At 33.5% G+C, this 115343-nt stretch carries 88 protein-coding genes, 1 pseudogene and 2 riboswitches (2 of these 91 running past the window's edge); of the genes and pseudogenes, 57 read left to right on the top strand and 32 right to left on the bottom strand.

Annotated features, from left to right (window positions below; genetic code table 11):
- A protein-coding gene (gene purH, locus BOW57_RS04720; protein WP_129053210.1) for a bifunctional phosphoribosylaminoimidazolecarboxamide formyltransferase/IMP cyclohydrolase crosses the window boundary here: on the bottom strand, positions 1 to 125 show its beginning. The gene continues 1402 nt to the left of window position 1, outside the view; only the first 125 of its 1527 coding nucleotides appear in the window; its start codon is at positions 123 to 125; its stop codon lies off the left edge, out of view.
- Between the two features lie 166 nt (positions 126 to 291).
- On the opposite strand from purH, the gene BOW57_RS04715 reads away from it, so the two are divergent.
- On the top strand, positions 292 to 1539 hold the full coding sequence (locus BOW57_RS04715; RefSeq protein ID WP_089052549.1) for an ABC transporter permease: 1248 nt from the start codon (positions 292 to 294) through the stop codon (positions 1537 to 1539).
- A gap of 186 nt (positions 1540 to 1725) precedes the next feature.
- Here the strand turns inward: BOW57_RS04715 and accD are convergent, their stop codons facing one another.
- The 3 genes from accD to BOW57_RS04700 all read right to left on the bottom strand — a co-directional run bounded on the left by accD (position 1726) and on the right by BOW57_RS04700 (position 6392).
- Complete coding sequence (gene accD / locus BOW57_RS04710; RefSeq protein ID WP_089052550.1) at positions 1726 to 2580, bottom strand: acetyl-CoA carboxylase, carboxyltransferase subunit beta; 855 nt, start codon at positions 2578 to 2580, stop codon at positions 1726 to 1728.
- A 110-nt stretch (positions 2581 to 2690) separates the two neighbouring features.
- Positions 2691 to 3758 carry a class II fructose-bisphosphate aldolase gene (gene fbaA, locus BOW57_RS04705; protein WP_089052551.1) on the bottom strand — a complete coding sequence of 356 codons (1068 nt, stop codon included), beginning with the start codon at positions 3756 to 3758 and terminating at the stop codon, positions 2691 to 2693.
- A 60-nt stretch (positions 3759 to 3818) separates the two neighbouring features.
- Complete coding sequence (locus BOW57_RS04700) at positions 3819 to 6392, bottom strand: BamA/TamA family outer membrane protein (protein ID WP_129053209.1); 2574 nt, start codon at positions 6390 to 6392, stop codon at positions 3819 to 3821.
- A gap of 37 nt (positions 6393 to 6429) precedes the next feature.
- Between BOW57_RS04700 and BOW57_RS04695 the strand changes: the two genes are divergently transcribed.
- A complete protein-coding gene (locus BOW57_RS04695; RefSeq protein WP_129053208.1) occupies positions 6430 to 7158 on the top strand; it encodes an RNA methyltransferase in 729 nt (242 codons plus the stop codon).
- Between the two features lie 9 nt (positions 7159 to 7167).
- Here BOW57_RS04695 and BOW57_RS04690 read toward each other — a convergent pair whose 3' ends face one another.
- The 4 genes from BOW57_RS04690 to BOW57_RS04675 all read right to left on the bottom strand — a co-directional run bounded on the left by BOW57_RS04690 (position 7168) and on the right by BOW57_RS04675 (position 10024).
- Positions 7168 to 7875: a porin family protein gene (locus BOW57_RS04690; RefSeq protein WP_129053207.1), complete on the bottom strand. Its 708-nt coding sequence runs from the start codon at positions 7873 to 7875 to the stop codon at positions 7168 to 7170.
- A 1-nt stretch (position 7876) separates the two neighbouring features.
- On the bottom strand, positions 7877 to 8608 hold the full coding sequence (gene ubiE / locus BOW57_RS04685) for a bifunctional demethylmenaquinone methyltransferase/2-methoxy-6-polyprenyl-1,4-benzoquinol methylase UbiE (protein ID WP_089057440.1): 732 nt from the start codon (positions 8606 to 8608) through the stop codon (positions 7877 to 7879).
- Between the two features lie 576 nt (positions 8609 to 9184).
- Positions 9185 to 9667, bottom strand: coding sequence for a dihydrofolate reductase (locus BOW57_RS04680; protein ID WP_089052556.1), 483 nt, complete (start codon positions 9665 to 9667; stop codon positions 9185 to 9187).
- A 12-nt stretch (positions 9668 to 9679) separates the two neighbouring features.
- Positions 9680 to 10024 carry a 2TM domain-containing protein gene (locus BOW57_RS04675; protein WP_089052557.1) on the bottom strand — a complete coding sequence of 115 codons (345 nt, stop codon included), beginning with the start codon at positions 10022 to 10024 and terminating at the stop codon, positions 9680 to 9682.
- A gap of 240 nt (positions 10025 to 10264) precedes the next feature.
- Between BOW57_RS04675 and BOW57_RS04670 the strand changes: the two genes are divergently transcribed.
- Entirely contained in the window at positions 10265 to 10561 is a 297-nt protein-coding gene (locus BOW57_RS04670; RefSeq protein WP_089052558.1) for an isoamylase early set domain-containing protein, read from the top strand.
- A 40-nt stretch (positions 10562 to 10601) separates the two neighbouring features.
- Here BOW57_RS04670 and BOW57_RS04665 read toward each other — a convergent pair whose 3' ends face one another.
- The 5 genes from BOW57_RS04665 to BOW57_RS04645 all read right to left on the bottom strand — a co-directional run bounded on the left by BOW57_RS04665 (position 10602) and on the right by BOW57_RS04645 (position 15022).
- Positions 10602 to 11453: a thymidylate synthase gene (locus tag BOW57_RS04665; protein WP_089052559.1), complete on the bottom strand. Its 852-nt coding sequence runs from the start codon at positions 11451 to 11453 to the stop codon at positions 10602 to 10604.
- Positions 11454 to 11570: 117 nt separating this feature from the next.
- Positions 11571 to 12194, bottom strand: a complete 624-nt coding sequence (locus tag BOW57_RS04660) for a bifunctional nuclease family protein (protein WP_059114911.1) — start codon at positions 12192 to 12194, stop codon at positions 11571 to 11573.
- A gap of 165 nt (positions 12195 to 12359) precedes the next feature.
- Positions 12360 to 13328, bottom strand: a complete 969-nt coding sequence (locus tag BOW57_RS04655; protein ID WP_089052560.1) for an electron transfer flavoprotein subunit alpha/FixB family protein — start codon at positions 13326 to 13328, stop codon at positions 12360 to 12362.
- A 74-nt stretch (positions 13329 to 13402) separates the two neighbouring features.
- Positions 13403 to 14149 (bottom strand): electron transfer flavoprotein subunit beta/FixA family protein, encoded by a 747-nt coding sequence (locus BOW57_RS04650; protein WP_129053206.1) that lies wholly within the window; start codon positions 14147 to 14149, stop codon positions 13403 to 13405.
- Positions 14150 to 14335: 186 nt separating this feature from the next.
- On the bottom strand, positions 14336 to 15022 hold the full coding sequence (locus tag BOW57_RS04645) for a GLPGLI family protein (RefSeq protein WP_129053205.1): 687 nt from the start codon (positions 15020 to 15022) through the stop codon (positions 14336 to 14338).
- Positions 15023 to 15386: 364 nt separating this feature from the next.
- Between BOW57_RS04645 and BOW57_RS04640 the strand changes: the two genes are divergently transcribed.
- The 5 genes from BOW57_RS04640 to BOW57_RS04620 all read left to right on the top strand — a co-directional run bounded on the left by BOW57_RS04640 (position 15387) and on the right by BOW57_RS04620 (position 23012).
- The gene (locus BOW57_RS04640) at positions 15387 to 16364 is read left to right on the top strand and encodes a pyruvate dehydrogenase complex E1 component subunit beta (RefSeq protein WP_089052563.1); all 978 of its coding nucleotides are present in this window, start codon (positions 15387 to 15389) and stop codon (positions 16362 to 16364) included.
- Between the two features lie 84 nt (positions 16365 to 16448).
- Positions 16449 to 18950, top strand: coding sequence for a DUF5686 and carboxypeptidase-like regulatory domain-containing protein (locus BOW57_RS04635; protein ID WP_129053204.1), 2502 nt, complete (start codon positions 16449 to 16451; stop codon positions 18948 to 18950).
- 159 nt (positions 18951 to 19109) lie between these two features.
- Positions 19110 to 19709 (top strand): DNA-3-methyladenine glycosylase, encoded by a 600-nt coding sequence (locus BOW57_RS04630; protein ID WP_129053203.1) that lies wholly within the window; start codon positions 19110 to 19112, stop codon positions 19707 to 19709.
- A 111-nt stretch (positions 19710 to 19820) separates the two neighbouring features.
- Positions 19821 to 20351, top strand: a complete 531-nt coding sequence (locus tag BOW57_RS04625; protein WP_089052566.1) for an inorganic diphosphatase — start codon at positions 19821 to 19823, stop codon at positions 20349 to 20351.
- A gap of 114 nt (positions 20352 to 20465) precedes the next feature.
- Complete coding sequence (locus BOW57_RS04620) at positions 20466 to 23012, top strand: sodium-translocating pyrophosphatase (RefSeq protein ID WP_129053202.1); 2547 nt, start codon at positions 20466 to 20468, stop codon at positions 23010 to 23012.
- A 99-nt stretch (positions 23013 to 23111) separates the two neighbouring features.
- Here the strand turns inward: BOW57_RS04620 and BOW57_RS04615 are convergent, their stop codons facing one another.
- The gene (locus BOW57_RS04615) at positions 23112 to 23726 is read right to left on the bottom strand and encodes a deoxynucleoside kinase (RefSeq protein WP_089052568.1); all 615 of its coding nucleotides are present in this window, start codon (positions 23724 to 23726) and stop codon (positions 23112 to 23114) included.
- A complete protein-coding gene (locus tag BOW57_RS04610) occupies positions 23726 to 24541 on the bottom strand; it encodes a hypothetical protein (protein ID WP_129053201.1) in 816 nt (271 codons plus the stop codon). Before BOW57_RS04610 ends, BOW57_RS04615 begins: the two co-directional genes overlap by 1 nt.
- Positions 24542 to 24773: 232 nt before the next feature.
- On the opposite strand from BOW57_RS04610, the gene BOW57_RS04605 reads away from it, so the two are divergent.
- The 4 genes from BOW57_RS04605 to BOW57_RS04590 all read left to right on the top strand — a co-directional run bounded on the left by BOW57_RS04605 (position 24774) and on the right by BOW57_RS04590 (position 32339).
- Positions 24774 to 25676: a GLPGLI family protein gene (locus tag BOW57_RS04605; RefSeq protein WP_129053200.1), complete on the top strand. Its 903-nt coding sequence runs from the start codon at positions 24774 to 24776 to the stop codon at positions 25674 to 25676.
- 38 nt (positions 25677 to 25714) lie between these two features.
- Positions 25715 to 28402, top strand: coding sequence for a carboxypeptidase-like regulatory domain-containing protein (locus BOW57_RS04600; RefSeq protein ID WP_129053199.1), 2688 nt, complete (start codon positions 25715 to 25717; stop codon positions 28400 to 28402).
- Between the two features lie 92 nt (positions 28403 to 28494).
- Complete coding sequence (locus BOW57_RS04595; RefSeq protein WP_129053198.1) at positions 28495 to 30729, top strand: hypothetical protein; 2235 nt, start codon at positions 28495 to 28497, stop codon at positions 30727 to 30729.
- Positions 30730 to 30872: 143 nt separating this feature from the next.
- The gene (locus BOW57_RS04590; RefSeq protein WP_129053197.1) at positions 30873 to 32339 is read left to right on the top strand and encodes a M28 family metallopeptidase; all 1467 of its coding nucleotides are present in this window, start codon (positions 30873 to 30875) and stop codon (positions 32337 to 32339) included.
- 124 nt (positions 32340 to 32463) lie between these two features.
- Here the strand turns inward: BOW57_RS04590 and metK are convergent, their stop codons facing one another.
- Positions 32464 to 33714 carry a methionine adenosyltransferase gene (metK, locus tag BOW57_RS04585; protein WP_089052574.1) on the bottom strand — a complete coding sequence of 417 codons (1251 nt, stop codon included), beginning with the start codon at positions 33712 to 33714 and terminating at the stop codon, positions 32464 to 32466.
- A gap of 531 nt (positions 33715 to 34245) precedes the next feature.
- On the opposite strand from metK, the gene BOW57_RS04580 reads away from it, so the two are divergent.
- The 13 genes from BOW57_RS04580 to BOW57_RS04520 all read left to right on the top strand — a co-directional run bounded on the left by BOW57_RS04580 (position 34246) and on the right by BOW57_RS04520 (position 49137).
- The gene (locus BOW57_RS04580) at positions 34246 to 37092 is read left to right on the top strand and encodes a TonB-dependent siderophore receptor (RefSeq protein WP_129053196.1); all 2847 of its coding nucleotides are present in this window, start codon (positions 34246 to 34248) and stop codon (positions 37090 to 37092) included.
- Positions 37093 to 37544: 452 nt separating this feature from the next.
- Complete coding sequence (locus tag BOW57_RS04575; protein WP_129053195.1) at positions 37545 to 37727, top strand: hypothetical protein; 183 nt, start codon at positions 37545 to 37547, stop codon at positions 37725 to 37727.
- 66 nt (positions 37728 to 37793) lie between these two features.
- Positions 37794 to 39098: an O-acetylhomoserine aminocarboxypropyltransferase/cysteine synthase family protein gene (locus BOW57_RS04570; protein ID WP_089052577.1), complete on the top strand. Its 1305-nt coding sequence runs from the start codon at positions 37794 to 37796 to the stop codon at positions 39096 to 39098.
- Between the two features lie 104 nt (positions 39099 to 39202).
- Positions 39203 to 40291, top strand: a complete 1089-nt coding sequence (locus BOW57_RS04565) for an aspartate kinase (RefSeq protein ID WP_129053194.1) — start codon at positions 39203 to 39205, stop codon at positions 40289 to 40291.
- Between the two features lie 589 nt (positions 40292 to 40880).
- Positions 40881 to 41075 (top strand): hypothetical protein, encoded by a 195-nt coding sequence (locus BOW57_RS04560; protein WP_089052578.1) that lies wholly within the window; start codon positions 40881 to 40883, stop codon positions 41073 to 41075.
- Between the two features lie 187 nt (positions 41076 to 41262).
- A riboswitch (SAM riboswitch) is annotated at positions 41263 to 41371 on the top strand.
- Positions 41372 to 41447: 76 nt separating this feature from the next.
- Positions 41448 to 42431, top strand: a complete 984-nt coding sequence (locus BOW57_RS04555; RefSeq protein WP_241687379.1) for an alpha/beta fold hydrolase — start codon at positions 41448 to 41450, stop codon at positions 42429 to 42431.
- Between the two features lies 1 nt (position 42432).
- A complete protein-coding gene (gene thrA, locus BOW57_RS04550; RefSeq protein WP_129053192.1) occupies positions 42433 to 44847 on the top strand; it encodes a bifunctional aspartate kinase/homoserine dehydrogenase I in 2415 nt (804 codons plus the stop codon).
- A gap of 60 nt (positions 44848 to 44907) precedes the next feature.
- Entirely contained in the window at positions 44908 to 45465 is a 558-nt protein-coding gene (locus BOW57_RS04545) for a hypothetical protein (RefSeq protein ID WP_129053191.1), read from the top strand.
- A gap of 30 nt (positions 45466 to 45495) precedes the next feature.
- Complete coding sequence (locus BOW57_RS04540; RefSeq protein ID WP_129053190.1) at positions 45496 to 46155, top strand: DUF3592 domain-containing protein; 660 nt, start codon at positions 45496 to 45498, stop codon at positions 46153 to 46155.
- 15 nt (positions 46156 to 46170) lie between these two features.
- Positions 46171 to 46596 (top strand): OsmC family protein, encoded by a 426-nt coding sequence (locus tag BOW57_RS04535; protein ID WP_089052583.1) that lies wholly within the window; start codon positions 46171 to 46173, stop codon positions 46594 to 46596.
- Between the two features lie 145 nt (positions 46597 to 46741).
- Positions 46742 to 47914: a PLP-dependent aspartate aminotransferase family protein gene (locus BOW57_RS04530; protein WP_129053189.1), complete on the top strand. Its 1173-nt coding sequence runs from the start codon at positions 46742 to 46744 to the stop codon at positions 47912 to 47914.
- A 162-nt stretch (positions 47915 to 48076) separates the two neighbouring features.
- Positions 48077 to 48583 carry an RDD family protein gene (locus BOW57_RS04525; protein WP_129053188.1) on the top strand — a complete coding sequence of 169 codons (507 nt, stop codon included), beginning with the start codon at positions 48077 to 48079 and terminating at the stop codon, positions 48581 to 48583.
- Between the two features lie 143 nt (positions 48584 to 48726).
- Positions 48727 to 49137, top strand: a complete 411-nt coding sequence (locus tag BOW57_RS04520) for an Rrf2 family transcriptional regulator (RefSeq protein ID WP_089052586.1) — start codon at positions 48727 to 48729, stop codon at positions 49135 to 49137.
- Positions 49138 to 49211: 74 nt separating this feature from the next.
- Here BOW57_RS04520 and BOW57_RS04515 read toward each other — a convergent pair whose 3' ends face one another.
- Positions 49212 to 49994, bottom strand: coding sequence for a sulfite exporter TauE/SafE family protein (locus tag BOW57_RS04515; protein ID WP_129053187.1), 783 nt, complete (start codon positions 49992 to 49994; stop codon positions 49212 to 49214).
- 303 nt (positions 49995 to 50297) lie between these two features.
- Here BOW57_RS04515 and BOW57_RS04510 point away from each other — a divergent pair, with 303 nt between their 5' ends.
- The 18 genes from BOW57_RS04510 (at position 50298) to BOW57_RS04425 (ending at position 74380) form a co-directional block, all read left to right on the top strand.
- Positions 50298 to 51200 (top strand): sulfite exporter TauE/SafE family protein, encoded by a 903-nt coding sequence (locus tag BOW57_RS04510; RefSeq protein WP_129023101.1) that lies wholly within the window; start codon positions 50298 to 50300, stop codon positions 51198 to 51200.
- A gap of 27 nt (positions 51201 to 51227) precedes the next feature.
- The gene (locus BOW57_RS04505) at positions 51228 to 51938 is read left to right on the top strand and encodes a phosphoadenylyl-sulfate reductase (protein WP_129053186.1); all 711 of its coding nucleotides are present in this window, start codon (positions 51228 to 51230) and stop codon (positions 51936 to 51938) included.
- A gap of 112 nt (positions 51939 to 52050) precedes the next feature.
- The gene (gene cysD, locus BOW57_RS04500) at positions 52051 to 52968 is read left to right on the top strand and encodes a sulfate adenylyltransferase subunit CysD (RefSeq protein WP_305775275.1); all 918 of its coding nucleotides are present in this window, start codon (positions 52051 to 52053) and stop codon (positions 52966 to 52968) included.
- Positions 52969 to 53110: 142 nt separating this feature from the next.
- A complete protein-coding gene (locus tag BOW57_RS04495) occupies positions 53111 to 54355 on the top strand; it encodes a sulfate adenylyltransferase subunit 1 (RefSeq protein WP_129053185.1) in 1245 nt (414 codons plus the stop codon).
- A 163-nt stretch (positions 54356 to 54518) separates the two neighbouring features.
- Complete coding sequence (locus tag BOW57_RS04490; RefSeq protein ID WP_129053184.1) at positions 54519 to 56609, top strand: HEPN domain-containing protein; 2091 nt, start codon at positions 54519 to 54521, stop codon at positions 56607 to 56609.
- Complete coding sequence (gene cobA / locus BOW57_RS04485; RefSeq protein WP_129053183.1) at positions 56602 to 57375, top strand: uroporphyrinogen-III C-methyltransferase; 774 nt, start codon at positions 56602 to 56604, stop codon at positions 57373 to 57375. The genes BOW57_RS04490 and cobA overlap by 8 nt, the downstream gene beginning before the upstream one ends.
- Positions 57376 to 57476: 101 nt before the next feature.
- Entirely contained in the window at positions 57477 to 58058 is a 582-nt protein-coding gene (locus tag BOW57_RS04480; RefSeq protein WP_129053182.1) for a bifunctional precorrin-2 dehydrogenase/sirohydrochlorin ferrochelatase, read from the top strand.
- Between the two features lie 96 nt (positions 58059 to 58154).
- Positions 58155 to 59207, top strand: a complete 1053-nt coding sequence (locus BOW57_RS04475) for an NAD(P)/FAD-dependent oxidoreductase (protein WP_129053181.1) — start codon at positions 58155 to 58157, stop codon at positions 59205 to 59207.
- 348 nt (positions 59208 to 59555) lie between these two features.
- A riboswitch (SAM riboswitch) is annotated at positions 59556 to 59672 on the top strand.
- Between the two features lie 347 nt (positions 59673 to 60019).
- The gene (locus BOW57_RS04470; RefSeq protein ID WP_241687378.1) at positions 60020 to 60967 is read left to right on the top strand and encodes a homocysteine S-methyltransferase family protein; all 948 of its coding nucleotides are present in this window, start codon (positions 60020 to 60022) and stop codon (positions 60965 to 60967) included.
- A 33-nt stretch (positions 60968 to 61000) separates the two neighbouring features.
- Positions 61001 to 61444 carry a hypothetical protein gene (locus BOW57_RS04465; RefSeq protein WP_129053179.1) on the top strand — a complete coding sequence of 148 codons (444 nt, stop codon included), beginning with the start codon at positions 61001 to 61003 and terminating at the stop codon, positions 61442 to 61444.
- Between the two features lie 261 nt (positions 61445 to 61705).
- Complete coding sequence (gene metH, locus BOW57_RS04460) at positions 61706 to 64381, top strand: methionine synthase (protein ID WP_129053178.1); 2676 nt, start codon at positions 61706 to 61708, stop codon at positions 64379 to 64381.
- 156 nt (positions 64382 to 64537) lie between these two features.
- Positions 64538 to 65494, top strand: coding sequence for a methylenetetrahydrofolate reductase [NAD(P)H] (gene metF / locus BOW57_RS04455; protein ID WP_129053177.1), 957 nt, complete (start codon positions 64538 to 64540; stop codon positions 65492 to 65494).
- Between the two features lie 199 nt (positions 65495 to 65693).
- The gene (locus BOW57_RS04450) at positions 65694 to 66347 is read left to right on the top strand and encodes a class I SAM-dependent methyltransferase (protein ID WP_129053176.1); all 654 of its coding nucleotides are present in this window, start codon (positions 65694 to 65696) and stop codon (positions 66345 to 66347) included.
- A gap of 150 nt (positions 66348 to 66497) precedes the next feature.
- Positions 66498 to 67721, top strand: a complete 1224-nt coding sequence (locus tag BOW57_RS04445) for a dicarboxylate/amino acid:cation symporter (RefSeq protein ID WP_129053175.1) — start codon at positions 66498 to 66500, stop codon at positions 67719 to 67721.
- An 89-nt stretch (positions 67722 to 67810) separates the two neighbouring features.
- Complete coding sequence (locus tag BOW57_RS04440; protein ID WP_129053174.1) at positions 67811 to 69220, top strand: pyridoxal-dependent decarboxylase; 1410 nt, start codon at positions 67811 to 67813, stop codon at positions 69218 to 69220.
- A gap of 292 nt (positions 69221 to 69512) precedes the next feature.
- Positions 69513 to 71858 (top strand): TonB-dependent receptor, encoded by a 2346-nt coding sequence (locus BOW57_RS04435; protein WP_129053173.1) that lies wholly within the window; start codon positions 69513 to 69515, stop codon positions 71856 to 71858.
- A 35-nt stretch (positions 71859 to 71893) separates the two neighbouring features.
- Positions 71894 to 73138, top strand: a complete 1245-nt coding sequence (locus BOW57_RS04430) for a DUF4374 domain-containing protein (protein WP_129053172.1) — start codon at positions 71894 to 71896, stop codon at positions 73136 to 73138.
- An 81-nt stretch (positions 73139 to 73219) separates the two neighbouring features.
- Positions 73220 to 74380 (top strand): PepSY domain-containing protein, encoded by a 1161-nt coding sequence (locus BOW57_RS04425; RefSeq protein ID WP_129053171.1) that lies wholly within the window; start codon positions 73220 to 73222, stop codon positions 74378 to 74380.
- A gap of 332 nt (positions 74381 to 74712) precedes the next feature.
- Here BOW57_RS04425 and BOW57_RS04420 read toward each other — a convergent pair whose 3' ends face one another.
- On the bottom strand, positions 74713 to 76836 hold the full coding sequence (locus BOW57_RS04420; RefSeq protein WP_129053170.1) for a TonB-dependent receptor domain-containing protein: 2124 nt from the start codon (positions 76834 to 76836) through the stop codon (positions 74713 to 74715).
- A 424-nt stretch (positions 76837 to 77260) separates the two neighbouring features.
- Complete coding sequence (gene gldA / locus BOW57_RS04415; protein ID WP_129053169.1) at positions 77261 to 78157, bottom strand: gliding motility-associated ABC transporter ATP-binding subunit GldA; 897 nt, start codon at positions 78155 to 78157, stop codon at positions 77261 to 77263.
- Positions 78158 to 78303: 146 nt separating this feature from the next.
- Between gldA and BOW57_RS04410 the strand changes: the two genes are divergently transcribed.
- The gene (locus BOW57_RS04410) at positions 78304 to 78897 is read left to right on the top strand and encodes an outer membrane beta-barrel protein (protein ID WP_129053168.1); all 594 of its coding nucleotides are present in this window, start codon (positions 78304 to 78306) and stop codon (positions 78895 to 78897) included.
- Between the two features lie 158 nt (positions 78898 to 79055).
- On the opposite strand, the gene metE is transcribed toward BOW57_RS04410, so the two are convergent.
- A complete protein-coding gene (metE, locus tag BOW57_RS04405; protein WP_129053167.1) occupies positions 79056 to 81377 on the bottom strand; it encodes a 5-methyltetrahydropteroyltriglutamate--homocysteine S-methyltransferase in 2322 nt (773 codons plus the stop codon).
- Positions 81378 to 81534: 157 nt separating this feature from the next.
- Here metE and BOW57_RS04400 point away from each other — a divergent pair, with 157 nt between their 5' ends.
- Both BOW57_RS04400 and BOW57_RS04395 read left to right on the top strand, forming a co-directional pair.
- Entirely contained in the window at positions 81535 to 81996 is a 462-nt protein-coding gene (locus tag BOW57_RS04400; protein WP_129053166.1) for an Lrp/AsnC family transcriptional regulator, read from the top strand.
- 229 nt (positions 81997 to 82225) lie between these two features.
- A complete protein-coding gene (locus BOW57_RS04395) occupies positions 82226 to 83572 on the top strand; it encodes a deoxyguanosinetriphosphate triphosphohydrolase (RefSeq protein WP_089052608.1) in 1347 nt (448 codons plus the stop codon).
- Positions 83573 to 83668: 96 nt separating this feature from the next.
- On the opposite strand, the gene BOW57_RS04390 is transcribed toward BOW57_RS04395, so the two are convergent.
- A complete protein-coding gene (locus tag BOW57_RS04390) occupies positions 83669 to 84670 on the bottom strand; it encodes a DUF3078 domain-containing protein (RefSeq protein WP_129053165.1) in 1002 nt (333 codons plus the stop codon).
- A gap of 35 nt (positions 84671 to 84705) precedes the next feature.
- Positions 84706 to 86493, bottom strand: coding sequence for a 1-deoxy-D-xylulose-5-phosphate synthase (locus tag BOW57_RS04385; protein WP_129053164.1), 1788 nt, complete (start codon positions 86491 to 86493; stop codon positions 84706 to 84708).
- A 109-nt stretch (positions 86494 to 86602) separates the two neighbouring features.
- Here BOW57_RS04385 and BOW57_RS04380 point away from each other — a divergent pair, with 109 nt between their 5' ends.
- A complete protein-coding gene (locus tag BOW57_RS04380; protein WP_089052611.1) occupies positions 86603 to 87046 on the top strand; it encodes a nucleoside deaminase in 444 nt (147 codons plus the stop codon).
- On the opposite strand, the gene BOW57_RS04375 is transcribed toward BOW57_RS04380, so the two are convergent.
- Positions 87047 to 87580 carry a hypothetical protein gene (locus tag BOW57_RS04375; protein ID WP_129053163.1) on the bottom strand — a complete coding sequence of 178 codons (534 nt, stop codon included), beginning with the start codon at positions 87578 to 87580 and terminating at the stop codon, positions 87047 to 87049.
- Positions 87581 to 87795: 215 nt separating this feature from the next.
- Between BOW57_RS04375 and BOW57_RS04370 the strand changes: the two genes are divergently transcribed.
- Both BOW57_RS04370 and pbpC read left to right on the top strand, forming a co-directional pair.
- Positions 87796 to 93483, top strand: coding sequence for an alpha-2-macroglobulin (locus tag BOW57_RS04370; protein WP_129053162.1), 5688 nt, complete (start codon positions 87796 to 87798; stop codon positions 93481 to 93483).
- Between the two features lie 143 nt (positions 93484 to 93626).
- On the top strand, positions 93627 to 96002 hold the full coding sequence (gene pbpC / locus BOW57_RS04365; RefSeq protein ID WP_129053161.1) for a penicillin-binding protein 1C: 2376 nt from the start codon (positions 93627 to 93629) through the stop codon (positions 96000 to 96002).
- Positions 96003 to 96398: 396 nt separating this feature from the next.
- On the opposite strand, the gene BOW57_RS04360 is transcribed toward pbpC, so the two are convergent.
- Together BOW57_RS04360 and BOW57_RS04355 are read right to left on the bottom strand one after the other, a co-directional pair.
- The gene (locus tag BOW57_RS04360; protein WP_089052725.1) at positions 96399 to 97943 is read right to left on the bottom strand and encodes a ribonuclease E/G; all 1545 of its coding nucleotides are present in this window, start codon (positions 97941 to 97943) and stop codon (positions 96399 to 96401) included.
- 378 nt (positions 97944 to 98321) lie between these two features.
- Entirely contained in the window at positions 98322 to 98612 is a 291-nt protein-coding gene (locus BOW57_RS04355; RefSeq protein ID WP_007805026.1) for an HU family DNA-binding protein, read from the bottom strand.
- A 139-nt stretch (positions 98613 to 98751) separates the two neighbouring features.
- On the opposite strand from BOW57_RS04355, the pseudogene mutY reads away from it, so the two are divergent.
- The 4 genes and pseudogenes from mutY to gldD all read left to right on the top strand — a co-directional run bounded on the left by mutY (position 98752) and on the right by gldD (position 102153).
- Positions 98752 to 99797: pseudogene (gene mutY, locus BOW57_RS04350) on the top strand (A/G-specific adenine glycosylase).
- A 36-nt stretch (positions 99798 to 99833) separates the two neighbouring features.
- Positions 99834 to 100274: a single-stranded DNA-binding protein gene (locus tag BOW57_RS04345; protein WP_129053160.1), complete on the top strand. Its 441-nt coding sequence runs from the start codon at positions 99834 to 99836 to the stop codon at positions 100272 to 100274.
- Between the two features lie 23 nt (positions 100275 to 100297).
- Positions 100298 to 101593, top strand: a complete 1296-nt coding sequence (locus BOW57_RS04340) for a gliding motility-associated protein GldE (protein ID WP_089052618.1) — start codon at positions 100298 to 100300, stop codon at positions 101591 to 101593.
- Positions 101593 to 102153: a gliding motility lipoprotein GldD gene (gene gldD, locus BOW57_RS04335; RefSeq protein WP_129053159.1), complete on the top strand. Its 561-nt coding sequence runs from the start codon at positions 101593 to 101595 to the stop codon at positions 102151 to 102153. The genes BOW57_RS04340 and gldD overlap by 1 nt, the downstream gene beginning before the upstream one ends.
- 74 nt (positions 102154 to 102227) lie before the next feature.
- Here gldD and BOW57_RS04330 read toward each other — a convergent pair whose 3' ends face one another.
- Positions 102228 to 102611, bottom strand: coding sequence for a heavy-metal-associated domain-containing protein (locus BOW57_RS04330; protein ID WP_129053158.1), 384 nt, complete (start codon positions 102609 to 102611; stop codon positions 102228 to 102230).
- Positions 102612 to 102712: 101 nt separating this feature from the next.
- Here BOW57_RS04330 and BOW57_RS04325 point away from each other — a divergent pair, with 101 nt between their 5' ends.
- Positions 102713 to 103579 carry a DMT family transporter gene (locus tag BOW57_RS04325; protein WP_129053157.1) on the top strand — a complete coding sequence of 289 codons (867 nt, stop codon included), beginning with the start codon at positions 102713 to 102715 and terminating at the stop codon, positions 103577 to 103579.
- 182 nt (positions 103580 to 103761) lie between these two features.
- Here the strand turns inward: BOW57_RS04325 and BOW57_RS04320 are convergent, their stop codons facing one another.
- Positions 103762 to 105810: a pitrilysin family protein gene (locus tag BOW57_RS04320; protein ID WP_206734731.1), complete on the bottom strand. Its 2049-nt coding sequence runs from the start codon at positions 105808 to 105810 to the stop codon at positions 103762 to 103764.
- A 12-nt stretch (positions 105811 to 105822) separates the two neighbouring features.
- The gene (locus tag BOW57_RS04315; protein ID WP_129053156.1) at positions 105823 to 107145 is read right to left on the bottom strand and encodes a pitrilysin family protein; all 1323 of its coding nucleotides are present in this window, start codon (positions 107143 to 107145) and stop codon (positions 105823 to 105825) included.
- Positions 107146 to 107417: 272 nt separating this feature from the next.
- Here BOW57_RS04315 and rplU point away from each other — a divergent pair, with 272 nt between their 5' ends.
- Together rplU and rpmA are read left to right on the top strand one after the other, a co-directional pair.
- Positions 107418 to 107855, top strand: a complete 438-nt coding sequence (rplU, locus tag BOW57_RS04310; protein ID WP_068844917.1) for a 50S ribosomal protein L21 — start codon at positions 107418 to 107420, stop codon at positions 107853 to 107855.
- Positions 107856 to 107879: 24 nt separating this feature from the next.
- Entirely contained in the window at positions 107880 to 108140 is a 261-nt protein-coding gene (gene rpmA, locus BOW57_RS04305) for a 50S ribosomal protein L27 (RefSeq protein WP_017497241.1), read from the top strand.
- A 338-nt stretch (positions 108141 to 108478) separates the two neighbouring features.
- On the opposite strand, the gene BOW57_RS04300 is transcribed toward rpmA, so the two are convergent.
- Positions 108479 to 111241 (bottom strand): AsmA-like C-terminal region-containing protein, encoded by a 2763-nt coding sequence (locus BOW57_RS04300; RefSeq protein ID WP_129053155.1) that lies wholly within the window; start codon positions 111239 to 111241, stop codon positions 108479 to 108481.
- Between the two features lie 49 nt (positions 111242 to 111290).
- Complete coding sequence (locus tag BOW57_RS04295; RefSeq protein ID WP_089057510.1) at positions 111291 to 111872, bottom strand: tRNA-(ms[2]io[6]A)-hydroxylase; 582 nt, start codon at positions 111870 to 111872, stop codon at positions 111291 to 111293.
- 113 nt (positions 111873 to 111985) lie between these two features.
- Here BOW57_RS04295 and BOW57_RS04290 point away from each other — a divergent pair, with 113 nt between their 5' ends.
- Positions 111986 to 113230: a glycosyltransferase gene (locus BOW57_RS04290; protein WP_129053217.1), complete on the top strand. Its 1245-nt coding sequence runs from the start codon at positions 111986 to 111988 to the stop codon at positions 113228 to 113230.
- 75 nt (positions 113231 to 113305) lie between these two features.
- On the opposite strand, the gene BOW57_RS04285 is transcribed toward BOW57_RS04290, so the two are convergent.
- Together BOW57_RS04285 and BOW57_RS04280 are read right to left on the bottom strand one after the other, a co-directional pair.
- Positions 113306 to 115153: a hydrolase/aminopeptidase gene (locus BOW57_RS04285; protein WP_129053154.1), complete on the bottom strand. Its 1848-nt coding sequence runs from the start codon at positions 115151 to 115153 to the stop codon at positions 113306 to 113308.
- Between the two features lie 137 nt (positions 115154 to 115290).
- A protein-coding gene (locus BOW57_RS04280; RefSeq protein WP_129053153.1) for a pyruvate dehydrogenase complex dihydrolipoamide acetyltransferase crosses the window boundary here: on the bottom strand, positions 115291 to 115343 show its 3' end. Its footprint extends 1588 nt past the window's final position; the window shows 53 of its 1641 coding nt (coding positions 1589-1641); its start codon lies off the right edge, out of view; it ends in the stop codon at positions 115291 to 115293.

The raw sequence follows: 115343 nt of genomic DNA, 5'->3' as shown, positions 1-115343 counted from the left end.
TCTTCAGTTCCTCCAGTCGAGTAAAGTGTAACATTTTGTTCGTGTAATTTTCTAACGATTGGTTCTAATCCATCTTTAGAAAAAACAGAAATTAATGCCGATTGTATTTTTTTAGTTGTGCTCATTGTGTAGTTATGATTTTTGAGACTGCAAAAGTAGTTTTTTTATATATTATTTTAAAGAAAATTAATGTAACATTATGCTAAAAAAATCTACTGATGAGTAAGTTAACTTTTATTAGGTTTTTGTTTTTAAATTATTGAATTTTACTTTGTTGAAAAATACTACTATATGCTTCTTTATCTAAGATTATTAAAAGAAAGTTTAAGCTTTGCCATAAGCGCTTTGCGAAATAATAAACTGCGAACTTTATTGTCGCTTTTAGGTGTTACTATTGGTATTTTTTCAATTATTGCTGTTTTAGCTGCTGTTGATTCTTTGGATAGAAAAATTTCAAAAGATTTGAGCAGTTTAGATAAAAATACGATTTATTTAATGAAATACTGTTTTGGACCTTCCGAAATTCCGCAATGGAAGAGAGAGCAGTTTCCAAATGTGAAATATGATGAATATATCGCTTTAAAAAATTCTCTTAATAATACAGATCAGGTTGCGTATCAGCTTTTTGTAAATCATGAAAGTTTAAAATACGATTCAAAAACCGTCAGCGATGTGAATATTGTGCCGTCGTCAAGCGAAATGGTCGATATTGACGGATTGAGTTTCGATAAAGGAAGATTTTATAATGAATCTGAATCGAATTCAGGAACTGCAGTAATAGTTCTAGGATATGATATTGCCGAAGGGCTTTTTGGAAGCAGTGATCCTATTGGTAAAAATATACGACTTTATGGCCAGCGTTTTACTGTAATTGGTGTAATTGAAAAACAAGGAGCAGGTTTTTTTGGAGACAGCAACGATACGTCCGTGTATTTGCCAGCTAATTTTTTGCGTAAAATGTATGGTGACAGCGATGCGATGACTCCGGTAATTGTTTTGAAACCAGAGAAAGGTATTGATATGGATGCTTATAAAGCTGAAGTTGCACAAAAACTTCGAGCGACTAGAGGAATGAAAGCAGGAGAGATTGATAATTTTTTTGTAAATGTTCTTTCCGGTTTTACAGATTTTATCGATGGAATTTTAGGGCAGATGAATGTTGTAGGTTGGATTATCAGCGGATTTTCTCTTTTAGTTGGCGGTTTCGGAATTGCAAATATTATGTTTGTTTCGGTAAAAGAAAGAACAAACTTAATTGGGATTCAAAAATCATTGGGAGCAAAAAACAGGTTTATATTATTTCAATTTTTATTTGAAGCAATAATTCTTTCAGTAATTGGTGGAATTATTGGTTTGTTGATGGTTTGGGGAATTGCTCTTATTTTGACAAAAGCACTCGATTTTGAGTTTGTTTTAAGTTTTGGGAATATTGTATTAGGAACAACTTTAGCGGCGCTTATTGGATTAATTTCAGGAATTCTTCCAGCAATTTCTGCTGCAAACTTAGATCCAGTTGAAGCAATCCGAACTGGAATGTAGTTTTTTTGAGGGTCAAAGGTTCAGAGAGGCAAAGGGACTAAGTTTTAATTTTAGATCTTTATGTAATTCTGGAATTTTACAAGTTTTTTCTTTTTTAAATTCCATAACAATAATACATATTCACTTTTGGATATAAAAAAATCCCAAGAAGTAATTCTTGGGATTTTTGTTTTAGAGAGTTAAAAACTATCTAATTGTATTGTTTTGAATCAAATCGATGTATAAGTTAATCTTATCTTTCAATTCTTTTCTAGGCGTGATAAAATCTAAGAAACCGTGCTCTAATAAGAATTCAGCAGTTTGGAAACCTTCTGGTAAATCTTTTCCTGTAGTGTCACGTACAACACGCGGTCCAGCAAAACCAATCAAAGCGCCTGGTTCAGAGATGTTAATGTCTCCTAACATTGCGTAAGATGCAGTTGTTCCTCCTGTCGTTGGATCTGTACAAAGAGAGATATAAGGTAATTTTGCTTCAGCTAATTGAGCTAGTTTTACAGAAGTTTTTGCTAATTGCATTAAAGAATAAGCAGCTTCCATCATACGAGCCCCGCCAGATTTAGAAATCATTACAAAAGGCAGTTTGTTTTTGATTGCGTGATCAATACCTCTTGCGATTTTTTCACCTACAACAGCTCCCATAGATCCACCAATAAAAGCGAAATCCATACAGCAAATTACAAGTTCTTTTCCTTTAGATTTTCCTACTCCCGTACGGACAGCATCTTTAAGGTGAGTTTTTTCCATTACATCTTTTAATCTTTCTGCATATTTTTTTGTGTCAACAAAATGCAAAGGATCTTTTGATGTCATGTTTTTGTCTAACTCAACAAATTCGTTGTTGTCGAATAAAATTTCAAAATAGATTGCGCTTCCAATTCGAACATGAAAATCATCTTCAGGGCTTACGAATAAGTTTCTTGCTAATTCGTCAGCATCAATAATTTTTCCAGTAGGAGATTTGTACCACAATCCTTTCGGAACGTCCATTTTATCTTCTGTCGCGGTCGTAATTCCTTTTTCTTGTCTTTTAAACCAAGCCATTTTTTTAATTTTAGAATGTAGATTTTAAAGTTTAGATTTTTCAATCTGATTCAAAATTTAGATTTCAGGCTTTTTTAGAAGTCTGAAATCTAAAATCAGAAATCTAAAAATTAAAGTGTATTTACGTTATTCAAGTCAGCAAAAGCTTGTTCAAGTCTTGCGTTGAATGTTACTTCGCTCTCACGAACCCATTTTCTTGGGTCATAGTATTTTTTGTTAGGAACATCAGCTCCTTCTGGATTACCAATTTGAGTTTTTAAATACTCAATATTGTTTACCATATAATCACGGATTCCTTCAGTATAAGCAAACTGTAAATCAGTATCGATGTTCATTTTGATAACTCCGTATCCAATAGCTTCTCTAATTTCTTCAAGTGTAGAACCTGAACCTCCGTGGAAAACAAAATCTACTGGATTGTGACCAGTTTTGAATTTGTCTTGAACGAAATCTTGAGAATTTTTTAAGATTTTTGGAGTTAATTTTACGTTTCCTGGTTTGTAAACACCGTGAACGTTTCCAAAAGCAGCCGCTATTGTAAATTTAGGACTTACTTTAGATAATTCTTCGTAAGCATAAGCTACCTCTTCTGGCTGTGTGTATAATTTTGAGCTGTCTACGTCTGAGTTGTCAACGCCATCTTCTTCTCCACCTGTAATACCAAGTTCGATTTCTAATGTCATTCCCATTTTGCTCATTCTAGCTAAATATTCTTTGCAAATTTCGATGTTCTCTTCGATTGGCTCCTCAGACAAATCGATCATATGAGAACTGAATAATGGTTTTCCTGTTTCTGCAAAATGTTTTTCAGAAGCATCTAATAAACCATCGATCCATGGCAATAATTTTTTTGCGCAGTGGTCAGTATGTAAAATTACAGTTGCACCATAAGCCTCAGCTAAAGTATGAATGTGTTTCGCTCCAGCGATTCCACCAGCGATTGCTGCTTTTTCGCCTGCGTTAGATAAACCTTTTCCAGCGTTAAATTGTGCTCCTCCATTAGAAAATTGAATGATAACCGGTGCATTTAATTTTGCTGCAGTTTCTAGAACTCCATTGATAGTACTAGATCCTGTAACATTTACAGCAGGTAAAGCAAATCCTTTTTCTTTCGCATAATTAAAAATCTCCTGTACTTGATCTCCTGTAGCTACTCCGGGTTTAATATTGTGTGCCATTGTAATTTTTTTTATAGTTGTTTTTAGTTTTTAGGTTGCAAAAATAAGAATTAATTAGCATTAGAACGGATAATTTATTCCAAAATTTAAAACCGAGTGCCCAAAATTGTACTCTTTAAACCAACGGTCACCCTTCTCATGTGCCGGATTATAGGTCTTAAAGCCTAAATCTAAACGAATAACAAAAAAGCTTAAATCGTATCGTAAACCAAATCCCGAACCTACAGCGATTTCAGCTAAATCGTTTACGCCAGAAAATTTTGCCTTCTCATCGATGACATTATCGAGCACATTCCAGATATTTCCGGCATCTGCAAAGATGGCTCCTTTGACATCTCCAAACACTTTAAATCTGTATTCTGCACTAAAAGCAATTTTCATATTTGCCTCATTGAAATCATTTACAGCATTCGTGCTTCCAGGTCCAAGAGAGTAAGGCTGCCAAGCACGATTGTCATTTGATCCTCCTGCGTAATAACTTCGTGAGAAAGGAATGTAATTTGAATTTCCAAAAGGAACTGCTATTCCAAAAAAGCTTCGAACAGCTAATACTTTCTCTTTTCCAAAATCCCAGTGTTTGATATAGTCAAACTCAGTTTTTATATACTCGGAGTATTCTAAGTTGAAAATTTCGTAATTACCATTTCCATTTTTTGGCAGGTTTCCTATACTTGAAATGGCTGATAATAAAGTTCCAGCTGATTCTATTTTAGTTTTAAATTGATAAAAAGTATTGTCTGCTAAATCCTTTTTAGTTGTTTTAGTAAAAGTGTAGCTGGTTGCTAAAATGAAATCGTTTTCAGTTAAACGAACCCTTCTTTCTTCTATACTTTCTACATCTTTATATTGTGGGTCGCCAGGAAGTAATGCCGTTTTGTTGTTCAATACATCACTGGTAAAACCTGTCGTTCCATTTGGAATAGTCAGATCTTTTCTAATTTGTTCTTCTGGTGTTTCTCCCCAGAAGTTTGGATTTATATTATAATCTTTACCAATTCCGTTCAATTCGTCATAAGATGAAGTATAAACGTTGAAATAATTGTTAGGATTTAAGTTTCTAACGAATTGGGCATTAAGCAGATCAAATTTTACAGAATTATGTCGCTTTGGTGACCAGTTGTAAGATATTCCTCCTGTAAAGTTTTCTTTGTCTAAACCAATATTGCGCTGTTTTGAAAAACCTGCCGAAATACTGGTAGATGGAATCATTCTTTTTGGAATAATTTTTTCAGTACCAAAAGGCATTAGAATTCTTGGGAAGTTAAGTTTTAAATCAACCCCATATTCAGAAACGTTAAAAAAGTTATCGTTTGGATTAGCCATGTCTTTAGAAGATCCAATGTTTAAACGGGTCGATATTTCTAAAGTTTCAGCTCTGTTGAATACATTTCGTATAGTTTCGGATATACTGGCCCCAATACCAAAGTCTTGAATATTGGAGTGCGTTACGTCTAAAGTTGTACCAAAACTATATTTTTTTCTAGGAGTTAAATAAACTTTTGCAATTAAAGACTGTGCGGTTGAGTCGCGTTTATCTACCTCATATTGTATTGATGGGTAATTAAAAATTTTAAGATTATTTAAATATCGTGATGAAAGAGTTGTTCTAGTGTCAGAAAAAGTACTTCCTTTATTTATAAAAACGGCATCGGTAATGGCGCGAGGCTTATATTTTAGTTTTTTATAACTGTATAAATTGAAGTTGTTATAAGTAGTACTGTCACTGATTTTACTTTTGGCATTTGCAGCAGAGTAATCGGTAAAAATATTTACATCGCTGATCGTATATAGTTTAAAAGGTTCTGTTCTGCTGGAGTCTTTTTCCTGTATATTGTTGTTGCTGATAATAAGAGTTACATTAGCTTTGTTTTTTTTGCCAATTGTATCAATGTCAAAAGTGATGTAAGTAGGCTGAAAAAAATAAGCACCGTGATTTCTAAAATAGGTTGTGATGCGATTCTTTTCTTCTTCGAAATCGGAAGTTTTATACTGATTTCCAGATTTTAAAACCGAAGCTTCGGGATTGTTTTTGTATAACGAATCAAGGGCAGGAGTCATTATTTTAGTTCGAATAGTGTCTATAGTATAACCAGGGCCAGTAGTTATTTTATAATTTATCTGAGCCTTTTTTTGAGCAATACTGTCAATAGAATAATCTGTAGAAACATTAAAATAACCATTGTTGAAATAGTAATATTTTAAGCGCAACAATGACTTTTTTGCCTTTGCGGTATCAATTATTACTGGTGCTTCACCGGTATTTTTTAAAAAATCATTAAGTCCTTTGTTTAAAAAAGATTGTCCAAGTCGATCAACTTGCTTTGCAGATAATACTTTAGACCAGCGTTCATATCTGTGCGGGTGTTTTATAAATTGAGCCTTGTAAGTTGAGTCTGGATTTAAGTTTGCTAAGTTGTATAAATTCAGACGAAGTTTGTATCCTAACAGTTTACCATTAGGTTTTTGATACATTTGATTTAAGGCTGTTTCATCATTTGTAGATTTCCCGTTTACAAGAATATTATTTTTTACAAGAAGGTTTTTTCCGTCAGGAACTCTTTTTACAGCATTACAAGCGCAAATAAGTATTGCTATTAGAATAAATGCTGTTATTTTTGTAGAATTCTTTTTCAAGTGTTTTTAAAAATTTAATTCAAAAGTACATTATTTTATGGTTACTAAAAACCAAATAAAGCTTATCTCAGGTTTGCATCAAAAAAAGCAACGTTTTGTAAATCAATTGTTTTTTGCCGAGGGGGTAAAGGTAATTCAAGAATTACTGCAATCCAATTTTGAATTAGAGCATTTATACACCACATTAAATGATTTTCAAGAAGTTCAAACTTCAAAGCGAACCCTTATTAATGATCAAGAACTAAAAAAAATAAGCGCGCTGACAACTCCAAATTCTTGTTTAGCAGTTTTTAAAATGCCAGTTGAAAACGAAATCAATAGTACTGGTTTGATCCTTGCTTTAGATGATATTCGTGATCCAGGAAATTTAGGAACCATTTTGCGTCTTTGCGACTGGTTTGGAATTAAACAAATTGTTTGTTCTAAAGAAACAGTCGATATTTACAATCCAAAAGTTGTACAGGCCACAATGGGATCTATCACCAGAGTAAATGTAAATTATGTTGATCTCAAAACGTATTTAAGTCAAACAAAACTTCCTGTTTTTGGAACTTTTATGGATGGCGAAACTATTTATAAAAAAAATCTGCCTGAAAACGGAATCATTATTATGGGTAATGAAGCCAATGGTATTTCGGCAGAAATTGAAAAAACGGTTACCACACGATTAACAATTCCTAGGTTTGGAGAGCTGCAAAAAACAGAAAGTTTAAATGTAGCAACAGCAACCGCGATTATTCTTAGTGAGTTTAAACGAAATAGTTAAGATTTTGTTTTAGTGAAAGGTAAAATTTATTAAAAGAGCCCTTGATTTCATAGAATCGATGTTGCTTGTCCAAGGGCTTAATGGATCTTTGTCTTGAACTAATTCGTTTGTAATGCCAAACATACCTCTAATAGAAGGAGAGAAAATAAAATACTCCGTAAAGAAATCTATTCCAAAGCCAAGCTCATAAGCAGCAGTCCATGGTTTTACTCTGAATTTTCCTTCAGCATTGTCATCCGTAGATTTAGAGTTGCTCGATAGGTTTAATGTTGTAGACATTCCGCCAACTAAATAAGGACGAACATTTCCTGTACGCAATGATGAAAACTTCAACAATAAAGGAAAATGGATATAGGTGCTGTTTACTTCTCTCAAGTAATCAGTTTTAGAAGTAAAATTAGGGTAATATAAATCTCGTTTTGTGTAATATAAACCCGGTTCAAAGCGCAAATTAATATACTCTTGCAATCTTAAATCAGCGACTACACCGACATTAAAACCAGTTGTTTTTTTAACTTGAATATCCTGATTTACGACGTTTTTGTAATCAAACTTAAAGTCAAAGCTGTTGAAACCTAAGTAATAGCCAAAGTAAATACGTTGTTTTTGCCAGTTTTCAAGATTTATAATAGGATCTTTGCTAAACATGCTTTTAGCAAATTGAGAATATCCTTTTGTCGATAAGACTAATAAAAATAAGATTACAATTTTTTTCATACTACTTTTTAGATGCTGAATAAATGGTTGCTACACCAAAAGTCTGAGGCATTGCTACAACATCTATAAACCCAGTTTTTCTTAAAATATTGTTTAATGCTTCTCCATATGGGAAAGCTGCAGCAGATTCAGATAAATAACCGTATGCCGAATTGTCTTTAGAAAACAATTTTCCTATAACTGGCAATATATTTTTGCTGTAAAATTTATATCCTTGTTTGTATGGTGTTTTGTCAGGAACTGAAGTTTCTAAAATTACAAATACACCATTTGGTTTTAAAACTCGTAAAATTTCAGAAAAACCTTTTTCTAGATTCTCAAAATTACGAACGCCAAAACCAACTGTTATTGCATCAAAATAGTTATCATCAAAAGGAATATTTTCAGAATCTCCTAACACTAAATCTATAACAGAAGATAGATTTTTTTCTTCTACTTTTTTCTTTCCAACTTCAAGCATTCCTGCAGAAATATCTAGACCAATAATTTTTTCTGCTTTAGTTTGAGCCATTAAAATGGCTAAGTCGCCAGTTCCTGTAGCAATGTCAAGAATGACTTTTGGTTTAGTATCTGAAACTATTTTTAATACTTTTTTTCGCCATTTGACATCAATACCAAATGAGATTACACGATTTAAATTGTCGTAGTTCCCAGAAATGTTGTCAAACATTTGGGCTACTTGTTCTTTTTTACCTAAAGAAGAATCTTTATATGGGGTTATTTTTTCAGACATTATTTTTATTTACGCAAATATAAACAATCTGCTTTAACTGTAGTTGAGTTTTTTAAAGTGTAAATTAAATGTTTTAAAATCGAGAATAAAAATCATTTTTAGTTGAAGTTTTTGCCATCACCAAAAGTGGGTATTTTTAAAAAATCACTAAAAGTGGGTATTGTATGATGTGTATTTTATGTACAACTTTGTTAAAGTAAAAATGATAAAAATTTAATGATTGATTTATCATATTGACTTAATCAAACAGCTGTTTTTTTGCACTGACAGCTAATTTGTTCAAGTAAGTAGTTTTAAAAGTATTGTTCTTGGGGGGATACTATTTTTAAAGTGCGAAATACGTTCTTAGGATTAAATTTGTTTTTGGAAATTTTAATTTTCTGCCTTTAATATCTTAGTGGTATTTGTTATTAAAGGCTTATATTGAGATTCGTTCTCAATTAACAGTAAATGTTATTCAGTTATTTCAGATGCACTTTGCATTTGTGATTTTTACAAAAACTATTTCTTGAATTAGTCAAGGCTAACAATCAGTCATTTTTAAAAAACATCCTTCAAAAGAGGATGTTTTTTTATTTATTTTCTAATGTAAGTTTCATAAGTATAATCGTAAAGATGTTTTTCATCTTTAAAATTTTCTTCAGATTCTACTAATAACCACTCACTTTTATTGATTTTAGGAAAAAATGTATCAGCATCAAATGTGTGATGCACTTTAGTTATTTCGATTATATCAGTATAAGGTAAAGCTAAATTGTAAATTTCGCCGCCTCCAATAATATATGAATCTTCATTTTCGGGGCATAATGCGATAGCTTTTTCTATGCTGTCTACAACTATACAGCCTTCAGGGGCATAATCTTTTTGTCTGGTAATAACAATATGTACTCGGTTAGGTAATGGTTTGGGAAAACTTTCAAATGTTTTTCTTCCCATTATAATATGATGATTTGTTGTTAGTGTTTTGAATCTTTTAAAATCATTTGGCAGATGCCATACTAAATCATTATTTTTTCCAAGAGCATTGTTTTCGGCAACAGCCGCAATCATTATAATCATAATGTACTAAAACTAAATTTTATTTTCGGTATCCTCATTAATCCTTGATTCTAATTGACTGATTCTCTTTTGCTGTAAAGCAACTAACCTGTCAATTTGTTCCCTTTCCCATTTTTTGTTCATGAATCGATCTGTAATGTAAACTTTTATAAAGTGAAGTATAAAAATGAAGAACCATAAAGTAATGCCCCATAAGCACCAGTTTTGCTCTGTTGAAGCTCCAAAACCAAAAAATCTATTTGCAATGAAAATAAATAAACTTCCTAGTAGAAAAAGTACAAAATGAAAATAAAGGATTTTTTTTTGTCTTATACGTCTTCTTGCATACTCGTATTGTTCGTGCACTTCTTTTTCCATACCGATATAAATGAGATTATAAAGTTAGAATTTATTTTTAAAACACCGTATTTTGACTGCAGAATATTTGTTTGAAAATGAGTTGTAAATAAATATACAAAAAAAATATACTCTTTAAATTGTTGATGTAATTAAAAAAACGAGCTGTTTTTGCTATTATCACAAATCGGAATTGTATTGTGAAAAGTTTAGTTGAATTTATGTAATTTTAGTTTCTATAAATCTAAAAACTAATTAGTTATGTCTTTAAAGAAACAATTTATCAAAACAAAACCAGTTGTAAAAGTTACTTTTTCTATAGATGCCAAAGATGCTGATTCGGCAGCGGTTGTTGGAGATTTTAATAACTGGAATCCTGAAGAAGGAACTTTGAGTAAACTAAAGAATGGAACATTTAAGGCTACGTATGACTTAGTAAAAGATGCTATTTATGAATTCAAATATGTAATCGACGGTATTTACATTAATGATCCTGAAGCAGATTCATATAAATGGAATGATTTCGCCGGTAGTGAAAACAGTGTTTTAGTAGTATAAAAAAATCCGCTTAAAATTTTAAGCGGATTTTTTTTTGTTTTTATACAGCAACACTTCCTTTTATGCCCGCATGCGGTTCATAGTCAACAAGTGTGAAGTCATTATAGTCAAAATCGAAAATGTTTTTAACAGCTGGGTTTAGAATCATTTTTGGAAGCGGTTTTGGCTCACGAGTCAATTGTAATTCCAATTGTTCAAAATGATTGTTGTAAATATGAGCATCACCAAAAGTATGAATAAAATCGCCAGGTTCTAAATCGCAAACCTGCGCAATCATCATAGTTAATAGTGCATAAGAAGCAATGTTGAAAGGAACGCCTAAAAATATATCAGCGCTGCGTTGATACAATTGACAAGATAATTTTCCTTTTGTCTCTCCTTTTTCTAAATCTGGTGTTGCTACATAAAACTGAAAAAAGGCATGGCAAGGAGGTAATGCTGCCTTATTGTTGGCTACATTTTCTTCAAAAGATTTTTTTGTGTCTGGCAAAACAGATGGATTCCATGCTGATACCAACATTCTGCGGCTGTTTGGATTAGTCTTTAATTCAGTAATTAATTCAGAAATCTGATCAATTTCTTCGCTGTTCCAATTGCGCCATTGGTGTCCGTAAACAGGTCCTAAATCTCCATTAGAGTCTGCCCAAGCATCCCATATTTTTACTCCGTTTTCTTGTAAATATTTAATATTCGTATCACCTTTTAAAAACCAAAGCAGTTCATAGATGATCGATTTTAAGTGCAATTTTTTTGTTGTAACCATTGGGAAACCTTCACTTAAATCAAAACGCATTTGGTATCCAAAAACGCTTTTGGTTCCAGTTCCAGTTCGGTCTCCTTTTTGGCATCCGTTTTCTAAAACGTGTTTTACTAAATCTAAGTACTGTTTCATTATTGCTTTAGGCTTTAGGCTTTAAGCTTTAGGTTTTTTCCTAAATGCTTAAGCTTGTTTTTTTATGTTTTGCACTTTAAGCTTATTGCCTAAAGTTTAAGGCTTACAGCCTTAAAATTATCTTTTCGAGATTTCGTCTCTAATTTTTGCAGCTTTTTCATAATCTTCCTGAGAAACGGCTTGATCTAAAAGTTCATTTAGTTCTTGTAGGCTGTGTTTTGCATAAACATCTCCAGATTGATTAGTTTCTTCTTCATGTCCAAAAGTTTCTGGATTAGAAAGTACGTCGTCAATTTCCTGAGAGCCTTGATCTGTTTCGGCTGTATTTGATTTTAAATAAATTCCAGCTTTGTCCAGAATATTCTTATAGGTAAAAATTGGAGCGTTGAAACGTAATGCTAAAGCGATAGCATCTGATGTTCTAGCATCGATGATTTCTTCAATTTTGTCTCTTTCGCAGATTAAGCTTGAGTAAAAAACGCCGTCTACTAATTTGTGAATAATGACTTGTTTTACAACAATGTCAAATCTTTCAGCAAAGTTTTTGAATAAATCGTGAGTTAATGGGCGAGGAGGTTTTATCTCTTTTTCTAAGGCAATAGCAATTGACTGGGCTTCAAAAGCGCCAATAACAATAGGTAATTTTCGTTCGCCGTCAACTTCATTCAAAATCAAGGCATACGCGCCATTTTGAGTTTGACTGTATGAAATTCCTTTTATGGATAATTTTACTAGACTCATATATGTTTGTAAAACGGGCACTTAGCACCGCATTTTAATACTTTTTTTGATTGAAAAATTAAGGTGCAATTTTAATCAAAAAATATGGAACAAAAAAGCTGCCTTAAAACAAAGATACGATTATCTTGTTTTTAGGCAGCTATATTTTTAAAGAGAATTCTTGAATTAAGAATGTTGCGCTTTGAAAGCTTTTAATTTCTCTGTTAATTGAGGTACGATTTCAAATGCATCACCAACAATACCATAATCAGCAACTTTAAAGAAAGGAGCTTCTGGATCGTTATTGATAACCACTTTTACTTTTGATGAGTTGATACCTGCAATGTGCTGAATTGCTCCAGAAATTCCTATTGCAATATATAAATTTGTTGCAACTGGTTTACCTGTTTGTCCAACGTGCTCGCTGTGAGGTCTCCATCCTAAGTCAGAAACTGGTTTAGAACATGCTGTTGCAGCGCCTAAAACTTCAGCTAAATTTTCAACTAATCCCCAGTTTTCCGGGCCTTTCAATCCGCGTCCGCCAGAAACTACAATATCAGCATCAGCGATAGATACTTTTCCGCTTACTTTTTCTACAGATTCTACTTTTACACCAAAATCGTTATCTCCAATTGATGGATTAAAATCTTCGGCAGCTGCAGCTCCTGCGCTTTCAAAAATTCCGTAAGAGTTTTTAGCTAAGCCAAGAACTTTTACATCTGTATCGATTTGTGTAATATTGAAAGCTTTGTTTGAAAAAGCATTTCTTTTTACTTGGAAAGGCGAGGTGCTTACTGGTAATCCCACAACATTTGAAGCGAAACCAGCATTTAAAGCGACTGCAACTAATGATGAAAGATAAATACTGTCTGTTGTAGAAGAAAGTAAAACTACTTTTGTTCCTTCTTTTTCAGCAGCTTGTTTGATTACATCGGCGTAAGCCTTAGCAGTAAAACCAGCTAATTTATCGTTGTTTACTTTTAAAACCTTATCAACTCCGTATTTAGCCAATTCGCTTACATCGCTGATGTTTACAGTTAAAGCTGTAACAGTTGTTCCTAAACTTTCGGCTACTTTTTTAGCATAAGAAGCTAATTCGAAAGCTACTTTTTTAAATTTTCCTTCTGCAGATTCTGCATATATTAATATTGACATAATTTTTTGTTTAAAAGTTTAAAGTTTCAGGTTTCAAGTTTTGCAAACTGAAAACTGCGACTGAATACTGATTACTAGATTACTTTCGCCTCGTTGTGTAATAAATTGATTAACTCATCTAAATTATCTGCAGAAACTAATTTTACTGCTGATTTTGGAGCTGGTTTTTCAAATTTTACTGCTTTTGTATTTACAGGAGCGTCAACTGGTTCAAGAATAGTTAAAGCTTTAGTTCTTGCTGTCATAATTCCTCTCATGTTAGGAATACGTAAATCTTTTTCTTCAACAAGTCCTTTTTGACCACCAATGATTAATGGAAGAGTAGTGCCTACAGTTTCTTTTCCACCGTCGATTTCGCGAACCGCTTTTACATTATTTCCGTCAATGGTTACTGCTGTACAAGAGTTTAAGAAGTTGTAACCCAAAATACCAGCGATCATTCCAGGAACCATTCCTCCATTATAATCTAAAGATTCTTTTCCTGCAATTACAAGATCATAACCTCCGTTTTTAATTACTTCTGCTAATTGTTTTGCCACAAAAAAGCCATCAGTTGGGTTTGCGTTTACACGAATTGCTTCGTTTGCACCAATTGCCAAAGCTTTACGTAAAGTTGGTTCAGTGTCAGGACCTCCAACATTTACCACTGTTACATTTGCACCTTGCTGCTCTTGAAACCAGATTGCACGAGTCAATCCAAATTCGTCATTAGGGTTAATTACATATTGTACACCATTGGTATCAAATTCAGAGTCACCATTGGAGAAGTTGATTTTTGAAGTAGTATCAGGCACATGGCTGATGCAAACTAGTATTTTCATAAGTATATATTTTGAATTTATAATATGCTTTTACAAATTTAGAATTTAATTTGGAATAATTATACTATGCACGCATAATATTTTTAAAAACTATTACGATTTCGAAGATTGTCAAAATCTACTAATGATTTCTTATTTTTAATAGAGAAAATGAGTTGCTTCAATTATTTTTTTGAAAAATTAGAATTAGTTAACTTGTTTTAAACTTGCTTGATATTCTTCAAAGCTTAATTCTTTTGCGCTGTTATTTGGTATTTCAATTTCGGTATTCTCATTCTTAAAAGCTAGTTCTTGAAATACTAAAATAGAATTGTCATCAATTTCCAGTTGAATAATAAAACCTGGTAATCCACTGTAAAACATTGGTCCATCTTTTATCGGAATTTCTTCGGTATACCAAGCTGTAATATCTTGTTTGGCAATAAATGCAGTATTTTTTGTTGTCGCTTTTTTACAAGAAAAGCCATTTATAATTTTGGTTTCTGGTAAAAGCTCCCATGTATATGTTGGAAGTTTTGTTTTTACATTTGAATCAATCCCGTCATTTGTCATAAGAACTTTATATATTTTGGAGTCAAAATCTTTGTAATTAATTACTTGTGAGGATCGACGAATAGTGCGGCTTGCAAAAATTTTGCCTCCTGTATTTTCAATGACAGTGTTATCAGTGGTTGTTTTTTGAATAGTAGTTAGTCTTTGTATCGACTTATTTTTAGAATAAATATAGCTGAATACTTCAGGAGTTTTAGCTTTTTCTAGAAGTCTCCCATCCTTTGTTTTTAGCTGTTGTCTAGTGTAGGTGCCAACTAGGCTCTGAGATTTTGCTTCGATTGAAAAAAATATAATAATAAATAATAATAGATTTATTTTCATGGTTTTGGTTTTAAGATTATCCTTACGAAGTAAAGTATATTTAAAGAATAAGCCAAGTGAAAAAAAACAATTTGAATAAAAGGTTATTACTTATTGAAATAATTTTAGATTTAAACCGTTTTGATGAAAGAATTTGATTAGGAGAAATTAACAAAAAACTTAAAGTTTGTCTAAAAAAGTTTTACAAAGATTAAGTGTGAGTTTTACGTGTATTATATCGATTTCGTAAATATCACAATAAAGCTAAAAAAGTTAAAACCTATAGAGAGAAAGAAGTTCATGCGATTTTAAACTTAATTTATGCTTTTAAGTGATTTAAAATATTTATTTTTGCTCTTCAGAAAATTCAACATACAATATAAATATGAGAACAATACAATTTAGAGAGGCCATTTGCGAAGCGATGAGCGAAGAGATGCGTCACGATGAATCCATATATTTAATGGGCGAAGAAGTTGCAGAATACAATGGAGCATACAAAGCTTCAAAAGGAATGCTTGCTGAGTTTGGCGAAAAAAGAGTAATCGATACTCCAATTGCTGAGCTAGGTTTTACAGGAATAGCAGTAGGTTCAGCAATGAACGGCTGTCGTCCGATTGTAGAATACATGACTTTCAACTTCTGTTTAGTAGGTATTGATCAAATTATAAACAACGCTGCTAAGATGCGTCAAATGACAGGTGGACAATTTAATGTGCCTATCGTTTTCCGTGGACCAACAGCTTCTGCAGGTCAATTAGGAGCAACACACTCTCAAGCTTTAGAAAACTGGTTTGCAAATACTCCAGGTCTTAAAGTTGTTGTACCGTCAACTCCTTATGATGCAAAAGGACTTTTAAAATCTGCAATTCGCGATAATGATCCAGTAATTTTCATGGAATCTGAGCAAATGTATGGTGACAAAGGAGAAGTGCCAGACGGAGAATACACTATTCCATTAGGAGTTGCTGATATTAAACGTGAAGGAACAGATGTAACTATCGTTTCTTTTGGTAAAATCATCAAAGAAGCTTTTATCGCTGCTGATGAATTAGCTAAAGAAGGAATCTCTTGTGAGATTATCGACTTAAGAACAGTTCGTCCTATGGATAAAGATGCAATTCTTAAATCAGTTAAAAAAACGAACCGTTTAGTAGTTCTTGAAGAAGCTTGGCCGTTTGCTAGTATCTCTTCAGAGATTACTTATATCGTTCAAGAGCAGGCTTTCGATTTCCTTGATGCGCCAATTCAACGTATTACGACAGCAGATACTCCAGCACCTTACTCTCCAGTTTTATTAAAAGATTGGTTGCCAAACGCAGGTGATGTAGTAAAAGCAGTTAAAAAAGTATTGTACAAATAATACACATATAAAATACACATAAAGCTTCATCAGTCATATTTATTGATGAAGCTTTTTTATTGATGAAGCTTTTTTTGCCAGATTATGAAAAGAATAATTTTACTCAGCTTGTTTTTTGTATTTGCTTTTGTAAATATTGCTGCTGCGCAGACAAAAGTGAGTGGAATTGTTTTAGATAAATCTAATCAGCCGGTTCCGTTTGCAAATGTTGTTTTTAAAGGATCAAATACAGGAATAGTCTCTAATGAAGACGGACGTTTTTATTTGGAATCTCCAAATACGTATACCGCTTTATTAGTTTCTTCTGCAGGATTTTCGGATCGTGAAGTGCCTTTGGAAAAAGCGGTAAATTACGATTTTAAAATTGTTTTGAGTGAAGCCGAAGTGCTTAACGAAGTTGTAATCTATACCGGAAAAACATCTAAAAAGAATAATCCTGCATTAGACATTCTTCGAAAAATATGGGAAAGAAAACGTAAAAACGGACTTTACCAGTTCAATCAATATCAGATGCAGAAGTACGAGAAAGTTGAGTTCGACATGAACACAATCGATAGTGCTTTTATGAAAAATAAACTCTTTAAAGGAATGGAGTTTGTTTTTAATCATATTGATACATCAGATGTTACAGGAAAAACGTATCTGCCAATTTTTATCAACGAATCAGTTTATGACGTTTACGGCGATAATAAAATAAAGAAAGTAAAAGAAAATCTTACCGGAAATAAAATGTCTGGTTTTAATGGTAATCAGCAGATTTTATCATTTGTAAAAGATCTTTATTCGGATTATAATATTTACGATAATCACCTTAAGTTTTTTGATAAAAGTTTTACGAGTCCGCTTTCAAGAACTGGAATTGATGTATATAATTATGTCTTAAAAGACAGCGCTTATATAGACAAAAAATGGTGTTATAATATTGTTTTTTATCCAAGACGTAAAAACGAATTAACTTTTAAAGGAGATTTTTGGGTAAACGATTCTACTTTTGCAATCAAGAAAATTAATATGGGTGTTACTAAAAGCGCCAATATTAACTGGGTAAAAGATATTTATATTGAGCAGGAGTTTGAAGTAGAAAACGATTCTGTTTTTCTTTTAACTCGTGATTATATGATGTCTGATTTTGCTTTAAACAAAAAAGAAAAATCAAAAGGAGTTTACGGAAAACGAACCACTTTATATCGAAACCATAAATTCAATATTCAGAAACCAGAGAAATTTTACAAGGAAGAAGTTAACTTTATAGACAATGCTGTTTATGAACGGCCGCCTGAATTTTGGGAAGAAAATCGATTTGAGAAACTAAATAAAGATGAAGCAGGTATTTATAAAATGCTTGATACACTGCAAACCGTCAAACGATTTAAGCAGTTGTATAGTCTCGTCTCGATTTTAGGAAGTGGTTATGTTGAATTTAAAAATTTCGATTTTGGGCCTATTTTTTCTACGTTTGGCTATAATGAAGTCGAAGGTATACGAATAAGAGCCGGAGGAAGAACTTATTTTGGACCAAATGACCCTTGGCGTCTGCAGGCTTATACAGCTTACGGTTTTGACGATAATAAATTTAAATATGGTGTTTCAGGAAAATGGATGATCGACAAAAAAAATAGAATCATTATTTCTGGAGGAAACAGGCGCGATATTGAACAAATTGGAGCCAGTTTAACCACAACAAATGATATTTTAGGACGAAGTTTTGCGTCATCAGCATTATTTACGACAGGAAGCAACGGAAAATTAACCAATATTAATCTGAGTAATGTTTCCTTTGAAATGGAGCCTAAAAAGAATTTTATTGTTCAAGCAGGTTTTTCTTATCGAACATTAGAATCAGCTTCAAAGACTTTTAGTTTAGATTATTACACGACATTACCAAGTGCAGCAAATCCTGCAGGTGTGGTCGAAAGTATGGTAAAACAGTCAGAAGCAAATATTCAGTTTGAATATATGCCAAATCGTAAAACAATTGGATACGGAGTTGAGCGCAGTTTAGTTGACAGTCCTTTTAGTCATTTCTTTGTTAACTTTAGTTATGGTATTAAAGGCGTTTTTGACAGTGATTTTGCTTACGAAAAAATTCAATTATTTTATAAACAGCCTATTATTATTGGGCCATTAGGAAGATCAAATATTATTCTTGAAACTGGAAAAACATGGGGTACAATTCCGTTGGGATTAATGAGTGTAATTCCTGGAAACCAGACTTATTTCACAATTGAAAATACGTTTAGTAACTTGAATTTCTATGAGTTCATTACCGATCAATATACTACTTTGCAATGGAATCATGATTTTGGAGGAAGGTTATTTGCCAGAGTTCCTTTTATGAGAAAACTAAATTGGAGAGAATTTGTTGGTATAAAAGCAGTTCATGGAACCATTTCAGATGCGAATCGTGCCATAAATGCCTCGGGTCAGCCTTATAATGCGCCAGAAAATGTGTATTGGGAATATAATGCAGGAATTGGTAATATTTTCAAAGTATTTAGAATCGATTTCTCTTGGAGAGGAAGTTATTTAAACACTCCAGATGCTAATAAATTTGCAGTAAAAGGATCTTTCGGATTCTATTTCTAAATAATATTAAGGTGCAAAGCATCAAAGTTACAAAGTCGCAAAGGTTTAAATTCTTTGCGGCTTTTTTTTTCTTAAATCTGCGTGAACTAAAACTTTGCGTCTCTGCGCCTTTGCAAGATTCTTTTTTGCTTAATTTTGAAATGGACTTAAAACCATTTTATGCAAGAAGCCATTGATTTTCTATCTGCTAAAAATCCAATATTTCATCAAATTATTGAAAAATATGGATTGCCGCCAATTCCAAAACGTCCGCAAGGTTTTGAGACATTGGTATTGCTTATTCTTGAGCAGCAAGTTTCGATAGATTCGGCGAAAGCTACATTCTTAAAAATTAAAGCCTATACAACGTGTAATCCAGAAACGATGTCGGTTTTATCAGATGAAGAATTTCGGAATCTTGGCGTGAGCCGTCAGAAAACCAAATACATTAAAATTTTAGCAGAAGCCGTTTTAAATAAAGATTTAGATATAGAAAGTTTAGCTGTAAAATCGGCAAAGGAAGTTAGAGAAGAACTTATTAAACTAAAAGGAATTGGAAATTGGACTATTGATATTTATTTAATGTTTTGTTTGCAAGAGCCCGATTTAATACCGCTTGGTGACATTGCAGTAGTTAATACTATTAAAGAATTACTTGATATTCATGACAAACAAGAAATGGAAATTCACGCGCAGCAATGGAGTCCGTACAGGTCATATGCAACATATTTACTGTGGCATTATTACTTAAATAAACGAAATCGTAAGATTACCTATTAACTGCCTGTTTTTTAAAACAAAACTAGGCAGATTAATGTAGTTTTTTATTGTGAAAAAAGGATTCTTTAGTTACTTTTGCAACCGAATTTATAGAAACAATAAAAAACGAAAATGACCGCAGACAAACTAACAACTTTCGATGTATTAATCGAAATACCAAGAGGAAGCAGAAATAAATATGAGTACGATTTTGAAATCAAAAGAATGCGTTTCGACAGAATGTTATTCTCTTCAATGATGTACCCTGCTGATTACGGATTTATTCCTGAAACTTTAGCTCTTGACGGTGACCCTCTTGATGTATTGGTTTTGGTAAACGAACCAACTTTTCCTGGATGTGTTATGGAAGTAAAACCAATTGGTGTTTTCCACATGGCAGACGATAAAGGACCAGACGAAAAAATTATCTGTGTACCAGTTTCAGATCCAATCTGGAATTCTTTAACAGATCTTTCAGATATTAATCCCCACTTAGTAAAAGAAATCGAGCATTTCTTCCAAGTGTATAAAGATCTTGAAAACAAAAAAGTAGATGTTGAAGGTTGGGGAGATGTAAACGAAGCTTATGCAATTATTGCTGAGTGTACAAAACGTTTCGATGATATTGAAAATAAACCAGAGGGATTATTTAGCATTAAATAATTTTAACCCTTTTCTAATATAAAAAAAGCAATACTACCGTCAGGAGTATTGCTTTTTTGTTTAAATTCGTTTTAGTTAGATTGTTGACTATTAACCAAAAACCATTACTATATTATGAATTCATTTATGATTTACCTGCCAATTGTTATGGCAATTTTAGGATTACTTTTCATGGGAATAAAAAGGGCTTGGGTTTTAAAACAAGATGCGGGCGACGGTAAGATGAAAGAGATTTCAGATTATATTTATGAAGGAGCATTAGCCTTTTTAAAAGCTGAATATAAATTATTAACCATTTTTGTAATTATTGCCAGTATTGCTTTGGCGGGAATTACTTTTATTCCAGGAGTACAAACTCATTTATTAATCGTAATTGCATTTATTTTTGGAGCATTATTTTCTGCTTATGCTGGAAATATTGGAATGAAAATAGCGACTAAAACAAACGTTAGAACTACGCAGGCTGCTCGTACAAGTTTGCCGCAAGCATTAAAAGTTTCTTTTGGAGGCGGAACTGTTATGGGGTTGGGAGTTGCAGGTTTAGCGGTTTTAGGTTTAACAACTTTCTTTATATTATTCTTTAATCTTTTTTCTGATGGAGTTTGGAAAGATACTGAGACAATGACTGTTGTTTTAGAGACTTTAGCTGGATTTTCACTTGGTGCTGAATCGATCGCTTTATTTGCGAGAGTTGGAGGTGGAATTTATACTAAAGCAGCGGATGTTGGAGCTGATTTAGTGGGTAAAGTTGAAGCCGGAATTCCAGAAGATGATCCTCGTAATCCTGCTACAATTGCAGATAATGTTGGAGATAATGTTGGAGACGTTGCGGGTATGGGAGCTGATTTGTTTGGATCTTATGTAGCAACCGTTTTAGCTGCAATGGTTCTTGGTAATTATGTAATAAAAGATATGGGTGGAAGTATCAATGATGCTTTTGGCGGAATTGGACCAATTTTACTTCCAATGGCAATTGCTGGTTTCGGAATTTTATTTTCGATTATTGGAACAATGCTTGTAAAAATTTCAGATGATAATGCTAAAGAAGCTCAAGTGCAAAAAGCATTGAATATAGGAAACTGGATTTCTATTGCTTTAACAGCTGTTGCTTGTTTCTTTTTAGTACAACATATGCTTCCAGAAGTAATGACAATGGAATTTTTCGGAGAGGGAGCGCAGCAAATATCTTCAATGCGTGTTTTCTATGCTACTTTAGTGGGATTAGTTGTGGGAGGAGCTATTTCATCCGTAACAGAATATTATACAGGATTAGGAACAAAACCAGTTTTGGCAATTGTTCAAAAATCTTCAACAGGAGCAGGAACAAATGTAATTGCTGGTTTGGCAACTGGAATGATTTCTACTTTTCCAACAGTACTTTTATTTGGTGGAGCAATTTGGATTTCATATGCTTTAGCAGGATTTTATGGTGTTGCTTTAGCGGCTTCGGCAATGATGGCAACAACAGCAATGCAATTAGCAATTGATGCTTTTGGACCAATTTCAGACAACGCTGGAGGAATTGCAGAAATGAGCGAATTGCCTAAAGAAGTACGTACAAGAACAGATATTTTAGATTCTGTAGGTAATACAACTGCAGCAACAGGAAAAGGTTTTGCGATTGCTTCCGCAGCATTAACTTCATTAGCTTTATTTGCAGCCTATGTTACTTTTACAGGAATTGACGGAATTAATATTTTTAAAGCGCCAGTTTTAGCCATGTTATTTGTCGGCGGAATGATTCCTGTAGTTTTCTCAGCATTAGCGATGAATTCTGTTGGAAAAGCAGCTATGGATATGGTATACGAAGTGCGTCGTCAGTTTAAAGAAATTCCAGGAATTATGGAAGGAACTGGAAAACCTGAATACGGAAAATGTGTTGAGATTTCTACAAAAGCAGCTTTACGCGAAATGATGCTGCCGGGAATTTTGACAATAGGTTTTCCAATCGCAATTGTACTTTTAGGAAAACTTGTTTACGCAGACAATAATCAGTTAATAGCTGAAATGTTAGGAGGATATATGGCAGGAGTTACTGTATCAGGAGTTCTTTGGGCTGTTTTTCAAAACAATGCCGGAGGAGCTTGGGATAATGCTAAAAAATCTTTTGAAGCTGGAGTTATGATTAACGGCGAAATGACTTATAAGGGTTCTGATGCTCACAAAGCAGCGGTAACTGGAGATACAGTTGGAGATCCGTTTAAAGATACATCTGGACCGTCAATGAACATCCTGATTAAGTTAACTTGTTTAATTGGTTTGGTAATTGCACCAATTTTAGGAGCGGGACATGCTGATGCTGGAATGGCAGGAAAAGGTTCTTGCTGTGCTAAAACAGAAATGCATGCTGGAGCAAATTCTAAATGCGGTGATATGTCTGGAATGACAAAAGAAGAATGTATTGCAATGTGCAAAGAAAAAGGATGTTCTGAAGAAGAAACTGCAAAATGTTTGGCTCATTTTGATCAAAAAGGAAAGTATCAAAAAACAGATTGTTTTGATACTAGTAAATATGAGAAAAAATCTGTTCGAGTTGAAATTACAAACGTAAACGGAAAAACGAAAGGAACTGTAACTAAAACCGAAAATGGTAAAACAACCACAGAAGTTTATGAAGGAACAGAAGAAGAAGTTCAGGCAAAAATTGATGCTGCAAAATAAAGTGTATTAACAACTTTGATAAAGTTTCTTAAAAACAAAAATGCCTCTAAAATTATTAGAGGCATTTTTTATTTCGTGTAAATCTGTGTAATTCGTGTTCTAAAACAATCCGTTTAATTCAGCGTCAATTCTATTGATAATGTTTCCTAAATCTTCTGGATTATCAACGAAATTGATATTGTCAACATCGATAATTAATAATTTTCCTTTAGTATAAGTCTGAATCCACGCTTCATATCTTTCGTTCAAACGGCTTAAATAATCAATAGAAATTGAGTTTTCGTATTCGCGTCCGCGTTTGTGAATCTGTCCAACTAAATTAGGAATAGAACTTCTTAAATAAATTAATAAATCTGGTGCTTTTACCAAAGATTCCATTAATTCAAACAAAGACGTATAGTTTTCAAAATCACGACTTGTCATTAATCCCATCGAATATAAATTGGGAGCAAAAATGTAAGCATCCTCATAAATCGTTCTGTCTTGAATGATTTTTTTTCCGCTTTCTCTAATTTGCTGTACCTGACGGAAACGACTGTTCAAGAAATATATTTGTAAATTAAACGACCAACGTTCCATTTGATGGTAAAAATCATCTAAATATGGATTATCAACAACATCTTCATAATGGGGTTCCCATTTAAAGTGCTTTGCTAATAATTTAGTCAAAGTAGTTTTTCCTGCGCCTATATTTCCTGCTATTGCTATGTGCATTACGGTGTTACGATTTTATAATTTGCAATTTCTTTAGCTGTAAAAATAGATAAAATTTGGTCTTTGTAATAGAATTTGTTAAACGTTTTTTCTAAAATTTCAATTTCAAAATCTTGACCTGTATTTGCTTTGCTAATGTCTTTAAAAAACAACAAATTAGCTTTGCTGTAAATGTATTGTTTAGGGCTTATTATTTCAATTTTATCAAAGTCTGGCACATTTCCTAAACTTGAAATTTTTCCGAAAATATCACACGAAAACCAATTGTTTTTTTTATCAATCCAGTAAAAAGTATTAAAATCAGTTTGGTAATACTTTATGCTTTCAGTCAGCGGAATTGAAACTGTTTTGTATTCATTTTTCAAATAATCAAAAAGACCTATCTGCTGATTTAAAGTATTGAAAATCCAAAGCTGATTTTGGGTAGACATTCCTATTGCACCAGCTATTATTGGAATTGAATTTTGAGAAAAATTAATTTCGGTCATTTTATTTAATTGATTGTCTAATAAAACAACGCTATTAAAGTCTTCATAGTATAATACAATTTTAAGCGGATTTTGAATGTCAACTTTGGTGATGTTTCCCAAAGACACATTTTTATATTCAAAGATTTCACTGCCTTTTACTTTTCTAAAAACATTGTTCTTTATATCGTAACCGTACCCAAAAGAATCAAAGCCAATAAAGTCATCAACATCAGCCACAAATTTAGAAACAACATCAGGTTTTATTTTTGGGCTTTGTCCCCAAAAAGTCGAAAACGAGCACGAAATAAACAGCAGTAAAAAAATATGACGATATATTTTGCTCATAAAAGATTTGGTTTCGAAATGCCAAAGTACAAAAACTGTGTAAAAGAATCTCTTAAAATTAGAGTTTTAGTCATTTTAGAGTTTAAACCTTTCTAAATTCTAATAGTCTTACAAAAACTTAATTTTGTCGATGACATTTTAAGATTAATATATTTAATTTTCAGTATTTTAAAATTAATAATACATTTGAGTGTAAGTTTTGAAAAGCTTACCGAATTACAAAAAGAAAGAAATGAAAAAAGGATTTTACTTGCTTTTGATTCTTGTTTTTAGTCAAGTACAAGCACAAAAAGATTTTCAAGGATTAGCGGTTTATGAATCTAAAACTCAAGCGCCTAAATTTGAAGGTGTGAGAACCGGAAATCGCGATATTACGCCAGAGATGCAAAAAAGTATGGAAGAGCGTCTGAAAAAAATGCTCGAGAAAACATTTATTTTAAATTTTGACAAATCGGCATCCATTTATAAAGAAGAAGAAAAACTGGAAACTCCCGGACAGCAAGGCGGCGGAATGCGAGTTATGATGAATTCGTTTATGGGCGGCGGCGGCACTTTTTATAAAGATGTTAAAACAAAATCGTATACAGTTGATAAGGAATTTATGGGAAAAGAATTTCTAGTTGTAGATTCACTTCCAAAATTAGAATGGAAATTAGAGCAGGAAACCAAACAAATTGGAGGTTACAATTGTTTTAAAGCAACTGCAATTAAAGAAGCCAGTAAAACTGATTTTAGAAATTTCAGACCTAAAAATAATGATGATAAAAAGGATGAGGTAAAAAAGACGTCAGGAGAAACTAAAACAAATTTCGAAGATAATTTTGAAATTCCTAAACAAATCGTAGTTACTGCTTGGTATACACCAGAAATTCCAGTTAATCAAGGACCAGAAAATTATTGGGGACTTCCAGGTTTGATTCTAGAAGTAAATGATGGTAAAACTACCATTTTATGTTCCAAAATAGTTTTGAACTCTAAAGATAAAGTCGAGATAAAACCCTCAAAAAAAGGAAAAGTTATTTCCCAAAAAGAGTACGACGCAACAGTGATTAAAAAAATGGAAGAATTTAGAGAAATGAATCGCGGACGCGAAGGTGGTCCGGGTGGAGGAAATACAATAATGATCAGGCGATAAAACGCTAACTCTGAAATATTATCCTAATTATTTTCTTGATGAACAAGACTCTTTTTTTATTCGCCTTATTTTTTACTTCTATATCCTTTTCTCAGAGTGTTCGTTTTGATGGAATTATTCAGGACGAACAAAAAAATCCGTTGGAAATGGCCAATATTATGGCGGTTAACAACGGGACAAAAGCAATGGATTCTTATGGAATTACGAATGATAAAGGGAAGTTTCAGCTTACTTTAAAATCGAATACCTCTTATACAATCAAAGTAAGTTATCTTGGAATGAAATCTAAGGAAATTGCCGTTTTGGCCAAAACTGAAAATATCAGCCAGAATATTGTTTTAGACGGAGCAGGAATTGAATTGGAAGGAGTTGAAATTGTGCGTGAAATGCCCGTTTCTATAAAAGGAGACACCATTGTTTATAATGCCGATTCGTTTAAATCGGGTACAGAAAAGAAACTCGAAGACGTTTTGAAAAAACTGCCGGGAGTTGAAGTAAATGCCGATGGAGAAATTGAAGTTGAAGGAAAAAAAGTGAGTAAATTGATGGTTGAAGGTAAAGACTTTTTTGATGGTGATACCAAATTAGGCGTTAAAAATATTCCCGCAGATGCCATTGATAAAGTGCAGGTTCTTAGAAATTATAACGAAGTAAGTGCTTTAAAAGGCTTAGAAAACGATCAAGATAATGTTGCAATGAATATCAAACTAAAGGAAGGTAAGAAAAACTTTTGGTTTGGAGATGTTACCGCAGGAATTGGAGTTGCAGAACTAGACAGCCGATATATTATTAACCCAAAATTGTTTTATTACAGTCCAAAATACAGCATTAATTTAATCACCAATTTTAATAATATTGGAGAGCTGCCCCTTACCGCACAGGATTATTTTAAGTTTACCGGCGGTTTTAAAAATATGATGAAAAAGGGAGGAAGTTCTTTTAATGTTTCTTCAAATGATTTAGGAATTTCTATTTTAAGAAATAATCGCGCCAAAGAAATTGAAACCAAATTTGGAGCAACAAACTTCGCTTATTCCGTCTCAAAAACATGGAATATTAGTGGTTTTGGAATTCTATCAACTTCAAAAACAGATCTTGAAACCAAATCACAGACTACAATTCTTGATTCTGGAGATCAGCAGAAAAGAGATGAATTAACGCATCAAAAGAATAATTTGGGGCTTTTTAAATTAAGTTCAACTTATAAACCAAATGATAAATTTCAGTTTGATTATGATATTTTAACCAAATTGTCAAAACAAAATGAAGATACTGATTTGTTGCGCGAATCAATTGTAAATAATGCCTCAACAGTTGAAACTATTTTGACAGGTAAAAAACAAGATCCAACCTCAATAAATCAAAATTTGAGTTTGTATTATACACAAAGCGCCAAGAATATATTTGCTTTTGAAATGCAGCATTTATATCAAGATGAAAACCCGTTTTACAACGCCAATTTGCGCACGCAGCCATTTGATTTGTCAGGTTATGTTTCGGGTCAAAAAAGAAATGATTTAAATCAAAACCGATTTGTAAAAACTAATAAACTAGATGCTAAATTGGATTATTATTATATGGTAACACCAAAAAGTAACATCAATATTACTTTAGGAAATACCTATTCGTATCAGGATTTTAATTCTCATATTTTTCAGATGTTAGATAACGGAGATAAAAATGATTTGAATGATACGGCCAATAATAATGATGTGAATTATAATTTTAATGATGTCTTTCTAGGTTTCCATTATAAAATTCTAACAGGAAAATTTATTTTGACTCCTGGAGTAAGCGTACATTCATACCAAATGACAAATACGCAGTTAGGTACAAACTATTCGCAAAATTTCGTAAAAGTACTGCCTGATTTCTTCGCCTTATATCAAATCAAAAAATCAGAAACACTGACCTATAATTTCTCTTTAACCAATGATTTTACAGATATTAATCAGTTGGCTGCGGGTTATGTTTTGTCTGATTACAGCAGTTTATTCCGTGGTAATAGATTTCTGGAAAATGCGACTTCTCAAGTGCATTCGCTTCGCTACTTTAAATACAACATGTTTAATTTTGAGAATATTTTTGCCAATGCATCCTACACAAAAAAAGTTGATGCCATAAAAACCAAAGCCAATTTTGAAGGAATTAATCAATCATCGTCGCCATACAATTCAAATTTAGCCGATGAAACTTTTAGCGGAATGGGAACTTACGGACGTTCATTTTTGAAAAATTATAAAGCGTCAGCAAGTGCAAGTTTAAACTGGTCGAAATTCAACAATATTCAAAATGATAAATTGGCAGCGACCGAAAGTTTTGTTCAGAGTTATACCGTAAAAGCATCGACAAATTATAAAAACTTTCCCAATATTGAATTTGGTTATAATGCCTTAATCAATAAATACAGCGGTTCTACTTATTATACAGACAAACCTTTTGCTCGACTAGATTATTACTTTTTAAAAAGTTTTTCGTTTGTTTCAGAATATGAATTCTACCATTATTATAATGGAAATAAAACCGTAGATAACGAATATGATTTTTTAAGCGCTAGTTTAATTTATCAAAAAAAGAACAGTAAATGGGAGTACAAAGTTTCTGCAACAAACTTATTAAATACAAAATATCTTAACGACGACAGCTTCTCGCAGTTCTCTACAAGGGTTTCTCAATATACCGTTCAGCCGCGATATATCATATTCTCAATGAAATACAATTTATAGTATTTTAGTTACATTATTTTAGATTTAAGTGTTCCGATTCAGACAAGAAAGAGATACCTTTGCGCAACAAAATTAACCACAAAATTTTAGTCATGCGCAATCTTATTTGGAGTTTAATGCTCTTGTTTATCGGAATGTCTGCATTCTCCCAGACAAAAACAATTGAAAAAGGATCATATCTGTCTACAGATAAAGGTCAAAAAATCAAACTTAATTTATTAGATAATAATAAATATGAGTTGATTCTATATTCTGGCGATTATGAAATCAAGGGAGATTCATTACTTTTTATACAAAATGGAAAAGACAAAAACATTTTTGATCTTTCTTTTGTAAACAATAATAAAGCAAAAAAGATCAAAGTAAAATTTATAGATCCTGCCTATTATCCTTTTTATATCGGAACTCAAAAGGGATCAGATTTAGTTGAATATCAAAGTTTGATAGATATTAAAACTAAAATGGATCCTAATTGGATCAAAGCCGATTTAGAGTTTGAAATTGATAAAGCCGATTTTTTGTATTTAGTGTACGAAGGATATGAAGGAAATTCTAGTGTTTATAAATATGCTTTACCAAAAGAAGTTTCAGAAATAACAATCAAGTATGAATTACCAGTTTTAGGTGATTTAAGGCTGTCTGGTTTTTTTGATAAAAGCACAAACGGATTAAAAATTTCTGAAAAAGGAGGAAAAAATCCATTGACATTTTTTAATGAAAAAAATGCTCAGCCAGAGAAATCTCAAAAAGTTATTCCACTCGAAAGTAAAACTGTTTCAAACTGGACTTATCCAGGAAAAGAAGAAGCTTTATCAGCATCAGCTGCAGTAGACAGCGTTGCAGCACCTTTTTCCCTTGATAGTATTGCAGCGGTAAGCCAAGTAGAGTTTAAGTTAAAGATAGAAAATAATCTAAAAAATGCACTTGCTGCAACCAAACAAGTCAAAGATAAATTTTTAGTAGTTGTAGTGAATGGCAAAGATTCTGCAAAAACTGATTTTGATTTCTTTATAAAAGGTCAGGAAACACAGATTGGATATAATATGTATACCGAATACAATCCTCAATATGATGTGTACAATTTTTATTTGGCAGGAGCCGAAGATAAAAAATGGCTGAAAAACAATAAAATTGTAAATGATCCTGCTATAATAGTTTTGAATGGTGAGGGAGAAGTATTAGCACAAGCAAAATCAGATTTAGCAGGCAAGGAATATCAATTTGGCTATTACAGTGATTTTTACCGTCAGTTAAAACGTGCAGATGCTTTTTTAGTTTTTGATAAAGCAATAAAAAATAAAAAAGCAACAGATGCAGATTTGATAAACGCTTTTAATAAAGTTTCAGCTTTAGAAATTTCATACGATTATGATAGTAATGATGTAACAGATCCTAATTCAACAGATTTTGTAGTAACTAAAGCAGTCCAAGATAAAAAAGGAATCGAAAAGATTTGGAAAAAACTTATTGAAACACATCAAAAAGACACCAAACCAAATATGCTTTTAGTAGAAGCGATTTTAAAAGAAATCAAAGATCAAGGATTTACTAAACAGCTTTTTAAGGAAGAAAAGATCCTTAACGACACTGATTTCTTAGCAATAGATTATTTGATAAAACACTATGATGCTATTGAAAAAATAAACAAAGAGGTTGACAACAGTACAGTCGAATCGGCTGACGGAGTGAAAATAGGAAACCTAAGCGCCGAAATTTCATTTGCTTTACAGCAAGACACTTATGCGGCACAAGATGAAACTGAAGGGAAGACAAGTCAAGATAAAGCTATTGCCGTATACAAAAAGTTAATTGCAGCAGGAAAAGGCGGTTTCGACTGCTACAAAAATTATTTAAACTATCTAAGTCAAGAGGCAGAAAAGAATGGTAATGATACTGTTCTTTTAAAAGAATTCAGCGCTTATTTTGACACTTATTTGTCGACAGAAAAAGGAAATGCAATTCAGCGATTAGACGATTTATTTGCAACAATCGATTATAATTCTGATTATTCGTATAACGGATGGAATTCATTCAAAGAATATAATTCAAACCTTTGCAACTCGGCAGCGTGGGCAGTTGTTTTAAAGCCTGAGAATGCTGACTATATTAAATCAGCAATCAATTGGTCAGAATATAGTTTGATTGTAACCAAAAACAATCCCTACTATTTAGACACTTTGGCGCAACTATATTATAAAGATGGTCAGAAACAAAAAGCAATTGAAACGCAAAAATTGGCTGTGAAATATTTGAATGCTCAGGTTGAAGCAGAAACTGCTGCAGAAATTAAAGAGACATTAAGTAAAATGCAAAACGGAACGTATTAAAATAAATAGTTGAGAAAACAAAAATGGCTGTCTTTATTGACAGCCATTTTTGTTTATTAATCGTTGTTATTTGCTGTTTTTGGCTTAAAAAATCAAAAAAATTGCCTCGAAATGCTTAAATTTGGGATACTAAATTAAAATGTATGAAAAACAAAATGCTCCTTGTTTTACTTGCCTCTGGCGCACTGACTTTTGCACAGGCAATTAAAAAACCGTTAGTTTCGGCAATAACAGATAAAGATCTTAGAACCGATATGTATCAAATGGCTGGAGATCATTTTAATGGTCGTGAAGCCGGAACACTTGATGAGTTAAAAGTATCGATGTGGCTTGCCAATAAAGCCAAAGAAGCCGGAATGGCTCCAGCTGGAGACGATGGAACTTATTTTCAGTTTTTTGATTTGTACAGACATCAGGTTACGCCAAATACAAAATTTAAAATAGGCAAGAAAGAATATAAATTATGGAAAGACGTTCTGGTTGCAGAAACAACTAATGTAAAAGTTGAGGGTTCTTTACTATATTTAGGTGCAGCAACAAAAGAAGAAATAGAAAAAGCCGACATTAAAGGAAAAGCAGTTGTTTTACTGGCTTCAAAAGAAGGAATTGCTGATGATATTTCGCTTTTCGACAGAAGGTATCCAGGTTTAGTGCGAAATAAATATTATGATCTTGTTGTAAAAAAAGGTGCCGTAGCGCTTATTATGGTTGCTGACGAATTAGCAGAACAAAGCTGGTCTCAAGTTGAACCACAAATGACAAGAGGAATTTACGGAATTGAAGGTTTCCGTGACAAAATAGGTGCAACAATGCCAGTTTTTTGGGTACACGGAGATCAATTAGAATATTTAAAAACGACAAAAGATATTTTGTCTACTGAAGTAGTTTCTGAAACCTATAAATATCCTTCAGTAAATGTTGTGGGTACAATTGCTGGAACAGATCCTAAATTGAAAAATGAATATGTACTTTTCAGCGGCCATCAAGATCATGACGGAGTACGTCAAAAATACGGTCAAGATTCTATTTATAATGGAGCAGATGATAATGCAAGTACTTGTGTAGCAATGCTGGCAATTGCAAGAGCCTATAAAAAGCAGCCAGGAAAAAGAACAGCTTTGTTTGTATTTCATGGTTCTGAAGAGCGCGGATTGCTAGGATCGAGATGGTATGCAGCACATCCTACTGTTCCCGAAAAAGATATTATTGCGGTTTTAAACGGTGATATGATTGGAAGAAACAATGTAAATCAGGCAGCATTGCTTGGTTCTAGTTCTCCTCATGAAAATTCATCTGATTTGGTAGCTATTGCAAAAAAAGCAAATGACGAAGGACCAAAATTTGATTTAGATAAACTTTGGGACAGACCAGAACATCCAGAGTATTTTTATTTCCGTTCAGATCATTTGCCTTATGCGAAAAGAGGAATTCCTGCAGTTTTCTTTACAAGTGTGCTGCACAGTCAATATCACACTCCAATGGATGAGTCAGAAAACATTGATTACGTAAAACTGCGCAAAATGACAGAATGGATGTATCGTACAGGTTGGATTTTATCAAATGATGCCAATCGTCCTAAAACGTTACCAAATGTGCAATTAGAAAGATAAAAGTTGAGATTGTATTAAAATAAAAATCCCGATTTCTAATTTTAGAAATCGGGATTTTTTATGTTTAAGAATAAAGTAGTTGTCTAAAATTCTAACAATCTAAGTTAGTCTAAGTAGTCTAAAATTACAATCCAAATGCAGCTTTTACTTGGTCAACAAAGTCAAGTTTTTCCCATGTAAACAAATCAACAGTAACTGTTTTTGTGTTTCCTCCAGGAGCAGAGAAAGTTTTAGTAACCGTTTCTGGTTTACGTCCCATGTGTCCGTAAGCAGCAGTTTCACTGTAAATAGGATTTCTTAATTTTAATCTTTGCTCGATAAAGTAAGGACGCATATCAAAGATAGCTTCTACTTTTTTAGCGATTTCACCGTTAGTTAAGTTTACTTTAGAAGTTCCGTAAGTTTCAATGAAAATACCCATTGGTTCAGCAACTCCAATTGCGTAAGAAACTTGTACTAAGATTTCATCAGCAACACCAGCAGCAACTAAGTTTTTAGCGATATGACGAGTTGCGTAAGCAGCACTTCTATCTACTTTACTTGGATCTTTTCCAGAGAATGCACCACCACCGTGAGCACCTTTTCCACCGTAAGTATCAACGATAATTTTTCTTCCAGTTAAACCAGTATCTCCGTGAGGACCTCCAATAACGAATTTTCCTGTTGGGTTAATATGGTAGTTGATTTTATCATTGAATAAATGTGCGTGAGCTGGATTTTTAGCAATGATTCTTGGAATTAAAATTTCAACAATATCTTTTTTGATTTTAGCAAGCATTGCAGCTTCTTCGTCAAAATCATCATGTTGAGTCGAGATAACAATCGCATCAATACGAGTTGGTTTGTTATCGTCGCTGTATTCTAAAGTTACTTGAGATTTAGCATCTGGACGTAAATAAGTGATTTCGTTATTTTCGCGTCTTAAGATTGCTAATTCTTGTAATAATTTATGCGATAAATCAAGCGCCAATGGCATGAAGTTTTCAGTTTCGTTTGTAGCGTAACCAAACATCATTCCTTGGTCACCAGCACCTTGCTCTTCAGGCTTAGCTCTGTCAACACCTTGATTAATGTCTGCAGACTGCTCATGAATTGCAGAAAGAATTCCACAAGAATTTGCTTCAAACATGTACTCGCTTTTAGTATATCCAATTTTACGGATTACGTCGCGTGCAATTTGCTGTACATCAAGATAAGTATTCGATTTTACTTCACCAGCTAAAATTACCTGACCTGTAGTAACAAGAGTTTCACAAGCTACTTTTGAGTCAGCATCAAATGCCAAAAAGTTATCAATTAATGCATCCGAAATTTGATCTGCAACTTTGTCTGGATGCCCTTCACTAACAGATTCTGACGTAAATAAATAAGCCATAATAATGTATTAAATTTAAAATTAAGCGAGAAAAATAATTGCTAAAAAGGGCTAAAGAAGAGTTTCTGCTTTAGCATTTTTTACTACTGAAATATTTGTTTCAGCATCCATAACGAACCGTTTCATTATGAAGAGGTTGCAATCAGTTCAAATTTTTCCTCTGTATTCGCGTGCAAAGGTATAAAACCATTTTGATTTGCAAATCAAAGTTTTGATTTTTTTGTTTTTTTAAGCGTAAATTTAACATAACATACTAGATTGATAGGGTAATAGAAATTATTTCTGTTTTTGTTTGGTTGATTCAAAAATAGTTTGCAACTTTGCCTCATCAAAATAACAAAAAAATGAAAACAACAGTTTGCAATATGATGTCTTGTAAGATGCCGGAGTTATCCGCAGAGATACTATTGTAGTTTTTTTTTCAAAAATATATACATAGAACCTCTGCAGATTGCAGAGGTTTTTTTTTGCACAAGAACGACTGTAATTCTTTTTAAAAACCAAACAAAACACTAATTAATCAGAAAAACAATGAAAAAAAATGTATTAATCGCCTTAGGTCTGCTGACTTTTTCAGGCATTCATGCTCAGGAAAATAAAAAAGAGCAGGATAGCTTGAAAAACAACGAATTGTCAGAAGTTACTATTATTGGTTCAAGAAGTAAAAATAGAGTTAAAACAGATGTGCCGGTTCCGGTTGATGTTTTTAACATATCAGAAATAACAAAAGGTGCGCCGCAAACCAGCGTAACTCAAATATTAAATTATGTTGCACCATCGTTTACTAGTAATGCAACATCTACAGCAGATGCAACAGATCACGTTGATCCTGCTCAATTAAGAGGTTTAGGACCAGATCAGGTTTTAATCTTGGTAAATGGAAAACGAAGACATACAAGTGCTTTAGTAAATATAAACGGATCACCAGGAAGAGGTTCAGTAGGAACCGATTTAAATGCAATTCCGTCTTTTGCAATCGAAAGAATTGAAGTTTTAAGAGATGGTGCGGCAGCTCAATACGGTTCGGATGCTATTGCCGGAGTAATTAATATAGTGCTTAAAAAGAATGCCAATTATTTATCAGGTGGTATTCAGTACGGTGCAAATTTATCGTCAGGATCTAACAACTTTAAAGGCGGTGCTGACGGACAAACTGCACAGGTTGACTTAAATTATGGAACTTCTTTAGGAAAACCTGGAAGTTTCTTAAATATTACTGGAACAGCTGTGACTAGGCAAGCAACAAGCCGAGCAGGAATTAGAAGTAATGCTATTTTTAATGCTTATAATGCTGTAGAGAACAGAGCAGCACAAAACGGTGTTGAAATTAACTCGCTGTTTAGTAATATAAATACAACTCCAAATTCAGCGCAAATCTTAACATCATTAAAACAATATGCGCCGCAAATAAGTTATTTTACGCCGGCACAGCAAAGTGCTATTGCTTCGGCGTCAACGCTTACGCAAATGCAGACGGCGCTTAATTTTGATGTAACTAATAATGAATTGGCATACAGAGGTCAGCAAAGAAGTGACTATAATATGAGTGTTGGTCAGTCAGAATTAGCGTCAGGACAAGCATATTATAATGCAAAATATCCTTTAAGTGAAATCACATCTTTGTATTCATTTGGTGGTATCTCATATAGAAATGGTAAATCGTATGCTTTTAATAGACTTCCAAATGGTTCAGGAACATTTACACAAGTATACCAAAATGGATTCTTGCCTGAGATAGAATCAGACATTCTAGATGCTTCGGCTGCGGTAGGTGTTACTACAGAATTATTTGGTTTTGATACAGATTTGAGTTCAAACATTGGAACAAACTCTTTTAAGTATGATGTAAACAATACTATTAATGCAACTTTAGGAACCAATTCACCATTTAGTTTTGATGCAGGTAAAGTTTCATTTTTACAAAGTACAACGAATTTAGATTTTAGTAGAAAGTATGATGTTCTAGCAGGTTTGAATGTCGCTTTTGGCGGAGAGTTTAGATATGAAAATTACCAAATTAAACAAGGTGAAGAAGCTTCATACGGATTGTATGATGTAAACGGAAATGTAGTTTCTGGAATTCTTCCAAGTAATTCACCTTTAATCGTTACTGACTTTTTTGGCAACAAACGCGGTGCTGGAGCACAAGGATTTTCTGGATTTCAACCTTCAGATGCTAAAGAAAGAGATAGAAAAAGTGGAGCAGCTTACATAGATTTAGAATTGAATGCTACAGAAAAATGGCTTGTAAACGGAGCGGCACGTTATGAGAACTATTCAGATTTTGGAAGTACGGTTACTTTTAAATTAGCGTCTCTTTTAAAATTAAATGAAAACATAAATTGGAGAATTTCTGGACAAACTGGTTTTAGAGCGCCTTCATTACAGCAAAAATATTTTGAATCAAGTTCAACACAATTTATTAATGGCTCACCATATCAAGTAGGTTATTTTACAAATGATTCACAGGCTGCAAAAAGCATTGGAGTTGAAAATTTGAAACCAGAAAAATCAAAAAGCATCAGTACAGGATTTACATTTAAAATTCCTGCAGCAAATATTACAATTGCAACAGATGCTTACTTTACCAGAATTAATGACCGAGTTGTATTGTCAGGACAATATGCAAGACCAACAGATGCGCAGATAAATGCGGCAACTTCACAAAGTCAAAAAGACGCCTTGACATTGTTTCAACAAGCGTTTGACCTTAAAGGTGTAGAAAGAGCTTCGTTTTGGACAAACGGAATTGACTCTGAAACGAAAGGAATTGATTTAGTAATTTCTCAAAAATATGATGTAATTCAGGATTTCATCATTCGAAATGACTTAGCATTAAGTTATAATGAAACCAAGAGAGTTGGAGATTTAAATGTACCGCAGTCTATTATTGATGCTGGAGGAGAGCCTTACAAATATTCATTTTTTCCTGAATCAAGTAGAATTTATTTAGAAGAAGCAATTCCGAAGTTGAAAGCAAATTTAATGACAACATTCAGTATTAAGAAATTAGATATTTATTTAAGAAACAGCTATTTTGGAAAAGTTACAGATCCAGGAGCAACAGATGTAAACTTAGACGGATTTTCATCAGTATACGAACATCCAGAATATAGTGCAAAACTTGTTACAGACTTATCTTTAGGATATCAAATCAATGAACATTTTAGAGCAACAATTGGCTTTAATAATATAGGAGATGTTTATCCAGATAGAAATAATCCTGCAACTCCTGCATTTACAAATACAACTCCAACATTGTCGCCTGCGCCAAGCACAGATTTGAGCAACGCAAATCAATTTGCATACTCAAGAGCAGTATCTCAATTTGGATTAAACGGCAGGTTTGGTTTTGCTCGTTTGAGCTTTAAATTTTAAAAGTTGAAAGAGTCGGCTGCTCTCGATAGCTATCGGGATATACGGATTAACTGAATTAGCATTGATTTTTTTGAATCTTTGTAATCTGTTATCCCGATATCTATCGCGAGTGGCTAAACTTTTTAATCTTGATTTTTAATGGTGATTATTTGATTTTCAGTGTTAGAAGAAAAAAATATACAAAATATCAATTTTTAATTTGGTAGTTAAATAAATACTTATTACATTTACTCTATCGAATTAGTAGAATTTAAAATAAGACTTAAATTTTAATTAAAATGAAAACAATAGCAAGAAAAAATATGATGTGTTGTAGAATGATGCAAATGTGCATCCCAACTTGCTGTTGCCAAAAGTGAAAGATAAAATCTTTGTTATAGTTAGAACTATTAGCCCTTTTGGTCGCCATCCGAAAGGGCTTTTTTTTAATTCACACATTTAAAATTAAAATTATGAAAACACTAAATTCAATCGCAATAGAATATTTATTGAGAAACGATTCTCAAAATAACAATAGCATATCAGAAGACATAACAAAAGAAGTTGTAAGAATAAATACAGAGCAGAATATAAAAAATCAAAAATCGCTGCTGTTTCAAATGTATGATCTAGAAGATGAAGATCTTTTTATTTAAATTACAATTTCAAAATCAAATAACAATATATAATAGTATTAACAATACCTAAAAAACTAAGAAATCATGAGTACACAAAAATTTGCAACAAACGCATTACACGCAGGACACGATGTTACTAAAAACGCAGGAACAAGAGCAGTTCCTATTTATCAAACATCATCATACGTATTTAATAATTCAGATCATGCTGCCAATTTATTTGGTCTTGCCGAAGCAGGATTTATCTATACAAGATTAAACAACCCAACAAACGATGTTTTAGAGCAGCGTTTAGCGACACTTGAAGGCGGAATTGGAGCTGTAGTAACAGCTTCGGGAGCATCAGCAATTTCTACAGCCTTGTTAACATTGCTAAAAGCAGGCGATCATATTGTAGCTTCAAATAGTTTGTATGGTGGAACTTATAATTTATTAAGTGTAACATTACCGCGTTTAGGAATTACAACAACTTTTGTAGATCCTTCAAAACCAGAAAACTTTACAAAAGCAGCTAAAGAAAATACAAGAGCATTTTTTGTAGAATCTCTTGGAAATCCAAAATTAGATGTTTTAGATTTAAAAGGAATTTCGGTCGAAGCCAAAAACTTCAAAGTTCCATTTATCGTAGACAATACAGTTGCTACACCTTATTTATTGAATCCAATTGCGCATGGAGCAAACATTGTGATTCATTCCCTGACAAAATATATTGCCGGAAACGGAACTTCATTAGGCGGTGCTATTATTGATGCCGGAACTTTTGATTGGTCTAACGGAAAATTTCCTGAATTTACAGAGCCTTCTGCTGGATACCACGGACTTGTATATCACGAAGCCTTAGGAAATGCAGCTTTTATTGCAAAGGCAAGAATCGAAGGATTACGTGATTTTGGAGCAGCTTTGAGTCCGTTCAATGCCTTTCAAATTATTCAAGGATTAGAAACGCTGCCAATTCGAATTAAAAAACACAGCGAAAATGCTTTGGCTCTAGCTGAATGGTTAGAAAAACAAGATGAGGTTGTGTGGGTAAATTATCCAGGTTTAAAATCAAGTAAATATTATGATTTATCACAACAGTATTTACCACAAGGACAAAGCGGTGTTGTTACTTTTGGATTAAAAGGAGGTTTTGAAGCGGCGAAAAAAGTAGTTGACGAAACGAAACTGTTCTCGCTTTTGGCAAATATTGGTGACACAAAATCATTGATTATTCATCCTGCAAGCACAACACACCAGCAATTGTCTGAAGAAGATCAATTATCGACTGGAGTTTCAAAAGATTTAATCCGACTTTCTGTTGGAATAGAAGATATTGAGGATTTGATTGCCGATTTAAAATCGGTTTTTGAAAACGTAGCTAAAACGCAATACAATATCAGTAAAAATTAGGTTTTTTTGTTTTTTGTTTGAAAAATTGCCTTTAGCAGCGTGAGTTCTGCTAGAGGTGATTTTTTATAATAAAATCTCATTATAGTTTTAAAACACTAAAAATTATGTCAAAGCTTAAAATAAATATTATTCTATTTGGAATAGGAAATATAGGAAGCACTTTAATCAATCAGATTATAGAAAGTCAGGAGTTTTTTCTTCAGAGTAAAAATATCGATTTTCATTTTCCAATTATTACCAATTCTACAGTTGCCTTTTTCGAGAAAGAAGGCGTTGGATATGCTTGGGAAACCAATTTTAGAGAATTGGCAGTTCCTTTTAGAGTTGAAGATATTGTCGAATTTGCCAAGGAAAATGAATTTGAGAATTTAATTGCAGTAGATGCAACAGCAAGCGATGAACTTATTGGTCATTATAATACATTGATCGAAAACGGATTTAATATTGTTGCAGTAAATAAAAAAGCAAATACGCTCTCAATAGACCTTTACAAACAAATTAGAGAAAATCTTAAAAAGTATGATAAAGAGTTTTTATATGAAACCTCAGTAGATACTGGTTTTCCGGTTTTACAAACATTAAGAGATCTTTATTATTCAGGAGAAAAAATCACCAAAATTCGAGGCGTATTTTCAGATAACCTCAGTTATGTATTTAATAGATTTTCGACAGAAGACAATTCATTCTCTTCTATTTTAAAAGATGCAGGCTTACTAGGATTAATGCGTTCTACTTTTAAAGAAAATCTATCAGGAAATGATACGGCAGGAAAGCTGTTGATTTTAACTAGAGAAATAGGAAAAGAATTTGAACTCTCAGACATAAAGATTGATTCCCTTATAAAAGAAGAGCATTTAGAGAAAAATGGAGTTCTTAATAGAGAAGCAATTGACAAATCGTTTAGAATAGAAAAAATTGCTCAGGCAGAAAATCATGTTTTGCGATATGTTGGAGAATATGATGTTGAGAAAAACATATTAGAAGTAAAATTAATTTCAGAACCAATAACATCTGCAATAGGACAGTTAAAAGGTTCTGATACTATTTTCGAAATTTATACAGAATCCTATTCAAATACCCCAATTGTAATACAAAGTGCAGCGCCATGCAGACAGGCAATTTCCAGAGGTATAATTACAGATATTTTGAAAGTATCTGAGAAAATTAAAAACAAAGAAGCCGTTTGGTTGTAAGTGAAGTTAATGTTAGAAAATAGTTCTTTGATAGATTGAAACGGAAAAGTTAGTTAAATTTTTGTAAGATTAAACCTGTAAATAATGAAAACGCAATTTTGTAGGGTGTTTTTTAACGATAAAAGGTTGTTTTTTAACGTTTTTTAAGACTTTTTTCTTTTGAAATGCTTGTGATATTGAAAAAATATTCGCACATTTGTAAGACCCTAAATACTATCAAATACAATAAGTTAGCAATCTAATTAATAGTTATGCACATCGGTTAAAACCGCTGAATAAATTTTAAAATCAATAGAAGTATTTTCAGCAGTTTCGAGAAGCTTATAAAAACAAACAAATGCAAGAATTTTTTAAAATAACAGTCAAATCGCAAATGAATAAGTCACTACAGATGAACAAGATGTTTAATGTCGCACGTATTTGTGTATGCGTCTGTTGATACTAAAAGTATATATAAGTTCTAATAAAACTTAAACCCTTTTGGTATTAAAAACCCAAAAGGGTTTTTTTATTCCATTTGGTTACCATAACAAAGAATTAAAGAAAAAGTAAAGATTATAAAACGCAAACTAACTTAAACTTAAATATCATGAGCACATTAAACTACTTAACAAGAACGTTGAAAAGCATAAGAACAAAAAGAAACAATTTGCCGCCGCCGACAAATGAATTGGTACACCCAAGATTCGGTATAAACGAGACAGATAAAAAAACGGAGAAAAAGGATCCGAACTCATTATTGTTTTTGATGTATTCAAAAGAAAATGAAACGCTTTTTATCTAAATCAAAAAGTGTTATAAAATAGGGTAAAACCTGCATAAACTTACTGGGCAGTTTGTTCGGTAATTTTTTGCGTACAATAGTTTTATTGAATTATGTTTAAGAAATTGCAGAATCAATTTCGATAAAATTTGCTTGTTTAAGAAATTAGTAGTTAATTTGCACCTTTAAGTTCAAAAACGTATTGAAAATGTTATAAAGAAAGGACGAGGGATTAGACCCGATGAATCCTTAGCAACCCTTCGTTAAATCGAAGAAGGTGCTGCATTCTACCACGCCCAAACGTGGAAAGATAACAACAAGAATTTTTCTAGTTTCATTCTAGACTTTCTTTCTAATATTTCCACATACAAATCAAAATAAAAAGATTTGAAATTGGAAAATAGACCCAATCCCATTATAATTCAAGATTTCATCACAGAAAGTGGTGTACTTTATTCATCCTTACCATTAAGCTTTACGCTTTCTGGAAGACCTTTGCATACCGCACCGATTGTTATGGTAAATCATGCCTTAACAGGAAATGCACAGGTTACAGGAGAAAATGGATGGTGGAATGATTTAGTGGGTGAAGAAAAAACAATCGACACCAACAAGTACACCGTTCTGGCCTTTAATGTTCCAGGAAACGGAAATGATTCGTTTATAATCGAAAATTATCAAGATTTTACTACTAGAGATATTGCCCGCATTTTTATAAAAGGACTTGAAGCTCTAAATATTGAACAGGTATTTACAATAATAGGCGGTTCTGTTGGAGGAGGAATTGCCTGGGAAATTTTGGCTTTAGAACCAAATATCACAGAACATTTAATTCCGATAGCAACTGATTGGAAATCGACAGACTGGATGATCGCCAATTGCTATCTGCAAGAGCAAATCCTGAACAATTCTTCAAAACCCATAGAAGATGCAAGAATTCATGCAATGTTGTGTTACCGCTCTCCAGAATCATTCAAAGAAAAGTTTCAACGCACCATCAATCAAGATCTCTTGATTTTTAATATAGAAAGCTGGCTGGCACATCATGGTAAAAAACTACAGCAGCGTTTTCAATTGGCATCTTATAAATTGATGAATCAGCTGCTTAAAACCATCGATATTACAAGAGACAGCGAAGATTTCGAAACTTTAATGTCTAAAACTAAAGCAGCGATTCATATCGTAGCCATCAATTCAGATTTGTTTTTTACACCAAAAGAAAATCTGGAAACTTATAATGAATTAAAAAAGTTTAAAGAAAATGTCACCTACAGCGAAATAGATTCTGTTCACGGACATGACGCTTTTTTAATAGAGTACAAACAATTAGATCATTTACTTGCCGATATTTTTAAGGCAGAAACAATAGCAAAATAAAATGAAAGTATTAAAATTTGGAGGTAAATCATTATCAAACGGAGAAGGACTTAATAAAGTTGTTTCAATCATTTCGGATAAAGTAAATCAAGGCGAAAATATTGCTGTAGTGGTATCGGCTCGTGGAAACGCAACAGACGAGTTGGAATTTATTTTAAGCATCGCGGCCAAAAACGGAAGTTATAAAGAACTATTAGAGAATTTTAAAAAATATCAAATCTCAGATTATCCGCAAGTAGATTTATCTGAAGAGTTTAATGTTTTAGATAAGCTTTTTGAAGGCGTAAGCTTAATTGGTGATTACAGCAAAAAAATTAAAGATCAAATTTTGTCAAAAGGAGAATTGCTTTCGGCTAAATTATTGACGGCTATTTTGCTTGAAAAAGGAATTCCAGCCAACTTCGTTGATACGAGAGATTTGCTTAAAACCGATTCAAAATTTGGAGATGCTCAGCCTTTAGAGCAGCTTTCAAAGAAAAACGTAATCAATTACTTTAAAGAGCATAATGGTTCAACTGTTAATATTGTAACAGGATTCATAGGTTCAAACAACAATAACGACACAACAACTTTAGGAAGAAACGGAAGCAATTACACTGCTTCATTAATTGCAAACTACCTAAATGCCGAAGAACTTCAAAATTTCACGCACGTAGACGGTATTTACACAGCAAATCCAGATTTAGTTGCGGATGCTAAGAAAATAGAATATTTATCGTTTAACGAAGCAAATGAGCTGGCAAATTTTGGAGCCACTATTCTGCATGCCAAAACGATTATTCCATTATTAGAAAAAAATATTCCGCTTCGTATTTTAAATACCTTCAATCATGAAAATCGCGGAACATTAATTACTTCAGATTCTGCCAAAGAAGGAATTAAAACACTTTCAGTTTTAGAAAACGTTTCGTTAGTAAATCTTGAAGGACGTGGATTACTTGGGAAATCTGGAGTTGATGCCAGAATTTTTAAAGTAATGGGCGATCATAATATCAGCGTCAGCATTATTTCGCAAGGATCTTCAGAAAGAGGAATTGGACTTGTTGTTGCTACTGATAAAGCTACAACTGCTGTAGTTGAATTAGAAAAAGAATTCGAAAACGACTTTTATTCAAAAGATGTAAATCAGATTACAGTAACAGGTAATGTTTCGGTAATTTCGATTATCGGGCAGGACTTAAGTACTTTTCACAAACCTTACACTGCTTTAATAAAAAACAAAATAGTTCCAATATTGTTCAACAATACCGTTACAGGTAAAAACGTAAGTTTGGTTGTCAAAAAATCAGAACTTAATAAAGCGTTGAACGTAATTCATGGTGAGATTTTTGGAGTTTCTAAAAAAATCAATATTGCAATTATCGGTCACGGTTTAGTTGGCGGAACTTTAATCAATCAAATTTTAGAATCGGCATCAGCAATCGAAAAGCGCAAAGATGTTAAATTGAACGTTTTTGCAATTGCAAATTCTAAGAAAGTGCTTTTAAATAAAAATGGCGTAAATTCAGACTGGAAAAATGAAATTCAGACAAAAGGAGAAAACTACACCATAAACGATATTATCACTTATGCAAATGAGCATCATTTAGAGAATCTAATTGCAATCGATAATACTGCAAGTGCGAGTTTTGTCGAAAATTATATTCCGCTTGTAGAAAACAGTTTCGATTTAATTTCGTCTAATAAAGTGGCTAATACATTGAGCTATGGTTTTTATAAAGAACTAAGAAAAGCGCTAACTGAAAATCAAAAGAATTATTTGTATGAAACCAATGTTGGTGCAGGATTACCATTAATTGATACGATTAAATTATTGCACCTTTCTGGAGAAAATATCACAAAAATAAAAGGAGTTTTCTCAGGAACATTAAGTTATTTATTTAATAATTTCTCTGCTAAAGATGTTCCGTTCAGCGAAATTCTGAAAGAAGCAATTGATAACGGATATACAGAACCAGATCCGCGTGAAGATTTATGCGGAAATGATGTAGGAAGAAAATTGTTGATCTTGGCAAGAGAATTAGATTTACAAAATGAGTTCGAAGAAATCGCAATTCAAAATTTAATACCAGAACATTTACGCGAAGGAAATGTTGCTGATTTCTTAACGAAACTAAAAGAATTTGATCCAATTTACGACAAAATAAAAGCCGATCAGAAGCCAAATCATGTATTAAGATACATTGGTGAATTGTCTGGAGATTTGCAAAATGATAAAGGAAACCTAGAAGTAAAACTAGTTTCGGTTCCTTCAGATACAGCTTTAGGCGGATTGAAAGGTTCAGATTCTTTCTTCGAAATTTATACAGAATCATACGGAGATCGTCCAATAGTTATTCAAGGAGCCGGTGCAGGTTCTGCAGTGACAGCGAGAGGAGTTTTTGGAGATATTTTGAGATTGTCTGATAAAGGATAATTTGATTTTAGAGTTGCAGATTTTAGATTTATTAAAAGCCAATTAATGTACATTTATTGAATGAAAAAATTACTGATTTTACTGCTTTTCTCAAATATTTTGACCGCTCAGATTTCTAATGTTATCAGAAATAAAGACAGTTATACACAAGAAATTTTTCCTTACAAAGGAGTTCGGGCAATTCAAATAGATGAAGTTAGTGTTGTGGGAAAGGAAGACAATGTTTTCATTTTTTCGAAAATTGAAAAAAATGCCAATCCTGACAAAATGTATTTTCAAAGATTTACAAAAGTCAATGATAAATGGATTGTAAAAGCTATTCTTGAAGTTAATCACAGCGGAATCATTTCAGCTTGGGGAAGCCGAAAAGCTTTTGGTGATTATAATAAAGATAAAAGTGTTGACGCTCTTTTTATTTACGGATTGTATGACGCCGCTTTCAAACAGCAGTCGGTTCATTTGATTTTTTCGCAAAAAGATCAATTCTATACCATTGAATCCAATATTTCGGATGATTTTAAGACGGATAAATTCTCGGATAATTTTAAATCATTAGATGCAGATTCTAAAAAACAGGTATTAGAATATTGGAGTAAATTAGATAAAAGAGACAAGTGATTTAAGATCTCTATTTGTTTTTAGGCGTAAATATTAAATTTAATAAATATTAAAAAGTTTTTAAAAAATTGGGGTTGTGGATTAATATTCATTATTCCTTTTCTATTGATAGGATTGGGAACTTTATTGTTTAGTTCGTATAATATTTTTAAAGCTGTACAAGCTAAAGGATGGATTCCAGTTTCTGCCAATATTGAAAAAACAAATATTACTTCCCATTCGAATAAAGGTACAGTATCGTATGAAGTTATTGTTAGGTACCTTTATGTTATTGAAGGGAAAAAGTATTCAGGAAATAGAATTGCATTTGGTTATGGGATGAACAATATTGATGATCATGACGGATTGTATTCTAAATTAGAAAACAGTAAAAAAGTCTTGGTTTACGTGAATCCTTCAAATAACGAAGAAAGCGTGATCGTTCCAGGAATGAATGATTCAATTACTGGTTTATTAATTTTTACAATATTATGGAATTCATTTATTGTAGTTTTAGGCATACTTCCTTTTGTAATAAAAGGTGTTGATGAAAATAATGAACCCAGATTTACAGCAAAAGAAGCTACTTGGATTATTTTTATAATATGGATAGTAGGTTTTGCGATTTTATTTAGCAATTGTTTTCATATAGATATAGAAAGTAAAATCAATGTTTTAGAAGCAAGAAATATTGATTTTGATATAGAATAAAAAAAGAAAAATACCATGAAAGTTACGTTAAACAGAGTAAACGACGCGTTTCATTTTAAATTAAAAAATGAAAGAGGTCATGTAGTTGATGTTGACAGCAGAGCCGAATTTGGCGGAAGCGATTTAGGAGCTAGTCCAATGGAATTAGTTTTAATGGGCGTTGCCGGATGCAGTGCGATTGATATGATTTCGATTCTAAAAAAGCAGCGTCAGGAAATTACATCTTTTAATGCTGAGGTTGAAGGTGAGCGCGTGCAAATTGGCGAAGCAAAGCCTTTTAAAGAAATTGATGTGGTTTTTTATTTAGAAGGCGATATCAATCCTGAAAAAGCTAAAAAAGCGGCACAGCTTTCTTTCGAGAAATACTGTTCGGTTGCTAAAACAGTTGAGCCAACAGCAACAATCAAATACAAAGTCGTTTTAAACAACGAGGCTTTATAAAATTAGATAATTAGTCAATTAGATAATTAGAAAATGCTCAGATTGCGCATAAATAGTTGACTTGTTTTTAGTTTAGATTTCAGTTTTTAAAACTTAAAACTTGAAACCTGAAACTTGAAACAAAAAAAACAAAAAACAACACACAATGAATACAGAAGAATTTGGTTTTGAAACACAAGCCATAAGAACACAATTAGAAAGATCTCAGTATCTAGAGCATTCGGTGCCATTATACTTATCGTCAAGCTTTGTATTTGAAGATGCCGAAGATATGAGAGCTTCTTTTACAGAAGAAAAAGAAAGAAATATTTACAGCCGTTTCAGCAACCCGAATACTACAGAGTTTGTAGAGAAAATTTGCAAAATGGAAGGTGCTGAATCTGGTTATGCATTCGCAACTGGAATGGCAGCAGTTTATTCAACTTTTGCAGCATTATTAAATTCAGGCGATCATATTGTTTCTGCAAGCAGCGTTTTTGGATCTACTCACGCTTTGTTTATGACTTATTTTCCAAAATGGAATATTGAAACATCGTATTTTGAAATCAATAAGCCGGAAACAATTGAAAGTTTCATTAAGCCAAATACAAAAATATTATACGCAGAGTCGCCAACAAATCCTGGAGTTGATGTAATTGATTTACAATTGTTGGGTGATATTGCAAAAAAACACAATCTGATTTTAATTATCGACAACTGTTTTGCAACGCCATATTTACAGCAGCCAATTAAATTTGGAGCACATTTGGTAATACATTCTGCTACAAAATTAATTGACGGACAAGGACGTGTTTTAGGCGGAATTACGGTTGGAAATGAAGATTTAATCAGACAGATTTATTTGTTTTCAAGAAATACAGGGCCGGCATTATCACCGTTTAATGCATGGGTTCTTTCAAAAAGTTTAGAAACATTGGCAGTTCGTGTAGACAGACACTGCGAAAATGCATTAAAAGTAGCAGAGTTTTTAGAAAGTCATCCAAATGTAAATAGCGTAAAATACCCATTCTTGAAATCGCATCCGCAATACGAAATTGCAAAAAAGCAAATGAAAGCGGGCGGGAATATTATTGCATTTGAAATTAAAGGCGGAATTGAAGCGGGAAGAAAATTTCTGAATTCAATAAAACTTTGTTCATTATCAGCTAATATTGGAGATACTAGATCAATTGTAACACATCCAGCATCAACAACGCACAGCAAATTATCTGAAGCAGATCAATTAGCAGTTGGAATTACGCAAGGTTTAGTACGTGTTTCTGTAGGTTTAGAAACCGTAGAAGATGTAATTGCCGATTTAAAGCAAGCGCTTGACTAAAATCTAGATTTTAGAATACAAAAAGAAAGACCATTTTTTAACTGTAAATTAATTACTGTTAAAAAATGGTCTTTCTTTTTTTTGTGATGTCGGTAAAAAGTATATTTTTGTTAATTACAAAATCAAAAGTTATTAATAATCAACTACTAAGCCACATTACACATGAGCAATTCTACTTACGTTTTAGATGATAAATTATTGGTGTCAGCTGGAGCACGTTTTTTACATTATATAATTGACCTTTTTGCTTTTTTTGTCATTTTAATCCTTATTGGAGCAGTAATAGGTGTTCTTTCAGCCTTACTTGATGTTACCGCACTGTCAGATTGGATGAATGGTTTAGGTGATTTAGGATGGAATCTTATTGCAATTATCGTCTCGTTAATTTATTATGTTGCCATGGAAGGATTATTAGGCAGAACAATAGGAAAATATATTACAGGAAGTATTGTTGTGGATGAAAATGGTCAGAAACCTGATTTTGGAACTATTGTAAAAAGAAGTTTTTGCCGTTTAATTCCTTTTGATGCACTTACTTTTTTAGGAGGTTCTCGAGGATGGCATGATTCAATATCTGGAACCTATGTTGTAAGTAAAAAAGCACTAGATGAAGAAGTGAAATCATTTCATGAATTCAATTTAATAGGAGTTCAAGAAGTAAATCAATAAACTATACTGTTTTGGTAGAATATAGTTTTTTATTCTGTTAGTAATCTCGTTCAAAAAGTCTATTTTTGTTGCAGAAAAACTATGAAGATTGTTTATTTTAGTGAGAATCTAAAAAACAGCAGTCTACAATCTAAAATATAAAAATGCTTTCAAAGAAAACAAAATACGGAATTAAAGCTTTAACTTATTTGGCCAGACGCGAGAATAACGAACCTGTACAAATCGCCGAAATTGCGAAAAGCGAACATATTTCGATTAAATTTCTAGAAAGTATTTTATTGCTTCTTAGAAATTCAGGTTTCTTAGGGGCAAAAAAAGGAAAAGGCGGAGGTTATTATTTAATCAAAGATCCGAAAGATATTAGTATGGCAAAAGTGTACCGTATTCTTGAAGGTCCAATTGCATTGCTGCCATGTGCGAGCCATAATTTTTATGAAAAATGTGACGATTGCGATGATGAAGATTCTTGTGCCGCACGACGTTTAATGACCGAGGTTAGAGATAATACACTCAAAATATTAGAAAGTAATTCATTAGCCGATATTGCATTTTAATGATTTGTTTTAAAAATAAAAATGACCATTTCATATTTCTGAAATGGTCATTTTTTATTGTAATACTATGATCTCTAAAAAATAAGTTTATATCCAGCAAGGAAAAGCATTACGGCGATCGAATTTCTAAGAAATGCATCAGGAACTTTTCCGCTTAGACTGCTTCCTACATATATACCTGGAAGCGATCCTAATAATAATTGACCTAATAAAGCTAAATCTAAATTTCCCATCGAAGCATGACCAAGACCCGCAACAAGTGTTAAAGGGACAGCATGCGCAATTTCGGTTCCTACCAAACGAGGTGTTGGCAAGAGCGGATAAAGGAAAAATAAAGTTACAGTTCCTAACGCACCAGCTCCAATAGAAGTTAAAGTTACGGTGGCGCCTAATAATATTCCGATGCCAATCGTAAGCATGTTTTGAGTAGTGCTTTCGCTGTGAAATTTATCTCCCGCATGTTTTTGAGAGAAATTTAAAAGTTTCTTTTTGAATATAATAGCAATTGAAGTAAACAATAATGCCCAGCCTAAACTATATTTAATAACGCGATTGATAGTTTCAATATCTGTTTTAATGCTGTTTAATATCCATAAAGTTACTAAAGCAGCGGGAACACTTCCTAAAGTGAGCCAGCCAGTAATTTTCCAGTTGATATTGCCTTTTTTGTTGTGAACAAATATACCGCCGGCTTTTGTAAAAGCAGCGTAGAGCAAATCGGTTCCAACGGCCTTAGTTGGCGGAATGCCAAAGTATAATAAAATTGGAGTCATTAAAGAGCCGCCCCCAACGCCAGTTAGTCCTACAATAAAGCCAACGACTAAACCTGCAATTACAAGGCCTATTTGAAAATCCATAACTAAAAAAAATTTGGCGCTAAAGTAACAACAATTTTATAATTATCCTATAGATATTGTAGAGATTAAAAAATGTATTTAAAAAACAAATCTTTTCAAGAGAGATGTTGTTTAAATACGATGCGTTTTGATTTTATTTGTTAAATTAATTTATTGAAAGGTTATAGCAGTAATTTGTAGATAATTAGAGCTTTAAAAAAAATAAAATATTGTTTTGATTTTTAGAAATAAGTAGTATTTTTGCAAAGTAATCTATTAACCCGATAGGGTAATAGGTTTGATAATAAATCAAATAGTATTAATATGGAGAAAGAACTGAAAATAAATAGTATTGATGTGAAGTCTGAAGCTTCATTAAAAGAAAAGCTTTGGATTGTAATACCAGTAGTTTTATTAGTAGGTTTATTATCAACATTGATTTATAATCATTATGCTGATTTTTCTGTAGATGCTTTTATTGCAGGATTCAATCAGGAATTTTTAGTGTTTTTTGCGATTGGAGTTTTTGCTCAATTGGTTGACGGTACTTTAGGAATGGGATATGGAGCGACTTCAACGTCGTTTTTATTAGCCTATGGAGTTCCGCCGGTTGTGAGCAGTACTGCGGTTCACGTATCTGAAATGTTTACAACGGGAGCTTCTGCTCTTTCACATCACAGATTTGGAAATATCAATAAAAAGTTAGTTAAACATTTATTGATTCCAGGGGTTTTAGGTTCAATAACAGGAGCTTATTTGTTGTCAGATGTTATTAATGGAGATATTATTAAACCATTTATTGCAGTATACATGATTGTTTTGGCGGTCATTATTATTAAAAAAGCCTTGAAGAAAAGTATTGTAAAAAAGAAAACTAAAAAACTGGGTTATTTAGCTGTTTTCGGAGGTTTTATGGATTCAGTTGGCGGCGGAGGCTGGGGACCAATTGTAACTTCAACCTTATTAGGAAGAGGAAGAAATCCAAGATATACAATTGGTTCAGTAAATGCAGCTGAGTTTGCGATTTCATTTGCAAGTGGTATTACGTTTATGCTTTTTGGAGGAATCCACGGCTGGCAGGTTATAATCGGATTGATTTTAGGAGGAGTTATTTCAGCGCCATTAGCCGCATATTTGGTAAATAAAATCAAAAGAAAACCAATGATGGTTGCGGTTGGAGTTCTAATTATAGTATTGAGTTTAAAAACATTATCTAAATTATTGTAAAAATAATTTTAGAAAGGAAGAGAGATTATGAGTGCGATTATTGTACAAGAATTATTAGAGAAAACTAAAGATTTTTCACTTGATGAAACCTTAGTTTTTTTAGCAAAAGAGTTTCCGGGGAAAGTAATTTTTTCGACCTCTTTTGGTCAGGAAGATCAGGTGATTACAGACTTCATTGCAAAAAGCAATACTGATATCACTGTTTTTACTTTAGACACAGGAAGACTGTTTCAGGAAACTTACGACGTTTTTCACAAAACATTAAAAAAGTATAAAAGACCTATTGAGGTTTATTTTCCAGAAGCAACAGCGGTGGAAAATTTACTAAAAGAAAAAGGACCAAACAGCTTTTACGATTCAGTTGAAAACCGAAAAGAATGTTGTTTTATTCGAAAAGTGGTTCCATTAAGAAAAGCTTTAGCGGGAAATTCAGTTTGGATTACTGGATTAAGAGCCGAACAATCAGAAAACAGACAAGATTTGCATTTGTTTGAATATGATGGAAACTTCGAAATAATCAAATTTAATCCGTTACTAAAATGGACTTTAGAAGAAGTTGAAACGTATTTATCTGAAAACAATGTTCCGCAAAATGTATTGCACAAACAAGGTTTCGTAAGTATTGGATGCGCTCCTTGCACCAGAGCAATTTTTCCAGGAGAAGATATTAGAGCAGGAAGGTGGTATTGGGAATCGAGCCATAAAGAGTGTGGTTTGCATAGTGCTAAGAAAGAGTAAGTCGAGATTTCTAGAAGCAAGAAGTTAGAGGCAAGAGAATAGAAAATAGAATAAATAGTATAAAGTTTTAGAATAACTCACAACTTAAAACCTAAAACTTGAAACTAAAAAAATATCAAACAAAAAAACAATGAGTTCAGTATTAAAAACAAACGCTTTAGAGAGTGAAGCGATATACATTTTCAGAGAAGTAATTTCACAGTTTGACAAACCGGTTTTACTTTTCTCAGGAGGAAAAGATTCTATCACATTAGTGCGTTTAGCGCAAAAAGCTTTTTTCCCTGCTAAGATTCCGTTTCCTCTATTGCATGTTGATACGGGACACAATTTCCCTGAAACCATTGCTTTCAGAGATAAATTGGTAGAAGAATTAGGTTTAGAGTTGATCGTTCGTAATGTTCAGGATGCTATTGATGAAGGAAAAGTGGTGGAAGAAACTGGAAAATATTCTAGTAGAAATAGCTTGCAGACAACAACACTTTTGGATGCAATTGAAGAATTTAAGTTTGATGCTTGTATTGGCGGCGCACGTCGTGATGAGGAAAAAGCAAGAGCGAAAGAACGTATTTTCTCGGTTCGTGATGATTTTGGACAATGGGACGAAAAAAATCAAAGACCTGAATTGTTTGATATTTTAAATGGAAAAATCGAAAATGGACAAAACGTTCGTGTTTTCCCAATTTCAAACTGGACAGAATTAGATGTTTGGAGTTATATCGAAAAAGAAAATATCGAGATTCCGTCAATCTATTTTTCACATAAAAGAAAAGTTTTTTTGAGAGACGGTTTAATCTGGTCGCATTCTCCTTTTGTGTACCAAGAAGAAGACGAACAAATCGAAGAAAGAATTGTTCGCTTCAGAACCGTTGGAGATATGAGTTGTACCGCAGCAGTTGAATCTTACGCAGCAACAATCGAAGAAGTTGTAGGCGAAATCAGAGAATCAACAATCTCTGAAAGAGGTGCCAGAATCGATGATAAACGTTCTGAAGCCGCAATGGAAAAGAGAAAACAACAAGGTTATTTTTAATTGATAATTAATAATTAACAATTGATAATTAAAAAGTAGAATCAAGAAAACAAAAACATGCAGATTTAAATTTTAGTTCAAAGGTTAGCAACATGAAACTTGAAACCTGAAACAAAAAAATAAACCTGAAACAATATATAAGATGGACGTTTTAAAAATAGCAACAGCAGGAAGTGTAGATGACGGAAAAAGTACTTTGATCGGAAGATTATTGTACGACACAAAATCGTTGACAACTGATAAAATAGAAGCAATCGAAAAAAGCAGTAAACAAAAAGGATACGATTACCTTGATTTTTCTTTGGCAACTGACGGATTAGTAGCAGAAAGAGAACAAGGAATTACGATTGATGTTGCGCATATTTATTTTTCGACTGCAAAGAAAAGTTACATTATTGCCGATACTCCGGGTCACGTAGAATATACCAGAAACATGGTTACAGGAGCTTCGACTTCTCAGGTTTCGATCATTTTGATTGACGCTAGAAAAGGAGTAATTGAGCAAACATACCGTCACTTTTTTATCAATAATTTATTGAGAGTAAAAGAAGTAATTGTTGCGATTAATAAAATGGATTTGGTTGATTATTCAGAAGAAGTTTTCAATAAAATCAAAGCTGATTTTCAGGCATTAAATGCAAAAAGTACTTTCAAGGAACAAAACGTAAGTTACATTCCGTTAAGTGCAATCAACGGTGGAAATGTGGTTGATCAATCAGAAAATATGCCTTGGTACGATGGGCAAACCGTATTGGAACATTTAGAAGGATTGCATGCTTCTGATGTTTTTGAAGCAGGAAAAGCACGTTTCCCAGTTCAGACTGTGATTCGTCCAAAAACAGAAGAATACCACGATTTTAGAGGTTACGCTGGAAAATTATACGGAAACTCAATCAAAGTTGGTGATGCCGTAACGGTTCTCCCTTCTTTAACAGAATCAAAAGTATCTAAGATTCACTTTTTTGATAAAACATTCGACGAAGCCGTTGCAGGTTCATCAATCACAATCGAATTAGAAAATGATATCAATGTTACGAGAGGCGACATGATTGTAAAATCAGATGAACTTCCAAAAATTGAAAAAGATATCACGACAACAGTTTGTTGGATGGACAGTAAAAAACTGGTTCCAGGAACTAAATATTTGGTACAACACAATACAAATAGAGTTTTAGCAAAAGTAGAAAGCATCAAAAATACAATTGCAACAGATTACTCAGGAACGACAGAGGCTTCACAATTAGCAATTAACGAAATTGGAGAAGTAACGATCAAATTAAGCAAACCGTTATACTTTGATTCATACAACGAAAACAAATCAAACGGAGCTTTTATCTTAATTGATACAGCAACTAACACAACAGCAGGAGTAGGATTTATTAGGTAAACCTGCTGTAAGCTTTAAGCTATAGGCTTTAAGCTTTTTGCAAAAATGTATAAAAAGGCTCGCAAGAAAGCTTATCGCTTATTGCCTAAAGCCAAAAGCAAGAAAAACACAAAGTTTAAAAAGCTTAGAGCCTAAAGCTTAAAGCCTAAAGCGAAAAAGAGAAATGGAAAGTTTTAGAACAGAAATAGAAAATCCGGTAGTTCAGAAGGAGATTATCGAATTAGAAAAAAAGATTCACTTATTCCGTGGAGGAAAAATTGATGATGAGCGTTTTCGTAGTCTTCGTTTAGCGCGTGGAATCTACGGACAGCGTCAGGAAGGCGTTCAGATGATTCGTATCAAATTGCCGTATGGAAAAGTAACCAGCGAGCAATTGGTGCGTATTACACAAGTTTCTGATGAATATTCTACAGGACGTTTGCACATTACAACACGTCAGGATATCCAGATTCACTACGTTAGTTTAGACAGAACTCCTGAGCTTTGGGCAGATTTGGCTAAAGACGATATTACACTTCGTGAAGCTTGTGGAAACACGGTTAGAAATATTACAGGAAGTGAATTGGCTGGAGTTGACGTAAACGAACCATTTGATGTTTCGCCTTATGCACACGGACTTTTTCAATATTTGTTAAGAAACCCAATTTGTCAGGAAATGGGACGTAAATTCAAAATTTCGTTCTCTTCTTCAGATGAAGATACAGCTTTGAGTTATTTACACGATTTAGGATTTATTCCGAAAATTAAAGACGGACAAAAAGGTTTTAAAATCATGTTTGGAGGAGGTTTAGGATCTCAGCCAGCACATGCCGAATTACTTTCAGAGTTTGTTCCGGTAAACGAAATCATTCCAACAGCAGAAGGAATCATCCGTGTTTTTGATAGATATGGTGAGCGTGCCAAAAGAATGAAAGCGCGTATGAAATTCTTAATCAAAGAAATGGGAAGAGATGTTTTCCTTGATTTGGTTGAACAAGAGAAAAAAGCCATTGCGTTTGAAACCTACGAAATTGATACAACCGCTTTTGACGGTCCAATTACCGAACCAGTTTTAGAAGTTCCGCAAGTTACAATCGAAGATACAAAAGCGTATGAAGCGTGGAAAAAATCGAATGTAATCAAGCAAAAACAAGACGGTTATTACGCTATCGGAATTAAAGTTTTATTAGGAGATTTTTATACCGATAAAGCGAGATTATTAGCCGATTTAATTAAAAATTACGGAGCAAATGAATTGCGTTTTTCATTGCGTCAAAATATTGTAATACGACACATAAAAGAGGAGAATCTTCCTTTCTTTTATCAAGAATTAGCGAAGTTGGATTTTGTTCAGCTAGGATATAATTCAGTTGGAGATATTACGGCATGTCCGGGTACAGATACTTGCAACTTGGGGATTGCAAGTAGTACCGGTATTGCAGAAGAATTAGAAAGAGTTTTAACTGCTGAATATCCTCAATATTTAAACAACCGTGAAATCGAAATTAAGATTTCAGGCTGTATGAATGCCTGCGGACAGCACAATATGTCTGCAATTGGATTCCAAGGAATGTCTATCAACTCAGGAAAATTAGTTGCTCCGGCTTTACAAGTTTTATTGGGTGGAGGAAGATTAGGAGATGGAGCAGGACGTTTTGCTGATAAAGTAATCAAAGTGCCTAGTCGTAGAGGCCCAGATGCGTTGCGTACCATTTTAAATGATTTTGATACTAACGGAAGCGGACAAAAATTCCTAGATTATTATGATACAAAAGGAGAAAAATATTTCTATGAAATCTTAAAACCTTTTGCAGATGTAACCAATTTAACAGAAGCTGATTTTGTGGATTGGGGTAACGCAGACAATTACGTAAAAGCAGTTGGAGTTGGAGAATGTGCCGGAGTTGTGATCGATTTAGTTGCGACTTTATTGTTTGAAGCTAAAGAGAAATTGTTTTTAGCTCAAGAATCATTCGACGAGAAAAAATGGTCAGATGCGATTTATCATGCTTACGCAGGATTTGTAAATGGAGCAAAAGCTTTATTGTTGTCTGAAAACCAAAAAACAAATCACCACGCAGGAATTGTAGACTTGTTTGACACTGTTTTTGTTGAAAATAATAAAATCGAATTAAACTCAACTTTTAAAGACTTGGTTTACCAAATCAATAAAAATGAACCATCAGAAGCTTTCGCTAAAGATTACATTGCTCAGGCAGTAGTTTTCTTTGATAAAATCGAAACTTTTAGAGCTCAGGAATTAGAAAATGCATAATATAAAACCCAAAATAACTTTAGTCGGTGCAGGTCCGGGCGATCCCGATTTACTTACGCTGAAAGCTGTAAAAGCATTGGCTGAAGCTAATGTGGTTTTATACGACGCTTTGGCTAACGAAGAAATTCTGGATTATGCACCCAAAAATGCCATCCGAATTTTTGTCGGCAAAAGAATCGGAAATCATGCTTACACGCAAGATCAAATCAATCAATTGATTGTAGATAATGCACTGACTTACGGAAACGTAGTTCGGTTAAAAGGCGGAGATCCGTTTATTTTTGGAAGAGGAAGTGAAGAAGTAGAATTCGCAGAAAGTTTCGGAATAGAAACAATCGTAGTTCCCGGAATTTCATCAGTAGTTGCAGTTCCTGCAAGTCAGGGAATTTCGATTACAAAAAGAGGCGTTTCAGAAAGCTTTTGGGCAATTACAGGAACAACTTCTGATAGAAAATTATCTTCGGATATTGCTTTATCAGCCAAATCTTCTGCAACTGTTGTGATCTTGATGGGAATGCACAAATTGCCTCAAATAATCGATTTGTTTCAAAAAGAAGATAAAGGAAATTTACCAGTTGCCATCATCCAAAACGGAACGACAGCAGAAGAAAAAGTAGGAGTTGGAACAGTTGATTCGATTTTGGAAGTTGTAAAACAAAAAGAATTAGGTTCTCCTGCGATTATTGTTCTTGGAGAAGTTGTGAGAGAAAGCAATAAATTAAAAGGATTCTACGAAGAATTTTTGACGAAAGAAATCGCAAGATAATTAAAACATAGCCCGAGGTTTCAACCTCGGGAATGCATGGATATTTAATTCAATACGCATCAAAAAATCATCTAATTTTGGTTAGATGAAAATAAATTAAAATGGAACAGAACGAATTATATCCCATATTCTTAAAACTTCACAATCTGAATGTTTTAATTGTGGGTGGAGGAAATGTAGGTTTAGAAAAGCTTTCTTTCTTGCTAAAGTCAAGTCCAAATGCGAATGTTGAGGTTGTAGCACCGGATTTTCATTTAGAAATTAAAGTTTTAGCCGAAAATCATCCATCAATTAAATTGACGGAAGCGAAGTTCAAAAAGAAAATGATCAAAAAACGTCACATGGTAATTGCCTGTACAGACAATTTAAAAGTGAATAAAAGGGTTTACGATTTAGCCAGAAAACGTTATTTGATTTGCAATATAGCCGATACGCCAGATTTATGCGATTATTATCTAGGCGGAATCGTGACAAAAGGAAATGTGAAAATCGCGATTTCAACAAACGGAAAATCGCCAACAACAGCCAAAAGGCTTCGGGAGTTTTTTGAAGAAGTAATTCCTGAGGATATTAACCAAATGGTTGAAAACCTAAATGAATACAGAAAAACCTTAAAAGGTAATTTTGAAGAAAAGGTTAAAAGAATGAACGAGATCACATCTTCATTAAAAAATAAAGAGTAACATATAAGAGAAATGAATAATGATAAAAATCATTGTTAGTAGAATAAATTATTCGTTTCTTTGTATTATTAAGAATGATTATAAACAACAACCATAATGATTAAAACAGATATACTTATAATTGGAGCAGGACCAACAGGTTTATTTGCCGTTTTCGAGGCAGGATTGTTAAAATTAAAATGCCACATTTTAGATGCACTTCCACAAGCAGGAGGACAGCTGTCAGAGTTATATCCAAAGAAACCAATTTACGATATTCCGGGATTCCCAGAAGTATTAGCAGGAGATTTAATTGATGGTTTGCAAGAGCAAATCAAACAATTTGAGCCAGGCTTCACTTTAGGAGAACGTGCAGAAACAATCGAAAAACAAGAAGACGGTTCTTTCATCGTAACTTCAAATAAGGGAACTAAATTTCATGCACCAGTTATCGCAATTGCTGGAGGTTTAGGAAGTTTTGAGCCGCGTAAACCACTTATTGAAGATATTGAGTTTTATGAAAATAAAGGAGTAAAATACTTCATCAAAAATCCAGAGAAATTCAGAGACAAAAGAGTTGTTATTGCAGGAGGAGGAGATTCAGCTTTAGACTGGAGTATCTTCTTGGCAAACGTAGCTTCAGAAGTAACTTTAATTCACAGAAGAAATGAATTTAGAGGTGCTTTAGATTCTGTAGAAAAAGTACAGGAATTAAAAACAGCTGGAAAAATTAAATTAATTACACCAGCAGAAGTTATCGGAATCAACGGTGCTGAGCATGTTGAATCATTAGATATAGAAGAAAACGGAGCACACCGTAAAATTGATTGTGACTATTTCATTCCACTTTTTGGATTAACACCAAAATTAGGTCCAATTGGAGACTGGGGATTAGAAATCGAAAAAAATGCCATTAAAGTAAACAATGCATTAGATTATCAAACTAACATTCCTGGAATCTTTGCTATTGGAGACGTAAACACATATCCAGGAAAATTAAAGTTAATCCTTTGTGGTTTCCACGAAGCAACTTTAATGTGTCAAGCTGCATACCAAATCATCAATCCAGGTAAAAAATACGTATTGAAATATACAACAGTTTCTGGTGTAGACGGTTTCGACGGAACTCGTAAAGAAGCTCCAAAAGCAGTTGTTAAAGCGATTGTTTAATCTGAGGTGCTGAGGTTCTAAGGGACTAAGATGCTAAGGTTTTTTATATACAAAGCTCAAACTTTTAGTTTGGGCTTTTTTTAATAATCCCAGAGAGATGAAATATTTATAGAAAAAAAATATCCGTTTGCAAAAGAGCTCCAGTGGAGCGAAATAATATGTCGCTCCGCTGGAGCTTTTATGTTGTGATGATTGTTTTTCTATAAATATTATGCTCCTCTGGAGCTAAATCGCGTAAAAGATAAAACCTTAGCATCTTAGTCCCTTAGAACCTCAGAACCTTAGAAAAAAAACATTTGCAAATCGAAACCCTATTTCATACCTTTGCACTGTTCTTAAAATTATTGTCAGTTATCACGAAAGGCGGAGGGATAGACCCGATGAAACCTTAGCAACCCTTTATCATAAAGAAGGTGCTAAATTCTACTTTATACGACATTTTCCAGTATTAAAGATAGATAACACAAATACATACTCGTATTTCTCAAAACTTTTCTCGATAACATATAATATTTACTGAAACAGATTCTGTATCAGGAGCGAATCATTGGCGCATTTTTGCAGTCAATAGTTCCCGCTTTCGCCTATATCTCTCCATTTCATTGCGAGAATACCGGCTCAATCGGGGCTAATGAGCTAGCACTAGTGCACTTTTGGAATTAATGTGAAAAAAATATCGAAGGTTAAACTTCACAATCATAATAAAAAACTTAGCATCTTAGAACCTTAGCGTCTTAGAAGCTAAAACAAAAGAATATGGCAATTACGATACAAGAAGCAATAAAAAAAATATCCTAATCCTTGACGGAGCAATGGGAACAATGTTGCAGCGCTATAATTTCTCAGAAGAAGATTTTAGAGGAGAGCGTTTCAAAGATTTCCCGCATCCATTAAAAGGAAATAACGATTTACTATCCCTAACACAACCACAAGCGATTCGCGATGTGCACGCCGCTTATTACGAAGCTGGTGCTGACATTGTAGAAACCAATACTTTCTCAGGAACGACAATCGGTATGGCCGATTATCACATGGAAGATTTGGTTTACGAGTTAAACTACGAATCGGCAAAAATCGCAAGACAAGTAGCCGACGAGTTTACCGCAAAAAATCCAGAAAAACCACGTTTCGTAGCCGGTTCAATCGGGCCAACAAATAGAACGGCAAGTATGTCACCAGACGTAAACGATCCGGGTTACAGAGCCGTAACGTTTGACGATTTACGAATTGCCTACAAACAACAAGCTGAAGCTTTAATGGACGGTGGCTGTGATTTACTTTTGGTAGAAACCATTTTCGATACATTAAATGCAAAAGCAGCACTTTTTGCAATCGAAGAAGTAAAAGAAGAACGTAATATTGATATTCCGATCATGGTTTCAGGAACAATTACCGATGCTTCAGGGAGGACACTTTCTGGACAGACAGTTGAAGCGTTTTTGATTTCCGTTTCGCATATTCCGTTATTAAGTGTAGGATTCAATTGTGCACTTGGAGCCGATTTGTTGAAACCGTATTTAAAAACATTATCACAGCATACACAATTTAATGTTTCAGCACATCCAAATGCAGGATTGCCAAATGCATTCGGACAATACGATGAAACACCAGAACAAACTCAGGCTTTCATTAAAGAATATTTAGACGATAATTTGATTAATATCATCGGAGGTTGTTGTGGAACAACTCCAGATCATATTAGATTAATGGCTGAAGTTGCGAAGGATTATAAGCCTAGAGTTGCGCCGGTTCTTGAATAAATTGCCAAATTAATTTTGCTTTTGAAATTAAAAATGATAAAAGTAACGTTGGAAAGTAAAACAAATCAATGGAAAACTTTTCTGTTCTTCGGAGTAGTTAGTTTTATAATCTACCAAATATATTTTGGTCAAAAAAATGATTATAGAAAATCTTTCAAAGGAGAAACGATTGCATTAGTAACTATAAATGAAGGTACAGAAAGACACAAAGTTGTAAGATATTATTTTTATACAGATCGAAAGATTTTGGGAAAGATTGGAAACAGGACCCGTCAAAATAATTTGTATAAAGAGATAAATAAGTTTTATAAAGTAAAATACGATTTGAATAAACCTGAAGAGAATGAAATTTTCTTAGAAGAGGAATTAAAACCTGATTCTTTAGCAATCGTTAAAGCGGGTTTTGTCAAAACTAAATATTATGAATATGATGATGGTGCAACGGGTAAATATTTAGAAAAATCAAAATGGAAATAAATGTATTATAAGAATGAATTTATGATAAATCGTCTTATGAAACCGAATCTGCGTGAGGGATAGAAGTGAAAAACCCGCAGACCAATGTAGTGAAACGGAATTGGTCAAGGACTTGTAACGGATAGCCCGGCCGAAGGACACACCCAAATTAAAATATTGAAAACGAATATACCTACAAGGTTTTAAAAACCTCGTAGGAAAGAAAATAGAATAAAAAACTTAGAACCTTAGAATCTCAGGATCTTAGTAACTTAGAAAGAAATGACAGAAAAAAGAAGAGACCTTGTATTATCAGGATTAGAACCATTGATTATTACGCCCGAAAGTGTTTTCGTGAATGTTGGTGAGCGTACGAATGTAACAGGTTCAAGAAAATTCCTAAGATTAATCAAGGAAGAGAAATATGACGAGGCGCTTGATATTGCAAGACAACAGGTAGAAGGAGGAGCACAAATCATCGATATTAATATGGATGAAGGAATGCTTGACGGCGTTACTGCAATGACTAAATTTTTGAATTTAATTGCTGCAGAACCAGACATTTCGAGAGTCCCGATTATGATCGACAGTTCGAAATGGGAAATCATTGAAGCAGGTTTAAAAGTAGTACAAGGAAAAAGCGTTGTAAACTCGATTTCGTTAAAAGAAGGCGAAGAAGCCTTTATTCATCACGCACGACTAATCAAACGTTACGGAGCGGCGGCCATTATCATGGCTTTTGACGAAGTAGGTCAGGCCGATAATTACGATCGTAGAGTCGAGATTTGTCAGCGTTCGTATGATGTTTTGGTAAACAAAGTAGGGTTTCCTCCGCAGGATATTATTTTCGATTTGAATATTTTCCCAGTTGCAACTGGAATGGAAGAGCATCGCTTAAACGCTTTGGATTTCTTTAGAGGAACAAAATGGGTTCGTGAAAACCTTCCGCACGCACATATTAGTGGTGGAGTAAGTAACGTTTCGTTTTCTTTTAGAGGAAATGATACGGTTCGTGAAGCCATGCACTCGGTGTTTTTATACCACGCGATTAAAAACGGAATGACGATGGGAATCGTAAATCCGGAGATGTTGACGATTTACGATGATATTCCGAAAGATTTATTAGAACACGTTGAAGACGTAATTTTAGATAGACGCGATGATGCGACAGAACGACTTTTAGATTTTGCAGAAAATGTAAAAGGCGAAGCAAAGAGCGATGAAAAAGTAGTTCAGGAATGGCGTTTTGGAACGGTTCAGGAACGAATTACACATTCATTAGTAAAAGGAATCGATGCTTTTATTGAAGAAGATGTTGAAGAAGCTCGTTTGGCTGCGACAAAACCAATTGAAGTTATCGAAATCAATTTGATGACGGGAATGAATGTTGTTGGAGATTTATTCGGAAGCGGAAAAATGTTCTTGCCTCAAGTTGTAAAATCGGCACGTGTAATGAAAAAAGCGGTAGCTTATTTACTGCCATTTATCGAAGCGAGCAAACAAGCCGGAGACAAACAAGGAAACGGAAAAATCCTGATGGCAACTGTAAAGGGCGACGTTCACGATATTGGTAAAAACATCGTTTCGGTAGTTTTGGCTTGTAACAATTATGAGATTGTAGATCTTGGTGTTATGGTGCCTCCGGAAAAAATTATTGCAGCAGCGATCGAACACGAAGTTGATATCATCGGATTAAGCGGACTGATCACGCCTTCGCTTGACGAAATGGTTTATTTGGCCAAAGAATTAGACAAACAAGGAATTAAAATCCCGATTATGATTGGTGGAGCAACCACTTCGCGCGCGCATACCGCCGTGAAAATCGCGCCTCAATACAGAGAAACTGTAATTCACGTAAACGATGCTTCGAGAGCCGTTACCGTTGCAGGAAATCTGTTAGATCATAACCGAAAAATATATGCGGCAGATATTCGTGCAGAATACGATTCGTTTAGAGAAACATTTTTAAATCGTTCAAGAGATAAGAATTTCTTAACTATTGAAGATGCGCGTAAAAATAAATTACCATTGGATTGGTCGGAATATACACCAACTAAACCAAAAGTAATTGGCAAACAAATTGTCGAAGTTGAATTGGATGTTTTGGTTCCGTATATCGACTGGACGCCGTTTTTTCAGACTTGGGAATTGTACGGAAAATATCCGGCAATTTTAACTGATGAGGTTGTGGGTGAACAAGCTACTTCTGTTTTTGCAGATGCTCAGGCGATGCTGAAAGTAATTCTAGAAGAGAAAAAACTTAAAGCAAAAGGTATTTACGGAATTTTCCCTGCAAATCAGGTTGATGACGACGATATCGAATTGCGTGATGAAAACGGAAAAGTTCTGGAGAAATTCTTAACGCTTCGTCAGCAATCACAAAAAACAAAAGGCGCTCCAAACATTGCTTTGGCCGATTTTATTCTGCCAAAAGAAAGCGGAATCGAAGATTATATGGGAGCTTTCTGCGTAACAACTGGTTTTGGTGTAGATGAATGGGCTGCCGAATATGAGAAGAACTTAGACGATTACAATTCAATTATGGTTAAGGCATTAGCCGATCGTTTTGCTGAGGCTTTCGCTGAATATCTTCACGAAAAAGTGCGTAAAGATTTCTGGGGTTATGATAGTGACGAATCTTTAACCAACGAAGAATTGATTAAAGAAAATTATAAAGGAATTCGTCCTGCTCCAGGTTATCCAGCTTGTCCAGATCACTTGGAAAAACCAACGATTTGGAAACTTTTAAATGTAGCTGAAGAAATTGGAGTTACCTTGACAGAAAGTATGGCGATGTGGCCGGCTTCATCGGTTTCAGGATATTATTTCGGAAATCCGAAAAGTCGATATTTCGGACTCGGAAAAATAAAAGAAGATCAGGTGGTAGATTACGCCAAACGACGTAATGTTCCAACTGATTACGCCATGAAATGGTTAAATCCTAATATAGCAGATTAAAATATAGTCATAAAGTCAAAAGTCATAAAGTCTCAAAGAATGTGACTTTCGACTTTCGACATTCAGACTTTAAACTAAAAGATTGATTTAAGTTTTTGATTTCAGATTTTTTACACAAACGATTCAAAAACATAATCATAACTCATAACTTAAGAAATGAAAGTAACAGAGCATATAGAAAACGCCAAAGGAAATACATTATTCTCATTTGAACTTATTCCGCCTCAAAAAGGAAAAAGTATTCAGGAATTATACGATAATATTGATCCGTTGATGGAGTTTAAACCGCCGTTTATTGACGTAACAACTTCGCGTGAAGAATATATTTACATAGACAAGGGCAACGGACTTTTAGATAAAAAACTGACTCGTATGCGTCCAGGGACGCTTGGAATTTGCGCTTCTATAAAACATAAATACAACGTAGACACCGTTCCACATTTACTTTGCGGCGGATTTACACAGGAAGAAACAGAATATATGCTGGTTGATTGTCAGTATTTAGGAATTAATAATGTGATGGCGCTTCGTGGCGACGCTATGAAAGATGAACAATCTTTTGTGCCAAAAGCTGGTGGAAATCATTTTGCGATTGATTTGGTTAAACAAATTAATGATTTGAATTGTGGAAAATATCTTCATGAAGTGATGGATATTGATAACAAGGCCGATTTCTGTATAGGTGTTGCAGGTTATCCTGAAAAACATTTAGAATCACCATCATTACAATCTGACTTAAAAAGATTTAAAGAAAAAGTAGATGCAGGAGCAGATTATGTGGTAACACAAATGTTTTTTGACAATTCGAAATATTTTGCTTTTGTAGAAAAAGCAAGAGAAATAGGTATTACAATCCCAATTATTCCAGGAATTAAACCAATTGCGGTACAAAGACATTTGCAAATTCTGCCTCAAATTTTCAGAATTGATTTACCTGAAGATTTAATCGATGCAGTTTATAAATGCAAAAATAACGCTGAAATCAAGCAAGTCGGAATCGAATGGGCGATTCAGCAGTCACTTGAATTAAAAGCTGCCGGAGTTCCTGTTTTACACTATTATTCAATGGGCAAATCAGAGAATATTCGTCAGATCGCGAGTCAGGTTTTTTAAAAGTTTTCGACTCAAACTTGTCATTTCGACGAAGGAGAAATCTCCGCAAGTAACTCCACAAAGAGAATCCAATCTTTATAGAGCTTCTAGTGCGATTCCTCGTTCCTCGGAATGACAAAAATGGCATAAAATTGGAATTCAGACGATAACGAATTCTCGAAGGATTTTGTTTAATTTAGAAGTTTAAAATTTTCGTGTAATGAAACAAGAAGAACTACAAGCCATAGCCTCTCAGTTAAAACTTCCAACAGGAGAAAAAGGAATCGAAATGGGAAATATGATGAACGAAACGAACATCAATATGACACGCCATTCGATTCAAAATTTGAATGTATCAAACGAAAACAAAATTCTAGAATTGGGTCACGGAAATGCAGGACATGTTGAATTTCTGTTTGAACAAGCCAAAAATTTAAAATACTACGGACTGGAAATGTCGGAATTGATGTTTCAGGAAGCGCGCCAAATTAATCGAAATTTTGTTTCTCAAAAACAAGCTTTCTTTTCGCTTTATGACGGAAATAAAATTCCGTTTGAAAATGATTTTTTTGATAAAATATTTACGGTAAATACGATTTATTTTTGGCAAAAGCCGGAAGAATTATTAGCAGAGATTTACAGAGTACTAAAGCCGAATGGGAATTTCTGCTTAACATTTGCGGAAGAAGATTTCATGAAGCAGCTTCCATTTACTCAATTTGAATTCGAATTATACAGTACTGAAAAAGCACAAGAATTAATTAAGAAATCGCCTTTTAAAATCGTCTATACAGAAACCCAAACCGAAAAAGTAAAAAGCAAAACAGGAGAATTAGTCGACAGAGCTTTTACTACGATTGTTCTGGAGAAATAGATTTTTTTACCACAGATTAAAAAGATTAGAAAAGGATTTTTTAATCTGTGTTAATCCTTTAATCTGTGGCAAAAAAAAATCTTCGCAGTTTTTTGAGTACTTTCATTACGTTATTATTTAATCTTTCTGAATTATAATCCTTAAAATTTTATGGAAGTTAAGAAAATCAATTTTTTACAGAGTTACAGCAGCATACTTTTGCTTCTTGGCGGGATTATTATAGGAAGTATTTTAGGATTGGTATTTGGAGAAAAAGTTCTGATAATAAAACCGATTGGCGATATATTTCTGAATTTACTTTTTACGGCAATTATCCCGCTTATCTTTTTTACGATTGGTTCTTCAATTGCCAATTTAGAAAAAACAGAGAAACTTGGAAAGCTGTTTGTTATAATGATATTGGTTTTTCTCGCGACAATTCTTATTTCTGGCATTGTAATGATCTGTGCCGTTTACCTTTTTCCAATTCATCAGGATATTGCTATTACCAAAGTTCCGTTTGAAAACATTCAATCCGGATCAGCTGGAGATCAAATCGCAAAGCTGCTTACAGCAAATGATTTCTTCGAGTTATTGTCACGAAAAAGCATGCTGGCGCTTATTATATTCTCCTTTTTAATCGGCTTTGCCACATTACAATCTGGTGAAAAAGGAAATGCTTTCAAAAGTTTTCTGGATTCAGGAAACGAGGTAATGAAGCAGCTTTTGAATATTATAATGAAATTTGCCCCAATTGGTTTAGGAGCTTATTTTGCTTATCAAGTCGGTATTTTTGGACCGCAGTTGTTTGGAGTTTATGCAAAACCTATGGCTGTTTATTATGCCGCCTGCATTTTTTATTTCTTTGTATTTTTTAGTTTATATGCACTTGTTGCCGGCGGAAAAAGAGCTTTCAAAGTTTTTTGGAGCAATAATGTAACCGCTTCATTAACGGCAGTTGGAACTTGCAGCAGTATTGCAACGATTCCGGCAAATCTCGATGCGGCACAAAAAATGGGAATTCCAGCACATGTTCGTAATTTGGTGATTCCGCTTGGAGCACCTTTGCATAAAGATGGTTCGAGTATGTCATCTATTTTAAAAATAACCTTTTTGTTTGCCATGTTTGGAAAAGATTTTACAGAACCTTCAACTATACTTTTGGCACTTGGAATTACAATTATTGTTTCGATTGTCGAAGGCGGAATTCCAAACGGAGGTTATATAGGAGAAGTTTTAGCCATCACCGTTTATGGTTTTCCAATGGAACAGGCGTTGCCAGTTGCCATGATTCTGGGAACTCTGGTTGATCCAATTGCTACTTTACTAAATGCAAACGGCGACGTAATTTGTTCTATGATGGTTTCCAGATTTTCAGAAAAGACCAAATGGTAGCTTTTTAAGTACGTTTTACATTTTCACATTAAATATTAATTAACCTGTTTTCTACTGAAAAATCAGTATGAAAATCAATACTATATAATATGAATTCAATACTGCAGCATGATCTAAAAAATTTCGAAGTTATCTTAGAAAAAGCAAAACAACAAGGAATTGATTTCTTGAATAATCTTGAGAATATTCCAACTTCTAGCAAAAATAAAGTGGATACAAACCGTGCTTTAAACGAATTAGGTTTGGGTTCTGAAGAAGCTTTAATAGAATTTAATGAAAGATTGGTTCCTTTATTAGTCTCTTCGCCAGGCCCGCGTTATTGGGGTTTTGTAACTGGAGGATCAACTCCTGCTTCAATTGTAGGCGATTGGCTGTCGTCGATTTACGATCAGAATACACAGGCAGTCGCGGCACAAGGCGGAAATTCAGCTTTAATAGAATTTGAAACCATTCATTTATTACTTCAATTACTAGAACTTCCTGATACATTCATGGGCGGATTTGTTACTGGAGCAACAATGTCAAATTTTACTTGTTTAGGAGTAGCGAGACAATGGTTTGGAAAACAATTGGGTAAAGATTTTGCTAAGAATGGAATTTCGGAGACGATCAATATATTGACCGCAATGCCGCATTCGTCTTCTTTAAAAACATTATCAATGTTAGGAATTGGAAGTCAGAATTATACAGTTGTAAAAACAAGTGAAGGTAACCGTGAAGCAATTGATATTGATGATTTAGAAACAAAAATAAAAGAATTAAATGGGAAACCTTTTATCTTAATTTCTAGTGCAGGAACGGTAAATACAGCTGATTTTGATGATTTTAAGGAGATTTCAGCTCTTAAATCGAAATACAATTTTTGGTGGCATATTGATGCAGCTTTTGGCGGTTTCGCTGCAGTTTCAGAGAAATATAAGCATTATGTAGAAGGCTGGCAGGGTGCAGACAGTATTGCTGTTGATTGCCATAAATGGTTGAATGTTCCTTATGAAAGTGCATTTTATTTGGTAAAAAAAGAGCATATTAATCTACAAATTGAAACGTTTCAAAATTCGAATGCACCTTATTTAGGAAACCCGCTTGAAAATTTTAATTATTTAAATGTTCTTCCAGAAAACTCACGTCGTTTAAGAGCTTTGCCAGTTTGGTTTTCTTTAGTGGCTTACGGAAAAGAAGGATTTTGTGATATTATTGAAAAAAGTGCTTTACTTGCGCTGCATTTTGGAAATGAGCTTATTGAAGACAGCCGCTTTGAACTTCTTGCTCCAATTCGTTTAAATAATGTTTGTTTTACTTTAAAAGGAGATGAAAATCAAGATAAAGTTGCTCAATTCTTAACGCGGCTAAATGATACAGGAAAAGTATTTATGACGCCAACTGTTTATCAAAATAAAAAAGGCATTAGAGCTTCATTTGTAAATTGGAGAACCGCCGAAGAAGATATTAAAATTGTAATAGAAGAAATGAAAAATATAATTTCAGATTTGGATTTATAAGTCCTAAAATAGAATTTTTAAAGCCCGTTTATGTATTAAGCGGGCTTTTTTTATGCGTTAAATTTTGTTTTTCCTTAAAAAAGTGTTCTATAATTTAACTTTTATGATTGAAAATATTAATCAAATCTTAAGCTAAAGTTAATTATTGATTAAGGAACGCTGTTTTTTTTATTGATTTTTAAGTTTAAAAGTTAATTATTATTCTTATTTAGAATAATTAAAAATAGTTTGGAAAAACTATTGAAAGAGGCTAAGTTTGTTGTCAATTTAATTTTCAAACCATATTTATCTGATGCAAATAAGTAGATTATTACTCTTGATCACGATTATTTTCACCTCACTTCAAGGGTACTCACAAAAAAACAAAGTAAACTTAACCGGAGTTATTTTAACAAATCAAGGCAAGCCAGCTGAAGGCGTTTCGGTAGCACTAAAAGGAACCGCTTACGCAACATTAACTAATACTAAAGGAGAATATAAAATTAATGCCGAAAGTGGAGACTATATTTTATTGATTACTCATGTTGGTTTTAAAACTACAGAAGCGGCAGTTTCGCTTAAACAAGGCGGCAAACCAACTCAGAATATAACAATGGAGGAAGATATGGCAGCTTTAAACGAAGTTGCTGTAAAGGGAAAGTCGAAAGTACAGCGCGCCCGAGAGCAGGCATACAACATTACTTCTGTCGATCTTAAAAAAACATACAATACAACTGCCGATTTAAATCAGGTTTTAAATAAAACTACAGGAGTACGTATTCGTGAATATGGAGGATTAGGATCTGCGTTCAACTTTTCATTAAATGGTTTCTCAGGAAATCAAGTTAAGTTTTTTCTTGACGGAGTGCCTATGGATAGTTATGGTTCATCACTTACCTTAAATAATATTCCGGTAAATATGGCTGAAAGAATTGATGTTTACAAAGGTGTTGTTCCTGTAGAATTGGGTGCAGACGCTTTGGGAGGCGCAGTAAATATTATTACAAATAAAAACGTAAACCGCTACATCGATGCTTCTTACAGTTATGGTTCTTTTAATACTCATAGAGCGGCTGTAAACACTAGATTTTCTGGTAAAGATGGGTTTATTGCTAATATTAATGCTTTTGCAAATTACTCAGATAACGATTATAAAGTAGATGTAAGTGTAGTTGATAAAAACACCTCGAAGTTTTTGCCAGAACAAAAATACAAACACTTTCACGACGGTTACAAGTCAGGAACTATAATGGCTGAGGCAGGATTTAAGAACAAAAGTTTTGCGGATTATTTGCTTGTTGGTTTTGCGATGTCTGGCAATAAAAAGGAAATTCAGCAGGGAAGATCAATGCAAAAAGTGGTTGGACAGGCATTTACAGACAGTGAAAGTTTTATTACTTCTTTAAAATATAAAAAAGACAATCTGTTTACTAAAGGATTATCGCTAAATGTAAACAGTACGTACGCTTTGGTAAACAACAGATCTGTAGATACATCGTCAAGAGTGTATGATTGGACAGGGAATTATGTATACAGACAATTTGCAGGAAACAGCGATAAAGGAGAACTGGGAAACAAGAGTATTTATGTTTATGATGAAGAAAATGCCCAGCTTACAACTAATTTAAAATACCAAGTGAGCGAGCAGCATTCGCTGGCTGTAAATTATTCTTATTTAGGTTATAAACGTAAAGAAACAGATGAATATTTAACAGTAATTGAGCTTGGTGAACCAACAATTAATAAAAACATTTTAGGATTGGGGTATAACTTCAGCGGTTTAGATAATCGATTGGCTATTTCTGCTTTTGGAAAAATGTTTGATTTAGAAACCAAAATGATTTCTGGCGGAATAACGCAATCAACGACATCGACTAATTATGGTTATGGCACTACTACAGCTTATCATTTATCGGATAAATTACAAATAAAAGGATCTTATGAGCATGCATATCGTTTGCCGGCTGCAATCGAAATGCTTGGAGATGGTTTAACTGTAAACAGCAATATTGGCTTAAAACCAGAGAGCAGTGACAACGCAAATTTGGGACTTGCTTTTATTCTTCAAAAAGAAAAAAATCACTTTAATGCTGAAACCAGTTTAATATACAGAGAAGCAAAAGATTTTATTAGAGAAAGACAAGATGGAGATAAAACAGTATTTGAAAACTTGCAAAATGTACAAGTATCAGGTATTGATGGAGTTCTTCGATACGGTTACACCGATTTACTTACGTTCGAGGTAAATGCAACATACCAAAAAAGCCTTAACAAAAACAAATACAAAACAGGAACAACAAGTCCTGATGCATTGTATGATGCACAATTACCAAACGTTCCCATTTTTTATGGAAATGCTGATTTGACTTTTAATTTTAAAAATGTCAAATATCAAGGAGACAAGCTTTCTTTGAATGTAAGCGCAAATTATATCGATGCTTTTTATCTGACTTGGCCGGTTTTAGGAGAGTTAGAAACTAAAAAAGCTATTCCTGAACAATTTACCCAGAATGCAATGGTTGCCTATTCATTTTTGAAAGGAAAATACAATCTCGCATTCGAATGTAGAAATATTACTGATGTTAAGGTTTACGACTACTTTAAAGTTCAAAAGCCAGGACGTGCTTTTGCCGTTAAGTTCAGATATTTTCTTCAGTAATTAAATTTTAATAATAACCCTTAATAATTATAATCATGTTAGTAAACAAATTCGCAAAATGCTTTGCATTGGGCTTTCTGTCATTATCTATTTTTTCATGCAGCAGCGATGATTCATCTTCAAAAGAAGAGTCAACGGTAAATGGTGCAAAATACGTTGCATCATATTGGTTAGACGATTACACACAATATATATTAGATTTTAACTCTACAGATCAATTAATGACTGGCGAAATCAGCGCTAAAGGAGTTGGAATTGAGCAAGAAGGAAGCTGTTTCCCAGTACAAAATACTTTTTTTGCATTGAGTACAGGAGATGAAGGATCAGTTTCATTTCACCTTAACAACGCAGGGAAATTAGTTCCAGGCGGAAAATTAGCTTTCGAATCGTCTTACGCTGTAGGTTATACTGATGATAAAAAAATGATCAATATTGGCGCTACGTGGGACGGAAGTTCATCTGATTATGAACTTATGATTTACAACCCGACAACGGTTTCAATCGATGGTCGTAAGTTTAATGACTTTAGTGTAACTCCTGGAAATAAAAACATATTATATTGGCCAACTGGAGCTGCAGTTTCTGGCGACAAACTTTTTGTTCCGGTTTATACTAAAGATGTAAGCGAGAAGAAAAATGTAGTATTATCTTCAGATGCGGTTGTAAGAGTTTACAAATACCCTTCTTTAGAATATGTTACAACAATAAAAGATACTAGAACAACTGCAATTGGAATGTATTACACTAATACAGGAATTGTACAAACTGAATCTGGAGATATCTATACTTTTTCATCTAATGCACGTGCAGGAGGTTATCCAGTTACAGCTGCAGCTTCAGGAGTTTTACGTATTAAAAAAGGAGATGCTAAATTTGATCCAGGATATTTCTTTGATCTTGAAGCAAGTACTATTAAAGGAAAAGTTTTAGCAGCATATCCATTAGGCGGAGAGAAAGTTTTTATCTCTTATATTCCTGCTTCTCTTGATCCAGAAAAATCAGTTTACAGTTTCTTAAGCACACAAACCATATTCAAGTCGGCAATTCTTGACTTATCAGCAAAAACTGTTTTAGCGGTTACAGGATTACCTGATCATGGCGGTGATGAGTTTTTTGGAGTTGGAAGTTTATTTGTTGAAAACGGAAAAGCTTACAAAAGTTTCGTAACTGGTAATGAAGCTCGTGTTTATCAAATTGATATTGCAACAGGTAATGCAAAAGCTGGAGCTCTTATTAAAGAAGGTCTTTATTTACCAACAATTGGTAAACTTACTTTCTAAATTCTAATCTATTATAGATGGCTTGAAGTATCTTAAAAGATGCTCAAGCCATTTTTTTCTTTTTATTAAATTATAATTTCAATGACTGCTATTAAAAGCCGAACGGGTAAACCGCCCAATAAAGGAAAATCACGTTTTAGTAAAATTAATGCCTGGCTGCATTTATGGCTGGGTCTTGCTTCAGGAATAATTGTGTTCATAATGGCAATTACAGGTTGCATTCTAGTTTTTGAACACGAAATAAAAGAGTTGACTTCACCATACTTAAATGTTGAAGCGCAAAGCCCGGAAAAACTGCTGCCGCCTTCAAAAATTTACGCCGCAGTTCAAAAAGTATTACCAAATAAAGAAATTCATGGAGTGTGGTATAATGGTTTAGATAAATCAGTTAAAGTTGATATTGAATCAGATTCGTTGATTTATGTAAATCCGTATAACGGCAAAATTACCGGAATGGTCGATCACGAAGATTTTTTTCATATTATCGATGAAGGGCATCGAAATCTTTGGTTAGAGCGTGAAATAGGAGCACAAATAACGGCTTGGGCAACTTTCATTTTTTTCTTTTTATTGATAAGCGGACTTATACTTTGGTTTCCAAAAAAATGGAATAAAACAACGGTTAACAACAGTTTTAAAATAAAATGGAGCGCCAAACTCAAACGTTTAAATTATGACTTGCATAACGTTATGGGATTTTATGTCGTCATTTTGGCTTTACTAATTTCTTTTACAGGATTATTAATGAGCTTTCACTGGCTGCGCGAAAGTACCTATTGGATAAGCGGCGGCTGGGCTGATGAAAAGGACAAAAAAGAACAAATTGTTTCGGTTAAAAATGATACAATATCTAAACAGCAAATTGATAAACTGGCTGGAGCCGATTTTATCTGGAAAAAGGTACGAACGGAAATTGCTAAGGAAAATAAAGAAGCTGTTATCATTCATTTTCCTGATGAACCCAAAGACGATTATTATGCTTGCACAGATATGTATAAAGGAATTTGGAGGGATTTATATTTTGATTCTAAAACATTAGAACTGCTTCCAAAATCTGAAAAATACATTAGTGACGAACGTTTCTCAGATTGGTTAATGAGATCAAATTACAGTCTGCATATTGGCGCAATAGGCGGATTGACTACAAAGATTATTTATTTTACAGCAAGTTTAATATGTGCAAGTCTTCCTATTACAGGTTTTTACATTTGGTGGGGAAGAAAGAAAAAACAAAAAAAATAACATTGAATACTTTTTAAGTTTCTATTTGTTTGGTTAGTTGGTTGAAAGTCTTTTGCAAGAAATAATATTCTGCAAGAGACTTTTTTTTGTTTTTAGATAAAGAAAATAAACAATCATATTATGAGGCTGAGCGAAGTCGAAGCCCCGCTAAGTGATTTAGCATACGTAAGCTTCGACTTTGCTCGGCCTGACAACTCTGACTTCGTTCGGCCTTATAAAGGTGTGATTATTTACTGCTTTTGCATAATATCCTTATAGACAAAAAGAGCCTGCTTTTAGCAGGCTCCTCTCATTCAAAAAAAAATAAAAAACAAAAACAAATTCAAGGGATCTTAAATTCTATAAGTAAAAGATAATGTCGCAATGCGGTTATCTAGATCGTATCGTTTATTAATAGCAGTCTGTCCAACTGTTGAGTTAATGTAAAAATTGTTAGTATTAAAAATATCTGTAACATTTAGTTTTATACTGCCTTTGTTTGCTAAAACCTGCTTTGAAACCCCAATGCTGAAATCAAAAAAGCCATCACGCTGATAAACGCCAAGGTTCGATTTTGATTGATACTGAGCGTTAGCTTCAGCTTTAAGACTTTCTGTTATTGTGAATGAATTCTGTATACTTAAGTTTAGCGTAACAATTGGATCTATCGTATCAGAGTTTACAATGTTGCCCATAAATCTATTTTCGAAAATATTGAAAAGAGTGTTTATAGACCAAAACTTGTAAAGTTCGGCTGTATGAGTAATGTTTGCCCCATAATTATAAGATTTTGATACATTTATCTGAGAAGTAACCGTTGTGTTAGTACTCGGATCATAAGTATAAACTTCTGTAAAAACATCCTTAGTGCTGTTGAAATACAACGAAGACATGAAATTGCTTTTCCAAGCATATCCAATTTCAGCAGCATGTGTAATTTCAGGAACTAAATTTGGATTTCCTTGAGAATAGTTAAATGAATCATCATAAAAACGAAACGGATTCAAGTCAAATTGGCTCGGTCTGTTTATTCTTTTACTATAAGAAGCATGAACAGAATGATTGCTTGTAAGTTCATATTTTAAAGAAAGACTCGGAAACCATTTTAAATAATCGTCTTTGTGCTCCTCGTTTAAAGTTCTTTGCAAAATATTGATTGCCGTATATTCAGAACGTAAACCACCTTGAATATTTAAATCTCCAATTTGATGTTTATAATTGGCGTACGCAGCATAAATTTGTTCTTTGTACTCAAAATGATTGGTCGAATTAAGATCAATTATCCATTGGTTATTGTCATTATATTCATAAACCGATGGATTATCATTGTTTTTTAAGCTCGCTTTAAAACCCCATTCAATAGATTGTTTCTCTTTTAATGGATTTGTAAAATCTACTTTTCCTGTAAAAACTTTTAATTGTGACGGAATAAAACCTCTTCGATCGTTAATATCGGCTGGGTTTGAAGGATCTATATTTTGTGCACTCTGAAATTGATTTGATCTAAATTTTGAAGTTTCATATTCAAAGTCAAAAGACATATTTTTTCCTTCCGTATTAAACTTATGAACTCCAGAGAACGCATAGGTGTAATCATTCCATTTTTCTTTACTGTCATTGTATGTTGAAGCATCAAAAAGCAGTTGATTTTGGGCGTTACTCAAAGAGTTTCGACCGTTGGCCATATTTTCATAACGCCCCAATTTAGCATCAACATAAAACTCTAAATTCGTTTTAGGAGAAACTTCATAAGTAGTTCCAATTTTAAAGTTATTTGAAGTAAGCGGTTCGTCTGTGGTTGAGGTTTGATGATTTTTAGTATCAATTTGCTGACGCGTTATGTCTGTATATTGCGTTTGGTTAAATTCCTTGCGTTCCTCTTCACCTCTAAAAGTGTAACTGTAATTACCATAAACACCAAATTTGTCCTTATTATAACTTAAATTAACTCCAGAATTAGTTCTGTTTTTTCGTCCACGGCCATAACTTGCAAACGCAGTTCCTTTAATTCCTGAAGCACTTGGTTTTTTTAGAATAATATTTATAATTCCGGCTTTTCCTGCCGCGTCATATTTAGAAGAAGGATTCGTTATAACTTCAATTTGTTTAATATTTGAAGAAGTGGTTGATTTTAAATAATTAGCTAATTCTTTTTGAGAAAGCTGTGTTAGTTTACCATTAATCATAACGGCAACACCCTGTTGTCCTCGAATAGACAAATCGCCGTCCTGCGAAACTACTACTCCAGGAGCGCGAGATAAAACGTCCAGCGCTGTACCGCCTTCAGATACAATGCTGTTTTCAACATTAAAAACCAGACGATCTGATTTTTGAGTATATAAAACTTTCTTTTTTGTAATTACAATTTCATCTAAAACATTGATAGATGTTTCAACTAGACTGTCTTTTTCTTTTTCTGTCTGTGAATAAGAGTATACTGAAAACGCGAGCATAATAGAGGTTAAAATGTTCTTCATGTCGTTTTGTGCTTTTATAAATGAGTTTTTTTAATGTAAAACAATTTGTTCGATTTTATCTGAAAGTAGCTTCGTGAAGCGTTCAACATAATTATAAAAGGAATAAAAAAGAGACATTATGAAGTGAAATAAATGTGGCATTTGTGCAGTATTATTGAGATTGATCCTGCAAATATAACACTATTTATATCAAGTCTAAATAAAAATAATTCAAATTTGACTCTTTTAATTGTAAACCATTGATAACGAGAGAACATGAATTAGGTTTCAATGTTGTTTTTGCGCTTCAGAACGCGTAAATAATGGAATTGGAGCAGCTTTATTGCTTTTTTTGAAGATTTAATAAAATAAAAAACCAGTTTATTCTTTTACAGAATAAACTGGTTTTGTTGGATAAGCTGAAACTGAAATCCGAGATCGAAAACTACTTGGTAATTTCTCTAAATACAGCTTCTAAATTTTTATTTTTTTGATTTAATTGCAGTGTTTTTAAGCCGTTTTCATTGGCAAAATCAAAAATGGCAGGACGCATATCTTTTTCAGTAACAAAAGTAAGTTCCCACGTCATGTCATGCGTATTTTTATAAGAAGCAATATTTTCAAGTCTTGCTAAAAGCTGCCCTTCAACCTGATAATCAAACTCAACCTCAATAACTTGCTCTTTATTTGCAGCAACCAAATGATCTAATTTGTTGTCAGCAACAATATTTCCTTTGTCAATAATTATGACACGATCACAAATAGCTTCAACCTCTTGCATGATATGAGTTGATAAAAAAACAGTTTTATCTTTACCCACATTTTTGATTACATTTCGTATTTCCATTAACTGGTTAGGATCTAGACCAGTAGTTGGTTCATCTAAAATTAAAACATCAGGATTATGCAGTAAAGCATTGGCAAGTCCCACACGCTGGCGGTATCCTTTTGATAATTGTCCTATTTTTTTATGGCTTTCGGTTGACAGTCCTGTCAGTTGAATTACTTCTTCGATTCTTGATTTTGGAACCTGATAAACATCGGCATTAAAAGCCAAATACTCACGAACATACAAATCTAAATACAATGGATTGTGTTCTGGTAAATATCCTATGGAACGCTGCACTGCTTTTGCATTCGTCATGACATCGTGACCGTTTACAAGGGCTGAGCCGTCGTCGGCAAGCAAATAAGTAGTCAAAATTTTCATTAAAGTAGATTTTCCTGCACCATTTGGGCCAAGAAAACCAACGATTTCTCCTTTTTGAATAGAGAATGAAATTTCGTTCAGTGCTTTTTGAGTTCCGTAACTTTTTGATATGTTGTTAACTTCGATCGACATAGACTTTTTATTTGCTACAAAAGTAAACAGAAATAATCTTGATTGCTAAAATTTGTCTTTTAAAGAAACCATAAAATAAATAAAACCCAATAGATTCACGGCATTGTTGTTGTTAAAGCAATGCTAAATTAAAATAAACCCAAATCATGAAAAAATTTTTATTGATAGCCGCTTTGGCTGTCTGCACTTTTGCAACTGCACAAAAAAAAGGATCCATTTTAGTAATGGGAAGTATTGAGTATAATTCTCAAAACGTTTCAAATTCTGGATCAGAAGACAAAACTAATTCTTTTACTTTTTCGCCTAAAGTAGGTTATCAATTTCACCAAAACTGGACAGCGGGTATCGAAGCTGGAGTTGGTACTGCTAAAAGAGAGTTTAGTAATAATACAGAGAGCAAATTAAATAATTTCTCTTTAGGAGGTTTTTTACGTTACTCAAAACCATTGAACCAAACTTTCTCTGCTTATGCTGATTTAGGAGTTGGATACCAAAGCAGAAAAACAACAAACACTGTTGGACCAATATCAACAATAAATGAAGGTGACGGTTTTTATGTTGGAGTTACACCGGCAATTTTCATTAATGTTAACAAAGGATTTGGATTAAACTTCAATATTGGAGGTTTAGGGTACAATACTTTAAATTATGACGGAAATAATGGAAATGGAGACAATGTTAAAAACTTCAATTTCACTTTCGGAAAAGCATTTTCTGTGGGAATTTCAAAGAATTTCTAATCTGAAATATATATTCAATTTCGAGAAAAGCATCCGCCGCGGCGGATGCTTTTTTGTTTAAATATAAATGCCAGCAAAAGTGAAACCGAAACGAATCATAACTAAATTCGGTCTCACTTGCTGGCATAAAAAACAAAAATATATTCTAGGTAAAACTATTACACAACAGGATTTTCAACGGCAGCTCTCATTTCCTGAGCAGCAGCAACCATTTCGATCAAAGCTTTTTTAGTTTCATCCCAATGACGAGTTTTTAAACCGCAATCTGGATTTACCCAAAGCTGATCTACTGGAATTACAGCCGAAGCTTTTTCTAACAAACGAACCATTTCTGTGCTTGAAGGCACACGAGGAGAGTGAATATCGTAAACTCCAGGTCCAATTTCGTTTGGATATTTAAAGTTGGCAAAAGCATCCAAAAGTTCCATTTGCGAACGAGAACATTCAATTGTAATAACATCGGCATCCATATCAGCAATGTTTTGAATAATGTCGTTGAATTCGCTGTAACACATGTGCGTATGGATTTGTGTATCATCGTTTACACCGCTTGCCGAAATTCTAAATGCTTTTACAGCCCAGTCTAAATAGTTAGCCCATTCTTCTTTTCTTAAAGGCAGACCTTCTCGAATTGCAGGCTCATCGATTTGAATAATTTTGATTCCTGCTTTCTCTAAATCTACAACTTCATCACGAATTGCTAATGCGATTTGTGTGCACGTTTCAGAACGAGGCTGATCGTTACGAACAAAAGACCATTGTAAAATTGTTACAGGACCTGTAAGCATTCCTTTTACCCATTTTGAAGTTAAGGACTGCGCATATTTCGACCATTTTACCGTCATAGGAGTTGGTCTTGAAACGTCACCATAAATAACTGGCGGTTTTACGCAGCGGCTTCCGTAACTTTGAACCCAGCCATTTTTTGTAAACGTAAATCCAGCTAATTGTTCTCCAAAATATTCCACCATATCATTACGTTCGAATTCTCCGTGAACTAGAACATCAATTCCAGTTTCTTCCTGAAAACGAATTGTAGCTTCAGTTTCTTTTTCGATTAAATCGTTGTATTGTTCAGTCGTTAATTCTCCTTTTTTGAATTTTGCTCTCCAGCTTCTCACTTCAGCTGTCTGAGGGAAAGATCCAATTGTGGTTGTTGGAAATAATGGCAGATTTAAAGCTTCAATCTGACTTTTTCTTCTTGCAGCAAATATACTTTTACGTTTATCATCGGAAGCTGTAATTCCGGCAACACGGTTTTTAACTTCGTTATTATGAATTAATTTTGAAGTTTTACGATTGTCGTTTGCAATTTCATTTTGCTCAAAATCAATTGAATTTTTAGTATCAACTTCGTTTGAAGCAAATTGTTTTAAAAGTACAATCTCGCTGATTTTTTGTTTTGCAAAAGCCAGCCATTGTTTAATTTCTGGTGTAAGAGTTTGATCGTTTGTTTCTAGATCTAGATCGCACGGGCTATGAATTAAAGAACAAGACGGCGCCACTAAAATTCTATTTTCGCCTAAAGCATCAGTTGCTTTTTTGATTAATTCTAATGATTTTTTGAAGTCATTTTTCCAAATATTTCTTCCGTCAACAACTCCTAAGGAAAGATTTACATTTGTATTTAATTTTCCAGATTCTAAAATATCATCTAATTGAAGAGGACAACGAACTAAATCTAAATGGAAAGTATCAACTGGTAAAGCCAGAGCGGTTTCTAAATTTTCTCCAAAACAGTCAAAATAATTCGCTAAAATGATTTTAAGTTTTGGAAAACGAATGTTGATTTCGTTATACACTTTTGTGAAAGTGTTTCTTTCTTTATCAGTTAAATTTAAAGCTAAGAAAGGTTCGTCAAGCTGAATATATACTGCGTTTTCTGCTTGTAATTTTTCGAAAATTTCGAAATAAACAGGAAGTAATTTATCAATAAGGTCAATTCGGTGAAAACCTTCTTCTTTTTCTTTTCCTAAAAGCAAATACGAAATTGGTCCAATTAAAACTGGTTTTGTGGCAACTCCTAAAGCATTAGCTTCTTTAAATTCGTTGATTACTTTTTCTGAAAACAATTCGAATTTTTGGTTTTTTGTAAACTCGGGAACAATATAATGATAGTTCGTGTCAAACCATTTTGTCATTTCCATTGCAACAACATCCTGACCATCTTTTTGTGCGCCTCTTGCCATTGCAAAATACAAATCTAAAGAAGAATTTGTTTTAGCTAATTCATGATAACGTTCTGGAATTGCTCCAACAGTCAAGGTTAAATCTAAAACCTGATCGTAAAAAGAAAAATCATTAGACGGAATTAAATCAACTCCGGCTTCAGCTTGTAAATGCCAATTTTGAATTCGAATTTCTTTTCCTGCGTCGATAAGTTCGTCTGCCGAAATTTTTCCTGCCCAATACAGTTCGCTGGCTTTTTTGAGCTCTCTGTTGCTCCCAATTCTTGGATAACCTAAATTATTTGTTTTCATTTTGATTTCAGTATTTTTTACTGAGCAAATTTATTGTATTAGATTTTATAACTTATATTTGAAGATTATTTCAGTAAAATGCGTTTTAGAAATGTAATTTTAAAGATTTTATTACTGTGAATATCTTTTAAACAAACTTTCAGCCGTAAAAAAAACTATGGAAAATCTAGACAAAACCGATTTGCTTATCTTAAAGCACCTTCAGGAGAACTCAAATATCAACACAAAAGATCTTGCGAGTAAATTATTCTTAACAGTTACTCCAGTTTATGAACGTATAAAACGATTAGAAAGAGATGGTTTTATAACTAAATATGTAGCGTTGTTAGACAAGCAAAAAATGAATCGAGGCATGACGGTTTTTTGCAACGTTCGTTTAAAAGAACACGCTAAAAATGTGGGTAGCAATTTTGTGAAAGACATTGTGGCGCTCCCGGAAATTATTGAATGTTACAACATTGCCGGCGATTATGATTTTATGTTGAAAATTCTAGTGAAAGATATGGCTAGTTATCAGGATTTTGTAATGAACAAATTATCAACCATTGAAAACATCGGAAATACGAATAGTATTTTTGTAATGGGCGAAATCAAACATAGTACGGCATTGGAGTTTTAGAGTTTTTTTTTGCCGCGAATTTCGCGAATTAACACAAATCATTGAACTTAAATTAATTGGTGGAAATTCGCGAAATTCGTGGCAAACAAAGGATTTAATCTTTTAAATCAAAATAATTGGCAGCCTATTTTTATTCAATATTATCCTAAAATAAAATGTATTTTTGAAATCTTAAATCATCAATTTAGATCAAAAATCTAAAATCGTTAATCTACAATCTAAAATCAAAATGAACTGGGAACAACTTTTATCATTAAAACGTCAAGGCGATACAAGCAAAAGATTACGTGTAGAACAAGACGACACGCGATTGGGTTTTGAGGTCGATTATGACCGAATTATCTTTTCGGCTGCTTTTAGAAGTTTACAAGATAAAACGCAAGTAATTCCGCTTTCCAAAACAGATTTCGTACATACAAGACTTACACATAGTTTAGAAGTTTCTGTTGTTGGAAGATCTTTAGGACGTTTGGTTGGTAAAAAAATCATCGAAAAATATCCTTATTTAAAAGAAATTCACGGTTATCATATGAATGATTTTGGGGCAATTGTTGCCGCAGCATCATTAGCTCATGATATTGGAAATCCACCTTTTGGACATTCGGGTGAAAAAGCAATTGGAGAGTATTTCTCGAGCGGAAAGGGATTAAAATACAAAGATAAACTAACAGCAAAACAGTGGCAGGATTTAATTGATTTTGAGGGAAATGCTAACGGGTTTTCGGTATTAACAGCAAGTCGTCCAGGAATTGAAGGCGGGCTTAGAATTTCATATGCTACTTTAGGTGCTTTTATGAAATATCCTAAAGAAAGTCTTCCGAAAAAGCCAACTAGTAATATTGCCGATAAAAAATACGGTTTCTTCCAAACAGATAAATCATTCTTTGAAGAAGTTGCTCATGACATGGGAATGATCGCAAATAAAGAAGAGGGTGATATTGGTTTTGAAAGACATCCTTTGGCTTATTTAGTTGAAGCTGCAGACGATATATGTTACACTATTATTGATTTTGAAGATGGAATAAATTTAGGTTTAGTTTCAGAAGATTATGCTTTAGAGTATCTTATAAAATTGGTAAAAGATAATATTGGTGTTTCTAAATATAAATTGTTGGAAACAAAAGAGGACAGAATTAGTTATTTAAGAGCTTTAGCAATTGGAGCTTTGATTAACGATGCTGTAGATGTATTTGTTGAAAATGAAGAAGCTATTCTAGCAGGAAATTTTCCTTTTGCATTAACAGACAAAAGTAAATACAAAGCGCAGATGAATGATATTATCAAGTTAAGTGTTGATAAAATTTACCAAAGCCGCGAAGTGATCGAGAAAGAAATTGTGGGTTATCAAATTATTCAAACTTTGCTGGATAAATTTATAACGGCTTTCAACAATAAATTTGAAGGTACAGCATCAAACTACGATAAATTGATCTTGAAGATGCTGCCAGAAAAGCATCATTTAGATAAAGGTAATTTGTATGAGCGTTTACTGCATATCTGTCATTACGTTTCATTACTAACAGATGGGAATGCTTTAGAATTATATGAGACTATTCAAGGACGTAAGAAGAATTAAATAGAAGCATTTGTGTTATTGTTCAAAATAAAACACCCCATAAAGATAATTTATGGGGTGTTTTATTTTCTCATTATCGAGAATTAAGTTTTTTTATTATTGAAAAGCATAAACTAAACCAACTCCTAAAACTTGGCGTAATTGCATTCTAGGTCCGTCGTTTACCTGAGATTTTGCGCCTGTAGCAGGATCAATTACATCTTTTTTGGTTTTAATGTCATCATCATAAACCAAATGAACACCAATATTCGCTTTAACATAAGCATTTACAACAAGATCTAAACGAGTATCATAATCAATATCAACATTGCCAAATCGGTTTAAATAATCGGTATATAAGCTTAATCGGTTTTCGTAGAAAACGTTTTTATAGATTTCGTTTTTCATATAGGCTGTCATAAGAATACCAAATTCGGCTTTTACTTTCTGACCGCTTTCAATTAAGATTTTATTATTTGGATCTAAAGGATCAGTAGCATAAACTGCTTTTTTAACACCAAAAGAACCTTGATCTGCAAGATATTGATCTAATACCAAAGTAGTTTTTAATGTAATAGGAGAGAAGTAAAAAGTTCTGTTTTTCTTCTTATTCGAGTTTTCAGCTCCAGCTCCAAGAAATATGTAAGCAGGTGCAAAAGGTTTCGAGATAGCAATGTCACGATTAGGATAGTTATAACCGTCGGTAAACTGTGTATTAAAATTAAACTTGGCTGAGTAAAACCAATTTGAAACAGTATCTTTTCTAAATCCGTAAGTTGAGTTGAGTTGAAAAGCATCGTCCGTTTTACGTAGTTCAGTTCCGTCTTGTTTGTTTAATCCGTATTTTACAATAAGCTCATTCGCCCATTTATGATTTCCTTTTTGGTAAATTCTTCCAAATTCTCCTTTAAACAAACCAGAGATAGAACTTGTTCCCCCCGCACTCCAATTCACAAATGCAATTTCTGAAATATCAAACCCTACTTGATTTTTTTTGGCCCAATTTGAAGGAAGTTTTGGTGCTTTATTAGGATCTATTGTTGTTTGTATTAATTGGGCAGAGTTTTTAGTTGTACACAAAAACAGTAGAATAAAAAGAGTGGAACGTATTAATTTCATTAGGTTTATTTTAATATTTTGGTGCCGCAAAATAATTATTTTGGCTCATTAGAAAAAAGATTTATTAAATTTTTAACGTCAATTTTACTCAATTGTTGTAACTGGTTTACTGTTCCGTGCTCAATAAACTCATCTGGAATCCCTAAAATAGTGATGTTATTTTTAAAATTATTCGCGGCTGCAAACTCTAAAATAGCGCTTCCAAAACCGCCATTTTTCACCCCGTCTTCTATTGTAATTATGTTATCAAATGAAGATAATATCGAGTGTAAGGCCTCATTGTCTAAGGGTTTTATAAAAGGGAAATCGTAATGCGCAATAGTTTCTGGATTTGTACTTTGTTGTAGAGCTTCGATTACATTATTTCCAATAGTTCCCGTTGATAAAACAGCCGTTTTTGTTCCCTGTTTTAAACAAATAGCTTTCCCGATTTTAATTTTTTCATAATGTCCGAAATTTTCTACTTCCCAATTTGGCAGCACGCCGCGTCCTCTTGGATATCGAATTGCGATTGGATGTTCTAGACCTAATTGAGCCGTATATAAAATGTTTTGCAAAGCAATCTCATTGATAGGTGCATAAATAATCATGTTTGGAATAGAACGCAGGTGCGCTATATCAAAAACACCGTGATGCGTTGCGCCATCTTCGCCAACTAAACCTGCTCTGTCCAGACAAAAAATAACAGGTAAATTTTGTAAAGCCACATCATGAATTACTTGGTCGTAGGCACGCTGTAAAAAAGTCGAATAAATATTGCAATATACAATCATGCCTTGTGTTGCCATTCCGGCTGCAAGCGTTACAGCATGCTGTTCGGCGATTCCAACATCAAAAGCACGTTCCGGTAATTCGTCCATCATAAATTTTAAAGAACTTCCAGATGGCATTGCAGGTGTGATTCCAATTATTTTTTCATTTTTTCTGGCTAAATCTAAAATAGTTAAACCAAAAACGTCCTGAAATTTAGGCGGTAAATTTTCTTCAGATTTTAAAATGATTTCTCCTGTCGAAGCATCAAATTTTCCAGGTGCATGATATTTTACCTGATTTTCTTCAGCTTGCTGTAAACCCTTTCCTTTTGTGGTTACAATATGAAGAAATTTTGGACCCTTTATGTTTTTTAAGCGATTCAATTCTTTGATTAAATTCGGAAGATCGTGACCGTCTATTGGTCCTGAATAATCAAAATTCAAAGATTTGATCATGTTATTCTTCTTCGGATTTTTTCCTTCTTTTACAGCAGTAAGATATTTTTTAAGAGCACCAACACTCGGATCAATTCCTATTGCATTATCATTTAAAATAACCAACAAATTGGCATCAGTAACTCCGGCATGATTTAAACCTTCAAAAGCCATTCCGCTTGCAATAGAAGCATCGCCGATAACTGCAATATGCTGTTTATCGAAATCGCCTTTTAATTTTGAAGCAATCGCCATTCCCAATGCTGCGGAAATAGAAGTCGAAGAATGTCCAACACCAAAAGTATCATAAACACTTTCTGATCTTTTAGGAAAACCAGAAATTCCATCGATTTGTCTGTTAGTATGGAAAATTCCCCTTCTTTCCGTCAGGATTTTATGTCCGTAAGCTTGATGACCAACATCCCAAACCAACAAATCATCTGGTGTATTAAAAACATAATGAAGTGCAATTGTAAGTTCAATAACGCCCAAACTAGCTCCCAAATGACCTTCTTTTACAGAAACTACATCAATTATAAATTGACGTAATTCTTGCGCAACTTGTAAAAGTTGTGCCTCAGAAAGTGCGCGTAAATCAGCTGGATTATATATGTTCGAAAGTAAATCGCTTTTCATTGTATGGAAAAAAGCAAATTTACGGTTTTAAATTTAAATTTAAATTTTACTTTTTGAGATCTATATATAGAGTGGGGAGTTTTAATGTAATCTTCTTATTTTTGCATTTATGATAAATCCTTTCACCGACGAATATTTCATGAAAAAAGCTTTGCAGGAAGCTGAAATGGCTTTTGAAAAAGGCGAAATTCCTGTTGGAGCAATAATTGTTGTTGCTGATAAAATAATAGCAAGAAGTCATAATTTAACAGAATTATTAAATGATGTTACGGCTCATGCCGAAATGCAGTCGATAACCGCTGCAGCCAATTTTCTTGGCGGTAAATACCTAAAAGATTGTACACTTTATGTAACGCTCGAACCTTGCCAAATGTGTGCAGGAGCTTTATATTGGAGTCAGATTTCGAAAATTGTTTTTGGAGCACGAGACGAACAAAGAGGTTTTATAACAATGGGAACAAAACTACATCCAAAAACTACAGTAGTTTCAGGTATAATGGCAAATGAAGCTGCTGATTTAATGAAACGTTTTTTCTTGGAAAGACGTAAGTAGTTAAAACAAATATCCTCCTGTGTAAACACAGACAAAAATCATAAAAGAATTAAAGCAGACAATATTGTAAAATGTGTTTTCGGAAAACCCTTTTTTCGAAAGCAATATCTTTATACTTATTCCGATTGAAAAAAGAAGAATTAGGCAAGTGTAAAATTGAATTCCATTGCTGCTTAAACCGCTGGAAAGCAAATTTGTATAATTTATTGTTTTGGATTTGACGGTTGTTACAGATTTAAATAATAAAGAAGTTTCAATTGCAATATTATTTTCATCAATAAATTCTTTTGCAGTAGAAAAAGTAAATCCTTTTTGTGTAAAATAATGATAAGAAACTTTTTGTCTAGATTTCCCAGAAGTTCTTATAGTGTAATGCGTAATTACATCATTAGCTTTTGACGCAGGTAAAACATAATAATCTGCAAAGGCAATCAAAATAAAAAATGTTATTACACCCAGCAGATATATAATTGTGTTTTTGTTTTTTATAATAAATTCATTTTCAGAAGAATATCTGTTTGAGTTATTGGGCATTCTTTTTTAAATTTAGAAACGTTAATTTGATAATTTAATGATTTCTTTTTGTGAAGCTTCAGCAAAAGTTAAAAAAACAAAATAAAGAATTTTCTTCTTAATGAAACCGAAAAATATTATACTTTTATTGTAATTTAATTTGTAATTTGCTGTTATTGCTAATAACGGTAAATCGTACTAGTTTCTAATTTACTAACCATTAACTCTAAATAAAAGTGAAAGTAAAAGGATTAAGTCTCGTATTTTTTGTGTTTTTTATTTTTCAGTCTTGCGGTAGAAAATCAGCTGCAGATTTCAATTCAGATTTTTCACTATTTAAAGATTATATAACCAGTTTTACTGGAGGAATCGTTTCTTCGGATTCTGATATTCGTGTGGTTTTGGCTTTCGATAAGAATGATTGGAAACCCAATCAGGAATTAGATGATGATTTGTTTGATATTTCGCCAAGCGTTCATGGAAAAGTGGTGGCGCTTTCGACCAATACATTAGCTTTTATTCCAGAGAAAAAACTAAAACCTGGAACAGAATATCAGGTTACTTTAAACTTAGATAAACTGACTGCTATTCCAAAAGAGAAGGAAAAGGAACTATCCAAATTCAATTTTACAGTTAAAACGGTTAAACAAGATTTTACCATAAATACTGGCGATATTCAGTCATACAGCAAAGAATATCAGTATTTAAACTGCGTTTTGAAAACGGCAGATAATATTGATTTTGAAACGGCTCAAAAATTGGTTGAAGCAAAACAAAAAGGTAATAATCTTAAAATTAAGTTTGAGAAAACTACAGGTCCTGCGAAAGAATTTCGTTTTATAATTGACAGTATTCAGCGTCATTCTGAAGCTTCTAATGTTGAGATTATATATGATGGAAATGATTTTGATATTGACCAAAAAGGACAAATCGATTTTCCTGTTACAAGCATAAACGAATTTAAAGTTATAAAAGTTGAAGTTCCAGATGGAAATAATCAATCGGTTTTGATTAATTTTTCTGAGCCTTTGGAAAAAGGTCAAGATTTTGCTGGATTGGTTTCAATTCAAAACACCAATAATCTTAAGTTTTCTACTCAAGGAAATTTATTAAAAGTATATTTTACGAATCAAAATGCACCTAAAAAAGAAGAACCGGTTGCAGTAGTTGCACAAGAATCAGCGGTTGTTGCAGTAGATTCGGCTGCAGTGGTAGTAGATTCAGCAGCAGTTGCGGTTGATTCAGCAGTCGCAGTTGCAGATAATGCGGTTGAATATGTGCCGGACGAAGAACCTGAACAAGTTGTGACTGGTGAATTATTATTAGAAGTTTTTGAAGGAATCGAGAGCCAATACGGTAAAAAATTAGAATCAAATTATTCTGAAAAAATCTCCTTCGATCAGATAAAACCAAGTATTCGTTTTGTTAAAAACGGAACAATTTTGCCGAGTTCAAATAATTTAAAATTGAATTTCGAAGCAGTAAATTTAAGCGCTGTTGATGTAAAAGTATATAAGATTTACAAAAACAATATACTTCAGTTTCTTCAATATAACCAGTTAAACGGCGGGCAAAACCTCAAAAAAGTCGCACAGCCAATTGCCAAAACCACTTTGAATTTAAGAGAAAGCACGCTAGTAAATTTGACAAAATGGAACACGTATGCTTTAGATTTATCTAAAATTATAAAACCGGAACCAGGAGCAATTTATAGAGTAGAGTTTGTATATAAAAAGAAGTATTCTCTTTATAAGTGCGAAACATCTAATGGAAATGATGATGAAGCAGAAGAGGAGGAAGTAGATGAAAATGATGTGAATTATAGTGGTAATTCGTACGATGATTATTATTACTATGATGATTATAACTGGAGAGAAAGTGAGGACCCTTGTTCTGGATCGTATTTTTATAATGCAAGAATTGCGACTAATATTTTAGCTTCAGATTTAGGAGTTATTGCGAAAAGAGGTGAAAACAAGTCGTATTTATTTGCTGTAAATAATATCGTTACAACAGAGCCAGTCTCAAATGCAAGAGTTGATTTATATAATTTCCAACAACAAAAAATTGGTACGCAGGCAACAAGCAGTGAAGGTATTGCATCTTTCCAATTAGATAAATTCGCATATTTTGCGATTGTTACTTTAGGCGATCAATCGACTTATGTGAAGCTTGACGATGGACTTTCATTATCTGTAAGTAATTTTGATGTTGCCGGCGAGACTTTACAAAAAGGTTTAAAAGGGTTTATTTATGGTGAAAGAGGCGTGTGGCGCCCGGGAGATAATTTGTATTTGTCTTTTATTTTAAATGATGCAGCCAAAAAACTTCCGAAATCGCATCCAATAAAATTCAGATTAAATGATCCAAATGGTAAAACAGTTTATCAAACCGTTCAAAAAATAAACGATTTAAATCATTATGCCTTTATAGTGCCGACAAATCAAGATGCTCCAACAGGAAATTGGGAAGCAATGGTAAGTGTTGGAGGTGCTAAATTTTATAAAAGCATTAAAATTGAAACGATTAAGCCAAATCGTTTAAAAATCAAGAATACTTTTAGCAGAAAAACACTATCGGCATCTTATCCAAATACAGATAATATTGAGGTTACTTGGCTTCACGGCGCAATTGCGAAAAATCTGAATGTAGAAATGCAAGCTAAATTTTCGCAGCAAACCACCACGTTCAAAGGATATGAAAAATTTAGTTTTGATGATATCGTTCGTCAATTTAGTACTGAAGAAATTAATGTTTTCTCTGGAAAATTAAATGAAAGCGGAAAAGCTTCTGTAAATATCGAGCCAAGATTGCAAGGTCAGGCACCTGGAATGTTACGTGCTTCGTTCATTACAAAAGTATATGAAGAAGGCGGTGATTTTAGTACAGATGTTATGTCAACAACTTATTCACCATACAAAACCTATGTGGGAATAAAATCGCCTGAATTGAACAAATATAATATGCTTGAAACCAGAGCGAATAATCGTTTTGAAGTAGTTACAGTTGATGAAAACGGAAGACCAAGAGCAGTTAGAAATCTTGAAGTAAGAATTTATAAAGTCGACTGGAGATGGTGGTGGGATTCATCAAGTGATAATTTGTCTAATTATAATTCATCAAACTCAACAACAGCTTATAAATCTATTATAATTGACACAGATTCAAGCGGAAAAGGAAGTTTTCAATTTGCTTTAACCGATGAAGAATGGGGGCGTTATTTGATTCGTGTTGAAGATACAAACGGCGGGCATGCAACTGCCTTAACAGTAAATATCGATTGGCCAATATGGTCCGGAAAAACAAGAAACAGAGATGCTTCAACAGCCAACATGTTAGTTTTTTCTACAGATAAAAAGAATTATGCCGTTGGAGAAAAAGCACAAATTTCTTTCCCTTCAAGTGAAGGCGGGCGTGCTTTAATTTCTATTGAAAACGGATCTCGTGTGATTCAGACAATTTGGGCGAAAACACAAAAAGGTGAAACAAAAGTTGAGGTTCCTATTACAGGAGCAATGGCGCCAAATGTTTATTTTAATATCACTTTATTACAGCCTCACGCAACAACTAAGAACGATTCGCCAATTCGTATGTACGGAATTGTTCCTGTTGAAGTTGTGGATAAAAACACGATTTTGGCACCAACGATTAATATGCCAGATGTTTTAAGACCAGAACAACCATTTACAGTAAAAGTGGGCGAAAAAACAGGTAAAGAAATGACTTATACCATTGCGGTTGTCGATGAAGGGCTTTTAGATTTAACTCGTTTTAAAACACCAAATGCATGGGATAGTTTCTATGTTCGTGAAGCTCTTGGAGTAAAAACATGGGATATTTACGATGACGTAATTGGAGCATATGGCGGAAAAATAAATCAGATTTTCAGTATAGGTGGAGATCAGGATTTAGGAGGCGGGAAAGCTAAAAAAGCGAATCGTTTTAAACCAGTAGTATTGTATTATGGTCCGTTTAAATTGGAAAAAGGACAAACAAAATCACACGAATTAAAACTGCCAAAATATATTGGTTCTGTTAGAACAATGGTTGTGGCAGGAGATGCAAATACAAGTGCTTACGGAAGCGTTGAAAAAGCAACTCAAGTTAAGAGTCCGTTGATGGTTTTAGCTTCGCTGCCTAGAAAGATTTCGCCATCAGAAAAAGTAACACTTCCAGTAACTGTTTTTGCAACTGAAAATAAAATCAAAAATGTTTCGATTCAGGTAAAAACAAGCAACGGATTGAAAGTAATGGGAAGTGCCGTTCAAAAACTGAGTTTTGCTCAGCCAGACGAAAAGATGGCATATTTCAATTTAGTTGTAGGTGCTGCAACTGGAATTGCAAAAGTTCAGGTTATTGCAACATCTGGAAGCGAGAAATCAGTTTACGATGTTGAAATTGATATGACGAATCCAAATCCTGTTACAAGTACTTTTACAGATGTTGTTTTGTCTCCAAATAGTACTAAAACAATTTCATGGAAAACATTTGGTGTTGCCGGAAGTAATAAAGCAAGATTAGAAGTTTCATCTATGCCATCAATGAATTTGAATGGAAGAATGCAATTTTTAATTCAGTATCCACATGGTTGTGTAGAGCAGACGACTTCTTCGGTTTTTCCTCAATTGTATTTAAGCGATGTGGCTGATATTGATGCGAAACGTAAAGAGATTATTCAAAAAAATATTGCAGCCGGAATTGCTAGATTAGGAAATTTCCAATTATCAAATGGTGGATTACCTTATTGGCAAGGAGGCACAATTGCAGATGATTGGGGAACTTCATACGCAGGACATTTCTTGATTGAAGCGGAGAAAAAAGGATATATTCTACCAATTAATTTCAAATCAAAATGGTTGTCTTATCAGCAAAAAGAAGCAAAACAATGGCGTTTTGAACCGAAATACGGTAACGATATGGCTCAGGCTTATAGATTGTATACGCTGGCTTTAGCAGGAAATGCTGATTTATCTGCAATGAACAGACTTAGAGAAACTAAAGGCATTTCAAACGAAAGTAAACTTCGTTTGGCAGCAGCATATGTTTTAGCGGGACAAAAATCAGCTGGACAAAGTTTGTTCCTGAAAACAAGCATTGACGGAGATTCAGATGGATACAGTTACTACTATTACGGTTCAAGCGAAAGAAATAGAGCAATGGCTCTAGAAACAATGCTGCTTTTAGGACAAACACAAAAAGCATTTACTATGGCTTCAAAATTAGCCAAAGAAATGTCAGCTAATCAATGGATGAGTACACAGACAACGGCTTATTGCTTGTACGCGATGTCGAAATTTGCAATTAGCAATGGTCCAAAAGGAATCAATATTCAGTTTAGTAAAAATGGAAAAGGAGAGGCAATAAATACAAGCAAATCAATTGCAGATCGCAGTATTTCTGTTACTTCTGGAGCAAATAGTATTACGCTGAAAAATAATAAAGCAAATACAGTTTATGTTCGCGTATTGAATACTGGAATATTGCCAATCGGACAAGAGAATGCTGTTCAAAGCGATGTTTCGGCAAGTATTGTTTTCAAAAACAGAAAAGGAAGTATAATTAATGTTTCAAGAATCAACCAAGGAACTGAGTTTATCGCCGAGGTTACTATTAAAAATCAAAGAGGAGAAAGTATTCAAAATGTAGCGTTATCACAAATTCTTCCTTCAGGATTTGAAATTGTAAACACCCGTTTTACAGATTACGGAGACGCCGTAAACAACATTGCTGATTATATTGATATACGCGACGATAGAACGAATTTCTATTTTGGAATGAAAGCCAGAGAAACTAAAGTTTTTAGAATTCTATTAAATGCATCCTATTTAGGTAATTATTATTTACCTGGTTTACAATGCGAAGCTATGTATGATAATACTTTCTTAGCTAGAACAAAAGGATTCTGGGTTGAGGTTGTGAAATAAAATTTATTAGCCGCAGATTATATGGATTAAAAGGATTTTTAAAAATTTGTGATAATTAGTGTAATCTGTGGCTAAAAAAAACTTAGCGAACTTTGCGTCCCGATAGCTGTTGGGATAGCGTCTTTGCAGTTAAAAAACAAGTATTGAAAAATAAAATTACAGCGTTTTTTCAACGCATTATAAACTGGATTAAAAAAAACAAAATAAAATCAGCAATTGCATTTGTGCTCTTGCTGATTTACTATTTTTCGATACCTCGAACTTTATTCAAAGAACCTTATTCAACCGTTATTGAAAGCAAAGAGGGCGAATTATTAGGAGCTAAAATTGCCCAAGACGGACAATGGCGTTTTCCTTCGCAGGACAGCGTTCCGGATAAGTTCAAGAAGTGTATTGTTTATTTTGAAGACGAATACTTTTATAAACATCCTGGGTTTAATCCTGGTGCGATGATAAATGCTTTTAAACAAAATAGAAAAGCAGGTAAAGTAGTTAGAGGCGGCAGTACCTTAACACAGCAAGTTATAAGATTATCCCGAAAAGGGAAAAACAGAACTTACTTTGAAAAATTAATAGAAATTATTCTGGCTACAAGATTAGAATTAGGATATTCTAAAAATGAGATTCTCGAAATGTATGCCGCTCACGCACCATTTGGAGGGAATGTTGTTGGGTTAGAAATGGCTTCTTGGCGTTATTTTGGAGTACAGTCCAATCAATTATCGTGGGCTGAAAATGCAGTTTTAGCGGTTTTACCAAATGCACCAAGTTTAATTTATCCCGGAAAAAATCAGATAAAATTATTGAATAAACGAAACCGACTTTTACTAAAATTACATCAGGAAGGTATAATCGACAAGCAAACTTATGAACTTTCTATAGAAGAACCTTTGCCTCAAAAACCGTATGATCTGCCTCAAATTGCACCACATTTATTGCAGAGAGTGGCAAAAAATGAAGAAGGAACAAGAGTAAAAACAACAATTGATTATGCGTTGCAAAATCGTGTAAATCAAATTGCGAGATATTATTACAATCAGTACAAGCAAAATGAAGTTCACAATCTGGCTATTTTGGTAATTGACGTTCAGAATAGAAATGTAATGAGTTACGTTGGAAATGCTCCAACAGATAAAGATCATCAAAAAGATGTTGATATTATTGATGCGCCAAGAAGTACAGGAAGTATTTTAAAACCACTTTTGTACGGTGCAATGTTAGATGATGGTGAATTGTTACCCAATACTTTAGTGGCCGATGTTCCTACGCAGATTTCAGGATATACGCCTCAAAATTTCAATTTAACATTTGATGGCGCTGTTCCGGCGCATCGTGCATTGTCGCGTTCGTTGAACATTCCAGCAGTTTTAATGCTTCAGGAATTTACAGTCAATAAATTTTACGAAGAACTTCAAAAATTTAAATTGAAGAACATTAATAAAACTCCAGATCATTATGGTTTGTCGCTTATTTTAGGAGGTGCCGAAAGTAATTTATGGGATTTATGCAGAACTTATGCAAATCTGTCTTCAACATTGAATTTCTATACTAAAAATAAAAATCAATACAGAACAAATGAGTTTACAGAATTAAATTATAAAAATGATTTTAAGCCCGATTTTGGATCAGAAACGGATCAAAAGAATATTTTGGGCGCAGGTTCAATTTGGTTAACGTATAACGCAATGGAACAGGTAAATAGACCTGAAGGAGATGAAGCCTGGAAGTTTTATGATAGTTCTCTAAAAATTGCATGGAAAACAGGTACAAGTTTTGGAAATAGAGATGCATGGGCAATTGGAACCAATTCAAGATATGTTGTTGGAATTTGGGTTGGAAATGCAACTGGAGAGGGAAGACCAACTTTAACCGGAGTTACAAGTGCTGCTCCAATTTTATTTGACGTTTTTAATTTATTGCCCAGACAAAGATGGTTTGATACTCCTTATAAAGATTTGGCTGAGGTTGAGGTTTGTCGATTAAGTGGTTATTTGGCTAAAGAGAATTGTCCGAAAATTAAACAATGGGTTTCTAAAAAAGGAAAATCAACAAAAGTTTGTCCGTATCACAGAACTATTCATTTAGATAAAACAGAACAGTTTCAGGTAAACAGCAGCTGTGAAAATGTTGAAAATATTATTGCTAAAAATTGGTTTGTTCTGCCTCCAGTTATGGCTTGGTACTATAAAAGTCAGCATATTGAATATTTGCCATTACCACCATTTAAAGAAGGCTGTGAGGGAACTCAAACCTCAGTTATGGATTTTATTTATCCAAAGGCAAACAGTAAAATATATTTGACTAAAGATTTTAATAGCAAAATACAACCAGTAATTTTAAAAGTTGCTTATTCTGAAAGAGATAAAGAACTATTTTGGTATGTCGATGATGTTTACAAAGCTACTACAAAAACCTTTCATGAACTGCCAATTACACCGACAACAGGAATACATTATATTACAGTTGTAGATGCTTCTGGAAATGAAATTAGGAGGAAAATTGAGATTGTGAGGGAATAAATGTGGATGCCCCCCTTTTTTTTTAAATTCCAAATTCTAAAACGGGTTCTTGTTGAGATAATCTTTTTCAAAGTTTTACACTTTGAAAAAGATGTCACGCAATCTTGTCATTTCGACCGAAGGGAGAAATCACACTAGAAATTCCGTAAAGAATGTTGACAATCTTTATCAAGCTACGAGTGTGATTTCTCCCTTCGGTCGAAATGACAAAAAAATATCTTATGAAAACGAATACCTAGCCCAGATACAAGCGGATAGCTGGAAATTGCTTCTAAAAAAACAGTCACGAATTACACAAATTTCCCGAATTAAAATTAGTGTCAATTCGTGTAGTTCGTGGCTATTTAAAAAAAAAGCACAAAAAAACCGCCAATCTCACGAAAGGCGGTTTTTATTTTATTCTGTAATAACATTTCCCTTTTTGTCGTAGAAATGATATTCTAAATACGTGTAAGCGTCACGAGGTATGATTTTCACCCATTTCTTATGTTCAAAAAACCATTTTGAACGTAATGATGGAAAACCTTTGCTGAGGTATGCAGCCACAAACGGATGTGTGTTAAGCACAACTTTATTGTGGGTTTTTAAAAGTCTTTCTAAATCAGAGGTGATCTTATCAATAATTAAAATAGGTGCTTCAATTTCACCATTTTCTTTGTTAGGATCTTCTTCTCTGGTCTTAATGTTAACTTCTGGTCTTACGCGCTGTCTTGTAATCTGGACTAAACCAAATTTACTTGGCGGTAATATTTTATGCTTTGCTTTATCGTCGCTCATTTCTTCTCGCAAGAAGTCGAACAAAACCTTCCTGTTTTCAGGATTCGACATATCGATAAAATCTACTACTATGATTCCGCCCATATCTCGCAGACGAAGTTGTCTGGCGATTTCTGCAGCAGCAATCATATTTACTTCCATAGCAGTGTCTTCTTGATTGGTTGCTTTATTCGAACGGTTTCCGCTGTTTACGTCTATAACGTGAAGAGCTTCAGTGTGTTCGATGATAAGGTAAGCGCCCTTGCTCATAGATACTGTTCTTCCAAAAGAAGTTTTGATTTGTCTCTCTATATTGTATTTCTCAAAAATCGGAGTGTCATTTGATTGATAAAACTTAACAATCGATTGTTTTGAAGGTGCAATTTCTTGCAGATATTCCTTCGTTTGATGGTACAACTCTTCGTCATCTATTTGAATACCGCTGAAGGTATCATTGAAAACATCTCTTAATATTGAAGAAGCTCTGTTGAGCTCTCCTAATACTTTTGATGGATGATGAGCAGTTGGTAATTTTTTACACATTGCAGTCCATCTGCCAAGCAGGTTCTGCAAATCTTTTTCTAATTCGGCTACGTTTTTGCCTTCGGCTACTGTGCGAACAATAACACCAAATCCTTTAGGTTTGATCGATAGAACAAGTTTTTTTAGACGATCCTTTTCTTTTTTGTCTTCTATTTTTTGAGAAATAGAAACACGATCAGAAAAAGGAACTAGAACGATAAATCTTCCGGCAAGAGAAAGCTCAGCACTTATTCTTGGACCTTTGGTCGATATAGGTTCTTTAACTACTTGAACTAAAACAGATTGATTGGCACTTAAAATATCAGTAATGATGCCATCTTTGTCAATCTCTTTTTCAAACTGAAAGGTTTTTAGGGAGAAATCTTTTAATTTACCTGCGCTTACAAGTTTTATGAATTTCAGTTGGGAAGCTAAATTTGGACCTAAATCGTGATAATGTAAAAAGGCATCTTTTTCGAAGCCTACATTTACAAAAGCAGCATTAAGTCCAGCAACTGGTTTTCGTATTTTGGCAATAAAAATATCACCAACCTGAAAGTTGCTTTTTTCTTCTTCTTTATGTAATTCAATTAGTTTTCCATCTTTTAATAAGGCAAAATCTACGGCTTCAGAACTCGATCTAATGATTAATTCTTTATTCACACTGTAAATTTTTATCCGTGAATTGGTTGTCGGTTGTTTGTTGATAGTTGTTGGTAAAAATAACCAAAAACCAAAAACCAAGAACCATCAACTTCTACAAGGATGGATTAAACAATATTTTAACAGGTATTGAACCCGGAGAAAACTAGCTAGCAGTTTGCAGTTTTAAGTAATCAGCGGACTGAAGACTAAATACTGATGACTGGATACTAATTTTCAATTTCAATGAACGTTTAAAAAGAAAAAAGTAGTTTAAAACTACTTTTTCTTTTTGTGACGGTTAGCTCTCGCTCTTTTTTTACGTTTGTGAGTAGCTACCTTATGTCTCTTTCTTTTTTTACCACTTGGCATATTGTGTCAGATTTATGTTAATTAATATTATTTTGCTTCGTTGTTCGTTTTTACTCCTTCTACAAAAACTTTTGCAGGTTTAAACGCAGGGATGTTGTGTGCAGGAATTTTAATTGTAGTGTTTTTAGAGATATTTCTACCAGTCTTTTCAGCTCTGGTTTTTACAATAAAACTACCAAAACCTCTTAGGTAAACATTGTCTCCAGTTTCTAATGAAGTCTTAACTTCTTCCATGAACGTTTCTACTGTTGCTTGAACATCTCCTTTTTCAAGACCTAGTTTTTCTGAAATTTTCGCTACGATATCTGCTTTCGTCATTTTCTTTCCTATTTTATTTTATAATGGTGTACTATTTTTTTGAGGTTGCAAATATAAGAATTAAAAAAATAATTAATCAAGCTAATTCGTTAAATTTTAATTACATAAACATTTACTTTTGCTTTTTAAGGATTTCAATATGGATTTTCATAACACACTGATAAAATGGTATTTACAAAACAAGCGTGATCTTCCATGGCGAAATACGACCGATCCGTACCAAATTTGGCTCTCAGAAATTATGCTGCAGCAAACAAGAGTTGCGCAAGGAATGCCTTACTTTTTTGCTTTTACCAAGGAATTTCCTACCGTTTTTGATCTTGCAAATGCCTCTGAAGAGCAGGTTTTGAAACTTTGGCAGGGACTTGGTTATTATTCGCGTGCTCGAAATTTACATAAAACAGCAAAATATGTTGCATTTGATTTAGGTGGAAGTTTTCCTGCTGCTTACAAAGAGCTTCTAAGTTTAAAAGGCGTAGGAGAGTATACCGCCGCCGCTATAGCTTCTTTCTCCTATAACGAAGCGGTTCCCGTTGTTGATGGAAATGTGTTCAGAGTGCTTTCGCGTTATTTTGACATTGAATCTGATATTGCGATTCCTGCCACTAAAAAAGAGTTTGCTGAACTTGCATACGAATTAATGCCAAAAGATAATCCGGCAATTTTTAATCAGGCAATAATGGAGTTTGGTGCCTTGCAATGTGTGCCTAAAAGTCCTAATTGTACAATTTGTGATTTTAATGATAGTTGTGCGGCGCTTCAAAAAAGAAGGTTATGGATTTGCCTGTAAAATCAAAAAAAGTAAAAGTTACCAATCGTTTCTTTAATTATTTAATTTTAGAAGATGCCTTTGGAAATACGCTGATACAAAAAAGAACTGCAAAAGGAATCTGGCATAATTTGTATGAGTTTCCTCTTCTTGAAACCAAAGAAATTGAAGGATTTGATTTTGTTTCAGAAGCTGTAAAAAATGATCTTTTTTGTTCTTATACTATTATAGGTATAGAAGAATATGCTAATGCGGCTTTGGTGCACAAGCTTTCGCATCAGCATTTGCATATTCAATTTTGGAAAATAAAGATTGAGGAGGTAATAGAAAAGGGTGTTAATATGGTAGATGTAAAAGCATTTCCTTTTCCTATTGTAATTTATAATTTTCTAGAAAAGCAGGAATTAATTTGCTAAATAAAATGTATCTTTGGTAGAAATACCGCTATTATTATGAATGGAACATTAAACAAAGTCATGCTTATTGGGCACTTAGGCGATGATGTAAAAATGCATTATTTTGATGGAGGAAACTGTATTGGACGTTTTCAATTGGCGACAAATGAAGTTTATATTAATAAAACAACCAATGAAAAAATAACTTCAACAGAATGGCATAATCTAGTTGTACGTAATAAGGCAGCTGAAATTTGCGAAAAATATCTTTCAAAAGGAGATAAGATATATGTTGAAGGGCGTATAAAATCAAGACAGTGGCAAGCTGAGGATGGTACTACAAAATATACGACCGAAATTCAAGTTACTGAGTTTACTTTTCTTACCACAAAAAAAGAAACTGCAAATCATAAAACAAATCAAGATTCAGAATCCGCAAAAAACACTAACTTTGATGCTTCAAACGAAGGGTTGCCAATAAATGATCTGCCCTTCTGATTTTTTAACTAATCTATTTTAATTTGGACCCGGAGCCCAGTTTACTTTTTACTTCAACTTTAGACATCAATTTAATTATTGGTTTTGTCGGAATATTTATTTTACTTTTTTTATCGGCCATTGTTTCAGGAGCCGAAGTTGCACTCTTCTCTTTGTCTCAGAAAGATATCGATCAAACACTGCAGGAAAACTTCTCAAAGGGAAAAATCATTTCAGATCTTTTAGATAAACCTAAAAAACTATTAGCAACATTGTTAGTTGCCAATAATTTTTTGAATATTGGAGTTGTTATATTATTTTCTTTCGTTGGCCGCAATTTATTTAATGGTGTTAGTTCTCCAGTTCTTAAGTTTATTTTGGAGGTCATTTTAGTTACTTTTTTAATCTTGTTGTTTGCAGAAGTTTTGCCTAAAGTGTATGCAAGCAGAAACAATATAAAGTTTGTTAATCGTTTTGTTTATCCCATTTCAGTTTTAGACAAACTGCTTACGCCAATTAGTCTTCCTATGCGCAGTCTTACTTTGTATCTGCATAATAAATTAGGGAAACAAAAAAATAACTTTTCGATTAATCAGCTTTCTCAAGCTTTAGAATTAACTGATTCGGAAGGAACTTCAACGGAAGAACAGAAAATTTTAGAAGGAATTGTTTCTTTTGGAAATACAGATACTAAGCAGGTTATGAGTCCGAGGATTGATATTTTTGCTTTGGAAATCTCAGAATCATTTGAAGCGATCTGTCCGAAGATTATTGAGAAGGGATTTTCTAGAATACCTGTATATCGTGACAATATAGATCAAATAGAAGGCGTTTTGTTTGTTAAAGACTTGCTGCCGCATATTGATAAAGATGATTTTGATTGGACTTCATTAATAAGAGAAGCTTTTTTTGTTCCTGAGAACAAGAAACTAGATAATTTATTAAAAGATTTTCAGAGCTTAAAAAGTCATTTGGCTATTGTTGTTGATGAGTATGGCGGGACTTCTGGATTGGTTTCTTTAGAAGATATTATAGAAGAAATTGTAGGCGATATTAGTGATGAATTTGATGATGAAAATTTAAACTATTCTCAAATAGATGAAAAGAATTTTCTTTTTGAAGGAAAAATAAATCTAAAAGATTTCTATCGAATTGTTGATGTTGACGAAGATGTTTTTGAATCTCGCAAAGGTGAGGCGGAAACATTGGCGGGATTTATTTTAGAAATTTTAGGGAATTTCCCGAAGAAAGATCAAAAAGTGATTTTTGAAAACTGTGTTTTTACAATTGAAACAGTTGATAAAAAACGTGTAAAACAAATAAAAGTAACAATAGAATAATGTTAAAAAAAATAATTTTGGTAACTGCAATTTTGCTGGCATTAACAGTTGTAAGCTGTAAAGATGATGTTTTGCCTAAACCTGCAAGTTTCCTTAGATTAGATTACCCAGAGGCAAAATATGTCAATTTTGAAAACAACTGTCCTTTTGCTTTTCAAATTAATGAAGATGCTGTAATTAAAGGCGAAAAGGACTGCGGATTTGCAATTACGTATCCAAAGATGAAAGCAACAATTTATTTGACCTACAAGCCTGTAAATGGCAATATTGACAAGCTTTTGAGAGATGCTCAGAAACTGACTTACGAGCATGTTATAAAAGCTGATGATATTCTAGAGCAGCCCTATTTAAATCCTGAGAAAAAAGTATACGGAATGTTTTATCAGGTTGACGGAAATGCGGCTACAAACTCACAATTCTATGTTACAGATAGTACAAAGCATTTTGTAATAGGTTCTGTTTATTTTTATGCAAAACCTAATTTCGATTCGATTATGCCGGCTGCTAGTTACATCAAAAATGATATGCAGCGATTGATGGAAACTTTAAAGTGGAAATAAGAATAAATGGAATAATAATAAAAACGGCGTCTGTGTATAACAGACGCCGTTTTTTTATTTGGGAAGTTCTAAATTTAAGATTTGAAATTTAAAACTTTATATGTTTTCCCGTCACCAGTTTCTTGAACTACTTTTGTTAAAGATTCTGAGTTTTGAATTGTTTTGTCAAAAGTAACAGTTGCCGTTTTTTTGTCAAAATCAACAGCAGCTTTTTCTACTCCTTCTAAATTAGATAGTTCTTTCTCGATTGTTTTTGCACATCCCATAGCGCAAGTCATTCCTTCGATTTCAAAACTTGCAGTTTGTACATTCTCAGCCGCTATTGCTTTGTGCTCTTTTGGAGCCTCTTTTTCGGCTTGAGCCTTAATTAAGCTTAAGCTTTTATCTTCTTCTTTTTTGCAGCTTACAAATGCTAAACTTGCAATTGCTATAACAGCTATAGTTTTTGTAAATTTCATTATATATGATTTTAAAATGTTTAATATGTTTGTTGCAAAATTAATAAAAACCAAGAGGTTAGTTCGTAAAATAATTACAAATTTGCAGTAAAATACTATTTATGGATGCAAAACAGTTGAAGTGGGGTTATTTACTGGTGCTTTCGTTGATCTGGGGAAGTTCTTTTATCTTAATTAAAAGAGGTTTGGTTGGCTTAACAGCAGTTCAGGTAGGTTCATTCCGAATAATTTTTGCGGCCTTGTTTTTGTTAATTATCGGGTTCAAGAGTTTAAAAAAAATTTCGCGCCACCAGTGGAAATTTGTTGCCATAACTGCGTTTTTTGGAACTTTTACTCCAGCGTATCTTTTTGCAATTGCCGAAACTGAAGTTGATAGTTCTATAGTAGCGATTTTAAATTCTTTGACGCCTTTAAATACATTGGTTTTGGGAATTATTATTTTCGGAATCCAATTTCAAAAACGTCAGATTCTGGGTGTTTTTGTTGGATTAATCGGATGTTTATTATTAGTTTTAAGCGGAGCTTCATCGAACCCAGGACAAAATTACTATTATGTTATTTTAGTAGTGATTGCAACTATTTGTTATGCGATAAATGTCAATTTAATCAAAAAATATCTGTCAGATCTAAATTCGGTGAGCATCACAACTGGAAATTTTACGGTTTTGCTTTTACCGGCGTTAATTATTTTAAGTACGACAGATATTTCTGAAAAGATAAATATTGACATCACGCAGCAGTCAATATTATTTGTGATGATTTTAGGGGTTTTAGGAACGGGAATAGCAAATGTTTTGTTTTTTAAATTAATTCAAATGTCATCACCAGTATTTGCAACATCAGTAACGTATCTAATTCCCATAGTTGCTTTTTTCTGGGGATTATTAGATAACGAAATGTTGACTCCAGTTCAGTTTTTTGGAGCATTTATTATTTTGATTGGTGTTTATTTATCGGCTAAGAAGTAGGTTTTTAGCTGTAGATGTGAGATGATATCGATTGTCAGGCTGAGCGAAGTCGAAGCCCTTTGCGCCCTTCAACTTCGCTCAGGGTGACAAAACGAGAAATAAAAAAGCTTCGTCAAAGTTTTAAACTTTGACAAAGCCCTTAAAATCTCAGAACCTTAGTAACTTAGTTCCTCAGAACCTTTCTAAAGAAAGTCTGCATCAGAAACACCTTCGTTGATCTTGATGTCCGACATTTTGATGTCTAATTCAAAACCTACATTTTGTATTAAGTTAAAAGGTACTTTTACACCTTTTACCTCTTTGTAGTCGTTAAAGTTTGTTATTTGTGTATTCGATTTTCCGTCTTGTTCACGGGTTTTAGCTTCCGCAGTTTTTAATCCTGATTTCACATCATAGAAGTATGTCGTTTTACCATCTTTGATTGCATAAGCATCGCTTCCGTTAATTGGTTCAATACCTTCAACTTTTAAATCTGCTCTTTTAATCAGTTGTAATTCTTCAAAAGGAGCTGCATTGGCTTTCATTTCAGCAAGATCATTTCCTTCAAGGTTTTTACGTTTTCCTTGTTGTTCGATATATGCGCCTTTGTCGTTTACAACTTGTTTCATTAAATTCATTGGCCCCATTGCAAGAGATACCATCATTTTTCCTTTCGAATCTAATTTTGATGTAAAAGTAAGTGGTGAAGGAGCTTGCGGAATTGTTGTAGTTCCGTTCATGTAAAGAGTTTTTACAGCTGTTACTGCTTTTTCTCCGCCAATTGCTTTAATGTAATTTTCGAAAACAGTTTTAGCAGTGATTCCAGTTGGAACCTCTTTTTTCGTTGCTGGTTTCTCAACGGGATTCCCGTATTTATCAAAATAGTAAATCGGAATTTGAAGTTTTTCCAAGCCTGTAATTACATCAGAACCTTTTCCGGCGATTACAATTCTCATATTGTCCAGTAAGAAATATTTATTCGCTACACGGTAAATATCATCTGCTGTGACATTGTTAATCGTTTGGATGTATTTTTCGTAGAAATCAGCAGGAAGCTTTTCTGTTTCGATGTTTAGAGCATAACGTGCTACAGCTTGTGGTTTTTCGACCTGCATTACAAAACGGCCAATGTATCCAGCTTTTACATTTTTAAGAACGTCTTCAGAAACCTTTTCAGTTCTGATTCTTTTTATTTCTTTTATAAATTGAACAACTGCGCTGTCTGTAACGGTGTTTCTAACTGCAGATGAAGCTTTGAATTTAGTTACATATTTTCCGCTTCCAATACTTGAGCTCGCTCCGTATGTCCAAGCGTGCTTCTCACGTAAATTCATATTTAAATAACTGTTGAAATCACCTCCTAGAATTTGATTTGCAATTGCAGCAGGGAAAAAATCAGGATCGCTCATTCTTAAATTTACGGTATTTACCAATGAAATTTCAGATTGAACCGCATTTGGAACGTCTACAAAATCAATTTGAAGTTTAGAAACATTCTCTGGATTTGGATATGTGTTTTTTGGAGCAGCTTGTTTTTTCCAACCGTTAAAAAGTTTTTCGACTGCCGCTTTTGTTTCTTTAAATTTAATATCTCCAATAATTACCAAATAGGCATTTTCTGGAACAAAATAAGTGTTGTAATTGGTTTGAACATCAGCAAGTGTTACGTTTTTTACCGTTTGTTCAGATAAATATTCTCCAGAAGGGTGGTTTTTTCCAAAAGCCAAAACGTCAACTACACGATTAGCAATTGCAGGAACACTTTTCTCGTCAGCTTTAAGACCTTCTAGTAGCTTTGCTTTTTCTTTATCAAATTCGACTTGAGTAAAATTAGGTTGTAAAGCTCCTTCTGCTAAAAGTTCAAGAACTCTTCCTGAATATTTAGAAAGTGAACTGGCATAAGCTCCTGATGAAGAGAAATTAATGTTGGCGCCATAAAAATCTATTTCTTCATTAAAACTTTCTTTTGTAGTTTTTTTGGTTCCATTGCCAATCAAACTGCTGGTAAGCTCGTCAACGCCTTTTTTATTTCCTTCGGCAAAAGGTGCGTTGTCCAGTGTAAGATTGAAACTTACTCTAGGTAATTTATGATTTTCAACTATCAAAACTTTCATTCCGTTTGCCAAAACAAAAGTTTGTGGTTTTTTGATGTTGACTACAGGCGGATTTCCTGGTTTTGGTTGTGGACGATCTTGTGCTTGCATAATTCCAGTTAGGAATAAAAGGATTAAAACTGTATGTATTTTTTTCATGATTCGAGGCTCTTAATTTTGAACTTTAGTTGAAGGGATATAATCTAAAATTAAACGCTGATTTGGGTTTAAATACTTTTTGGCAACTTCTCTAATTTCTTCTCTTGTGATAGAGTGGTAAAGATCAATTTCAGTATTAATCAGGTTTACATCTCCATAAAGCAGGTAATATGAAGCTAGATTTTCGGCAATTCCCTCAACAGTTGCATTTGCGTTTACAAAATTATTGTCGAATTTGTTTTGTAGTTTTTCGTAGTCTTTCTCAGAAATCAGATCAGTTTGAATTTTTACAATTTCCTCATCCATTTCTTTTAAAACATCTGCGGTTGTATGCGGTGCCATTGGTAAACCGTATAAAATGTATGTTCCGTAATCTTCCTGGCTAAAACCAACTGCTCCAATTTGAAGTGCCATTTTTTTGTCGTCAACTATTTTTTTGTAAAGCTTAGAACTTTTTCCGTCGCTTAAATACGAAGAAATTAAATCTAAAACCCTAGCATCTCTCGTTTTCATAGATGGCGTTCTGTACGAAGCAACAATCATTGGAATTTGAATGTTTGGATCTTCGTAAGTCGCTTTTATTGTTTTGGTAATTGGTTCTTCGATAAAAGTTTGTTTTTTTACCTCTTCGCCTCTTGGAATTGGACCGAAATATTTCTGAATCCACTCTTTGGTTTTGGCTTTATCAAAATCTCCGGCTACTACTAAAACAGCATTATTAGGAGTATAGAATTTTTTATTAAATGCTTGGAATTCTTCAAGAGTCGCAGCATCTAAATCTTTCATAGAGCCAATTGTAGTCCAGCGGTATGGATGGTTTTTGAACATGTTCTTTTTAACCTCAGGTAAGATGTTTCCGTACGGCTGGTTGTCATAACGCATCCTTTTTTCTTCCTTAACAACTTCATTTTGTGTTTCAACGCCAATTTTATTGATAATTGGATGCATTAAGCGTTCTGACTCCATCCATAAACCTAGTTCTAAACTGTTAGATGGGAATACTTCGTAATAATAGGTTCTGTCATCTGAAGTATTGGCATTGTTGACACCGCCATTTGCGGTAACGATTTTCATCCATTCTCCGCGTTTGATATTTTGAGTTCCTTCAAATAATAAATGTTCAAAGAAATGTGCAAAACCAGTACGATCTGGGCGTTCGTCTTTTGAGCCGACATGGTACATTACAGAAGTGATGACAACAGGAGCAGAAGGATCATTGTGCAAAATTACATGCATGCCATTGTCTAAATTGTATTCTTCAAAAACTACTTTTTGAGCATGAGCAACTCCGCCAAGCATTAGTGCAGCACTTAACATCATTATTGAATTTTTCATAGGGATTAATAATTTTTATTTACCTTGATAATAGGTAGTCCTGAGTTAATTATAGTTACATCAAAAATAGTTTTTTTTGTGTAGTTTTTTGAAATTTTACGTGATACATGATTAATTTAACAGTGTTTTACATCTGATTTAAATTTTAAACAGCAGTAGAAGTGCTTGAAAAAGAGACTTTAGGGGAAATTAAATATTTTTAGAATTAGGAATTGCACAGTAAATTAATAGTTGTATATTTGCAACCTTAAAAATCAATAAATCAATTTGGTATGTATGCAATCGTAGAGATAGCAGGGCAACAATTTAAAGTAAGCAAAGACTTAAAGGTTTATGTTCACCGTTTAGCTAACGAAGAAGGTTCAAAAGTTTCTTTTGACAAAGTTCTTTTATTAGATGATAACGGAAATGTAACTTTAGGCGCCCCAGCTATAGAAGGTGCTTCAGTAGAAGCTAAAGTGTTACAACACTTAAAAGGTGATAAAGTTATCGTTTTCAAAAAGAAAAGAAGAAAAGGATACAAAAAGAGAAATGGTCACAGACAATATCTTACACAAATTGTAATTGAAGGTATTACTGCAGCAGGAGGAACTAAAAAAGCAGCGGCTAAAAAAGCAGTTGTAGCAGAAGATGCAGCTACTGAAGAAGTAGAAGCTCCTAAAGCTAAAAAAGCAGCTCCAAAAGCAAAAAAAGAAGCTACTAAAGAATAATAACAATATTTAAACTCATACGTCATGGCTCACAAGAAAGGTGTCGGTAGTTCGAAGAATGGTAGAGAATCAGAATCAAAACGTTTAGGCGTTAAGATTTTTGGTGGTCAAGCTGCTATTGCTGGGAACATCATCGTTAGACAAAGAGGTTCAAAACACAATCCAGGTGAAAATGTTTACATCAGTAAAGATCACACACTACACGCAAGAGTAGCAGGAGTTGTTAAGTTCCAAAAGAAAAAAGATAATAAATCTTATGTATCTATCCTTCCATTCGAAGCATAATCATTAGATTGCTATTTATAAAAAACCCGTTCTGAAAAGATCGGGTTTTTTGTTTTATATAAGTTTTACCATATAAGTTGTGTAAGAGGATTTATGTTTACTTTGTTTTGTGGCTTTGTTTTATTTGGTCCATTTTTTTTGTCATTTCAACCGGAGGGAGAAATCACACTGGTAGATCGAGAAAGATTTGACGTTTTGATTGCGGAGTTTCTGGTGAGATTTCTCCCTCCGGTTGAAATGACAAGATTTGGATTAAATTTCAGATAAATAAAAAAACCTTTGTCAAAGTTTAAAATTTTGACAAAGGCTAATATTGGTGAGATTGAAATTTAATCCTTCTATTCTTCCGTGTCTTTAGTTTCTTCTAAATCTTGAGATTTTCTTCCAACTTTTATTTTTGGATTGTCTTGAGTTCCGGTAACTGTAAGTGGAATACCAAATATTCCAAATGGAGGCAAGCCTAAACGCATTTTTAAATTCAGTTTTCCGTCTAGACTTGTTGTGCCTTCAATTCTTGGTCTGAAACCGGCAAATTTAAATTTAAAGCGTTCAACAGTCATAATGTTGTTTTTAATCGTGGTCTTAATGTCGACTTTAGAAAGATCAGGATTTTTAATAGCTTCTGTACTTGTTTCCTTGCTAACGGCGGTGAACATTTTTAGACCTCTTACTTTTACATCTTTAACAGAAAGAATTCCGCCTCCAGAAAGTGATGGGTAAACAGGTTCCATTTTACCATTTAAACGCCCTTTTAGTTGATAATCTAAAGACACAATACCTTGAGCTTTCTCAGCAGCACTTGCCATTTTTCTAAAAACCTCAATTTCGTTATAAGCTCTTTTAATGTCAAAGTCTGATGCTTTTATAGCGTAATCAAAATTGGCTTTTTGAGGCGTCACAGCTTGGTAATTTGCATTCATAGAAACATTACAGCCAATTAGGTTAAAGCCGGTATTCTGCATTGTTAATTTTCCTTTGTTCATGCTTAAATTACCAACTGCATTTTGAAGTTTAAGTTTGTCAAAACTTACTTTTTGAGCGACAGCGTTAAACTGTAAATTCAAATTTGTTGGAATTATGATAACGCCAGTTTGTGCATTTTCTGCTTGTTTTGTTTCTGTTTTTGGCGATGAATTTTGTGTTACAGAGGTTTCTGCACTTGTGTTCGACATAAATTCATCAACATTAATGTATCGCGAAGTAGCTTTAAATTTGCCTTTTAATACACCAGTATTGGTTGTTACATAGTTAAAAACATTTTGCAAATATCCATTCATTTTAAAATCAGATTGGCCATAAGCTGCCAAAAAGTTGTTGAAAGACATTTTGTCCTGATTGATTTTGAAAATTCCTTCTTTAATAATGAATTTTTTAGGCAGGTATTCAGATGTAATTCCGATGTTTCTTAGTTCCAGTGTTCCTTTGTTGTATAGTTTGCTGTAATTTCCTTTTTCGGCATCGCTTTGTTTTCCTTTCAACACCACGTCAGCTTTTACGAAACCGTCAAGGTCAAGACCTTTTTGCGAGAAAACCTTATATATTTTGTTCACATCAAGTTCGCCCTTTGCTTTGATGTCGTAAGCTAAATCATCAAAATTGCTTAAATCTGCTTCAACAAAAACGGGTTTTCCCTCAAAAGTAAATTGAGCTGGTTTTAGTTTAATACTTAAGTCACCAAAAGTTCCCTTTGGATTATCGATTTTAGATTTTATCGTGATATTAGTAATTGGATTTGGATAATAAGGTGTTTTTAAATATCCGTTTTCCAAATCAATAGTTCCGTTAGTAACAGGCAGAAGTTTGTTTTTTAAATCAAATTTACCATTGGCTTTTATATCACTTGTTAAAGCTCCTTTTAATTCGATTTTTGGAATTCCAAGTGCTTTTGTCAGCTTTTCAAGATCAATTTTAGATTTAAAATCAGCATTGATTTCAGGAGTGTTTATGCCTTCTACATAGAATTTAGATTTCAAATAATCTTTATTCATGTTTAGAGATAAATTCTTTGCGTCAACCGTTAAAAGATCAGGGTTTAAAGACGGAACTTTTGTTTTTACATCTAAGTTTAAATTTGAAACAGGAAAAGGACTTTTGTTGTAATTCACAAATCCGCTGTCTATTTTTAAGTCTAGATTTAGATCAGGAGCTATGTTTTTTGATGCAATATAATCTCCTTTTAAAGTTAGAAGTAAATTGGTGTTTCCTTTTATTTCGGTTTTCGACAGCCAAGTAATGTATTTAGGTGGAAAAGCAGTGAAAACATCGTGCAAATCGCTGTTGTCAGATTTTATTACAAAATCCATATTGTAGCCGTCTTTTAAGAAATCAAATTTCCCTTTGAAATCAATTAAAAGCTGGTTTATTTTTAAGTTATTCTGTTGAAAGAAGAACGATAAGGAGTTAATGTTGACTTTTGTAATTAGATCAGCATTGACTTTTTTATTCATTAAATAAGGTTCATTTTCGTAAACGATATTTAATTTTTCAATTTTAGCTTTTGAGTATAAATCAAAAACAGCTTTATTTAAATCTCCTTTTCCTAAGTAATTAAATCCAAAAGCGTCGAAGTGAATCTTTGTTGATTGATCGTCGTAAATAATCTTACTGTTTAGTATTTCAATTCGTTCCAATTTCAAGGCAGTTTCTGTGCTGTCTTTATCTTCTGTGGCTGCGGCCTGTGATTTGTAAATGTTGTAATTTGCTTCTCCACTTGGGTTTACTTTTACATTTATAAAGGAATCCGATAGGTAAATCTGATCAATTTTTACAGATTTGCTAAAAATTAAACTGGCAACATTTATTCCAAAAGAAACTTCTTTGGCAGTAATAAACTTTTCGTTTGTGTATGGAGCTGAACCGTTAAGACTTAAATTGTCTAGGGTTAATGTAAGAGATGGGAAATGACGAAAAAAAGAAACCGAAACATCAGAATAATTGAGTTCGGCGCTTAGTCTTTCGTTGGCAATTTTTTTGATTTGATCTTTAATTTGATCTTCAAAAACAATAGGTGTTAAAAATAACAATCCTATAATAACGGCGAAAGTTATCCCTAAATACTTGGCAATTTTAAATACGATCGATCTGGATTTACTTTTTTGCATAGTAATTTGTGGTATTTAGTAAAATAATAATGTCAAAAAAAGAGTTTATTTATCCGTGTACAGTTTCTTTTTTACCATAATTGGTAATAATAGAACCTTCATATTCAATCCATTCTTTCCATCGTTTATCGATGTCAATATTGTCTTGGTATTTTCTTGCAAATCCTAAAAAAGTAGTATAATGTCCTGCTTCAGAAATCATTAAATCACGATAAAATTTGGCTAATTCTTCATCTTTAATATTTTCCGAAAGAACTTTAAAGCGTTCACAGCTTCGGGCTTCAATCATTGCTGAGAATAATAAACGGTCACATAGTGCATCACGTCTGCTTCCGTCTTTTTTCATGAATTTAAACAGCTCATTTACATAGTGGTCTTTGCGTTCACGTCCTAAAGTAAGTCCGCGTTTTTTTATAACATCATGTACCATTTGTAAGTGTTCCAACTCTTCGCGTGCAATTATGAGCATTTCGGTTACCAATTCTTCTAATTCAGAATTATAAGTAACAATACTTATTGCATTCGAAGCGGCTTTTTGTTCGCACCAGGCGTGATCTGTCAAAATTTCTTCAATATTCGACTCCACAATATTTACCCAGCGCGGGTCTGTAGCTAATTTTAATCCCAACATAATTTCCTTGCATTTTTAGTTCTTGCAAAATTAGTGTTTTTTATGACGAAAAGTCAGCAAATATCGTTCAAATACGCTCAAAAAAGCATTATTTTGTAAGTTGAAAAAAAATGATGAATCAGATAAAAAAACTTTTAATAATTGGATTTGTCTGGCCTGAGCCAAATTCTTCTGCTGCGGGCGGGAGGATGATGCAGTTGATTTCTGTTTTTATTGCAAATGGATATCAAATTACATTTGCAAGCCCAGCTTTAGACAGCGAATATATGGTTGACTTGTCTGAGTTTGGTGTCGAAAAAAAGAGTATCGAATTAAATAGTTCAACTTTTGATGACTTTATAATTGAATTAAATCCAGATGTGGTTTTGTTTGATCGTTTTATGATTGAGGAACAGTTTGGCTGGCGCGTAACGGAAAATTGCCCTAATGCAATTCGATTATTAGATACAGAAGATTTACATTGCTTAAGAACAGCAAGGCAAAAGGCATTTAAGGAAAATAGAGTTTTTCAGCTTACTGATTTGTTGTCTGAAGAAGTCGCAAAACGGGAAATCGCGAGTATTTTAAGATGTGATTTTTCTTTGATGATCTCACAGTTTGAAATGGATATTTTAAAAGATGTTTTTAAAATCAGTCCAAGTTTGTTGTTCTATCTGCCATTTTTAGTTGATGAAATGACTGAAGAAAGTTTGTTGAGATTACCTTCTTTTGAAGATCGAAAGAATTTTGTTTTTATTGGAAATTTTCTTCATGAACCAAATTGGAATACAGTTCAATATTTAAAAGAATCTATTTGGCCTTTGTTAAAAAAGGATTTTCCAGAGGCAGTTTTAGAGGTTTACGGTGCTTATCCTTCACAGAAAGTATTGCAATTGCATCAGCCTAAGAATGGTTTTTTTATTATGGGAAGGGCTGTAGATGCTAATGAAGTTGTAAAAAAATCAAGAGTAGTTTTGGCGCCAATTCGTTTTGGTGCTGGTTTAAAAGGAAAGTTGTTGGAAGCTATGCAGTGCGGAACTCCGAGTGTAACTACAACTATTGGTGCAGAAGCAATGAGCGGAGTATTAAATTGGAATGGATTTATAGAGGATGATCCGCAGGAATTTACGAAAAAAGCTATCGCACTTTATCAAGACGAAAATCTTTGGTTACAATCTCAAAAAAATGGTATTGTGATTATAAATGAATGTTATCAGAAAGATAATTATGCCGATGAATTAATGATAAAGGTAAATTTATTATTGATGAATTCTGATGAGCATCGTCTGCATAATTTTATGGGGAATTTATTGCAGCATCATGCATACAGAAGTACAATGTACATGTCGAAATGGATTGAGGCTAAGAATAAAAACTAAATATTAGTTTTAAAGAAAAAAAAATCCCAATTACAATTGTAATTGGGATTTTTGAGTTTTAACGTAAATTGAAAACTATTTTAAAGTGCCTTTAATGTCTTGAATAGTTGTGGCATGATAACCAGATTTTGCTTTGTTGAAAATTTGGTTTGCCCAAACTTTTCCTTCTGGTGATTTTACCATTTCTTTATAAAGCATCATTACAGATCCAGTTCTGCTGCTTCCAATTAAAAACTGCTCTATAGCGGGATTAGCAGCTTTGTACTGATGACGAATTGCCTGAACAAACCATTGACGTTTGATGATGAAATTTCCACCTTTTGTAAAGTTGAATTCCTTATCAAGTTCTTCCATTTCTTTTGGTGTAATATCTGTTGGAAGATGATCTATAAAATGTTGTTTTTCTGTAGTTGTTTTAATTTTTTCGCTTAAACCTTTTACGCCGGTTTCTCTCCAGCTTTTTTGGATTTTATCAATAGCGTCAAAATCGGCAGAGCTTACAGGAGTTATATTTGATGGAATTCCAGGTTTGAAAATCCAATCTTCCAGTTTTATTTTATCAGCAAGAGCTTTGTCGCCTTTAATAAGGTTTTCGTTAAAATATTTGATAAAATCATCTGTAGTGATTGATTTGAAAGCGTGCGCATCAAAATAGTTTTTGATAAAAACATCAAATTTTTCGCGTCCTACAGCGTTTTCAATTACTTTCAAAAATGCATATCCTTTTACATAAGGAATCATGCTGATTCCATCATCAGGGTTTCTTCCTGTAAGGCTCACTTTTAATCTAGTGTCAGGATTTGTATCGCCATATTCAGCTACATTATCAACTAATTCTTTACGAATGATAACGTTTTGCATTTCAAATTCTTTTTGACCAAAAATTGCTTCGCCAATTCGGTGTTCGACATAGGTTGTGAAACCTTCGTTTAACCAAATATCATCCCAAGTTGCATTTGTAACTAAATTTCCGCTCCAGCTGTGTCCTAATTCATGTGCTAATAAGCTTGTCAATGAGCGATCTCCTGCAATAACTCCCGGAGTTAAGAATGTTAAGTTAGGGTTTTCCATTCCGCCATAAGGGAAACTTGGCGGTAAAACCAAAACGTCATAACGTCCCCAACGATATGGACCATAAAGTTTTTCGGCAGCAACGACCATTTTTCCAAGCTCAGCAAATTCCCAAGCCGATTTTTTCAGCATTGATGGCTCTGCATAAACGCCAGTTCTGTTGTCGATTGATTGAAATTCAATATCTCCAACTGCAATTGCCATTAAATAAGATGGAATTGCTTTGTCTTGTTTAAAAGTATAAACTCCAGTATTATTTTTCTTCTGCGGATTTACAGCGCTCATTATGGCTAGTAAATCTTTAGGAACTGTAACTTTTGCATTGTAAGTAAAACGAATTCCTGGTGAATCCTGACAAGGTATCCAAGTACGTGACCAAACGCTTTCTCCTTGAGAGAAAAGAAAAGGTTTCTTTTTGTCAGCCGTTTGTTCTGGTTTTAACCATTGTAAAGCTACTGCATCTTTAGTGGTGTTGTAGTAGATGTTTACTTTGGTTGTATTTGGTTCTATTGTAATATGAAGTGGTTTTCCGTGAAATTCAGTGTCTTTTCCAAGTTCAAACTTTGTTTCTTTTTCATCATCACCTAAAGTTACTTTGGTAATATTTAAAGTGTTTTCGTCGAAAATAATCTCGTTTCCTTTACTGATGTTGTCAATTAGCCAAGATGCTTTTCCAGAAATAGTCTGTGTGTCAAAATCAACTTTTATGTCAAGATCTAGATGTTTAACTACAGCAAGTTCTGGTTTAGAATAGCTGTGTTCGTCTGTAGCGACTGCTGGTTTTTCTGTTTGGTCCTTTTTCTGACAGGCGATTGCTGCTAGGAATAAAGTTACAAGGATTAGTTTTTTCATTTTATCAAGTATTGAATTTGTGGGCGAAAATTAAACAAAAAATCCCGTTTTGAATAAACAAAACGGGATTTTATTAAATATAACCTTCGACTTGGCTCAGGTTGACCCTTTGGCTTCGCTCAGGATAAACATTGAAATTATGCCAACATTGTAACTGGGCTTTCGATGTATTGTTTTAATGTTTGTAAGA

The organism is Flavobacterium sp. YO64 (genome assembly GCF_004119505.1).
GTDB classification, from domain to species: Bacteria; Bacteroidota; Bacteroidia; order Flavobacteriales; family Flavobacteriaceae; genus Flavobacterium; species Flavobacterium oncorhynchi.
This window is presented reverse-complemented; position numbering and strand designations above follow the sequence as displayed.

What these genes read in the sequence shown, in the direction of transcription:
- BOW57_RS04590 (WP_129053197.1), top strand. Translation starts at nt 30,873, where the DNA reads ATGAAAAACAAAATGCTCCTTGTTTTACTTGCCTCTGGCGCACTGACT.
- BOW57_RS04295 (WP_089057510.1), bottom strand. Translation starts at nt 111,872, where the DNA reads ATGTTGGGATTAAAATTAGCTACAGACCCGCGCTGGGTAAATATTGTG.
- BOW57_RS04535 (WP_089052583.1), top strand. Translation starts at nt 46,171, where the DNA reads ATGAAAGTTACGTTAAACAGAGTAAACGACGCGTTTCATTTTAAATTA.
- BOW57_RS04490 (WP_129053184.1), top strand. Translation starts at nt 54,519, where the DNA reads ATGGAAAGTTTTAGAACAGAAATAGAAAATCCGGTAGTTCAGAAGGAG.
- BOW57_RS04440 (WP_129053174.1), top strand. Translation starts at nt 67,811, where the DNA reads ATGAATTCAATACTGCAGCATGATCTAAAAAATTTCGAAGTTATCTTA.
- BOW57_RS04630 (WP_129053203.1), top strand. Translation starts at nt 19,110, where the DNA reads ATGCAAGAAGCCATTGATTTTCTATCTGCTAAAAATCCAATATTTCAT.
- BOW57_RS04580 (WP_129053196.1), top strand. Translation starts at nt 34,246, where the DNA reads ATGAAAAAAAATGTATTAATCGCCTTAGGTCTGCTGACTTTTTCAGGC.
- BOW57_RS04595 (WP_129053198.1), top strand. Translation starts at nt 28,495, where the DNA reads ATGCGCAATCTTATTTGGAGTTTAATGCTCTTGTTTATCGGAATGTCT.
- BOW57_RS04560 (WP_089052578.1), top strand. Translation starts at nt 40,881, where the DNA reads ATGAGCACATTAAACTACTTAACAAGAACGTTGAAAAGCATAAGAACA.
- BOW57_RS04430 (WP_129053172.1), top strand. Translation starts at nt 71,894, where the DNA reads ATGTTAGTAAACAAATTCGCAAAATGCTTTGCATTGGGCTTTCTGTCA.
- BOW57_RS04445 (WP_129053175.1), top strand. Translation starts at nt 66,498, where the DNA reads ATGGAAGTTAAGAAAATCAATTTTTTACAGAGTTACAGCAGCATACTT.
- gldA (WP_129053169.1), bottom strand. Translation starts at nt 78,157, where the DNA reads ATGTCGATCGAAGTTAACAACATATCAAAAAGTTACGGAACTCAAAAA.
- BOW57_RS04520 (WP_089052586.1), top strand. Translation starts at nt 48,727, where the DNA reads ATGCTTTCAAAGAAAACAAAATACGGAATTAAAGCTTTAACTTATTTG.
- BOW57_RS04525 (WP_129053188.1), top strand. Translation starts at nt 48,077, where the DNA reads ATGAGCAATTCTACTTACGTTTTAGATGATAAATTATTGGTGTCAGCT.
- BOW57_RS04325 (WP_129053157.1), top strand. Translation starts at nt 102,713, where the DNA reads ATGGATGCAAAACAGTTGAAGTGGGGTTATTTACTGGTGCTTTCGTTG.
- BOW57_RS04690 (WP_129053207.1), bottom strand. Translation starts at nt 7,875, where the DNA reads ATGAAAAAAATTGTAATCTTATTTTTATTAGTCTTATCGACAAAAGGA.
- metE (WP_129053167.1), bottom strand. Translation starts at nt 81,377, where the DNA reads ATGAAAACAAATAATTTAGGTTATCCAAGAATTGGGAGCAACAGAGAG.
- BOW57_RS04615 (WP_089052568.1), bottom strand. Translation starts at nt 23,726, where the DNA reads ATGCACATAGCAATAGCAGGAAATATAGGCGCAGGAAAAACTACTTTG.
- BOW57_RS04575 (WP_129053195.1), top strand. Translation starts at nt 37,545, where the DNA reads ATGAAAACACTAAATTCAATCGCAATAGAATATTTATTGAGAAACGAT.
- BOW57_RS04450 (WP_129053176.1), top strand. Translation starts at nt 65,694, where the DNA reads ATGAAACAAGAAGAACTACAAGCCATAGCCTCTCAGTTAAAACTTCCA.
- BOW57_RS04435 (WP_129053173.1), top strand. Translation starts at nt 69,513, where the DNA reads ATGCAAATAAGTAGATTATTACTCTTGATCACGATTATTTTCACCTCA.
- metH (WP_129053178.1), top strand. Translation starts at nt 61,706, where the DNA reads ATGACAGAAAAAAGAAGAGACCTTGTATTATCAGGATTAGAACCATTG.
- BOW57_RS04495 (WP_129053185.1), top strand. Translation starts at nt 53,111, where the DNA reads ATGGACGTTTTAAAAATAGCAACAGCAGGAAGTGTAGATGACGGAAAA.
- BOW57_RS04660 (WP_059114911.1), bottom strand. Translation starts at nt 12,194, where the DNA reads ATGAGTCTAGTAAAATTATCCATAAAAGGAATTTCATACAGTCAAACT.
- rpmA (WP_017497241.1), top strand. Translation starts at nt 107,880, where the DNA reads ATGGCTCACAAGAAAGGTGTCGGTAGTTCGAAGAATGGTAGAGAATCA.
- BOW57_RS04330 (WP_129053158.1), bottom strand. Translation starts at nt 102,611, where the DNA reads ATGAAATTTACAAAAACTATAGCTGTTATAGCAATTGCAAGTTTAGCA.
- BOW57_RS04665 (WP_089052559.1), bottom strand. Translation starts at nt 11,453, where the DNA reads ATGAAACAGTACTTAGATTTAGTAAAACACGTTTTAGAAAACGGATGC.
- BOW57_RS04545 (WP_129053191.1), top strand. Translation starts at nt 44,908, where the DNA reads ATGAAAAAATTACTGATTTTACTGCTTTTCTCAAATATTTTGACCGCT.
- BOW57_RS04565 (WP_129053194.1), top strand. Translation starts at nt 39,203, where the DNA reads ATGTCAAAGCTTAAAATAAATATTATTCTATTTGGAATAGGAAATATA.
- BOW57_RS04375 (WP_129053163.1), bottom strand. Translation starts at nt 87,580, where the DNA reads ATGCCCAATAACTCAAACAGATATTCTTCTGAAAATGAATTTATTATA.
- ubiE (WP_089057440.1), bottom strand. Translation starts at nt 8,608, where the DNA reads ATGTCTGAAAAAATAACCCCATATAAAGATTCTTCTTTAGGTAAAAAA.
- BOW57_RS04425 (WP_129053171.1), top strand. Translation starts at nt 73,220, where the DNA reads ATGACTGCTATTAAAAGCCGAACGGGTAAACCGCCCAATAAAGGAAAA.
- BOW57_RS04355 (WP_007805026.1), bottom strand. Translation starts at nt 98,612, where the DNA reads ATGACGAAAGCAGATATCGTAGCGAAAATTTCAGAAAAACTAGGTCTT.
- BOW57_RS04510 (WP_129023101.1), top strand. Translation starts at nt 50,298, where the DNA reads ATGGAGAAAGAACTGAAAATAAATAGTATTGATGTGAAGTCTGAAGCT.
- BOW57_RS04470 (WP_241687378.1), top strand. Translation starts at nt 60,020, where the DNA reads ATGGGAACAATGTTGCAGCGCTATAATTTCTCAGAAGAAGATTTTAGA.
- BOW57_RS04650 (WP_129053206.1), bottom strand. Translation starts at nt 14,149, where the DNA reads ATGAAAATACTAGTTTGCATCAGCCATGTGCCTGATACTACTTCAAAA.
- BOW57_RS04385 (WP_129053164.1), bottom strand. Translation starts at nt 86,493, where the DNA reads ATGAAAAGCGATTTACTTTCGAACATATATAATCCAGCTGATTTACGC.
- rplU (WP_068844917.1), top strand. Translation starts at nt 107,418, where the DNA reads ATGTATGCAATCGTAGAGATAGCAGGGCAACAATTTAAAGTAAGCAAA.
- BOW57_RS04290 (WP_129053217.1), top strand. Translation starts at nt 111,986, where the DNA reads ATGAATCAGATAAAAAAACTTTTAATAATTGGATTTGTCTGGCCTGAG.
- BOW57_RS04715 (WP_089052549.1), top strand. Translation starts at nt 292, where the DNA reads ATGCTTCTTTATCTAAGATTATTAAAAGAAAGTTTAAGCTTTGCCATA.
- BOW57_RS04505 (WP_129053186.1), top strand. Translation starts at nt 51,228, where the DNA reads ATGAGTGCGATTATTGTACAAGAATTATTAGAGAAAACTAAAGATTTT.
- BOW57_RS04610 (WP_129053201.1), bottom strand. Translation starts at nt 24,541, where the DNA reads ATGAGCAAAATATATCGTCATATTTTTTTACTGCTGTTTATTTCGTGC.
- metF (WP_129053177.1), top strand. Translation starts at nt 64,538, where the DNA reads ATGAAAGTAACAGAGCATATAGAAAACGCCAAAGGAAATACATTATTC.
- BOW57_RS04635 (WP_129053204.1), top strand. Translation starts at nt 16,449, where the DNA reads ATGAAAAGAATAATTTTACTCAGCTTGTTTTTTGTATTTGCTTTTGTA.
- BOW57_RS04680 (WP_089052556.1), bottom strand. Translation starts at nt 9,667, where the DNA reads ATGATTATAATGATTGCGGCTGTTGCCGAAAACAATGCTCTTGGAAAA.
- BOW57_RS04315 (WP_129053156.1), bottom strand. Translation starts at nt 107,145, where the DNA reads ATGAAAAATTCAATAATGATGTTAAGTGCTGCACTAATGCTTGGCGGA.
- BOW57_RS04320 (WP_206734731.1), bottom strand. Translation starts at nt 105,810, where the DNA reads ATGAAAAAAATACATACAGTTTTAATCCTTTTATTCCTAACTGGAATT.
- BOW57_RS04285 (WP_129053154.1), bottom strand. Translation starts at nt 115,153, where the DNA reads ATGAAAAAACTAATCCTTGTAACTTTATTCCTAGCAGCAATCGCCTGT.
- BOW57_RS04640 (WP_089052563.1), top strand. Translation starts at nt 15,387, where the DNA reads ATGAGAACAATACAATTTAGAGAGGCCATTTGCGAAGCGATGAGCGAA.
- BOW57_RS04395 (WP_089052608.1), top strand. Translation starts at nt 82,226, where the DNA reads ATGAACTGGGAACAACTTTTATCATTAAAACGTCAAGGCGATACAAGC.
- BOW57_RS04530 (WP_129053189.1), top strand. Translation starts at nt 46,742, where the DNA reads ATGAATACAGAAGAATTTGGTTTTGAAACACAAGCCATAAGAACACAA.
- BOW57_RS04570 (WP_089052577.1), top strand. Translation starts at nt 37,794, where the DNA reads ATGAGTACACAAAAATTTGCAACAAACGCATTACACGCAGGACACGAT.
- BOW57_RS04515 (WP_129053187.1), bottom strand. Translation starts at nt 49,994, where the DNA reads ATGGATTTTCAAATAGGCCTTGTAATTGCAGGTTTAGTCGTTGGCTTT.
- BOW57_RS04345 (WP_129053160.1), top strand. Translation starts at nt 99,834, where the DNA reads ATGAATGGAACATTAAACAAAGTCATGCTTATTGGGCACTTAGGCGAT.
- BOW57_RS04410 (WP_129053168.1), top strand. Translation starts at nt 78,304, where the DNA reads ATGAAAAAATTTTTATTGATAGCCGCTTTGGCTGTCTGCACTTTTGCA.
- metK (WP_089052574.1), bottom strand. Translation starts at nt 33,714, where the DNA reads ATGGCTTATTTATTTACGTCAGAATCTGTTAGTGAAGGGCATCCAGAC.
- thrA (WP_129053192.1), top strand. Translation starts at nt 42,433, where the DNA reads ATGAAAGTATTAAAATTTGGAGGTAAATCATTATCAAACGGAGAAGGA.
- accD (WP_089052550.1), bottom strand. Translation starts at nt 2,580, where the DNA reads ATGGCTTGGTTTAAAAGACAAGAAAAAGGAATTACGACCGCGACAGAA.
- BOW57_RS04625 (WP_089052566.1), top strand. Translation starts at nt 19,821, where the DNA reads ATGACCGCAGACAAACTAACAACTTTCGATGTATTAATCGAAATACCA.
- BOW57_RS04475 (WP_129053181.1), top strand. Translation starts at nt 58,155, where the DNA reads ATGATTAAAACAGATATACTTATAATTGGAGCAGGACCAACAGGTTTA.
- BOW57_RS04400 (WP_129053166.1), top strand. Translation starts at nt 81,535, where the DNA reads ATGGAAAATCTAGACAAAACCGATTTGCTTATCTTAAAGCACCTTCAG.
- BOW57_RS04480 (WP_129053182.1), top strand. Translation starts at nt 57,477, where the DNA reads ATGGAACAGAACGAATTATATCCCATATTCTTAAAACTTCACAATCTG.
- BOW57_RS04670 (WP_089052558.1), top strand. Translation starts at nt 10,265, where the DNA reads ATGTCTTTAAAGAAACAATTTATCAAAACAAAACCAGTTGTAAAAGTT.
- fbaA (WP_089052551.1), bottom strand. Translation starts at nt 3,758, where the DNA reads ATGGCACACAATATTAAACCCGGAGTAGCTACAGGAGATCAAGTACAG.
- gldD (WP_129053159.1), top strand. Translation starts at nt 101,593, where the DNA reads ATGTTAAAAAAAATAATTTTGGTAACTGCAATTTTGCTGGCATTAACA.
- BOW57_RS04465 (WP_129053179.1), top strand. Translation starts at nt 61,001, where the DNA reads ATGATAAAAGTAACGTTGGAAAGTAAAACAAATCAATGGAAAACTTTT.
- BOW57_RS04605 (WP_129053200.1), top strand. Translation starts at nt 24,774, where the DNA reads ATGAAAAAAGGATTTTACTTGCTTTTGATTCTTGTTTTTAGTCAAGTA.
- BOW57_RS04300 (WP_129053155.1), bottom strand. Translation starts at nt 111,241, where the DNA reads ATGCAAAAAAGTAAATCCAGATCGATCGTATTTAAAATTGCCAAGTAT.
- BOW57_RS04645 (WP_129053205.1), bottom strand. Translation starts at nt 15,022, where the DNA reads ATGAAAATAAATCTATTATTATTTATTATTATATTTTTTTCAATCGAA.
- cobA (WP_129053183.1), top strand. Translation starts at nt 56,602, where the DNA reads ATGCATAATATAAAACCCAAAATAACTTTAGTCGGTGCAGGTCCGGGC.
- BOW57_RS04390 (WP_129053165.1), bottom strand. Translation starts at nt 84,670, where the DNA reads ATGAAATTAATACGTTCCACTCTTTTTATTCTACTGTTTTTGTGTACA.
- BOW57_RS04675 (WP_089052557.1), bottom strand. Translation starts at nt 10,024, where the DNA reads ATGGAAAAAGAAGTGCACGAACAATACGAGTATGCAAGAAGACGTATA.
- BOW57_RS04380 (WP_089052611.1), top strand. Translation starts at nt 86,603, where the DNA reads ATGATAAATCCTTTCACCGACGAATATTTCATGAAAAAAGCTTTGCAG.
- BOW57_RS04600 (WP_129053199.1), top strand. Translation starts at nt 25,715, where the DNA reads ATGAACAAGACTCTTTTTTTATTCGCCTTATTTTTTACTTCTATATCC.
- BOW57_RS04655 (WP_089052560.1), bottom strand. Translation starts at nt 13,328, where the DNA reads ATGTCAATATTAATATATGCAGAATCTGCAGAAGGAAAATTTAAAAAA.
- BOW57_RS04420 (WP_129053170.1), bottom strand. Translation starts at nt 76,836, where the DNA reads ATGAAGAACATTTTAACCTCTATTATGCTCGCGTTTTCAGTATACTCT.
- BOW57_RS04620 (WP_129053202.1), top strand. Translation starts at nt 20,466, where the DNA reads ATGAATTCATTTATGATTTACCTGCCAATTGTTATGGCAATTTTAGGA.
- BOW57_RS04695 (WP_129053208.1), top strand. Translation starts at nt 6,430, where the DNA reads ATGGTTACTAAAAACCAAATAAAGCTTATCTCAGGTTTGCATCAAAAA.